General features: G+C 70.1%; 107 protein-coding genes, 1 other RNA gene and 2 pseudogenes (1 of these 110 only partly in view). 64 read left to right on the plus strand and 46 right to left on the minus strand.

The window, feature by feature from the left end; genetic code table 11:
• Positions 1 to 133 precede the first annotated feature (133 nt).
• An RNA gene (rnpB, locus tag AU194_RS01855) (RNase P RNA component class A) lies at positions 134 to 538 on the plus strand.
• Between the two features lie 22 nt (positions 539 to 560).
• A complete protein-coding gene (locus AU194_RS00005) occupies positions 561 to 752 on the plus strand; it encodes a hypothetical protein (RefSeq protein WP_059087205.1) in 192 nt (63 codons plus the stop codon).
• On the opposite strand, the gene AU194_RS00010 is transcribed toward AU194_RS00005, so the two are convergent.
• Positions 745 to 2,220 carry a CYTH and CHAD domain-containing protein gene (locus AU194_RS00010; protein ID WP_059087489.1) on the minus strand — a complete coding sequence of 492 codons (1,476 nt, stop codon included), beginning with the start codon at positions 2,218 to 2,220 and terminating at the stop codon, positions 745 to 747. The genes AU194_RS00005 and AU194_RS00010 overlap by 8 nt on opposite strands.
• Positions 2,221 to 2,307: 87 nt before the next feature.
• On the opposite strand from AU194_RS00010, the gene AU194_RS00015 reads away from it, so the two are divergent.
• Positions 2,308 to 3,087 (plus strand): enoyl-CoA hydratase/isomerase family protein, encoded by a 780-nt coding sequence (locus AU194_RS00015; protein WP_059087206.1) that lies wholly within the window; start codon positions 2,308 to 2,310, stop codon positions 3,085 to 3,087.
• On the opposite strand, the gene panB is transcribed toward AU194_RS00015, so the two are convergent.
• Positions 3,084 to 3,932 (minus strand): 3-methyl-2-oxobutanoate hydroxymethyltransferase, encoded by an 849-nt coding sequence (gene panB / locus AU194_RS00020; protein WP_059087207.1) that lies wholly within the window; start codon positions 3,930 to 3,932, stop codon positions 3,084 to 3,086. The two genes, AU194_RS00015 and panB, sit on opposite strands and share 4 nt — an antisense overlap.
• Positions 3,933 to 4,087: 155 nt before the next feature.
• Here panB and AU194_RS00025 point away from each other — a divergent pair, with 155 nt between their 5' ends.
• The 6 genes from AU194_RS00025 to AU194_RS00050 all read left to right on the plus strand — a co-directional run bounded on the left by AU194_RS00025 (position 4,088) and on the right by AU194_RS00050 (position 13,906).
• A complete protein-coding gene (locus AU194_RS00025) occupies positions 4,088 to 5,479 on the plus strand; it encodes a wax ester/triacylglycerol synthase family O-acyltransferase (protein ID WP_059087208.1) in 1,392 nt (463 codons plus the stop codon).
• A 59-nt stretch (positions 5,480 to 5,538) separates the two neighbouring features.
• Positions 5,539 to 7,056: an alpha/beta hydrolase gene (locus AU194_RS00030; RefSeq protein ID WP_197417468.1), complete on the plus strand. Its 1,518-nt coding sequence runs from the start codon at positions 5,539 to 5,541 to the stop codon at positions 7,054 to 7,056.
• 64 nt (positions 7,057 to 7,120) lie between these two features.
• Positions 7,121 to 8,647 (plus strand): alpha/beta hydrolase, encoded by a 1,527-nt coding sequence (locus AU194_RS00035; protein ID WP_059087210.1) that lies wholly within the window; start codon positions 7,121 to 7,123, stop codon positions 8,645 to 8,647.
• A gap of 58 nt (positions 8,648 to 8,705) precedes the next feature.
• On the plus strand, positions 8,706 to 10,046 hold the full coding sequence (gene glnA / locus AU194_RS00040) for a type I glutamate--ammonia ligase (RefSeq protein WP_059087211.1): 1,341 nt from the start codon (positions 8,706 to 8,708) through the stop codon (positions 10,044 to 10,046).
• A 24-nt stretch (positions 10,047 to 10,070) separates the two neighbouring features.
• Complete coding sequence (locus AU194_RS00045) at positions 10,071 to 13,046, plus strand: bifunctional [glutamine synthetase] adenylyltransferase/[glutamine synthetase]-adenylyl-L-tyrosine phosphorylase (RefSeq protein WP_059087212.1); 2,976 nt, start codon at positions 10,071 to 10,073, stop codon at positions 13,044 to 13,046.
• Entirely contained in the window at positions 13,046 to 13,906 is an 861-nt protein-coding gene (locus tag AU194_RS00050; RefSeq protein ID WP_059087213.1) for a TIGR03619 family F420-dependent LLM class oxidoreductase, read from the plus strand. The genes AU194_RS00045 and AU194_RS00050 overlap by 1 nt, the downstream gene beginning before the upstream one ends.
• A 17-nt stretch (positions 13,907 to 13,923) precedes the next feature.
• Here the strand turns inward: AU194_RS00050 and AU194_RS00055 are convergent, their stop codons facing one another.
• The 6 genes and pseudogenes from AU194_RS00055 to glnA (AU194_RS00080) form a co-directional block, all read right to left on the minus strand.
• Entirely contained in the window at positions 13,924 to 14,262 is a 339-nt protein-coding gene (locus AU194_RS00055) for an STAS domain-containing protein (protein ID WP_059087214.1), read from the minus strand.
• Positions 14,259 to 15,323, minus strand: coding sequence for a B12-binding domain-containing protein (locus AU194_RS00060; RefSeq protein WP_059087215.1), 1,065 nt, complete (start codon positions 15,321 to 15,323; stop codon positions 14,259 to 14,261). Before AU194_RS00060 ends, AU194_RS00055 begins: the two co-directional genes overlap by 4 nt.
• Positions 15,320 to 16,953, minus strand: a pseudogene (locus AU194_RS00065) (PP2C family protein-serine/threonine phosphatase). Before AU194_RS00065 ends, AU194_RS00060 begins: the two are co-directional and overlap by 4 nt.
• A gap of 63 nt (positions 16,954 to 17,016) precedes the next feature.
• Complete coding sequence (locus AU194_RS00070; RefSeq protein WP_059087216.1) at positions 17,017 to 17,556, minus strand: DoxX family protein; 540 nt, start codon at positions 17,554 to 17,556, stop codon at positions 17,017 to 17,019.
• A gap of 32 nt (positions 17,557 to 17,588) precedes the next feature.
• The gene (dtd, locus tag AU194_RS00075) at positions 17,589 to 18,020 is read right to left on the minus strand and encodes a D-aminoacyl-tRNA deacylase (protein WP_059087490.1); all 432 of its coding nucleotides are present in this window, start codon (positions 18,018 to 18,020) and stop codon (positions 17,589 to 17,591) included.
• A 61-nt stretch (positions 18,021 to 18,081) separates the two neighbouring features.
• On the minus strand, positions 18,082 to 19,518 hold the full coding sequence (gene glnA / locus AU194_RS00080; RefSeq protein WP_059087217.1) for a type I glutamate--ammonia ligase: 1,437 nt from the start codon (positions 19,516 to 19,518) through the stop codon (positions 18,082 to 18,084).
• A gap of 147 nt (positions 19,519 to 19,665) precedes the next feature.
• On the opposite strand from glnA (AU194_RS00080), the gene AU194_RS00085 reads away from it, so the two are divergent.
• Entirely contained in the window at positions 19,666 to 20,148 is a 483-nt protein-coding gene (locus AU194_RS00085) for an RDD family protein (protein ID WP_059087218.1), read from the plus strand.
• Between the two features lie 39 nt (positions 20,149 to 20,187).
• Here AU194_RS00085 and AU194_RS00090 read toward each other — a convergent pair whose 3' ends face one another.
• The 7 genes from AU194_RS00090 to sucB all read right to left on the minus strand — a co-directional run bounded on the left by AU194_RS00090 (position 20,188) and on the right by sucB (position 28,151).
• The gene (locus AU194_RS00090; RefSeq protein ID WP_231743112.1) at positions 20,188 to 21,045 is read right to left on the minus strand and encodes an endonuclease domain-containing protein; all 858 of its coding nucleotides are present in this window, start codon (positions 21,043 to 21,045) and stop codon (positions 20,188 to 20,190) included.
• Positions 21,046 to 21,142: 97 nt separating this feature from the next.
• Complete coding sequence (locus AU194_RS00095) at positions 21,143 to 22,957, minus strand: amidohydrolase (protein ID WP_197417469.1); 1,815 nt, start codon at positions 22,955 to 22,957, stop codon at positions 21,143 to 21,145.
• A gap of 51 nt (positions 22,958 to 23,008) precedes the next feature.
• Positions 23,009 to 23,761, minus strand: coding sequence for a DUF4191 domain-containing protein (locus AU194_RS00100; RefSeq protein WP_059087220.1), 753 nt, complete (start codon positions 23,759 to 23,761; stop codon positions 23,009 to 23,011).
• A gap of 4 nt (positions 23,762 to 23,765) precedes the next feature.
• Positions 23,766 to 24,713 (minus strand): lipoyl synthase, encoded by a 948-nt coding sequence (gene lipA, locus AU194_RS00105; RefSeq protein ID WP_059087221.1) that lies wholly within the window; start codon positions 24,711 to 24,713, stop codon positions 23,766 to 23,768.
• 10 nt (positions 24,714 to 24,723) lie between these two features.
• Complete coding sequence (gene lipB, locus AU194_RS00110; RefSeq protein WP_059087222.1) at positions 24,724 to 25,419, minus strand: lipoyl(octanoyl) transferase LipB; 696 nt, start codon at positions 25,417 to 25,419, stop codon at positions 24,724 to 24,726.
• Positions 25,420 to 25,436: 17 nt separating this feature from the next.
• Positions 25,437 to 26,348 carry a TIGR01777 family oxidoreductase gene (locus AU194_RS00115; RefSeq protein WP_059087223.1) on the minus strand — a complete coding sequence of 304 codons (912 nt, stop codon included), beginning with the start codon at positions 26,346 to 26,348 and terminating at the stop codon, positions 25,437 to 25,439.
• Positions 26,349 to 26,354: 6 nt separating this feature from the next.
• A complete protein-coding gene (sucB, locus tag AU194_RS00120) occupies positions 26,355 to 28,151 on the minus strand; it encodes a 2-oxoglutarate dehydrogenase, E2 component, dihydrolipoamide succinyltransferase (protein ID WP_059087224.1) in 1,797 nt (598 codons plus the stop codon).
• 147 nt (positions 28,152 to 28,298) lie between these two features.
• Between sucB and AU194_RS00125 the strand changes: the two genes are divergently transcribed.
• Both AU194_RS00125 and AU194_RS00130 read left to right on the plus strand, forming a co-directional pair.
• Positions 28,299 to 28,649 (plus strand): hypothetical protein, encoded by a 351-nt coding sequence (locus AU194_RS00125; RefSeq protein WP_059087225.1) that lies wholly within the window; start codon positions 28,299 to 28,301, stop codon positions 28,647 to 28,649.
• 8 nt (positions 28,650 to 28,657) lie between these two features.
• Complete coding sequence (locus tag AU194_RS00130) at positions 28,658 to 30,424, plus strand: SDR family oxidoreductase (protein WP_059087492.1); 1,767 nt, start codon at positions 28,658 to 28,660, stop codon at positions 30,422 to 30,424.
• On the opposite strand, the gene AU194_RS00135 is transcribed toward AU194_RS00130, so the two are convergent.
• Positions 30,421 to 31,935, minus strand: a complete 1,515-nt coding sequence (locus AU194_RS00135) for a leucyl aminopeptidase (RefSeq protein WP_059087226.1) — start codon at positions 31,933 to 31,935, stop codon at positions 30,421 to 30,423. The genes AU194_RS00130 and AU194_RS00135 overlap by 4 nt on opposite strands.
• A 25-nt stretch (positions 31,936 to 31,960) precedes the next feature.
• On the opposite strand from AU194_RS00135, the gene gcvT reads away from it, so the two are divergent.
• Entirely contained in the window at positions 31,961 to 33,055 is a 1,095-nt protein-coding gene (gene gcvT, locus AU194_RS00140) for a glycine cleavage system aminomethyltransferase GcvT (protein WP_059087227.1), read from the plus strand.
• A 23-nt stretch (positions 33,056 to 33,078) separates the two neighbouring features.
• A complete protein-coding gene (locus AU194_RS00145; RefSeq protein ID WP_059087228.1) occupies positions 33,079 to 34,185 on the plus strand; it encodes a branched-chain amino acid aminotransferase in 1,107 nt (368 codons plus the stop codon).
• A 4-nt stretch (positions 34,186 to 34,189) separates the two neighbouring features.
• Here AU194_RS00145 and AU194_RS00150 read toward each other — a convergent pair whose 3' ends face one another.
• The 4 genes from AU194_RS00150 to AU194_RS00165 are packed head-to-tail and all read right to left on the minus strand — an operon-like array spanning position 34,190 to position 37,186.
• Complete coding sequence (locus tag AU194_RS00150; protein ID WP_059087229.1) at positions 34,190 to 34,936, minus strand: adenosylcobinamide-GDP ribazoletransferase; 747 nt, start codon at positions 34,934 to 34,936, stop codon at positions 34,190 to 34,192.
• The gene (gene cobT, locus AU194_RS00155) at positions 34,933 to 35,967 is read right to left on the minus strand and encodes a nicotinate-nucleotide--dimethylbenzimidazole phosphoribosyltransferase (protein WP_059087493.1); all 1,035 of its coding nucleotides are present in this window, start codon (positions 35,965 to 35,967) and stop codon (positions 34,933 to 34,935) included. The genes AU194_RS00150 and cobT overlap by 4 nt, the downstream gene beginning before the upstream one ends.
• Positions 35,967 to 36,494, minus strand: a complete 528-nt coding sequence (locus AU194_RS00160) for a bifunctional adenosylcobinamide kinase/adenosylcobinamide-phosphate guanylyltransferase (protein ID WP_059087230.1) — start codon at positions 36,492 to 36,494, stop codon at positions 35,967 to 35,969. Before AU194_RS00160 ends, cobT begins: the two co-directional genes overlap by 1 nt.
• 14 nt (positions 36,495 to 36,508) lie before the next feature.
• Positions 36,509 to 37,186: a DUF3043 domain-containing protein gene (locus AU194_RS00165; RefSeq protein ID WP_059087231.1), complete on the minus strand. Its 678-nt coding sequence runs from the start codon at positions 37,184 to 37,186 to the stop codon at positions 36,509 to 36,511.
• 152 nt (positions 37,187 to 37,338) lie between these two features.
• Here AU194_RS00165 and AU194_RS00170 point away from each other — a divergent pair, with 152 nt between their 5' ends.
• A complete protein-coding gene (locus tag AU194_RS00170; RefSeq protein ID WP_059087232.1) occupies positions 37,339 to 37,701 on the plus strand; it encodes an iron-sulfur cluster assembly accessory protein in 363 nt (120 codons plus the stop codon).
• A 4-nt stretch (positions 37,702 to 37,705) separates the two neighbouring features.
• On the opposite strand, the gene AU194_RS00175 is transcribed toward AU194_RS00170, so the two are convergent.
• A complete protein-coding gene (locus AU194_RS00175; RefSeq protein ID WP_059087233.1) occupies positions 37,706 to 38,344 on the minus strand; it encodes a hypothetical protein in 639 nt (212 codons plus the stop codon).
• Positions 38,345 to 38,536: 192 nt separating this feature from the next.
• On the opposite strand from AU194_RS00175, the gene AU194_RS00180 reads away from it, so the two are divergent.
• Positions 38,537 to 39,511, plus strand: a complete 975-nt coding sequence (locus tag AU194_RS00180; protein WP_059087234.1) for a carbohydrate kinase family protein — start codon at positions 38,537 to 38,539, stop codon at positions 39,509 to 39,511.
• Here AU194_RS00180 and asnB read toward each other — a convergent pair.
• Complete coding sequence (asnB, locus tag AU194_RS00185) at positions 39,508 to 41,454, minus strand: asparagine synthase (glutamine-hydrolyzing) (protein WP_059087235.1); 1,947 nt, start codon at positions 41,452 to 41,454, stop codon at positions 39,508 to 39,510. The two genes, AU194_RS00180 and asnB, sit on opposite strands and share 4 nt — an antisense overlap.
• Before the next feature lie 159 nt (positions 41,455 to 41,613).
• Between asnB and AU194_RS00190 the strand changes: the two genes are divergently transcribed.
• The 4 genes from AU194_RS00190 (at position 41,614) to AU194_RS00205 (ending at position 44,640) form a co-directional block, all read left to right on the plus strand.
• Positions 41,614 to 42,672, plus strand: a complete 1,059-nt coding sequence (locus tag AU194_RS00190) for a cytochrome c oxidase subunit II (RefSeq protein WP_059087236.1) — start codon at positions 41,614 to 41,616, stop codon at positions 42,670 to 42,672.
• A 9-nt stretch (positions 42,673 to 42,681) separates the two neighbouring features.
• Positions 42,682 to 43,101, plus strand: coding sequence for a cytochrome c oxidase subunit 4 (locus AU194_RS00195; RefSeq protein WP_059087237.1), 420 nt, complete (start codon positions 42,682 to 42,684; stop codon positions 43,099 to 43,101).
• Between the two features lie 169 nt (positions 43,102 to 43,270).
• Positions 43,271 to 44,017, plus strand: coding sequence for an MmpS family transport accessory protein (locus AU194_RS00200; RefSeq protein WP_059087238.1), 747 nt, complete (start codon positions 43,271 to 43,273; stop codon positions 44,015 to 44,017).
• Positions 44,017 to 44,640: a DUF2561 family protein gene (locus AU194_RS00205; RefSeq protein ID WP_059087239.1), complete on the plus strand. Its 624-nt coding sequence runs from the start codon at positions 44,017 to 44,019 to the stop codon at positions 44,638 to 44,640. Before AU194_RS00200 ends, AU194_RS00205 begins: the two co-directional genes overlap by 1 nt.
• A gap of 293 nt (positions 44,641 to 44,933) precedes the next feature.
• Here the strand turns inward: AU194_RS00205 and AU194_RS00210 are convergent, their stop codons facing one another.
• Genes AU194_RS00210 through AU194_RS00225 form a run of 4 tightly spaced genes read right to left on the minus strand, consistent with a single transcriptional unit; the run spans position 44,934 to position 49,313 of the window.
• Entirely contained in the window at positions 44,934 to 46,610 is a 1,677-nt protein-coding gene (locus AU194_RS00210) for a cytochrome bc complex cytochrome b subunit (protein WP_059087240.1), read from the minus strand.
• Entirely contained in the window at positions 46,607 to 47,851 is a 1,245-nt protein-coding gene (locus AU194_RS00215; protein WP_059087241.1) for a ubiquinol-cytochrome c reductase iron-sulfur subunit, read from the minus strand. Before AU194_RS00215 ends, AU194_RS00210 begins: the two co-directional genes overlap by 4 nt.
• Positions 47,848 to 48,690: a c-type cytochrome gene (locus tag AU194_RS00220; protein WP_369804009.1), complete on the minus strand. Its 843-nt coding sequence runs from the start codon at positions 48,688 to 48,690 to the stop codon at positions 47,848 to 47,850. The genes AU194_RS00215 and AU194_RS00220 overlap by 4 nt, the downstream gene beginning before the upstream one ends.
• A gap of 11 nt (positions 48,691 to 48,701) precedes the next feature.
• Positions 48,702 to 49,313: a heme-copper oxidase subunit III gene (locus tag AU194_RS00225; protein ID WP_082698412.1), complete on the minus strand. Its 612-nt coding sequence runs from the start codon at positions 49,311 to 49,313 to the stop codon at positions 48,702 to 48,704.
• Between the two features lie 79 nt (positions 49,314 to 49,392).
• On the opposite strand from AU194_RS00225, the gene trpD reads away from it, so the two are divergent.
• Positions 49,393 to 50,490: an anthranilate phosphoribosyltransferase gene (gene trpD / locus AU194_RS30815; protein ID WP_082698413.1), complete on the plus strand. Its 1,098-nt coding sequence runs from the start codon at positions 49,393 to 49,395 to the stop codon at positions 50,488 to 50,490.
• Here the strand turns inward: trpD and AU194_RS00230 are convergent.
• Positions 50,428 to 52,230 (minus strand): annotated as a pseudogene (locus tag AU194_RS00230) (DEDD exonuclease domain-containing protein); the annotation flags it as partial. The gene trpD and the pseudogene AU194_RS00230 sit on opposite strands and share 63 nt — an antisense overlap.
• A gap of 122 nt (positions 52,231 to 52,352) precedes the next feature.
• Here AU194_RS00230 and AU194_RS00235 point away from each other — a divergent pair.
• The 5 genes from AU194_RS00235 (at position 52,353) to speB (ending at position 56,845) form a co-directional block, all read left to right on the plus strand.
• Positions 52,353 to 52,613 (plus strand): hypothetical protein, encoded by a 261-nt coding sequence (locus tag AU194_RS00235; protein WP_059087245.1) that lies wholly within the window; start codon positions 52,353 to 52,355, stop codon positions 52,611 to 52,613.
• A 154-nt stretch (positions 52,614 to 52,767) separates the two neighbouring features.
• Positions 52,768 to 53,901: a peptidoglycan hydrolase RipC gene (gene ripC / locus AU194_RS00240; RefSeq protein ID WP_059087494.1), complete on the plus strand. Its 1,134-nt coding sequence runs from the start codon at positions 52,768 to 52,770 to the stop codon at positions 53,899 to 53,901.
• Between the two features lie 38 nt (positions 53,902 to 53,939).
• Positions 53,940 to 54,737, plus strand: coding sequence for a peptidase (locus AU194_RS00245; RefSeq protein ID WP_059087246.1), 798 nt, complete (start codon positions 53,940 to 53,942; stop codon positions 54,735 to 54,737).
• A gap of 11 nt (positions 54,738 to 54,748) precedes the next feature.
• Complete coding sequence (locus AU194_RS00250; RefSeq protein WP_059087247.1) at positions 54,749 to 55,876, plus strand: glycosyltransferase family 4 protein; 1,128 nt, start codon at positions 54,749 to 54,751, stop codon at positions 55,874 to 55,876.
• A gap of 18 nt (positions 55,877 to 55,894) precedes the next feature.
• Positions 55,895 to 56,845 carry an agmatinase gene (gene speB, locus AU194_RS00255; RefSeq protein WP_059087248.1) on the plus strand — a complete coding sequence of 317 codons (951 nt, stop codon included), beginning with the start codon at positions 55,895 to 55,897 and terminating at the stop codon, positions 56,843 to 56,845.
• Here speB and AU194_RS00260 read toward each other — a convergent pair.
• The gene (locus AU194_RS00260) at positions 56,842 to 58,641 is read right to left on the minus strand and encodes a long-chain fatty acid--CoA ligase (RefSeq protein WP_059087495.1); all 1,800 of its coding nucleotides are present in this window, start codon (positions 58,639 to 58,641) and stop codon (positions 56,842 to 56,844) included. The two genes, speB and AU194_RS00260, sit on opposite strands and share 4 nt — an antisense overlap.
• Before the next feature lie 61 nt (positions 58,642 to 58,702).
• On the opposite strand from AU194_RS00260, the gene AU194_RS00265 reads away from it, so the two are divergent.
• From AU194_RS00265 to AU194_RS00285, 5 genes are all read left to right on the plus strand, one after another.
• A complete protein-coding gene (locus AU194_RS00265; RefSeq protein ID WP_059087249.1) occupies positions 58,703 to 59,092 on the plus strand; it encodes a polyketide cyclase / dehydrase and lipid transport in 390 nt (129 codons plus the stop codon).
• Between the two features lie 56 nt (positions 59,093 to 59,148).
• Entirely contained in the window at positions 59,149 to 59,586 is a 438-nt protein-coding gene (locus AU194_RS00270) for an SRPBCC family protein (protein ID WP_059087250.1), read from the plus strand.
• Positions 59,583 to 60,848 (plus strand): ArsA family ATPase, encoded by a 1,266-nt coding sequence (locus AU194_RS00275; protein WP_059087251.1) that lies wholly within the window; start codon positions 59,583 to 59,585, stop codon positions 60,846 to 60,848. Before AU194_RS00270 ends, AU194_RS00275 begins: the two co-directional genes overlap by 4 nt.
• Positions 60,845 to 61,219 carry a hypothetical protein gene (locus AU194_RS00280; protein WP_059087496.1) on the plus strand — a complete coding sequence of 125 codons (375 nt, stop codon included), beginning with the start codon at positions 60,845 to 60,847 and terminating at the stop codon, positions 61,217 to 61,219. The genes AU194_RS00275 and AU194_RS00280 overlap by 4 nt, the downstream gene beginning before the upstream one ends.
• Positions 61,220 to 61,302: 83 nt before the next feature.
• Positions 61,303 to 62,022, plus strand: coding sequence for a 1-acyl-sn-glycerol-3-phosphate acyltransferase (locus AU194_RS00285; RefSeq protein ID WP_059087252.1), 720 nt, complete (start codon positions 61,303 to 61,305; stop codon positions 62,020 to 62,022).
• Here the strand turns inward: AU194_RS00285 and AU194_RS00290 are convergent.
• On the minus strand, positions 61,983 to 63,239 hold the full coding sequence (locus tag AU194_RS00290) for a glycosyltransferase 87 family protein (protein ID WP_059087253.1): 1,257 nt from the start codon (positions 63,237 to 63,239) through the stop codon (positions 61,983 to 61,985). The two genes, AU194_RS00285 and AU194_RS00290, sit on opposite strands and share 40 nt — an antisense overlap.
• A gap of 84 nt (positions 63,240 to 63,323) precedes the next feature.
• Between AU194_RS00290 and AU194_RS00295 the strand changes: the two genes are divergently transcribed.
• From AU194_RS00295 to AU194_RS00305, 3 genes are read left to right on the plus strand one after another with little or no spacing between them, the layout of a single operon-like run.
• A complete protein-coding gene (locus AU194_RS00295; RefSeq protein WP_059087254.1) occupies positions 63,324 to 64,211 on the plus strand; it encodes a hypothetical protein in 888 nt (295 codons plus the stop codon).
• The gene (locus AU194_RS00300) at positions 64,212 to 64,718 is read left to right on the plus strand and encodes a polyadenylate-specific 3'-exoribonuclease AS (protein ID WP_059087255.1); all 507 of its coding nucleotides are present in this window, start codon (positions 64,212 to 64,214) and stop codon (positions 64,716 to 64,718) included.
• Positions 64,719 to 64,732: 14 nt separating this feature from the next.
• Positions 64,733 to 66,130 (plus strand): class II 3-deoxy-7-phosphoheptulonate synthase, encoded by a 1,398-nt coding sequence (locus tag AU194_RS00305; RefSeq protein WP_059087256.1) that lies wholly within the window; start codon positions 64,733 to 64,735, stop codon positions 66,128 to 66,130.
• On the opposite strand, the gene AU194_RS00310 is transcribed toward AU194_RS00305, so the two are convergent.
• A complete protein-coding gene (locus AU194_RS00310; RefSeq protein ID WP_059087257.1) occupies positions 66,127 to 67,341 on the minus strand; it encodes a protein kinase in 1,215 nt (404 codons plus the stop codon). The two genes, AU194_RS00305 and AU194_RS00310, sit on opposite strands and share 4 nt — an antisense overlap.
• Before the next feature lie 36 nt (positions 67,342 to 67,377).
• On the opposite strand from AU194_RS00310, the gene AU194_RS00315 reads away from it, so the two are divergent.
• The gene (locus tag AU194_RS00315; protein WP_059087258.1) at positions 67,378 to 67,782 is read left to right on the plus strand and encodes an Rv2175c family DNA-binding protein; all 405 of its coding nucleotides are present in this window, start codon (positions 67,378 to 67,380) and stop codon (positions 67,780 to 67,782) included.
• Here AU194_RS00315 and AU194_RS00320 read toward each other — a convergent pair.
• Genes AU194_RS00320 through AU194_RS00335 form a run of 4 tightly spaced genes read right to left on the minus strand, consistent with a single transcriptional unit; the run spans position 67,754 to position 71,666 of the window.
• A complete protein-coding gene (locus AU194_RS00320) occupies positions 67,754 to 69,283 on the minus strand; it encodes an alpha-(1->6)-mannopyranosyltransferase A (protein ID WP_059087259.1) in 1,530 nt (509 codons plus the stop codon). The two genes, AU194_RS00315 and AU194_RS00320, sit on opposite strands and share 29 nt — an antisense overlap.
• Before the next feature lies 1 nt (position 69,284).
• On the minus strand, positions 69,285 to 70,364 hold the full coding sequence (gene idsA2, locus AU194_RS00325; RefSeq protein ID WP_059087260.1) for a bifunctional (2E,6E)-farnesyl/geranyl diphosphate synthase: 1,080 nt from the start codon (positions 70,362 to 70,364) through the stop codon (positions 69,285 to 69,287).
• A 2-nt stretch (positions 70,365 to 70,366) separates the two neighbouring features.
• On the minus strand, positions 70,367 to 71,071 hold the full coding sequence (locus AU194_RS00330) for a DUF3153 domain-containing protein (RefSeq protein ID WP_059087261.1): 705 nt from the start codon (positions 71,069 to 71,071) through the stop codon (positions 70,367 to 70,369).
• 16 nt (positions 71,072 to 71,087) lie between these two features.
• Positions 71,088 to 71,666 carry an N-acetyltransferase gene (locus AU194_RS00335; protein ID WP_059087262.1) on the minus strand — a complete coding sequence of 193 codons (579 nt, stop codon included), beginning with the start codon at positions 71,664 to 71,666 and terminating at the stop codon, positions 71,088 to 71,090.
• A 231-nt stretch (positions 71,667 to 71,897) separates the two neighbouring features.
• On the opposite strand from AU194_RS00335, the gene AU194_RS00340 reads away from it, so the two are divergent.
• From AU194_RS00340 to AU194_RS00435, 20 genes are all read left to right on the plus strand, one after another.
• A complete protein-coding gene (locus AU194_RS00340; protein WP_059087263.1) occupies positions 71,898 to 72,311 on the plus strand; it encodes a DUF3040 domain-containing protein in 414 nt (137 codons plus the stop codon).
• A gap of 296 nt (positions 72,312 to 72,607) precedes the next feature.
• Positions 72,608 to 73,039 (plus strand): division/cell wall cluster transcriptional repressor MraZ, encoded by a 432-nt coding sequence (gene mraZ, locus AU194_RS00345; RefSeq protein ID WP_059087497.1) that lies wholly within the window; start codon positions 72,608 to 72,610, stop codon positions 73,037 to 73,039.
• Positions 73,014 to 74,129, plus strand: a complete 1,116-nt coding sequence (gene rsmH / locus AU194_RS00350) for a 16S rRNA (cytosine(1402)-N(4))-methyltransferase RsmH (RefSeq protein ID WP_369804008.1) — start codon at positions 73,014 to 73,016, stop codon at positions 74,127 to 74,129. Before mraZ ends, rsmH begins: the two co-directional genes overlap by 26 nt.
• Positions 74,126 to 75,088, plus strand: a complete 963-nt coding sequence (locus tag AU194_RS00355) for a hypothetical protein (protein WP_059087265.1) — start codon at positions 74,126 to 74,128, stop codon at positions 75,086 to 75,088. The genes rsmH and AU194_RS00355 overlap by 4 nt, the downstream gene beginning before the upstream one ends.
• On the plus strand, positions 75,085 to 76,977 hold the full coding sequence (locus AU194_RS00360) for a penicillin-binding protein 2 (protein WP_059087266.1): 1,893 nt from the start codon (positions 75,085 to 75,087) through the stop codon (positions 76,975 to 76,977). The genes AU194_RS00355 and AU194_RS00360 overlap by 4 nt, the downstream gene beginning before the upstream one ends.
• A gap of 43 nt (positions 76,978 to 77,020) precedes the next feature.
• On the plus strand, positions 77,021 to 78,541 hold the full coding sequence (locus tag AU194_RS00365) for a UDP-N-acetylmuramoyl-L-alanyl-D-glutamate--2,6-diaminopimelate ligase (protein WP_059087267.1): 1,521 nt from the start codon (positions 77,021 to 77,023) through the stop codon (positions 78,539 to 78,541).
• The gene (murF, locus tag AU194_RS00370) at positions 78,538 to 80,031 is read left to right on the plus strand and encodes a UDP-N-acetylmuramoyl-tripeptide--D-alanyl-D-alanine ligase (protein WP_059087268.1); all 1,494 of its coding nucleotides are present in this window, start codon (positions 78,538 to 78,540) and stop codon (positions 80,029 to 80,031) included. Before AU194_RS00365 ends, murF begins: the two co-directional genes overlap by 4 nt.
• A complete protein-coding gene (gene mraY / locus AU194_RS00375) occupies positions 80,028 to 81,107 on the plus strand; it encodes a phospho-N-acetylmuramoyl-pentapeptide-transferase (RefSeq protein WP_059087269.1) in 1,080 nt (359 codons plus the stop codon). Before murF ends, mraY begins: the two co-directional genes overlap by 4 nt.
• A 1-nt stretch (position 81,108) precedes the next feature.
• Positions 81,109 to 82,572: a UDP-N-acetylmuramoyl-L-alanine--D-glutamate ligase gene (gene murD / locus AU194_RS00380; protein WP_059087270.1), complete on the plus strand. Its 1,464-nt coding sequence runs from the start codon at positions 81,109 to 81,111 to the stop codon at positions 82,570 to 82,572.
• Between the two features lie 5 nt (positions 82,573 to 82,577).
• Positions 82,578 to 84,116 (plus strand): putative lipid II flippase FtsW, encoded by a 1,539-nt coding sequence (gene ftsW / locus AU194_RS00385; RefSeq protein ID WP_059087271.1) that lies wholly within the window; start codon positions 82,578 to 82,580, stop codon positions 84,114 to 84,116.
• Complete coding sequence (gene murG, locus AU194_RS00390) at positions 84,113 to 85,234, plus strand: undecaprenyldiphospho-muramoylpentapeptide beta-N-acetylglucosaminyltransferase (protein ID WP_059087272.1); 1,122 nt, start codon at positions 84,113 to 84,115, stop codon at positions 85,232 to 85,234. The genes ftsW and murG overlap by 4 nt, the downstream gene beginning before the upstream one ends.
• Positions 85,235 to 85,275: 41 nt before the next feature.
• Positions 85,276 to 86,685 (plus strand): UDP-N-acetylmuramate--L-alanine ligase, encoded by a 1,410-nt coding sequence (murC, locus tag AU194_RS00395; protein WP_059087498.1) that lies wholly within the window; start codon positions 85,276 to 85,278, stop codon positions 86,683 to 86,685.
• Positions 86,682 to 87,602, plus strand: coding sequence for a cell division protein FtsQ/DivIB (locus AU194_RS00400; RefSeq protein ID WP_059087273.1), 921 nt, complete (start codon positions 86,682 to 86,684; stop codon positions 87,600 to 87,602). Before murC ends, AU194_RS00400 begins: the two co-directional genes overlap by 4 nt.
• Before the next feature lie 194 nt (positions 87,603 to 87,796).
• Positions 87,797 to 88,972: a cell division protein FtsZ gene (ftsZ, locus tag AU194_RS00405; RefSeq protein ID WP_059087274.1), complete on the plus strand. Its 1,176-nt coding sequence runs from the start codon at positions 87,797 to 87,799 to the stop codon at positions 88,970 to 88,972.
• Positions 88,973 to 88,993: 21 nt separating this feature from the next.
• Entirely contained in the window at positions 88,994 to 89,698 is a 705-nt protein-coding gene (gene pgeF / locus AU194_RS00410) for a peptidoglycan editing factor PgeF (RefSeq protein ID WP_157575835.1), read from the plus strand.
• A complete protein-coding gene (locus AU194_RS00415; protein WP_059087275.1) occupies positions 89,695 to 90,444 on the plus strand; it encodes a YggS family pyridoxal phosphate-dependent enzyme in 750 nt (249 codons plus the stop codon). The genes pgeF and AU194_RS00415 overlap by 4 nt, the downstream gene beginning before the upstream one ends.
• Positions 90,445 to 90,511: 67 nt before the next feature.
• Positions 90,512 to 91,168 carry a cell division protein SepF gene (locus AU194_RS00420; RefSeq protein ID WP_059087276.1) on the plus strand — a complete coding sequence of 219 codons (657 nt, stop codon included), beginning with the start codon at positions 90,512 to 90,514 and terminating at the stop codon, positions 91,166 to 91,168.
• 112 nt (positions 91,169 to 91,280) lie between these two features.
• Positions 91,281 to 91,571: a YggT family protein gene (locus tag AU194_RS00425; protein WP_059087277.1), complete on the plus strand. Its 291-nt coding sequence runs from the start codon at positions 91,281 to 91,283 to the stop codon at positions 91,569 to 91,571.
• Positions 91,572 to 91,752: 181 nt separating this feature from the next.
• Positions 91,753 to 92,571 (plus strand): DivIVA domain-containing protein, encoded by an 819-nt coding sequence (locus tag AU194_RS00430; RefSeq protein WP_059087278.1) that lies wholly within the window; start codon positions 91,753 to 91,755, stop codon positions 92,569 to 92,571.
• A gap of 17 nt (positions 92,572 to 92,588) precedes the next feature.
• The gene (locus tag AU194_RS00435; RefSeq protein WP_059087279.1) at positions 92,589 to 92,942 is read left to right on the plus strand and encodes a hypothetical protein; all 354 of its coding nucleotides are present in this window, start codon (positions 92,589 to 92,591) and stop codon (positions 92,940 to 92,942) included.
• Here AU194_RS00435 and AU194_RS00440 read toward each other — a convergent pair.
• Entirely contained in the window at positions 92,939 to 93,601 is a 663-nt protein-coding gene (locus AU194_RS00440; RefSeq protein WP_059087500.1) for a phosphoribosyltransferase, read from the minus strand. The genes AU194_RS00435 and AU194_RS00440 overlap by 4 nt on opposite strands.
• An 86-nt stretch (positions 93,602 to 93,687) precedes the next feature.
• Here AU194_RS00440 and AU194_RS00445 point away from each other — a divergent pair, with 86 nt between their 5' ends.
• On the plus strand, positions 93,688 to 95,046 hold the full coding sequence (locus AU194_RS00445; RefSeq protein WP_059087280.1) for a TIGR01777 family oxidoreductase: 1,359 nt from the start codon (positions 93,688 to 93,690) through the stop codon (positions 95,044 to 95,046).
• On the opposite strand, the gene AU194_RS00450 is transcribed toward AU194_RS00445, so the two are convergent.
• Together AU194_RS00450 and AU194_RS00455 are read right to left on the minus strand one after the other, a co-directional pair.
• Complete coding sequence (locus AU194_RS00450) at positions 95,016 to 95,738, minus strand: type 1 glutamine amidotransferase (RefSeq protein ID WP_059087281.1); 723 nt, start codon at positions 95,736 to 95,738, stop codon at positions 95,016 to 95,018. The genes AU194_RS00445 and AU194_RS00450 overlap by 31 nt on opposite strands.
• 7 nt (positions 95,739 to 95,745) lie before the next feature.
• Positions 95,746 to 96,954, minus strand: coding sequence for a serine hydrolase domain-containing protein (locus AU194_RS00455; protein WP_059087282.1), 1,209 nt, complete (start codon positions 96,952 to 96,954; stop codon positions 95,746 to 95,748).
• Between the two features lie 17 nt (positions 96,955 to 96,971).
• Between AU194_RS00455 and AU194_RS00460 the strand changes: the two genes are divergently transcribed.
• On the plus strand, positions 96,972 to 98,552 hold the full coding sequence (locus AU194_RS00460) for a phospholipase D-like domain-containing protein (RefSeq protein WP_059087283.1): 1,581 nt from the start codon (positions 96,972 to 96,974) through the stop codon (positions 98,550 to 98,552).
• Here AU194_RS00460 and AU194_RS00465 read toward each other — a convergent pair whose 3' ends face one another.
• Together AU194_RS00465 and AU194_RS00470 are read right to left on the minus strand one after the other, a co-directional pair.
• Complete coding sequence (locus tag AU194_RS00465) at positions 98,553 to 99,761, minus strand: cytochrome P450 (RefSeq protein ID WP_059087284.1); 1,209 nt, start codon at positions 99,759 to 99,761, stop codon at positions 98,553 to 98,555. It abuts the gene before it with no gap.
• Positions 99,762 to 99,820: 59 nt separating this feature from the next.
• A complete protein-coding gene (locus tag AU194_RS00470; protein WP_059087285.1) occupies positions 99,821 to 100,255 on the minus strand; it encodes an ester cyclase in 435 nt (144 codons plus the stop codon).
• A 100-nt stretch (positions 100,256 to 100,355) separates the two neighbouring features.
• Here AU194_RS00470 and AU194_RS00475 point away from each other — a divergent pair, with 100 nt between their 5' ends.
• The gene (locus AU194_RS00475) at positions 100,356 to 101,909 is read left to right on the plus strand and encodes an HNH endonuclease signature motif containing protein (RefSeq protein ID WP_059087286.1); all 1,554 of its coding nucleotides are present in this window, start codon (positions 100,356 to 100,358) and stop codon (positions 101,907 to 101,909) included.
• Positions 101,910 to 101,913: 4 nt separating this feature from the next.
• Here AU194_RS00475 and map read toward each other — a convergent pair whose 3' ends face one another.
• A complete protein-coding gene (gene map / locus AU194_RS00480) occupies positions 101,914 to 102,684 on the minus strand; it encodes a type I methionyl aminopeptidase (RefSeq protein ID WP_059087287.1) in 771 nt (256 codons plus the stop codon).
• Between the two features lie 57 nt (positions 102,685 to 102,741).
• Here map and AU194_RS00485 point away from each other — a divergent pair, with 57 nt between their 5' ends.
• The gene (locus AU194_RS00485; protein WP_059087288.1) at positions 102,742 to 103,011 is read left to right on the plus strand and encodes a helix-turn-helix domain-containing protein; all 270 of its coding nucleotides are present in this window, start codon (positions 102,742 to 102,744) and stop codon (positions 103,009 to 103,011) included.
• Here the strand turns inward: AU194_RS00485 and AU194_RS00490 are convergent.
• Positions 102,993 to 103,649: a response regulator gene (locus tag AU194_RS00490; RefSeq protein ID WP_059087289.1), complete on the minus strand. Its 657-nt coding sequence runs from the start codon at positions 103,647 to 103,649 to the stop codon at positions 102,993 to 102,995. The two genes, AU194_RS00485 and AU194_RS00490, sit on opposite strands and share 19 nt — an antisense overlap.
• Positions 103,642 to 105,237 carry an ATP-binding protein gene (locus AU194_RS00495; RefSeq protein WP_231743098.1) on the minus strand — a complete coding sequence of 532 codons (1,596 nt, stop codon included), beginning with the start codon at positions 105,235 to 105,237 and terminating at the stop codon, positions 103,642 to 103,644. Before AU194_RS00495 ends, AU194_RS00490 begins: the two co-directional genes overlap by 8 nt.
• 57 nt (positions 105,238 to 105,294) lie before the next feature.
• Between AU194_RS00495 and AU194_RS00500 the strand changes: the two genes are divergently transcribed.
• Genes AU194_RS00500 through AU194_RS00515 form a run of 4 tightly spaced genes read left to right on the plus strand, consistent with a single transcriptional unit; the run spans position 105,295 to position 108,712 of the window.
• Positions 105,295 to 106,278 carry a tripartite tricarboxylate transporter substrate binding protein gene (locus AU194_RS00500; RefSeq protein ID WP_059087291.1) on the plus strand — a complete coding sequence of 328 codons (984 nt, stop codon included), beginning with the start codon at positions 105,295 to 105,297 and terminating at the stop codon, positions 106,276 to 106,278.
• Positions 106,275 to 106,781, plus strand: a complete 507-nt coding sequence (locus AU194_RS00505; RefSeq protein WP_059087292.1) for a tripartite tricarboxylate transporter TctB family protein — start codon at positions 106,275 to 106,277, stop codon at positions 106,779 to 106,781. Before AU194_RS00500 ends, AU194_RS00505 begins: the two co-directional genes overlap by 4 nt.
• Positions 106,782 to 108,323, plus strand: coding sequence for a tripartite tricarboxylate transporter permease (locus AU194_RS00510; protein ID WP_059087293.1), 1,542 nt, complete (start codon positions 106,782 to 106,784; stop codon positions 108,321 to 108,323).
• Entirely contained in the window at positions 108,320 to 108,712 is a 393-nt protein-coding gene (locus AU194_RS00515) for a universal stress protein (RefSeq protein ID WP_059087294.1), read from the plus strand. Before AU194_RS00510 ends, AU194_RS00515 begins: the two co-directional genes overlap by 4 nt.
• Positions 108,713 to 108,716: 4 nt before the next feature.
• Here AU194_RS00515 and AU194_RS00520 read toward each other — a convergent pair whose 3' ends face one another.
• From AU194_RS00520 to AU194_RS00535, 4 genes are read right to left on the minus strand one after another with little or no spacing between them, the layout of a single operon-like run.
• Positions 108,717 to 109,406 carry a sensor domain-containing protein gene (locus tag AU194_RS00520; RefSeq protein ID WP_059087295.1) on the minus strand — a complete coding sequence of 230 codons (690 nt, stop codon included), beginning with the start codon at positions 109,404 to 109,406 and terminating at the stop codon, positions 108,717 to 108,719.
• A gap of 58 nt (positions 109,407 to 109,464) precedes the next feature.
• Positions 109,465 to 109,812 (minus strand): Rieske 2Fe-2S domain-containing protein, encoded by a 348-nt coding sequence (locus AU194_RS00525; RefSeq protein WP_059087296.1) that lies wholly within the window; start codon positions 109,810 to 109,812, stop codon positions 109,465 to 109,467.
• Complete coding sequence (gene nirB / locus AU194_RS00530; RefSeq protein ID WP_059087297.1) at positions 109,809 to 112,265, minus strand: nitrite reductase large subunit NirB; 2,457 nt, start codon at positions 112,263 to 112,265, stop codon at positions 109,809 to 109,811. Before nirB ends, AU194_RS00525 begins: the two co-directional genes overlap by 4 nt.
• On the minus strand, positions 112,265 to 112,618 hold the full coding sequence (locus AU194_RS00535) for a hypothetical protein (protein WP_059087298.1): 354 nt from the start codon (positions 112,616 to 112,618) through the stop codon (positions 112,265 to 112,267). The genes nirB and AU194_RS00535 overlap by 1 nt, the downstream gene beginning before the upstream one ends.
• A gap of 178 nt (positions 112,619 to 112,796) precedes the next feature.
• On the opposite strand from AU194_RS00535, the gene AU194_RS00540 reads away from it, so the two are divergent.
• Positions 112,797 to 113,739: the 5' portion of a bifunctional nitrate reductase/sulfite reductase flavoprotein subunit alpha gene (locus AU194_RS00540; RefSeq protein ID WP_059087501.1), read on the plus strand. The gene runs 2,873 nt beyond the window's last position; 943 of the gene's 3,816 nt are visible here — the first part of the coding sequence; its start codon is at positions 112,797 to 112,799; its stop codon lies beyond the right edge, outside the window.

Here is a 113,739-nt window from a genome sequence, read left to right on the forward strand (position 1 = left end):
ACCCGCCGAAACACTCGACGCACTACTGTGCGACCCACTCAATCCACCCGCTGTTGCATAGACGCCTTGAACCCAAGCGGCAACAACCGTGCGCTCGGCGACGTGTCAGGGAGGGTACGGTGATGTGCGCGGACGAGTTGGCCGGGCGACCGCGGACCGGAAACGGTTCGAGGAAAGTCCGGACTTCACAGAGCAGGGTGATTGCCAACAGCAATCCGAGGTGACTCGCGGGACAGTGCCACAGAAAACAGACCGCCACCGCCGAGCTTTCGGGCTCTGCGGTGGTAAGGGTGAAACGGTGCGGTAAGAGCGCACCAGCACCCCGGGTGACCGGGGTGGCTCGGTAAACCCCACCCGAAGCAAGGCCAAGAAGGCCGCACAGCGTGCGGCTGCGCAGGCGCCCGAGGGTTGCTCGCCCGATGCCTGCGGGTAGGCCGCTCGAGGCACCCGGCGACGGTGTGTCCAGATGGATGGTCGCCGCCGTGTGGTCAGCAATGACGACACGGAACAGAATCCGGCTTACAGGCCAACTCGTCCGCCCCTTCGGGCATGCTAAAACGATGTCGAAGCGCCAGGAGTACATCCGCGCTCTCTACGAGGGTTCGCTGGCCGAGCCCGGCGACGAGAACCCCTACCCCGAGGAGTCGTTGGCGCTGTCGAGATTGTGGATGCGGGGCTACCAGCGCATGCTGCGGGTCCGGATCCAGACCGGCCCGGCGATGCAGTCGACGCCGCCGTACAGCCTCAACTGACCTTGCGCATCGCCTTGTCGAGTTTGCGCAGCGCTTTGTCCACCTTCCCGCGCGCCCGCTCGGCGACCTCGGTCTCCACCTGGTGCAGCACCCCGTAGGTGAACGTGTCCTCACCCGCGGCCCGCGCGGCGTCGGCCTCCTGCAGCAGATGCTTACGGCTGACCACGCTGTCCTGGTGGTCGCCGAGCAGCGACTGCACCGCCTTCGCCCGCTCCGACACCTTGCCCGCACCCGTGGCCGATGCGGTGTAGCGAAGGCGCTTGGCGCCCTTGCGGATTCGATGCAACGCCTCGGCCCGGTCGGTCTCGGCGGCCTTCGCGGCCTTCTTGGCGGCCTTGCGGACCCGTTTGTAGGCGGCGTTGATCGTGGTCTGCGACGACTGCTCCCCGTCGGCCGCCGGTTCCGCGCTCACCAGACCCTCGAGCGCGTCGAGCAGCCGGAAGTACCGCTGCGACCGCATCGCGAGCACCGAACGTCGCCACCCCGACTTGTACCGCCGCCGCGCACCGTCGACGAGCCGCTCGCGCACCGGCCCGCGCACCAGTTCGGCCTCCAGCCCGTCGAGCGCCTCGGCGTACCGCTCCGCGAGCACCTCGGCGTCGCGGGCCACCCCGAGCACCGCGGCCAACTGCCGCAGCTCGTCGAGCACCCAGGCGTCGTCGGAGAGCCCGAACACCGACCCGGCGGACTGCAGCAGGCTGCGGATCTTGCGTGTGGTGACCCGCATCTGATGCACGGCGTCCTCGACGTCCGCGCGCACCGCGCGGTCCCACTCGACGAGCTCGTCGACCAGCTCGGTGACCGCGCGGCGCACTGGATCCTCGTCCCGGGTCCGCACCTCGTCGTCGCCCTGACCCGTGCCGAGCACCCTGCCGAGTTTCGATCCGTGGCCGGCGATCGCCGCACCCGCGTCGAGCACCCGGTTGGTCAACCGGTCGAGCAGCTTCGCATCACCCGCCCCGACGAGTTCGAGCTCCCATTCCCGCCACCGCTGTTCGTCGCCGCCCTCGGCCGCCGCGGTCACCTCGTCGTCGCAGAACTCGGCCACCGCATCCCCGTCGGGGCCGTGCAGCATGTCGACCGTGCGCCGGGTGCTGATCCGCGCCACGGGCGCCAGCGAACGGTCCCGCACGATCGCCAGCACCACGTCGCGCAGATCCTCGGGCACCTCGTCCTCCGGTCCGTCCAACGAGGCACGCACCTCCGTGCGCGCGTCGGGCCCGGCGGGCAGCTTCAGATGCCAGCCGGCGTCGGGGCCACCGGTGCGGCGGCGCAACGTGATCCGGTGCGCGGACAGATCCCGTCCCGGGGTGTCGAAGTACACGGCGTCGAGCTGCTGGACGGGCAGCCGCTCCACCCGTGCGATCGCGCTGAGGCCCTCGAAAGAGGGGGAGACGGTCGACTCCGGGACATCGAACTTGCGCTCCACCTCGGTGTGTCGAGAGGTCTTCGGCGTCTTGGCTGCCATGTCCACCTTCGCTCGTCCGTGCGGGCATCCCAGCCTGCCACACCCAGGTGAACGAAACCCGGTGTCGCCGATCGCTACAGTCCTCTCGTGAGCGAATACGAGGCAATCACGTTCGAACAGTCGGGTCCGGTGACGCGGATCGTGCTCAACCGGCCCGATGCGGCCAACGGCATGAACGACACCATGACCGCCGAACTCGCCGACGCGGCCGCCCGCTGCGACACCGCGGGCACCAAAGCCGTCGTCCTCACCGGATCCGGCCGGTTCTTCTGCGCGGGAGGCGATCTCAAGTCCTTCGCGGCGGCGCCGTCGCGGGGCCGCTTCATCAAGGGTGTCGCCGACGATCTGCACCGGGCGATCTCCACCTTCGCGCGTATGGACGCGGTGCTGGTCACCGCCGTCAACGGCGCCGCCGCGGGCGCCGGGTTCAGCATCGCGGTCGCCGGCGATCTGGTGCTCGCCGCCGAATCCGCGTCGTTCACGATGGCCTACACCAAGGTCGGTCTCAGCCCCGACGGCAGCGCGTCCTACCACCTGCCCCGGCTGATCGGGCTGCGCCGGGCCCAGGAACTGATGCTGACCAACCGGACGCTCCCGGCCGCCGAGGCCCTCGACTGGGGTCTGGTCACCGAGGTGGTGCCCGACGCCGAACTCGGCGACCGCGCGACCGCGGTGGCCGAACGGATGGCCGCCGGTTCGGCGTCGTCACACGGTGCGGTGAAGACCCTGCTCGCGGCCTCGTTCACCAACGGGCTGGAGGAGCAGATGGAACTGGAGGGCCGGACCATCGCGCAGCGCGCCGACTCCGCCGACGGCCGCGAAGGCGTCGACGCATTCCTCGGGAAGCGGAAGGCCGAGTTCGCCTAGAACGAGTGCTCGTCGGCCGGGAACACCCCGGCCGCCACCTCGTCGGCGTACTGCGTTGCCGCGCGGCGCAATTCGCCGCCCACATCGCCGAAGCGCTTGACGAACTTCGCGGTCCTGCCCGCGGTCAGGCCTGCCATGTCCTGCCAGACCAGCACCTGCCCATCGCAATTCGGGCCTGCCCCGATGCCGATGGTGGGGATGGTCAGCTTGCCGGTGATCTGGGTGGCCAGTTCGGCGGGCACCATCTCCATCACCACCGAGAACGCGCCCGCCTCCTGCACGGCGATCGCATCGGCGATGGTCTGGTCGGCGGCGTCGCCGCGGCCCTGCACCTTGAACCCGCCGAGGCCGTTGACGCTCTGCGGGGTGAAGCCGATGTGCGCCATGACCGGGATGCCGGCCGCGGACAGCGTCGCGATCTGCTCGGCGACGCGTTCGCCGCCTTCGAGCTTCACGGCGTGCGCACCGGTCTCCTTGAGGAACCGGGTGGCCGTGGACAGCGCGAGGCGAGGGCCTTCTTCATAGCTGCCGAACGGCAGATCCGCGACGACGAGCGCGTGCGGGGCGCCGCGGACCACGCCGCGGACGAGCGGGATGAGCTCGTCGATCGTGATCGGCACCGTGGTGTCGTAGCCGTAGACGACGTTGGCCGCGGAATCGCCGACCAGCAGGACGGGGATGCCGGCGTCGTCGAATGCGCGGGCGGTGGAGTAGTCGTAGGCGGTCAGCATCGCCCACTTGTGGCCTTCGGCCTTCCACTTCTGCAAATGGGTGGTGCGCACTTTGACGCGGGGTTTGGCGGCCTTCTGATCGTCGGCAGCGCCGTACACAGTCTGCTCAGACATCGTTGTCCCTCGTGATGGTCGGTTCGAGCCTCGAGGCCCATCCGGGTCCCCGGGTCGTCTGACGCCCCAAGTCTGCCACTGGTGTAACAGTGACGTGAACGAACTGTTGAGTGGATTTCCTCACACCACCGCTGATCGCCCCTACGCTGAAGCGCATGCAACGGCTCAGCGGGCTCGACGCCAGCTTCCTGTACCTCGAGACCGCTCAGCAACTCCTCCACGTGTGCTCGATCCTCGAGTTGGACACCACGACGATGCCCGGTGGCTACACGTTCGAGAAGCTGCGCGACGCGCTGGCCCGCCGCATCGAATCCATGCCCCAGTTCCGGGAGAAGCTCGCCGACAGCCGGTTCAACCCGGATCATCCGGTGTGGGTGGAGGACAAGGACTTCGACGTCGACCGCCATCTGCATCGCGCCGGACTGCCCGCGCCGGGCGGCCGCGAGGAACTGGCGGAGTTCATCGGCCACATCGCCTCGATGCCGCTCGACCGGTCCCGCCCGCTGTGGGAGAAGTGGGTGATCGAGGGCATCGACGGCACCGATGCCCGCGAGGGCGGCCCGCTGGTGGTGGTGACGAAGGTGCACCACGCCGCCGTCGACGGCGTCACCGGCGCCAGCCTGATGTCGCAGCTGTGCAGCACCGAACCCGACGCACCCGACCCCGAACCCGTCGCGGGCGTGGGCGGCGGGAATCAGGTCGAGATCGCGGTGAACGGGGCGATCCGGTTCGCCACCCGGCCGCTCAAACTGGTCAACGCGCTGCCGGCCACGGTGAACACCGTGCTCGACACCGTCCGCCGGGCGCGGGCGGGGCTGTCGATGGCCCCGCCGTTCGTGGCACCGCAGACCCCGTTCAACGCCAATGTGAGCGGCCACCGCAACATCGCGTTCGCCCAACTCGACCTCGAGGACGTCAAGAAGGTCAAGAACCACTTCGGCGTCAAGGTCAACGACGTCGTGATGGCGCTGGTGTCCGGGGTGCTGCGCAAGTTCCTGGCCGACCGCGACCAGCTGCCGGGCAGCACGCTGATCGCGGCGGTGCCGGTGTCGGTGCACGACAAGTCCGGCCGGCCGGGCCGCAACCAGGTGTCGGCGATGTTCTCCCGCCTCGAAACCCACATCGCCGACCCGGCTGACCGGATCAAGGCGATAGCCGAAGCCAATTCCGTTGCCAAACAGCATAATTCGGCGATCGGCGCGACGCTGCTGCAGGACTGGACGCAGTTCGCCGCTCCGGCGGTGTTCGGCACCGCGATGCGCGTCTACGCCGCGAGCCGGCTGTCCGGGGCGCGGCCGGTGCTCAACCTCGTCGTCTCCAACGTGCCCGGCCCGCAGGTGCCGCTGTACTACCTGGGCAACGAGGTCAAGGCGATGTACCCGATCGGGCCGATCTTCCACGGCTCCGGACTGAACATCACCGTGATGTCGCTCAACGGCAAACTCGACGTCGGAATCGTGTCGTGTCCGGAGTTGCTGCCCGACCTGTGGGACCTGGCCGACGACTTCTCCGCCGCGCTCGACGAACTGCTCGACGCGACCCGGTAAAACGCGGCCCCACCAGCGCTTGCGAGGGTCCGCAGCGGTTCATGGCAGCATGTGGAGCCATGAGGCTTCGGATCGGGGTCGCGGCGACCGTCATCGCACTGCCGCTCGTAGCGGGCTGCAGCAACGTGGTCGACGGTCGCGCGGTCGTCGCGGTGCCGCGGCCGGGCACACCGATCCAGTGGGCGCCGTGCCAGGCCGGCGCCCCGTCGGACCAGTCCCGCATCCCCGCGGGCGCCGAATGCGGCCTGCTGTCGGTGCCGGTCGACTACACCAAACCCGACGGTGACGTGGCGCGGCTGGCGATGATCCGGTTCAAGGCCACCGGCGACAAGATCGGCTCGCTGCTGCTGAACCCGGGCGGGCCCGGCGAATCCGGTGTCGAGGCGGCCGCGTCGATGCTCAACACCATGCCGCCGTCGGTCCGCGAACGGTTCGACGTCGTCGGCTTCGACCCGCGCGGCGTCGGATCGTCCACCCCGGCGGTGTGGTGCAACTCCGACGCCGACAACGACCGGCTGCGCGCCGACCCCCAGGTCGACTACTCGCCGGAGGGCGTCGAACGCATCGAGGGGGAGACCAAGGCGTTCATCCAGCGCTGTGTGGACAAGTCCGGCAAGGAGTTCCTCGCCAACATCGGCACCGTCAACGTCGCCAAGGACCTCGACGCGATGCGCGCCGCGCTGGGCGACGACAAACTGACCTACCTCGGTTACTCCTACGGCACCCGCATCGGTGCGGCCTACGCCGAACAGTTCCCGGAGAAGGTCCGGGCGATGATCCTCGACGGCGCCGTCGACCCGAACGCCGACCCGCTGCAGGCCGACATCCGGCAGGCCACCGCCTTCCAGACCGCGTTCGACAACTTCGCCGCCGACTGCGCCCAGCGCGCCAGTTGTCCGCTGGGCACCGATCCGGCCAAGGCCGTCGAGGTCTACAAGAGCCTGGTCGACCCGCTGGTCGACAAACCGGCCCAGACCGACGACCCGCGCGGGCTGAGCTACAGCGATGCGGTCGTCGGCACCATCCAGACGCTGTACTCGCCGAGCCTGTGGCGCTACCTCACCCAGGGGCTGTCCGAACTGCAGCGCGGGCGCGGTGACACCATGCTCGCGCTGTCCGACCTGTACATGCGCCGGGATGCCAAGGGCCACTACAACAATTCGACCGATGTGCGGGTCGCGGTGAACTGCGTGGACCGCCCGCCGGTGACCGACCGCGAGAAGATCGCCGAACAGGACCGCAAACTGCGCGAGGTCGCGCCGTTCATGAGCTACGGCGAATTCACCGGGCACGCACCGTTGTCCACGTGTGCGTTCTGGCCCGTCGAGCCGACCACCGAACCGCACGAGATCAAGGTCAGCGGGCTGCCCCCGATCCTGGTGGTCTCCACCACCAACGATCCGGCCACCCCGTACCAGGCCGGTGTCGACCTGGCCCGCCAACTGGGCGGCACGATGCTCACCTTCGAGGGCACCCAGCACACCGTGGTCTTCCAGGGCAACCCGTGCGTCGACGACATCGCCGCCACGTACCTGATCGACGTCAAGGTCCCGCCGCCGGACACCCGGTGCCGCTGAACCCGGTCACAGCCCGGTCACCGTTTGCCTGCGGGCTGCGCCCGGGCGCTCCGCCCGTGCGACCATGATCGCCATGAGGCGGGCAGGGTGGGGTTCGATGCTGGCCGCCTTGGCGCTCGTCGCCTCGGCCGTCGCCGCGGGTACGGCGTCGGCGACCCCGGAGGGGCAGGCCACCCAGCGATTCGGTGCACCGCCGGTGTGGGGAACGTGTCAGCAGTGGGTGGACGCGGGCCGTATACCCGGCGCGCAGTGCGGGACGGTGTCGGTGCCGGTGGACTACAACCGACCCGACGGCACCCAGGCCCAACTCGCGGTCATCCGGGTCCCTGCGACCGGTGATCGCATCGGCACGCTCATGGTCAATCCCGGCGGGCCGGGCGCCTCGGCGGTCGACACCGTGGCCGGTATGGGCGCCGCGCTGGCCGACACCGAGATCGGCAGGCACTTCGACCTGGTCGGCTGGGACCCGCGCGGCGTCGGGCACTCCACCCCGCAACTGCGCTGCCGCACCGACGCCGAATTCGACGCCTACCGACGCGAACCGCTGGCCGACTACAGCCCGGCCGGCGTCGCGCACATCGAGGACGTCTACCGCACGCTGGCCCAGCAGTGCGTCGACCGGATGGGCCTCGACTTCCTCGCCAACATCGGCACCGCCGCCGCCGCGCAGGACATGGACGTCGTGCGGGCGGCCCTGGGGGAGAACCAGATCAACTACCTCGGATTCTCCTACGGCACCGAACTCGGCGCCGCCTACGCCGCGCGCTACCCCGACCGGGTGCGCGCGATGGTGCTCGACGGGGCGGTCGACCCGAGCCTGAACCCGATCGACGAATCCGTCGCGCAGCAGGCCGGTTTCCAGCGCGCGTTCGACGCCTACGCCGCGGACTGCGCCAGATCCGCCGGATGCCCGCTCGGCAGCGATCCCACCCAGTTCGTCGCGCGGTACCACCAACTCGTCGACCCGCTGGTCGCCCAGCCCGCGACCACCTCCGACCCGCGCGGGCTGAGCTATCAGGACGCGATCACCGGAACCGGTAACGCGCTCTACAGCCCCCGGTTCTGGCCGTACCTCACCAGCGGGCTGCTCGGACTGCAACGCGGCACCGACCCCGGCGATTTGCTGGCGCTCGCCGACGAGTACCAACGCCGAGACGCCGCGGGGCACTACGCCAACCGGCAGGACGCGTTCACCGCGATCCGCTGCGTCGACGCGCCGTCGCCGACCGAGCCCGCGGTGTGGGTCGAGGCGGATCGGCGGTTCCGCGAGGCCGCGCCGTTCCTGTCCTACGGTGCCTTCACCGGATTCGCCCCGCGCGACATCTGCGCGCTGTGGCCGGTCCCCGCCACCTCGGCGCCGCGGCCCGCGACGAACCCGGGCCCCGGCAAGGTGGTCGTGGTGTCCACCACCGGCGATCCGGCCACCCCGTACGAGGCCGGCGTCGCGCTGGCCCGGCAGATGGGCGCATCCCTGATCACGTTCGACGGTAAGCAGCACACCGTGGTCTTCAACGGCGACGCGTGCGTGGACACCGCCGTGGTGCGCTACCTGGTCGACGGTGTGGTGCCACCCAACGATCTGCAATGCTGAAAAACTCCGGAGCAGCGCCGTAACACAGAATTAACAGCCGGAACCTACGCTCGCGGTCATGGATCGCCAGAAGGAATTCGTGCTCCGCACGCTGGAGGAACGCGATATCCGTTTCGTCCGACTGTGGTTCACGGATGTCCTCGGTTACCTGAAGTCGGTGGCGATCGCGCCCGCCGAACTCGAGGGCGCCTTCGAGGAGGGCATCGGCTTCGACGGCTCGTCGATCGAGGGCTTCGCGCGCGTCTCGGAGGCCGACATGGTCGCCCGGCCCGATCCGTCGACGTTCCAGGTCCTCCCGTGGGCCGACCACTCCGGTAAGCATCACTCCGCCCGGATGTTCTGCGACATCACGATGCCCGACGGATCACCGTCGTGGGCGGACTCGCGCCACGTGCTGCGCCGTCAGCTCGCCAAGGCCAGCGATCTGGGTTTCTCCTGCTACGTCCACCCGGAGATCGAGTTCTTCCTGCTCAAACCCGGCCCCAACGACGGAAGTGTGCCCGTCCCTGCTGATAACGGCGGCTACTTCGACCAGGCCGTGCACGATTCGGCGCCCAACTTCCGCCGCCACGCCATCGACGCGCTCGAGCAGATGGGCATCTCGGTGGAGTTCAGCCACCACGAGGGCGCCCCCGGCCAGCAGGAGATCGACCTGCGCTACGCCGACGCGCTGTCCATGGCCGACAACGTGATGACGTTCCGCTACGTCGTCAAGGAGGTCGCGCTCGGCGACGGCGTGCGGGCGTCGTTCATGCCCAAACCGTTCGCCGAACACCCCGGCTCGGCGATGCACACCCACATGAGCCTGTTCGAGGGCGACACCAACGCCTTCCACAGCCCCGACGATCCGCTGCAGCTCTCCGACGTCGCGAAGTCGTTCATCGCGGGCATCCTCGAACACGCCAGCGAGATCAGCGCCGTCACCAACCAGTGGGTGAACTCCTACAAGCGGCTCGTGCACGGCGGGGAGGCCCCGACGGCGGCGTCCTGGGGTGCGGCGAACCGCTCGGCGCTGGTGCGCGTCCCGATGTACACCCCGCGCAAGGCGTCCTCGCGCCGCATCGAGGTGCGCAGCCCCGATTCGGCGTGCAACCCCTACCTCACGTTCGCGGTCCTGCTGGCCGCCGGACTGCGCGGTGTCGAGAAGGGTTACGTGCTCGCCCCGCAGGCCGAGGACAACGTGTGGAGCCTGACGCCCGAGGAGCGCCGGGCCATGGGCTACAAGGAGCTGCCCAGCAGCCTCGGCGTCGCGCTCGGCGAGATGGAGAACTCCGAACTCGTCGCCGAAGCGTTGGGGGAACACGTCTTCGACTACTTCCTGCGCAACAAGCGCGCCGAGTGGGAGACCTACCGCAGCCACGTCACGCCGTACGAGATCCAGGCCTACCTCTCGCTGTAGGCCGGGCGCGGTAACGTCAGCAGCGTGGCCAGACCGTCGACCGAGCGCTCCAAGCTGCCCAGTGTCGGGCGCCTGGGGCTGGTGCAGGAACAGGCGCCTGCGCTGCTGGATCAGCTGGGCTGGAACACCGACCGCCACGTCGAGCTGCTGTGGTCGCTGTCGCGGGCCCCGGACGCCGACAGCGCGCTGCACACCATGGTGCGGCTGGCCGAGGCGCTCGGCGACGAATGGGACGAACTCAACGGCGTCCTGCTGACCGACAAACCGTTGCGCGGACGGCTGTTCGCGGTGCTCGGTTCGTCGCTGGCCCTCGGTGACCACCTCGTGGCCCATCCAGACAGATGGCGGCTGCTCGCGGGCAAGGTCGCGCTGCCGAGCGCCGAGGCGCTGCGCGAGGAGTTCACCGCACTGGCCGAAGCGGCCGCCGACAGTGCTGCGGCGATGGCGCCACTGCGCAACCTCTACCGCGACCGGCTGCTCGTGCTCGCCGCGCTCGACACCGCGCCGACGGTGGAGAACGAACCCGTCCTGCCGTTCACGACGGTCGGCCGGCACCTGTCCGATCTGGCCGACGCCGCACTCGCCAGTGCGCTCGAGGTGGCGATGCGCTCGGTGTGCGGCGACGGTCAGCGGCCGCGGATCGCCGTCGTCGCGATGGGCAAATGCGGTGCGCGCGAACTGAACTACGTCAGCGACGTCGACGTGATCTTTGTAGTGGGGGAGGCCGCCGAGTCCGACATCCGGATCTCCACCCGGGTGGCGGGGGAGATGATGCGCTTCGCCGCCGACGCGTTCTTCGAAGTCGACGCCGCGCTGCGTCCGGAGGGTAAACACGGCCAGCTGGTCCGCACCCTGGACTCCCACGTCGCCTACTACCAGCGCTGGGCCAAGACCTGGGAGTTCCAGGCGCTGATGAAGGCGCGGCCCGCCGCCGGTGACGCCGAGCTGGGCCGTCAGTACATCGAGGCGCTGGCACCGATGGTGTGGACGGCTTGCGAACGTGAGGATTTCGTCCCCGAGGTGCAGGCGATGCGGCGCCGGGTGGAGGAGCTGGTGCCCGCCGGGGTGCGGGCCCGGGAGCTGAAACTGGGCACCGGCGGCCTGCGCGACGTCGAGTTCGCCGTGCAGCTGCTGCAGCTCGTGCACGGCCGCAACGACGAATCGCTGCACGTGGCGTCGACCGTCGACGCGTTGGCCGCGCTGGCCGAGGGCGGCTACGTCGGCCGCGACGACGCCGCCAACATGACCGCGTCGTATGAGTTCCTGCGGCTCCTCGAGCACCGGCTGCAGCTGCAGCGGCTCAAACGCACGCACATGCTGCCCGAGACCGACGACGACGAGGCGCTGCGCTGGCTGGCCCGCGCCGCCCACGTCCGCCCCGACGGGCAGCACGACGCGCTCGGCGTGTTGCGCGAGGAACTCAAGCGGCAGAGCCTGCGGGTGTCGCGGCTGCACGCCAAACTCTTCTACCAGCCGCTGTTGGAGTCGGTCGGCCAACCCACGGTGGGCATCGAACCCGGGATGAGCACCGCCGCGGCCGAAAGGCAGCTGGCCGCACTGGGTTACGAGGGTCCGCAGAGTGCGCTGACCCATCTGGCGGCGCTGACCGGCGAGGGCACCAGGCGCGGCCGCGTGCAGCGGGTGCTGCTGCCGACGCTGCTGGACTGGCTGTCGGACACCCCCGACCCCGACGCCGGCCTGCTGGCCTACCGCCGCATCAGCGAGGCGCTGGCCGACCAGCGCTGGTACCTGGGCACGCTGCGCGACGAGGGTGCCGTCGCGAAACGGCTGATGCGGGTGCTGGGCACCTCGGCCTACATCCCGGACCTGTTGTTGCGCGCCCCCGAGGTCATCCAGCTGTACGCCGACGGCCCCAACGGCCCGAAGCTGCTCGACACCGAACCGGAGGCGATGGCGCGCGGGCTGGTGGCCTCGGCGGGTAGGCACGCCGACCCGGTGCGGGCCATCGCCGCGGCGCGCACGCTGCGCAGGCGCGAACTCGCGCGGATCGCCTCGGCGGATGTGCTGGGCATGCTCGACGTCACGGAGGTGTGCCGCGCGCTGACCGCGCTGTGGGTGTCGGTGCTGCAGGCCGCGCTCGATGCGGTGATGCGCGCCAACGCCCCCGAGGGCGGCCCGCCGGCCCGGATCGCGGTGATCGGCATGGGCCGGCTTGGTGGTCAGGAACTCGGCTACGGCTCGGACGCCGACGTGATGTTCGTGTGCGAACCCTGCCACGGCGCCGACGAATCCGTCGCGGTGAAGTGGGCGGTCGGCATCGCCGAACGGGTGCGGTCCCTGCTGGGGACGCCGAGTTCGGATCCGCCGCTGGAGGTCGACACCGGGCTGCGGCCCGAGGGACGCAACGGACCGCTGGTGCGCACGCTGGCGTCCTACGAGGCGTACTACACGAAGTACGCCCAGCCGTGGGAGGTGCAGGCGCTGCTGCGTGCGCACCGCGTCGCCGGCGACCTCGAACTCGGTGAGCGGTTCCTGCTCATGGTCGACAAGACCCGGTACCCCGCCGGGGGCGTCTCGGCCGAAGCGGTGCAGGAGATCCGGCGGATCAAGGCCCGCGTCGACGCCGAACGGCTGCCGCGCGGTGCGGATCCCAACACCCACACCAAACTCGGCCGCGGCGGGCTCGCCGACATCGAGTGGACCGTGCAACTCATGCAGCTGCGGTTCGCCCACAAGGTGCCCGCCCTGCACTGCACGTCGACGCTCGAGGCGCTCAACGCGATCGGCGCCGCCGAACTCATCGCCGAGGGCGACGTCGACCTGCTGCGCCAGGCGTGGCTGACTGCGACCCGGGCCCGCAACGCGCTTGTCCTGGTCCGCGGCAAGCCCACCGACCAGCTGCCCGGCCCCGGCCGGATGCTCAACGCGGTGGCGGTGGCCGCCGGGTGGGGCGACGACGACGGCGGCGAGTTCCTCGACAACTACCTGCGGGTGACGCGGCGTGCGAAGACGGTGGTGCGCAAGGTCTTCGGCGGCTGATGAAGTTCTACGTCAGCCCGGCGTTCGTCGACACCAGCGAGATCGTCGAGATCGCCCGCGCCGCAGATGAACTCGGATACGACGGGCTCGGCGTGCCGGATCACGTGGTGAACCTCGAGACGCTCGCGACGCCGTATCCCTATACCCGCGACGGGCAGCGGCGGTGGCAGCCGTTCACGCACTGGCCGGACCCGTGGGTGCTCATCGGTGCGCTGGCGCAGGTCACCACCCGGCTGCGGTTCGTCACCACCGTCTATGTCCCCGCGATGCGCGATCCGTACTCGGCCGCCAAGGCCATCGGCACCGCATCGACGCTGGCCGGCGGCCGTGTCGAACTCGGCATCGGCGTCGGCTGGTGCGAGGACGAATTCCGGTTGATGGGGCAGCGGTTCGACCGCAGGGGCGCTCGCACCGACGAGATGCTCGACCTGTTCAATGCGCTTTGGTCGCCGGGCTGGACCGAATTCGACGGGGAGTTCTACTCGACGCCGCGCCTGGAGATGGAGCCGAGCCCGCCGCACATCCCGATCTACGTCGGCGGCCTGTCCGATGTGGCACTGCGGCGTGCCGCCCGCAACGACGGCTGGATCGGCGATCTGATCACCACCGACCGCGCGATCGCGGTGGCTGGCCAGCTGCGTGAGTTGCGCCGTGCGGCAGGCCTTTCGGTCGACGACTACACGATCCTCACCCCGCTGACCGATGCGCTGGTGCGGGCCGACTACGACCGCGCGGAAGCCGCCGGGATCACCCACATCCTGACCATGCCGTGGATGTTCTACACCGGGGCCGACGCCACGCTGGCCGAGAAGATCGACGGGATGAAACGGTTCCGCGTCGACCTCGGACTGGACACCTGAGGCGAAGGCGGGGCGGCTCAACTCATCTCGTCGCGTTCGGCGTCCCGCGTGCCGAGGTGGTCGAGGATGCCGGTGAGGCCGAGGATCCGTTCGAAGTAGGCGGGCCGGTTGTCGATGTGCAGGTCGACGTTCGCGGCCGCCGCCCTGCGGTCGACGAGCAGCAGCCCGGACAGCCCCACCGAATCGCAGAAGCCGAGTTCGGCGCAGTCGATGTGCAGCGCGCGAACCTCGGGGTGCTCGTCGAGCACGCGGCCCGCGGTGTCGACGAACCCGTCGGTGGTGGCGGCGTCGAGGTCACCGCTGATACGCACGGTGGCGGCGTGGTGTTCGGCGTCGACGGACACGGTGAGGTTCATGCGATCGGCTCCCGGTCGGCGACGGTGCGGCCCAACGCGACCGCGGCGGTCGCGAGCAGCCGCTGAGAGCGGGGGAAGTCGACCAGTTGGCCCTGCAGCGATTCCAGCGCCGGGTGCAGTGAGTCGGCCGGTACGCCGCGGGCGAGCAGGATCTCCGCGGTCCACGTCATGAACCCGGTGAACAGCTCGTCGTCGTCGAGGTAGAGCGCGGTCGCCAGGAAGTCGACGATGTGGGCGATGTCCTCGGCGGTGTGCCGGCGCTGCTGGTCGGTGTAGGTCCGCATGGCCGGGTACCGGTTTTCCAGATCGTCGAGGGTCGCCCGCACCAGTTGCGGGGCCGTCCGGCTGACCATGGTGTACTCCTGGTCGCCGAGATGGGGCAGATCGTCGATGGCTTGATGCGCCGACGGCCGACGTCGGCGCGGCACACCGCGACTGAGGCTTTCGGCGGCCGCGCGGGCATCGGGGCCCCAGCCGTCCGCGCCGAGCAGGCGGGCCCGCCGCCCGTCCGTCCCGAACGCCGCCCCGCCCACGATGACCGGCACACCCGCGGCCTGGCAAGCGGTGATCGCCGTGTGCGCGGTGGGCAGCCCGGTCGGGATGGAGCACGACAGCGCCACCGCGACCGGGCCGGTGCGGTGCACGTGGGCGATGAGGTGCGGGGTCGGCACCTGGGCGCCCAGGAAGTCGACCTGCCAGCCGCGTAGCCGCAGCACCTCGGCGAGCAGACGCGCGGGCAGCGCATGCCATTCGCCGTCGATGCAGGCCACCGTCACCCGGCCCGCCTTCGGCGTCGTCGCGCTAGCGGGGTGGTGAGCCAGCGCCGCGATCACCCGGTCGTTGATGGCGGTGGCGGCATGCTCCTGGGCCACGGTGAGCCGGTTGGCGGCCCACTCGCTGCCGACGCGGTGCTGGACCGGCGCGATGACCTCGAGCAACGCGTCCTCCGGGGCCATGCCCGCGTCGATCGCACTGAAAACCGCTGCGGCCGCGGCATATTCGTCACCGTCGACCACGGCGCTCCACAGCTGCCCGCGCGCGGCCTCGATCGCGGGGCTCACGCGGTGAACCGGCCCGCGGTATGGCCGTCGACCGCGCTCAGGTGCGCGCGGCGCGGCGCGGTGATCGCGACCACGGCGATGTCGTCGTGCTCGCGGCGGTTCACCCACTGCGTCGCGACCATCATGATCCGCTCGACGACGGCCTCGGCGGGAATCCCGGCGCACTGTTCGAGGACCTCGGTGAGGCGCTGCTCGCCGAACATCTCGGAGCCGAGTGGACCGCCGCGGGCCTCGGTCACACCGTCGGTGTAGAGCACGCAGGTCTCGCCGGGCGCCAGTGTGGTCTCGAACGTCTGCGCCCGGATCTGCTCGAGCACCCCGACCAGGTGGCCGTGGGTGTCGGCCTCCTCGACGTGACCGTCGGCGCGCACGATCAGCGGTGCGCAGTGCCCGGCACTGGTCAACCGCAATGCCACCTCACCGTCGCGGCGGACCACCGACGCGAGCACCAGGGTGGCGAACCGGGTGTGGTCGGCCGAGAGCAGCGCGCTGTTGAGCAGCCGCAACACACCGTTGTGGTCGCGGGCCAGGGGCGCCAGCGCCTGCAGCGTGTTGCGGATCTTGCCGGTCATGACCGCGGCTTCCAGACCCTTACCGCAGACGTCGCCGAGTACGACCAGCGTGTCGTCCTCGGGGGTGATGCCGGGGTGCACGTCGTAGAAGTCGCCGCCGACCTCCTGGTGGTCCTCCGAGGCGCGGTATCCGCCTGCCAGTTCGAAACCGTGCACGCGGTGCAGCCGGGGCGGGATCAGATCGCGCATCAGGGTGCGGGTGATCGCCGACTGCTCGGCGTAGAGCGCGGCGGCCGACAGGGCGGCACCGGCCCGGGCCGCGAACAACCGCGCCGAGAGTTCCTCGTCGTCGTCAAAACCGGCTCGGCGGTGCGCCGCATCAGCACCAGCGCGCCGGCGGGCACCCCGAGCCCGGGGAGCGGGGTGATCAACACCGAACCCACCGAACCCCGGAAGTTCTGCGGCACAAGCCAATCCGGCAGTGCGGCGGCGTCGTGCCAGCGTGGCGGTACGGGCGGGAATCCGCGCAGCGCCTCATTGAGGCCCGCGACGACGGCGGGGTCGGCGTCGATCTGGCGCTGCTCCACCGTGCTGCCGTCGCCGCACACCACCGGCAGGATCCGGTGCGCGGTCAGCGGAGCGACGATGGCCGCCGCATCGGCCAGATGCCGGGTGGCCAGCTGGACCGCGGCCGCCGTACAGCGGTCGACGTTGAGGGTGGCCATCAGCACCGCCGAGGCCTCGTCGAGGAACGCGGTGCGGGCCTGTTCGCGGGTCAGGGCCTGCCGGGCGTCACGTAGATCGCCGCCGGCCTCCTCGACCAACCACCACGCCACCTCGCCGTCGAGGACGGTCGGGTGCGCTTCGAAGCGTTTGCCCTGCACCGAACCCGAGACCGGCTGCGGCGCCGATTCGCGATGCGCGTGGGACAGCCAGCGGGGTGCGGCGTCGTCCAAGGGGGCACCCACCACGGCCTGGGGGAGCAGCGTGGTCGCCTTGGCGCTGATGGCGCGGATGATCCCGGCAGCGTCGGCGACGATCACCGGGTGGGGAACGGATGACCACGCGGACCCGAGGCCCATGGCGGTGCTGCCGCCGATGGGACCGTCCCCACCCATGTCGCCTCCTCGCCGCGGAAATCGCCTTTGCCGACGCTACAGTGCCCCGCGGTCGAGGGCCAGCTAGTAGCGCGGCCTGCGGAAGCGGCTGAGCAGGCCGCCCCGGCGCACCGGCTGTCCGGTCGCGTAGCCGGCGGGGGCGGCGGTCCCGGTGACGACGCGGTTGGCCCCGACCCCGCCCGCCAACGTGCGGCCCCGCCGCCGCGAGTCCACCGACCAGGCGCCGGCGCCGAGGCCCGCCAGCGCCAGGAAACCGAAGCAGTACAGCAGGGCAGGCTCGCCGCCGTTGCCGCCGACCCCCGGGTCGTACGGCCAGAACCCGTTCGGCAGGTGCTGCCACAGGTAGGCCACCGCCATCTCACCGGAGGCGATGAACGCCGCGATACGGGTGAACAGGCCGATGGTGATGAGGATGCCGAGGACGAATTCGATCAGACCTGCCCACCAGTAGGGCCAGGTGCCGACGGGGACCGACTGGCCGAGCGGCCAACCGAACAGCTTCATCGAACCGTGCAGTGCGTAGGCCAATCCGAAGACGATCCGGAAGAGGCTCAGGAGCGGTGAGGAGTAGTTCGCCAATCGAGCGTCGAAATTGGTCGCCATGGGCCGACTTTACGCTCAGGCGGCATCGATTTTCAGAGCTCCAGCAGCACTGTTACCGGACCGTCGTTGACCAGTTCCACAGCCATGTGCGCTCCGAAGACGCCGGTCTGCACGTCGGCGCCGAGTTCGCGCAGCGCGTCGCAGAATTCGGTGACCAGCGGTTCGGCGACCGGACCAGGGGCCGCGGCGTTCCACGACGGGCGCCTGCCCTTGACAGTGTTGGCGTAGAGCGTGAACTGGCTGACGACCAGGATCGGTGCGGTCTCGTCGGCGGCGGAACGTTCACCGTCGAGAATCCTTAGCTGCCAGAGCTTTTCGGCCATCTTGCGGGCGACGGCGACATCGTCGGTGTGGGTGACGCCGACGAGGGCGAGCGGACCCTGCGACTGCGGCCGGATCTCGCCGACCACCTGACCGTCGACCGTCACACTCGCCCGCGACACGCGCTGCACCAGAACTCGCATGGGCTCCATCCAAGCGAAAGGGCCGGGCGGCGCGAACGCCACCCGGCCCTTGGACGCTTGATTAAACGTCGTAGTACAGCGAGAACTCGTACGGATGAGGACGGATCTGGATCGGCATGATCTCGTTCTCCCGCTTGTAGGAGATCCAGGTCTCGATCAGATCCTCGGTGAACACCCCACCCTCGGTGAGGTACTCGTGATCCTCTTCGAGCTTGTCGATCACCGCGGCCAGCGAGGTCGGCGCCTGCGGGATGCTGGCGGCCTCGTCCGGCGGCAGCTCGTAGAGGTCCTTGTCGACCGGGGCCATCGGCTCGATCTTCTTCTTGATGCCGTCGATACCGGCCATCAGCATCGCCGCGAACGCCAGGTACGGGTTGCCCGAGCTGTCCGGGCAGCGGAACTCGAGGCGCTTGGCCTTCGGGTTGTTGCCGGTGATCGGGATACGCACACACGCCGAGCGGTTGCGCTGGCTGTAGACCAGGTTGATCGGGGCCTCGTAACCCGGCACCAGACGCTTGTAGGAGTTCACCGTCGGGTTGGTGAACGCCAGCAGCGACGGGGCGTGGTGCAGGATGCCGCCGATGTAGTGGCGGGCCAGGTCGGACAGGCCCGCGTAGCCGGACTCGTCGTGGAACAGCGGCTGGCCGTCCTTCCACAGCGACTGGTGGGCGTGCATACCGGAGCCGTTGTCACCGAACAGCGGCTTGGGCATGAAGGTGACGGTCTTGCCGTTCTTCCACGCCGTGTTCTTGATGATGTACTTGAACAGCAGCACATCGTCGGCCGCGTGCAGCAGCGTGTTGAACTTGTAGTTGATCTCGGCCTGGCCGGCGGTGCCCACCTCGTGGTGGCCGCGCTCGAGGACGAACCCGGCGTTCTGCAGGTTGGTCGCCATTTCGTCGCGCAGGTCGACGTAGTGGTCGTACGGGGCGACGGGGAAGTAGCCACCTTTGGGGCGGACCTTGTAACCCAGGTTGGGGCTGCCGTCGGCCTCGAACGGTTCGCTGGTGTTCCACCAACCCGACACCGAGTCCACCTCGTAGGAGGTGCCGTTGATGCGCGAGTCGAAGGTCACCGAGTCGAAGATGTAGAACTCCGCCTCGGCGCCGAAGAAGCAGGTGTCGGCGATACCAGTGCTGGCCAGGTAGTTTTCCGCCTTGCGGGCCACGTTGCGCGGATCGCGGGAGTAGGCCTCGCGGGTGAACGGATCGTGCACGAAGAAGTTCATGTTGAGCGTCTTCGCGTGCCGGAACGGATCGATGCGCGCGGTCGCGGGGTCGGGCAGCAGCATCATGTCCGACTCGTGGATCGACTGGAAGCCGCGGACAGACGAGCCGTCGAACGCCAGTCCGTCTTCGAAGACGCTCTCGTCGAACGCCGAAGCCGGGATCGAGAAGTGCTGGACGACGCCGGGCAGATCGCAGAACCGAATGTCGACGTACTCGACGGATTCGTCCTTGATCTGCTTGATGATGTCGTCGGCCGTCTTATCTGCCACTGAGTTCTCTCCTTTACTGGTAACCCGGGCGTTGACGCTAGGGACACGATGTTGCACGGTCGTCAACCGCATGTTGCGCCGAAGTTACGGCGGAGCATCACACCCGGGCTCGAGGCGGGCGCGACCTGCCCGCCTATCCTCATCAGTATGGCCCGCGCGCTCGGGTCCTGGCTGTCCGGTCCGGAATCCAACCGCGGACCCGGCGGCCCGGGCCAACCACCGAATGACTATCCGGGTCACCGGCTCGGTCTGCCCGACACCGGCCCCGGCTCGATCGCACGGTTCGGCCGCCGCGTCGCCGCCCTGCTGGTCGACTGGTTCATCGCCTACGGTCTGGCCGCACTCGCGATGACCGTCGGGTGGCTGTCGGTGGGCACGATGTCCACGGCGATCCTGCTGATCTGGTTCCTGCTGGGGGCGGTGTCGGTGCGGTTGTTCAGCTTCACCCCCGGCCAGTTCGCGCTCGGGCTGACCGTGGTGTCGATGGACGCCCGCGCCCACGTCGGCCTCGGCCGCGCGTTGCTCCGCGGGCTGTTGATCACGCTCGTCATCCCGGCGCTGTTCACCGACGCCGACCTGCGCGGCCTGCACGATCTGGCGACCAAGACCGCCGTCGTGCGCCGAACGTGAGCTTCGGCTCGAGAAATCGCGCGGAACTCGCGCACGAGCTCACGCTCGGCCGGCTGCGGCGAGTGCGGCCTCGGTGCGGCCGACAATGATCGCCGGCCGGTACCGCAGCATCTCGGCGTTGACGTGGACGATGCGCCAACCCAGCGCCGCGAGCCGGGCCCGTCGCTCGAGGTCGCGGTCGCGGACCGTCGGGTCGGTCCAGTGCTGCGGCCCGTCGTACTCGACGCCGACCTTCCACCGCAGGTAACCCATGTCGATGCGGCCGACGAAGTCGTAATGGTCGTACACCTCGATCTGGGTGTGGGTCGGGCGCATCCCGGCGGTGGTGAGGATCAGGCGGGTGCGCGTCTCTTGCGGGGACTCCGCTCCGCCGTCCGACAGCGCCAGCGCGCGGCGCAGCTGCACGACGCCGCGGGCGCCCCGATGACGGTCGACCAGGGTCTGGACGTCGTCGACCGGTAGCCGCGTCGCCTGTCGGAGTGCGTCGAGGCGGATGACCGCCAGGGTGAGTCCTTTTCGGCGGCCGAGGTCGAAGGCGGTGCGGGCCGGCGTCGTCGTCGGAATGCCTCGCACGCGGCAGATCTCGCCGTCGGTGAGGGTGTCGCTGTGCAGCAAGATGCCCGCGGTCTTGTGCCTGCTCGGCTGGTTGAGCTCGGCGGGCAGGGCCGCGTCGATCCACTTCGTCCCGTGCAGCGCCGCGGCCGACAGCCCGGCCGCGGTCGCGCGTCGGCCCGACCAGAGCCACGCGCCGACGGCTTTGTCGACCGGCGTGATCGCCTGCCCCTTCGGCACGTACACGTTGCGGAACAACGGGTCGTGGCGGGTCGCCAACTGGTACCGGTTGACGGCTCCGGCCGCCAGCGCTTCGGTGCCGAGGAACGGGTAGTGCACGCCGATAAGACGCCGTCACGCCCGGCGCAGGTTCCATCCCCGCCGAACGTGAGCTTCTTCTCGAGAAATCGCGCGAAACTCGCGCACGAGCTAACGCTCGGCGTCAAGCTTCGTGGCGGATCTGCCCGTTCATCATCGTCAGCGTGACCATCGCCTGGTGGATGTCGTGCGGATCGATCTCGAAGATGTCGCGATCCAACACGATCAGATCCGCCAGCTTGCCCACCTCGATCGAGCCGACCTTGTCGTCCAGCCGGATCTGATAGGCCGCGCCGAGGGTGTTCGCATGCACGGCCTCGGCGACCGTCAGCTTCTCGTCGGCCGGTTCGAGGACCGCCGCATTCGCGTCCTGAACCAGCTGACGCGTCACCCCGACCTGGATCGAGTCCAGCGGTTTGTACGTCGAGAAGTACCCGGCGGCCGGCCAGTCGGTGCCCAGCGAGATGCGCCCACCGGACTTCAGCACGGCCTGCGGCCGGTACATCAGCTCCTTGCGCGGCGACCCATAGCGCGCGCCCATGTTCTCGATGGTGTCGGGGTCGGCCGACATCCAGTTGGCCGAGAACTGCGCGACGACGCCGAGCTCGCCGAAGCGGGGGTTGTCGCTGTCCTCGACGAACACCAGGTGGGCGACGGCGTGGCGGCGGTCTCGCGGGGGATTGGCGGCGATCGCGCGTTCGATGGCGTCGAGCGCGACCCGCGCGGTGCGCTCACCGCAGGCGTGCACGTGCACGTCGTAGCCGGCGGCGTCGACGGCGCCGATCAGCTGATGCCACTGCTCCTCGGTGAACGGTGAACCGCCGGTGGAGTCCGGCTTGTCGGCATAGGGCTCGATCAGCCACGCGGTGTAACCGCCCTGGGTGCCGTCGCCGACGATCTTGACCACGTCGACCGACACCAGGTCCCCGGAGATCTCACCGCGGATCGTGTTGAGCGCGTCGACGGCTCCATCGACCGGCGCCGAACGCACCGAATACGACGCCACCACCCGGAACGGCAGCTGACCGCGCTGTTCGACGTCGGTGTAGAGCCGCAGCAGCGCGGCCTGATCGTCGCCGATCGGCGGCACGCCGGCGTCGAACACCGAGGTGATGCCCGCCGCCGACGCCTTCGGCAGCCAGGCCTCCATCAGCTCGCCCATGGTGTCGGGGGAGATCGGCTCGACGGCGTTGACCAGGCCGAGTACGGCGTTCACCTCGAGGATGTAGCCGGTGGGGTCGCCGTTCGCGTCGCGCGCGTAGTAGCTGAAGCCGGGGATCGGATCGGGGGTGTCGCGGGTGACGCCTGCGATCTCGAGCGCCTTGCTGTTCGCCCACAGGCTGTGCCCGTCGATGGCGAAGAAGAATGCGGGACGGTCGGGGACGACGCGGTCGAGGTCCCCACGGGTGGGGCCGTCGGGGCCGAACATGTCCACGCGCCAACCGAATCCGCGGATCGGGCCGTTCGGATTGGCCTGGGCGTACTGCTCGATGGCGCGCAGCGCATCCTCGCCGGTGGGCACCTGGAGGTCGACGCCGGAGGTGAGGAACGCGCCGAGGAACGGGTGCGTGTGGCCCTCGACGAACCCGGGCATCAGCAGCTTGCCGCCGAGGTCGACGACGCGGGTGGCCGGGCCCGCGAGTGCCATCGCACCGGGTTCGTCGCCGACGTAGGTGATCGTGTTGCCCTTGACGGCCACCGCCTGCGCCCACGGCTGCGGACCCGCGACCGTGTAGACCCTGCCGTTGCGGAACACGAAGTCCGCCGGATCGTCGCCGGCGGCCGACGAGGTCGCCGGACCGGGGGACTGGGAGGTGGTGGAACAGGCCGTCATCGCGGTGGCGGCGGCCACGGTCGCGGCGGCGCGTAACACCGTCCGGCGGCTGGGGCGGTCACCGAACCGCACGAAGTGGGGCGCCCATTCACACGCTGTGCACATCCGCGGAATTATCGCGGGCGTCAGCTCGAAATCAGGTTTTCGACGCGCCGGTCAGCGCCTGCGGACTGTGCGCTGCACCCCGCGCATCTTCGCCTGCGCGGGCATGGGGCCCTTCGGCATCGCCGCGGGCCCGATCTTGGTGCCGAGGGCGACCAGCCGCGACTCCAGCGCGTCGATCTGCTTGACGGTGATGTTGGCGGGCAGCTTGTTGAGGTGGCGTTCGAGCTTGGCCAGCGGGACCTCACCGTCGGCGTTGCCGACGATGACGTCGTAGATCGGGGTGTCGCCGACGAGGCGGGCGGTGCGCTTCTTCTCCTGGGCGAGCAGCGGCTTGACCCGGCCGGGGTTGCCCTCGCCGACGAAGATCACGCCGGGCCTGCCGATCACCCGGTGCACCGCGTCGAAGTGGCCCGTCGCCGCCACACCCGGGGTGACCCGCCATTTCCCGCGTAGGTTGTCCAGCGCCCACGCCGCGGCCCCGGTCTGACCCTCGGCCTTGCGGTACACCGACTTCTGCGCCCGGCGGCCGAAGATGATGAACGCGACCAGCGCGCCGAGGATGATGCCGAGCGGGATCAGCGTGTACATCGTGAACCCGCCCGCGAGGACGCCGATGGTGACCGACACCGCGACGATCAGGACGAACGCGCCGATCATGTACGGCAGCAGCCGCTTGTCCTCTTTGCGCTGGATCTGGAACGCCTGCCAGAGCTGACTGCGCCGTTGCTTCGACGCGGCTTTGCGGGCGGCCTTCGCCTCGGCTTTGGCAGCCTTGGTAGCGGCGGTGTTGCGGGTCTTGGCCATACCCTCAGGATACGGGTGGCGTCGCGGCCTCTTTCAGCCGCGCAGCCTGCGCGTACAACCGGCCAGCCCGATACGACGACCGCACCAGCGGACCCGAGAGCACCCCGGCGAAGCCGAGGCCCTCGGCGTACTCCGCGAACTCGACGAACTCCTCCGGCTTCACCCAGCGTTCGACGGGGTGGTGGCGCGGCGACGGGCGCAGGTACTGGGTGATCGTGACGATGTCGCACCCCGCCTCGTGCAGGTCGACCAGCGCGGTGCGCACCTCGTCGGGGGTCTCGCCCATGCCGAGGATCAGGTTGGATTTGGTGACCAGGCCGTCGGCGCGCGCGGCGGTCAGCACCCCGAGGCTGCGCTCGTAGCGGAACGCGGGCCGGATCCGCTTGAAGATGCGCGGCACCGTCTCGACGTTGTGCGCCAACACTTCCGGACGCGAGTCGAACACCTGCTGGAGTTGCCCGGGGTCGCCGTTGAAGTCGGGGATCAGCAGTTCGACACCGGTGTTGGGGTTGAGCCGTTTGATCTCGCGGACCGTCTCGGCGTACAGCCAGGCACCGCCGTCGGGCAGGTCGTCGCGGGCGACGCCGGTGACCGTCGAGTACCGCAGACCCATCGCCTGCACGCTCTCGGCGACGCGGCGCGGTTCGTCACGGTCGAGTTCGGCGGGTTTGCCGGTGTCGATCTGGCAGAAGTCGCAGCGCCGGGTGCACTGTTCGCCGCCGATCAGGAAGGTGGCCTCGCGGTCCTCCCAACATTCGAAGATGTTGGGGCAGCCGGCCTCTTCACAGACCGTGTGTAGACCCTCGCGCTTGACCAGCGACTTGAGCTCTTTGTACTCCGGACCCATCTTGGCCCTGGTCTTGATCCACGGGGGTTTGCGCTCGATCGGCGTCTGGGCGTTGCGCACCTCGAGACGCAGCAGCTTGCGACCTTCAGGAGGAGTGACTGTCACTGTGTAGATGCTACGCCGGAGGCGTAGGTGTAGATGCTACGCCCGACAGTGCGAGCCGCCCGTCCAGCGCATCGCAGACCCGTTGTGCGACGGCGTCGGTGACCTCCGCGACGGTGACCCGGCGGCCCAGTTCGGCGGTGAGTGACGTCACGCCCGCGTCGGCGATGCCGCACGGCACGATCGCCGAGAACGCCGACAGGTCGCAGTCGCAGTTGAGGGAGAACCCGTGCAGCGTCGTCCCGCGGGACACCCGGATGCCGATGGCGCCGATCTTGCGGGCCGGCCGCGGCCCGTCGGCGGGCAACCACACCCCGGACCGGCCCTCGACCCGTCCCGCGGGCAGGCCGAGTTCGGTGCACACCGCGATCAGCGCCTCCTCGACGCGGCGCACGAAGTTCACCACGTCCAGCGGTTCGGCCAGCCCGATGATCGGGTAGCCGACGAGTTGTCCGGGCCCGTGCCAGGTGATCTTGCCGCCCCGGTCGGTGTCGACGACGGGCGTGCCGTCGACGGGTCGCTCGTGGGGTTCGGTGCGCTTACCCGCGGTGTAGACCGACGGGTGCTGCAGCAGCAGGAGCGTGTCCGGGCCGCCGGCCACGCGCGCGTCGAGGAGGCGGCGCTGCTGCTCCCAGGCGTCCACGTAGTCGACGGTGCCCAGCCGCCGCACCTCAACCGCGACCGCCGACGACCTGATCGAACTCGCCATGTGCTCGACGCTACTCGTCAGGCGTCGCGCGGGCCGGTGACGTAGGCCAGGGCCTCACCGACGGTGTTGTGGTGGAACGCGAAGCCGGCGTTCTCCAGCGCGGCGGGGATGGCGCGCTGACCGCCGAGCAACCCCTCGTCCGCGAACTCGCCGAGCAGCCCGCGCAGGGCGAAGCCGGGCACCATCAGCGGGGTCGGCCGGTTGACCGCACGGCCCAGCGCGGTGGTGAACTCCGCGTTGGTCACCGGGGCCGGGCCGGTGAGGTTCAGCGGTCCGGACACCTCATCGTGGTTGATCGCGAACAGCATCGCGCGGACCTGGTCCTCGAGGCTGATCCACGGCATGTACTGCCTGCCGTTGCCCAGCCGCGCTCCGAGACCCAGGCTGAACAGCGGCCGCAGCCGCGCCAGCATGCCGCCCGAAGGGGAGAGCACCAGACCCGTGCGCAGCAGCACCACGCGGGCGCCGTCGGCCGAGGCCGCCGCCGTCGCCGCCTCCCAGTCCACGCACAACTGCGCGAGGAAACCGTCGCCCGCGGGGCCGGATTCGTCGGTGACCCGCCCGCGGGTGTCGCCGTAGTAGCCGACCGCGCTGGCGTTGACCAGCACCGGCACGCCCGCCTCGGCGACGGCGTTGGCCAGTACCTCGGTGGGCGTGATGCGACTGTCGCGCAGGCTCTGTTTGAACGAGCCCGACCAGCGCCGCTGCCCGACGTTGACCCCGCACAGGTTGACGACGGCGTCGACCCCGCGCAGTGCACCGGGGTCGAAGTCGCCGCTGTCGGGGTTCCAGAACAACTCGTCGGCGTTCGACGGGGCCCGGCGCACGATCCGCACGACCCGACGGTCGGCGGATCGCAGCGCCGAGACCAACGCCGAACCGAGCAGCCCCGAAGAGCCCGCTATCGCGATCGCGGCGGCGTCAGTCACCGGGCGTCACAGCCCCAGGTCTGCCTCGAACGCACCCTCTTCGAGTCGCCGTTTGATCGTGGTCAGGAAGCGACCGGCGTCGGCGCCGTCGATGAGGCGGTGGTCGTAGGTCAGGGGCAGGTAGCACACGGACCGCACACCGATGAGCTCGTTGCCGTACTCGTCGACGATCACCCGCGGCCGCTTCACGATCGCGCCGGTGCCGAGCATCGCCGCCTGCGGCGGGACCAGGATCGGCGTGTCGAACAGCGCGCCCTGGCTGCCGATGTTGGTGATCGTGAACGTGCCGCCCGACAGCTCATCCGGTTTGAGGTCACCGGAGCGGGCGCGCGCCGCGATGTCGGCGATCGCGCGGGCCAGGCCCGCCAGCGACAGGTCGCCGGCGTTCTTGATCACCGGCGACAGCAGACCCTGCTCGGTGTCGACCGCGAAGCCGAGGTGCTCGGCGTCGTAGTAGGTGATCTCCTTGCTGTCCTCGTTGTAGCTGGCGTTGATGTTCGGATGCTGTTTGAGCGCGTCGATGACGGCCCGCGCGATGAACGGCAGGTAGGTCAGGTTGACGCCCTCGCGTTCGGCGAAGTCGTTCTTCGCCTTGGCCCGCAGCGCCACGATCTTGGTCATGTCGACCTCGTGGGTCTGCGTCAACTGCGCTGTGGCCTGCAGGGATTCGCGCGTCTTCTTCGCCGTCAGCTGACGGATCCGGTTGGCCTTCTGCGTGGTGCCGCGCAGGTGCGCCAACGGGGCGTCGGCAGCATTGGCGTTCGGCCCGGCGGTCGAGGCGGCCGGCGTCTTGCCGGGGGCTTCGGCGGCCTCCTCGGTGTCCGACGCGGGGGCCTTCTTCGCCTCCGCCGCGGCGAGCACGTCCTGCTTACGGATGCGCCCACCCACGCCGGTGCCCTTCACCGATGCCAGGTCGACGTCGTGCTCGGCGGCCAGCTTGCGCACCAGCGGAGTGACGTACGGACCGCTGCCGTCGCCGGACTCGGCCTCCTCCTGCTTGGGCTCGGGCTTCGACTCCTTCTTGGGCTCCGGCTTCGACTCCTGTTTCGGCTCGGGCGCGCTCTCCTCCGACGGCTTCGACTCGGGCTTGGTCTGCTTGGGTTCCGGTTCTGGCTCGGGTTCCGGTTCGGGCTCGGGCTCGGGTTCCGGCTCGCTGTCGGCCTCGTCGGCGTCACCGATGCGCGCCAGTTCGCCGCCGACCTCGACGGTGTCGTCCTCCTCGGCGATGATCTCGAGCAGCGTGCCCGCCACCGGCGACGGGATCTCGGTGTCCACCTTGTCGGTCGACACCTCCAGCAGCGGCTCGTCGACCTCGACGGAGTCGCCGACCTTCTTCAGCCACCGGGTGACCGTGCCCTCGGTGACCGACTCGCCGAGTTCGGGCATCTTCACCGGAGTCGCCGAACCTGACGACTTCGGCTTCGACTCCTTCTTCGGTTCGGGCTCCGGCTCCGGCTCGGGCTCGGGCTCGCTCTCGGATTCCTCCTCGGCGGCCGGCTCATCCTGGTCCTCTTCCTCCGACTCGTCATCGGAAGACTCGTCTGAGGATTCACCCGAGTCCTCACCCGCGTCGCCGATGACGGCGAGCTCGCCGCCGACCTCGACCGTGTCGTCCTCCTGGGCCACGATCTTCTGCAGCACACCGGAAGCTGGGGACGGGATCTCGGTGTCGACCTTGTCGGTCGAGACCTCGAGTAGGGGTTCGTCCTGTTCGACCGTGTCACCCTCTTGCTTGAGCCACCGGGTGACGGTGCCTTCGGTGACACTCTCGCCGAGAGCGGGCATCTGAACAGAGACGGCCATGTGTGTTGGCTCCTTCGAACGATCAGTCGCAGGGGTGGGCGAACTCGCGCCCCATCCTTCCACGTTCATACCCAGCTTTCGCCGAGAGACTCGGCAACAGCTCGCTCTGGCACTATCAAGAGGGATCCGACGAGAGCCGAGGACGACGTGGGACTGTTCGACAGGTTGCGCGGGCGCCGCACCGCGCGCGGCGACGGCCGCAATCCCGCGGCCGACCTCCAGTACCTGCGCCAATGGGTGGCCGAACACCGCGGCGTCGAGGCCTACATCGAACCGAAGACCACGGTCACCGACGTCACCGTCGTCCTCGTCGCCGCCGACGGGGAATGGACCAGGCGTCGCGCCGGGGGAGACTCGGGTGCCAGGAAGCTGTCCGACCGACTCAAGATCCCCGTCTACGACGTCCAGAAAGTCGGCTACCCGCAGCGCATGCGCGACTATGACGCCCGCAGGCGTATCGAACGCAAACGCGCCGCCCGCCGCGAACTCGAAGGGTGAACCGCCACATGTCCCGACCCGCACCCCGTTTCGTCGACAGCACCGACGGCGCGCGCATCGCGGTCTACGAACAGGGCAACACCGACGGACCCACGGTCGTCCTCGTGCACGGCTGGCCCGATTCACACGTCGTCTGGGACGGCGTCGCCGCCGAACTCGCCGACCACTTCCACGTCGTGCGCTACGACAACCGCGGCGTCAGCCCCACCTCGGCGCCCAAACGCGCGTCGGCCTACACCACCGCGCACTACGCCGACGACTTCGCCGCCGTCACCGCCGCGGTCGCGCCCGGACAACGCGTCCACGTGGTCGCCCACGACTGGGGTTCGACGGGGATGTGGGAGTACCTGACCCGCGCAGAGGCCGCCGAACGCGTCGCGTCGTTCACCTCGCTGTCGGGTCCGAGCGTCGACCACGTCTACCGCTACGTCATCGACGGGCTCAAACGGCCCTACCGGATCCGCCGCCTCGGGCGTGCGCTCAGCCAGTTCGCCCGGTTGACCTACATGATCCTGCTGTCGGTGCCGCTGCTGGCGCCGGTGCTCGTGCGCGCATTCATCGCCGAGGGACTGCGCCAGTACCAGCGGGTCGGCGAGAAGGTGCCGGCCGACCGGCTGCTGCACTCGGACACCTACCACGCCGACGCCGCGCGCAGCGTGAAGGTGTACCGCGCCAACTACTTCCGCTCGATCCTCTCGCCGCGCCCGGTGCGGCCCGTCGAGGTGCCCGTGCAGTTGATCGTCAACACCGGCGATGCGTTCATCCGGCCCTATGTGTACGACGAGATCGGCCAGTGGGTGCCGCGGCTGTGGCGCCGCGAACTGCGCGCAGGCCACTGGTCGCCGATGTCGCACGCGCCGGTGATCGCCCGCGCGGTCACCGAACTCGCCGAGCACGTCGACGGCGGGCCCGCCAGTCGCGAACTGCGCCGGGCCCGGGTCGGCGAGTCGGGCGAATACTTCTCGGACACACTGGTTTCGGTGACCGGTGCCGGTAGCGGGATCGGCCGTGAGACCGCGCTGGCGTTCGCCCGCGAAGGCGCAGAACTGGTCGTCAGCGACATCGACGAGGCCAGGGCGAAAGAGACCGCGGCCGCGATCGAGGCCGCCGGCGGCACCGCGCACGCCTACCGCCTCGACGTCTCCGACGCCGACGCGGTCGAACGGTTCGCCGACGAGGTGTGCGCCGCCCACGGCGTGCCCGACATCGTCGTCAACAACGCCGGTGTCGGACAGGCGGGCCGCTTCCTCGACACCCCGCGCGACCAGTGGGACCGGGTGCTCGACGTCAATCTCGGCGGTGTGGTCAACGGTTGCCGGGCGTTCGCCCGCCGGCTCGTCGAGCGGGGGACCGGCGGCCACATCGTCAACGTCGCGTCGATGGCGTCGTACGCGCCGCTGCAGTCGCTCAACGCCTACTGCACGTCCAAGGCCGCGGTGTACATGTTCTCCGACTGCCTGCGCGCCGAACTCGATGAGGCGGGGATCGGGTTGACCACGATCTGCCCCAGCACGGTCAACACCAACATCGTCCGGGACACGCGCATCCACGCCCCGGCCGACCGCACCGGCGACGTCGCCGGGCGGCGCGGGCAACTGCAGAAGGTGTTCGCGCTGCGCCGCTACGGGCCGGACAAGGCGGCCAAGGCGATCGTCGCGGCGGTCAAGGCGAACAAGGCGATCCGGCCGGTGATGCCGGAGGCGTACTTCGTCTACGGCGTCTCCCGGGTGCTGCCGCAGGCGTTGCGCAGCACCGCCCGCGGCCGGGTGCTCTAACCCGCCCTGGAGATGTCCTCCAGGACCGCGAACATCGTCCGCGTCGGCACCCCGGTGCCGCCCTTACCTGTGTAACCCCAAGGACCGCCGGAGTTGTACGCCGGACCCGCGACGTCGATGTGCGCCCACTCCACACCGTCGGCGACGAACTCGCGCAGGTAGGTGCCCGCGACGAGCATGCCCGCGAAGCGCGAACCGCTGACGTTGGCCAGGTCGGCGACCGTTGACTTCAGGTCGTCCTTGAGCTCCTCGGGCAGCGGCATCGCCCATGCGTTCTCGCCGACCTGCTGCGACAGGCTCGCCACCCGGTCGCGGAACGCGTCGCTGCCCATCACACCCGGCGTCCGCGAGCCGAGCGCCACGGTCTGGGCGCCGGTCAGCGTCGACGTCTCGATCAGGTAGTCCGGCTCGTCCTCGCACGCGCGCACGATCGCGTCGGCCAGGATCAGCCGGCCCTCGGCGTCGGTGTTGAGCACCTCGACGGTGGTGCCGCCGTACTGGGTGAGGACATCGCCGGGTCGCTGCGCGGTCGCCGACGGCATGTTCTCGGCCATCGGCACGGTCGCGATCACGTCGATCGGCAGGTTCTGCTTGGCCGCCAGCACGACGGTGGCGATCACCGCGGCCGCCCCGCCCATGTCGGAGGTCATGTGGTGCATGTTGGCCGCGGGCTTGATCGAGATGCCGCCGGTGTCGAACGTGATGCCCTTGCCGACCAGCGCGACCTTCTTGCCCTTCCGTTTCGCGCCCTTGTGGCTCAGCCGCACCATCCGCGGCGGCCGCGATGACCCCTTGCCGACCCCGACGATGCCGCCGTACCCGTTCTTGGCCAGCGCCTTGTCGTCGAGGATCTCGACGGTCAGCCCGGCGGACTCACCGAGCGCCCTGGCGCGCTTGGCGAACTCGTCGGGGTAGAGGTGGCTGGGCGGGGTGTTCACGAAATCCCGGGCGGTCGCGACGGCGGTCGCGATGTCGGTGGCGCGCTGCGCGGCGTCGCGGGCGTTGCCCTTGGACTCCTTCGACAGCGCCGTGATCGCGCGCAGACCGCCGTCCTTCGGTGCGGTCTTGTCGCTGCGGAACTCGGTGAAGCGGTAGGCGCCGAGGATCAGACCCTCGATCGCCGCGCCGAGGTCGAGCACCGACAGCGTCGTCAACACCGCGGCGACCTTGTCGAGCGAGCGGGCCGCGACGCCGGACACCCGTCGCACGGTGTCGGCGGGCCACTCGTCGCGGTCCTTGCCGAGACCGACGGTCAGCACGCTGGCGACCGGGAGCGACGACACGACGAGGCGGTGGGTCTGGCCCTCCCCGCCGGTGGCGCCGAGCGCGGTGAGGGCGGCCTCGATCTCGCGGACGGCGTCGTCGGCGAGGAACGGATCGCGGGTGAGGACCGCGGCCGCGTCGCCGCGGGAGACGACCGGGACGATCAGCACGGCCTCGCCCACACCGCGACGCGGGATGGAGGAACTGACGGTGACGACGGGGGCCTGGTAGCCGGGATCGGTGCTCACGAGAAACCACCCTAAGGTGTGAAGCGTGAGTGAACCCCTGCACGGCCCCCTGGAAGACCGGCACCGCGAGCTGGGTGCCACGTTCGCCGAGTTCGGCGGCTGGCTGATGCCGGTGTCCTACGCGGGCACGGTCGGCGAGCACACCGCCACCCGCACGACGGTCGGACTGTTCGACGTCAGCCATCTTGGCAAGGCGCTGGTGCGCGGTCCGGGCGCGGCGGCCTACGTCAACTCCGCGCTCACCAACGACCTCAACCGCATCGGGCCCGGTAAGGCGCAATACACGTTGTGCTGCAACGACTCCGGCGGGGTGATCGACGACCTGATCGCCTACTACGTCTCCGACGACGAGATCTTCCTGGTACCGAACGCCGCCAACACCGCCGCGGTGGTGGCCTCGCTGGCCGACCGTGCGCCCGAGGGGATCACCGTCACCGACGAGCACCGCTCCTACGCGGTACTGGCGGTGCAGGGCCCGAAGAGCGCGGAGGTGCTCGGCGGCCTTGGGCTGCCCACCGACATGGACTACATGGGATACGCCGACGCCGACCTGAACGGCATGACCGTGCGGGTCTGCCGCACCGGCTACACCGGTGAGCACGGCTACGAACTGCTGCCGCGGTGGGACGACGCACCGGCGGTGTTCGACGCGCTGGTGGAGGCCGTGCGGACCGCGGGTGGTGAGCTGGCCGGGCTCGGCGCCCGCGACACCCTGCGCACCGAGATGGGCTACCCGCTGCACGGCCACGAGCTGTCCCCGGAGATCTCGCCGCTGCAGGCCCGCTGCGGCTGGGCGGTCGGTTGGCGCAAAGACGCCTTCTGGGGCCGCGAGGCGCTGCTGGCCGAGAAGGAGGCAGGCCCGAGGCGACTGCTGCGCGGGCTGCGCGCGGTCGGACGCGGCGTGCTGCGGCCGGACCTCACCGTGTTCGACGGGGACACCGCGGTCGGGGCGACGACGTCGGGCACGTTCTCGCCGAGCCTGAAGGTGGGCATCGCGCTGGCGCTGCTCGACACCGACCGCGACATCGCCGACGGGGCCCGCGTCGAGGTCGACGTGCGCGGCAGGCGTGTCGAGTGCGAGGTCGTCAAGCCCCCGTTCGTCACCGCGAAAACCCGCTAGCCACCGGAGATACAATTCTTCCCATGACTGACGGCCCCCTCGAGTTCACCGTTCACCGCAACGCGGAGCCGGCGACCGACGAGGTACGCGCCGAGATCCTGGCCAACCCCGGCTTCGGCCGCTACCACACCGACCACATGGTCTCGATCGACTGGACCGTCGACGCCGGCTGGCACAACGCGCAGGTGATCCCGTACGGCCCGATCCAGCTCGACCCGTCGGCGGTCGTCCTGCACTACGCGCAGGAGATCTTCGAGGGGCTCAAGGCCTACCGCTGGGCCGACGGTTCGGTGGTGTCGTTCCGTCCGGAGGCCAACGCCGCCCGACTGCGCTCCTCGGCGCGCCGGATCGCCATCCCGGAACTGCCCGAGGAGGTCTTCCTCGATTCGCTGCGGCGGCTCATCGCGATCGACGAGCAGTGGGTGCCGCCCGCCGGCGGTGAGGAGTCGCTGTACCTGCGGCCGTTCATCATCGCGACCGAACCGGGCCTCGGTGTCCGGCCGGCCAACGAGTACCGCTACCTGCTGATCGCCTCACCCGCCGGGGCGTACTTCCCGCGCGGCATCAAACCGGTCAGCGTGTGGCTGTCGCACGAGTACGTGCGCGCGAGCCCCGGCGGCACCGGTGCGGCGAAGTTCGGCGGGAACTACGCGGCGTCGCTGCTCGCGCAGGCGCAGGCCGCCGAGAACGGGTGCGACCAGGTGGTGTGGCTGGACGCGATCGAACGCCGCTATGTCGAAGAGATGGGCGGGATGAACCTGTTCTTCGTGTTCGGCAGCGGGGGTTCGGCCCGGCTGGTGACGCCCGAGCTGAGCGGGTCGCTGCTGCCGGGGATCACGCGAAATTCGTTGCTGCAGTTGGCCACCGACGCCGGGTTCAGCATCGAGGAACGCAAGATCGACGTCGACGAATGGCAGAAGAAGGCCGCCGCGGGTGAGATCAGCGAGGTCTTCGCGTGCGGTACCGCCGCGGTGATCACACCGGTCAGCCACGTCAAACACCACGACGGTGAGTTCACCATCGCCGACGGCGAACCCGGCGAGATCACGATGGCGCTGCGCGACACGCTCACCGGCATCCAGCGCGGCACCTTCGCCGATACCCACGGCTGGATGTCGCGGCTCAACTGAGCGATCAGCGGATCAGGAGGCCGACGGCGACCAACGTCGTCGTCACCTCGACCGCGGCGCCCAGCACGTCACCGGTGATGCCGCCGAACCGGCGCACACAGTGCCGGACCAGCAGCGCGCACACACCCGCCGCGACCACCACGGCGAGCGGACCCTGCCAGAGCCGTTCGGTCGCTGGAACAGCAAGTGCGGCAACGACTGTCAGCCACACCAACGCGACCGCGAGCGGCTGGGTGCCCGCCACGCTGCCGCCCAGTGCGCTGCCCGACGCCGCTGGCACCCCGCGCCGGCAGGCCACCAGCGCCGCGGCCCGGCCCGCCGTCACCGCCGCGACCACACTGGCCGCGCCCTGCCACCCACCGGGCAGCGCCGCGAACGCCGACGCCTGCGCGCCCACCGCCACCACCACCGCGGCCACACCGAACGGGCCCGCCGTCCCGTCGCGCATCACCTGTAGCGCACGCTCTGGCGCCCCGTAGCAGCCCAACCCGTCGACGGTGTCCGACAGCCCGTCGATGTGCATGCCCCGGGTCGCGAGCAGCAGCACCGCCACCGCCAGCAGGCCCGTCAACGCGCTGTGCGGCCCGAACGCCCACGCACCCGCCCACAGCACCGCCGCGGCCAGCGCGCCCAGCGCGATCCCGACGACGGGCAGTGCGGTCAGCGTGCCGCGGCCCAGTGTCCCGATGCGCGACGCGGGTACCGGCAGCACGGTTCCGAACGCGAAAGCGCCTGCCAGGGAACGGATCACGACGAGACGCCGGCCTCGTCGAACGTGGCCATCCCGGCCAGCGCGGCGACCGCGGCGCGCACCACCGGCAGCGCCACCGCCGCGCCGGTGCCCTCACCGAGCCGCATGCCCAGGTCGATGATCGGCGTGAGGCCGAGGCCGTCGAGGGCCAGGGTGTGGCCGGGTTCGGGGGAGCGGTGCCCGGCCTGCCACCACTGCCGCGCCCCCGGGGCGAGCCGGTCGGCCGCCAGCGCGGCAGCGGTCACCACGAGACCGTCCAGGAGCACCGGGGTGCGCCGCACCGCGGCCTGTGCGACGAATCCCGCCATCGCGGCCAGATCGGCACCGCCGCAGATCCGCAGCAGCGCGACGGGGTCGGCCGCGACGGTGCGGGCGCGGTACATCGCGTCGCGGACCGCCGCGGTCTTGCGCGCCCAGCCCGCGTCGTCGATGCCGGTGCCGCGACCCACCACGACGACGGGTTCGGAGTTCGTCAGCACCGCGATCAAAGCCGTTGCCGCCGTGGTGTTCCCGATACCCATGTCGCCGGCGATCAGCAGGTCGGCGCCGGAGTCGACCTCGTCGTCGGCCAGGCGTCGGCCGGCTTCGAGCGCTGCCTCGGTCTCGTCGTCGGTGAGCGCGTCCTCGACCGCGATGTTGCCGCTGCCGCGGCGCACCTTGACCGCACCGATCGCAGGTGTCAGCGGCTCGTCGCAGTTCACCGCGACGTCGACGACCCGCACACCCGCCCCGGCCACCTCGGCCAGCGCGTTGATCGCCGCCCCGCCCGCGGAGATGTTGGCGACCATCTGCGCGGTGACCTCCGCCGGATACGCCGACACCCCGGCCGCGGCGACACCGTGGTCCGCGGCGAACACCACCACCCGCGGTCGGCTGAACTGACGCGGCGGGCACACCCCCTGGCAGGCCGATACCCACACCGAGAGTTCCTCGAGCCGCCCGAGCGCACCCGCCGGCTTGGTCAGCCGGCCCTGCCGGGCCTGCGCCTCGGCGGCGGCGCCGGCGTCCGGTGGCACGACATCGGCGAACATCACGACGGCTCCTTCAACGTGAGCGGCTGGCCCGCCACGATCAGCACGACCCGCTCGCACGTCGCGGCCAACCTCTGGTTGAGGGTGCCGAGTTCGTCGGCGAACAGGCGGCCCGCCCTGGTGGCGGGCACGACGGTCAGCCCGACTTCCGGGCTGACCAGCGTCAGGGGAGCGGTGAACGCGGCGACCGCGGCCACCAGCGCGTCGGCGCCGGTCGCCGGTGAGCCCCCGTTCCACGCGTCGCAGCGGTCCATCTCGGCGGTCAGCCAGCCGCCGATGTCGTCGACCAGGGTCGGCGCCGCGGGATCAGTGCGCAGCGCCGCGGCGACGTCGGTGGTCTCCACGGTCGACCAGTCCTCGGGTCTGCGCCGCCGGTGCGCGCTCACCCGCCGCGCCCATTCCTCGTCGCGATCGGCCCGGGCCCCGGTGGCCACGTAGCGGACGGGACCTCGCGCCGCCGCAGCGATGTCGGCTTCGGCCCACTGCGATTTGCCCGAGCGGATGCCGCCGAGTACGAGCGTGCGCACCGTCGCCGGTCGCCTCAGGCGACTTTGGCGCCGCGCTCGACCTGCGGCCGCGGCGCGCGCATGCGGCGCAGCTGCGATGCCCGGCTGGCCGCGTAGAAGCCCAGCCGCCAACCCGATTCGGTGTTGCCGGGGAACTTCTCGTCGACCATGCGGTTGACCTTTCGGCCCACGATGAAGCCGTCGATGATCATGATCACGACCAGCACCAGCATGGCCGGGGACAGCAGCCGCTGCACCTCGATGGACGGGACCGCGAGCATGACGAAGATCAGCGCCAGCGCGGCGGGCATGAACAGGCCCAGCACGTTGCGGCGCGAGTCGACGATGTCGCGGACGTAACGCCGCACCGGACCCTTGTCGCGGGGCAGCAGGTAGGCGTCGTCGCCGGCCATCATCTTCTCGCGGCGCTCGGCCATCGAGGCGCGGCGTTCGATCTTCTCTGCCTTGCGCTCTTCCTTGCTGAGCTTGGGCCCGCGCAGCTCCTTGCGGCGTTTGCGCGCCTCGGCGGCGGTCAGCGGGGCGGGCGCCACCGGACCGCGCCGCTTGGCCGCGTCGCGTTTGGGGGTCGGCCTGCCCTTCGGGGCGGTCCTGCGCTCACGGGCTTCGGCTTCGGTCTCGACGTGTGCCGGAGCCGCGGTCACCGCAGCGTCCTCGGGTCCCTCGTCATCGTTCTTACGGCCCAGCAGTTTCACACCCGCCAGATTACTTGCCGGGGGAGCGGCGTCGGGCCGGCGGGAGTCACACCGGGAATAGGGCGAAAGCAAGGTACCGTTGAGGGAGTGGACCGTCGGCGGACGCCGGCGCGTTCCCCATGAACCAGCAGCAGGGATGCAAAGGGAGAGCAATGACTGTTCAGGACGAGTCGGCGACCGCCACCGCAACCCACGGGGTGGTTCTCACCGACGCCGCGGCCGCCAAGGCGAAGGCCCTGCTCGACCAGGAGGGTCGCGACGACCTGGCGCTGCGTATCGCCGTGCAGCCCGGCGGCTGCGCCGGCCTGCGCTACAACCTGTTCTTCGACGATCGGGCCCTCGACGGCGACCTGACCGCGGTGTTCGGCGGCGTGAACCTCACCGTCGACCGGATGAGCGCGCCCTACGTGCAGGGCGCCACGATTGACTTCGTCGACACCATCGAGAAGCAGGGCTTCACGATCGACAACCCGAACGCCACCGGCTCCTGCGCCTGCGGCGATTCCTTCAACTGATCGGCTAGTACTGGCTGCCGGTGCGCAGCAGGTATGAGCAGACCAGCACCTCGTCGTCACGGATGAGCAGCTGGGCGACCGCCTGCTCCTCCTCGTTGGGCGGCTGCTGGCCGCGGGCACTCCCGCGTGCCGGCGCCACCCGCATCGTGAACAGCACCTGCGCCTGATTCGCCGACCACGGCACGATCGTGTCGATCGACGTCACCTCGGCGCGACTGAACTGCTTGCGGAACGCGTCGGAGGCCAGACCGGCCAGCGCGAGATCCGACTTCTTCTCCGTGACCGCGTCGAACAGGCCGCACAGCGCATGCCGGGCGATCTGCTGATCGTCGCCGCCTGCCAGCGCGTCGAGGTACCCCTGGATGGCCGTGCGGGCCCTGGCGTCGGTCAGCGGTCCCGCGGTCTGCGTGGCGCCGTCGTCACGACTGGCGAAGACGAGCACCCCGGCGACCACCACGGCCACCAGAATCGCCGCGACCAGCGCGAACACTAGTTTCTTTCGGTTCCGCCGCGGGTACTGCACCGGCGGCGGCAGCATGCCCGGATATGCCGACGGCACCGGACCCGGATAGGGTTGCGGTGCGCCCTGCTGCGGCGGAAGCGGTTGCTGAGGGTAGTCCGGATAGGGGTACGGGCCAGCCATCAAGAATGTCGCTCCAAGGGATTGTGAGAACAGTCGCCTGTCTACAGTGACATCGCGGCGACCTGCGCGGGCGGTTGTACGCAGGTTAGCGCACCACCGATGCGCCGCCCGGGGACGAAGGTCTCGAGGCGCGGTTTCCCAGGCCCGGACACTAGGGTCGGGTAGTCGAAACGAAACGAAGGGTGACAGTTCGTGACCATTGCGGTGACCGGGTCCATTGCGACCGACCATCTGATGCGATTCCCGGGCCGCTTTGCCGACCAGCTGCTCGCAGAACACCTGCAGAAGGTGTCGCTGAGCTTCCTGGTCGACGACCTGGTCATCCACCGCGGCGGCGTCGCGGGCAACATGGCCTACGCGATGGGCATCCTCGGCGGTGAGCCGACCCTGGTCGGCGCCGTCGGCAAGGACTTCGACGACTACCGCGGCTGGCTGACCTCCCACGGTGTCGACTGCGACAGCGTGCTGGTCTCCGAGACCGCCTACACCGCCCGCTTCGTCTGCACGACCGATGACGACATGGCCCAGCTCGCGTCGTTCTATCCGGGCGCGATGAGCGAATCGCGCAACATCAAGCTCGCTGACGTGGTGGAGCGGACCGGCACGCCGGATCTGGTGATCATCGGCGCCAACGACCCCGACGCGATGTTCCTGCTCACCGAGGAGTGCCGCAGCCTGGGCCTGGCGTTCGCCGCCGACCCCAGCCAGCAGCTGGCCCGGCTGTCCGGTGACGAGATCCGCAAGCTCATCGACGGCGCCACCTACCTGTTCACCAACGACTACGAGTGGGACCTGCTGCTGCAGAAGTCCGGCTGGTCGGAGGCCGAGGTCATGCAGCAGATCCAGCTGCGGGTCACCACGCTCGGCGAGAAGGGCGTGGACCTGGTCGGCCGCGACGGCACCTTCGTCCACGTCGACGTCGTACCCGAGACCCACAAGGCCGATCCCACCGGCATCGGCGACGCCTTCCGCGCGGGATTCCTCACCGGCCGCAGCGCCGGGCTGACCCTCGAGCGCGCCGCACAGCTGGCCTCGCTGGTCGCGACCCTGGTCCTCGAGGCGCCCGGCCCGCAGGAATGGTCCTGGGACAAGGACGCCGGGGTCACGCGCCTGAAGGACGCCTACGGGGAGGACGCGGCCAAGGAAATCGCCTCGGCGTTGGCCTAGAGCTGAACGGGGTAGTGGGGCTCCTCGATCCGGGGAGTCACACTGCCCTCCACGAAGACGGCGTGCCACAGCATGAAGATCAGCACCGTCCACAATCGGCGGCTGTGATCGCTGACGCCGGTGCGGTGTTCGTCGAGCATGGTGCGCACCGCATCGGCGTCGATCAGATCCCCCGTCTGTGACGCGGTCACCGTCTCGTAGGCCCAGTCCAGCAGCTCGCCGCCCGAGCGCAGCCAGTGCCGGATCGGCACCGGAAAGCCCAGCTTCGGCCGGTGGAGCACGTGTGCCGGCACGATCGGTTCCAGCGCACGGCGCAGCGCGAACTTCGTGGTCGAGCGGGTGATCTTCTGCTCGTACGGCAACCGTGAAGCCACCGCGAACACCTCGGAATCGAGGAAGGGCACCCGCAACTCGAGCGAGTTGGCCATCGTCATCTTGTCGGCCTTGACCAGGATGTCGCCGCGCAGCCAGGTGAACAGGTCGATGTGCTGCATCCGCGCCACCGGATCCCAGCCCGCGGACTCGCGGTAGAGCGCCGCGGTGACGTCGGTGTGCGTCCACTCCGGGGAGAACCGGCGCAGCACCGCGCGCAACTGCGCGTCGTTGAAGCTGCGGGCGTTGCCGTAGTACCGCTCCTCCAGCGTCAGCGAGCCACGGTGCAGCAGGCTCTTACCGCGCATGCCCTCGGGCAGCGGCACCGAGGCCTTGCCCAGCGACCGGCGCACCGGGCGGGGCAGATAGTCGAACGCGCGCAGCGACAGCGGCTCCCGGTAGATGGTGTATCCGCCGAACAGCTCGTCGGCGCCCTCACCCGAGAGCACCACCTTGACGTGCTTACGGGCCTCGCGCGCGATGAACCACAGCGGCACCAGCGCCGGATCGGCGACCGGTTCGTCGAGATACCAGACGATCGCGGGCAGTGCCTCGACGAACTCGGCCTGGCTGACCACCTTGGCGACGTGCCGGGCGCCGATCGCCTCCGCGGACGCGACCGCGACGTCGACCTCGGAGAAGCCTTCACGCTCGAATCCGGTGGTGAACGTGATCAGCCGCGGGTTGTGGCGCATCGCGAGCGCAGCGATCGCCGTCGAGTCGATACCTCCGGACAGGAACGCGCCCACGGTCACGTCGGCGCGCATGTGTTTGGCGACCGAGTCCTCGAGCACCGCGGTGATCTCGTCGTAGCGGGCCTGCTCCGATCCCGGGCGGAACGGCTGGGCGTCGAAGCGGGGGGTGAAGTAGCGGGTCACCACCGGCGCCTGCCCCGGACGCATCCGCAGGTAGCTACCCGACTCCAGCCGGCGCACGCCGCGCTGCAGGGTCTCGGGTTCGGGGACGTACTGCAGCACGGTGTAGTGCTGGACGGCGCGTTCGTCGAGCCCGGTGTCGAGGCCCAGTTCGGCGGCGACGGCGAGCAGGCACTTCTTCTCGCTGCCGACCGCGGTGCCGCCCGGCCCGCTGGCGAGGTAGAGCGGTTTGATGCCGAACGGGTCGCGCGCGCAGAACAACTCACCTTCAGCGGTGTCCCACAGTGCGAACGCGAACATGCCGCGCAGCCGCGACAGCGCGGCCGGACCCCAGTGGTGGTAAGCGGCGATGATCGCCTCACCGTCACCGTCGGTGGCGAACGCGGCCCCGTGGGTGTCGGTCAGTTCGCGGCGCAGTTCGAGGTAGTTGTAGATCTCGCCGTTGAACACCAGTACGTAGCGCTGGGGTGCTTCCGGCGGCCCCCAGCGCAGCGGCTGATGGCTGTGCGCGATGTCGATGATCGAGAGCCGGTTGAACCCCAGCACGATCCCCGGATCCGTGGTGTCGTCCGACCAGGTGCCCGGCTCGTCGGGCCCCCGGTGCCGCATCAGGTCAGCCGCCCCAGAAACCGCGCCGACCAGCGCGGGAGAGGGCTCCGCGGACGGGTCTTTCAGATACGCCAGCAGTCCGCACACGGCGCCAAGTATGCCCAATGCGCCGGCGATGGGGCGCGACGGCACACAAAGGTCGGGTGTGTCGAGACCGTCTTCGGGGCGTGGTCTACGCTGCGTAGTATTCAACGGTGGCATGGACCGCACAGCGGTCGGCTCAGTGGACTTCTAGGAGGCGCCGACGTGACCCCTCGCGGGCTGAAGGCGGTGGCACGCAAAGCCGCACTGGTGGTGGTTATGGGTACCACCGCATTGCTGCTCAGTGGCTGCAGCTGGAGAGACGTGATCGGGCTGGGCTGGCCGGAGGGCATCACGCCCGAGGCGCATCTCAACCGTGAGCTGTGGCTGTGGTCGATGATCGCCGCGCTGGTCGTGGGCGGGATCGTGTTGGCCCTGATCTTCTGGGTGAGCGCATTCCACCGGAAGAAGGCCACCGACACCGAGCTGCCGCGTCAGTTCGGCTACAACATGCCGCTCGAGCTGGTCCTCACGGTCATCCCGTTCCTCATCATCTCGGTGCTGTTCTACTTCACCGTCGTGGTCCAGGAGCGGATGGTCGCCAAGGAGGACAACCCCGAGGTCGTCATCGACGTGACGGCGTTCCAGTGGAACTGGAAATTCGGCTACAACAAGGTGAACTTCGCCGACGGCACCCTGTCCTACGACGGTGTCGACGAGGAGCGCAATGCCGCCGTCGCGTCACGCCCCAGCGAAGAGGGCGCAGGCGCCGTGGGCGAGCCCCACGCCGCCGAGACCGAACACGGTGCGATCGCGGGCCAGAACCCCGAGGACCGCAGCTACCTGGCCTACGACGACGTCGAGATCCTCGGCACCAGCGAGGAGATTCCCGTCCTGGTGCTGCCCTCGGAGAAGCGCATCGAGTTCCGGCTCGCGTCCGCCGACGTCGCACACGCCTTCTGGGTGCCCGAGTTCCTGTTCAAGCGGGACGTCTACCCGAACCCCGAGCAGAACAACTCGGACAACATCTTCCAGATCAGCGAGATCACCGAGACCGGTGCCTTCGTCGGTCGTTGCGCCGAGCTGTGCGGCACCTACCACGCGATGATGAACTTCGAGGTCCGGGTCGTGCCGCCGAACGACTTCAAGGCCTACCTCGATGAGCGCAGGGCGGGTAGGACCAACGCCGAGGCGCTGATCGCCATCAACCAGTCGCCCACCGCCGTCACGACCAAGCCGTTCGACACGCGGCGCGGTGAGATGGCCCCCCAAGCGAGCAGGTAGGACTTCGCGATGCATATCGAAGCCAGGTTGTTCGAGTTCCTGACGGCGTTCTTCGCGCTGTCGGCCGTCGTCTACGCCACGCTGACCGCCATGTTCGGCGGCGGCGGCGTGGAGTGGGCGGGCACCACCGCGCTGGTGCTCACCACCGGCCTGACCCTCATCACGGGTACGTTCTTCCGGTTCGTCGCCCGGCGCCTGGACACCCGCCCCGAGGACTACGAGGACGCCGAGATCAGCGACGGCGCCGGGGAACTCGGCTTCTTCGCCCCGCACAGCTGGTGGCCCATCCTGATCGCGCTGTCGTTCTCGACCGCCGCCGTGGGCACCGCGCTGTGGCTGCCGTGGCTGATGGCCGCGGGCATCGTGTTCGTCCTGGCCTCCGCCGCCGGCCTGGTCTTCGAGTACCACTGGGGCCCCGAGAAGCACTGACCGGGAGTCCGCACGGGTCGGAAGAAGATCACGAATCAGGCAACAGTTGGCCGGCGAACCGTGCTGTGACGGTCGCCGGCCACTTGTCGTTGGGTAGTGTTGCCGAGGTGCGGTGCGCCGTTCAGGCCGAAGTCCGCGCCGGTGACGCAGTCGAGAAGGATAGGCGTAGATGAGCGGGCCGAACCCCCCAGGGCCGGACTCGCCGGGACCGGACCAGCCCGAGCGGGAGGGCGGCAGGCACTCGGCACCCGACGATGCGACCGAACAGGTCGGCCCGGCCGACGAACCTGCGGCCGCAACGGGTGAGACCGAGTTCTACTCGCAGGCGTACTCCGCCCCGGAGTCCGAGCAGTTCAGCAGCGGGCCGTATGTGCCCGCGGACGCGGCGCTGTACGACTACGACACTTACGAACCGGTCGTCGACCCCGACGAGCAGTCCCCGCCGCGCTGGCCATGGGTCGTCGGCGTCACCGCGATCATCGCCGCCATCGCGCTGGTGGTGTCGGTGGCGCTGTTGGTGACGCAGACCGACACCGATCAGCTGGCCACCCCGGCGACCACCACGACCACACCTCCGCCGCCGGTGCAGGACGAGAACACCACGACGACGCCCCCGCCGCCGCCGACGACGACCACACCGGCCGGCCCCCGCCAGGTCACGTACACCGTGACCGGCACCAAGGCGCCGGGCGACATCATCACCGTCACCTACGTCGACGCGTCGGGCCGGAGCCGCACGCAGCGCAACGTGTACATCCCCTGGTCGCTGACGGTCACGCCGATCTCGCAGTCCGAGGTCGGATCGGTGCAGGCGTCGAGCCTGTTCCTGGTCAGCAAGTTGAACTGTTCGATCACGACGAGCGACGGAACGGTCTTGTCCTCCAACAACGGCAACGCTGCACAGACGAGCTGCTGATGACCTACAGCGAACCCGCCCCCGCCGGACCCGGTGTGGGCGCCGAGAACCTCAACCGCATCCTGCTCGGCGTCTGCGCGGCCGTCTGGCTGGGCGTGCTGGGTACGGCCGTGGCCGCCGTCGTGGCGCTCACCGAACTCGGCCGCAGCGAACCCGTCGCGGCCTCCGACGGGGATACGCCGTGGCTGCTCTACACCGTCATCGCGGTGTCGGCGGTGGTGATCGTCGGCGCGGTACCGCTGCTGCTGCGGGCCAGGAGAAGCGCCCAGGCCGAGCCGGAGCCCGTCGTACTCACGCGCGAACGATCCACGGCCACAGACGAACCCGCGACCGAGAAGATCCGTGCGGTCAACACGCTCACCCAGCCGGCACCCGGTCGTTTCCTACCCGATGAGCCGGGTGGACCGGTCGACCACCTGTGGTTGCAGTGCGCGCTGGTGCTCGGCATCGCGATGGGCGCCGCGAACGTCGCGATCGGTGTCGCCACCTACCTGATGGCCGTCGACAACGACACGATCGCCTGGGTGCTCTACGCGGTGGCCGCGGTGATCACGCTGGCGATGCCGGTAGCACCGTGGTGGTATCTGCGCCAGCTGCGTGAGCTCACCGAACCCTTGGTGTAGGACGGTCGTTTCGCGCTCGCGTTCGCGAGGCTGACGCTGTGCAGCAGAAGTGCGAGTAGAGACCTGCGTCAGTGCAGTCTCGCGGTGAGGCTCGCGTGGTTGCGGCTGGGTACACGCGGTTTGGGTTCGCGAGGCTGAAAGTATGCAGCAGAAGTGCGAGTGGGGGCCTGCGTGGGTTCAGCCTCACGCTCAGCCCGCCCCCCGATGGGGTAGGGGAGTGGACCCCGATACGACGAAACGGCCGCCGCGACCTCCCAGAGGAGGATCGCGACGGCCGTTCCGTCGTTTGCGATCTAGTGGTGACCGTTGGAGCCGTCGCCGTCGCCGTTGCCGTGCCCGTCGGCGGACCCGTTGCCGTCCTGCCGTTCGCGGAGCGCGGTCAGCGAGCGACGGTGTGCGGCGTGCGAGGCCTCGGTCAGCGCCTCGTGCTCGACGATCGGATCGGCGAACAGGAAGCTGCCGGTGCCCGGCGCCCCTCCGGAGCCCAGCTTGTTCATCCGCTTGGGCAGAGGTGCGCCCTGGTACTCCAGCGGAATCGGGTGGCCGTGGCCGTCGACCGGGCCGAGCGGCTGGTGCAGCTCGATGTAGGCACCGTGCGGAAGCCGCTTGATGATGCCGGTCTCGATGCCGTGCTCGAGCACCTCACGGTCGCTGCGCTGCAGCGCGATGGCCCAGCGGTATGTCGTGTAGTACACGATCACCGGCAGCACCACCATCGCGATACGCCCGATCCACGTCGTCGCGTTCAGCGAGATGTCGAACTTCAGCGCGATGATGTCGTTCATGCAGGCGAACGTCAGCAGGATGTAGAACGCCACGGCCATCGCGCCGATCGCGGTGCGGACCGGTGCGTCACGCGGACGCTGCAACAGGTTGTGGTGAGCGTGGTCGCCGGTGAGCTTCTTCTCGAGGAACGGATACACCGTCAGCAACCCGAGGATGAGGCCCATCAGCACCGCGATCCACACCGGCTGCGGGATCGTGTAGTTGCCGATGTAGAACTCCCACGCCGGCCACAAGCGGATCAGGCCGTCCGTCCACATCATGTAGAAGTCCGGCTGGCTGCCCGCGGACACCTGCGACGGCTTGTACGGGCCGAGCGCCCAGATCGGGTTGATCTGCAGCAGACCGCCCATCAGGCCGAGGATGCCGACCGTCATCGCGAAGAATGCACCGGACTTCACGGCGAACACCGGCATGACGCGCACGCCGACGACGTTCTTCTCGGTGCGGCCGGGGCCGGGGAACTGGGTGTGCTTCTGGAACCACACCAGCGCCAGGTGGGCCGCGATGAGCGCCAGCATGATGCCGGGGATCAGCAGAATGTGCAGTGCGTAGAGGCGCGGGATGATGATCGTGCCGGGGAAGTCGCCGCCGAACAGCGCCCAGTGCATCCACGTGCCGACGACCGGGATACCCATCGTGATGCCGGACAGGGCGGCGCGCAGGCCGGTGCCGGACAGCAGATCGTCGGGCAGCGAGTAACCGAAGAAGCCCTCGAACATCGCCAGGATCAGCAGCAGCGAGCCGATGACCCAGTTGGCCTCACGGGGGCGGCGGAACGCACCGGTGAAGAAGATGCGGGCGAGGTGCACCATGATCGACGCCGCGAACAGCAGCGCGGCCCAGTGGTGGACCTGCCGGACGAACAACCCGCCGCGGATCTCGAAGCTGATGTCGAGTGCAGATTCGTAGGCCTTCGACATCTGCACACCGCGCAGCGGCTGGTACACGCCGTCGTAGACGACCTCCGCCATCGACGGGTCGAAGAACAGTGTCAGGTAGACGCCCGTGATCAGCAGGATGATGAAGCTGTACAAGGCGATCTCACCCAGCAGGAACGACCAGTGGGTGGGGAAGACCTTGTTGAGCTGTCTACGGACCGCCGCTGACGGGTGGTAGCGCGAATCCATCGCGTCACCCTGGGCTGCGAGCCTGGCGGCCATCTTCGAACCACTCTGTGCACTCATGATGTCTTCCGTTCCCAGAATGCCGGCCCGACGGGTTCGATGAAGTCGCCGTTGGCGACCAGGTACCCGTCCTGGTCAATGGTGATGGGCAACTGCGCGAGGGCACGCGCAGCCGGACCGAATATGGGTTTTGCGAAGTGCAGCGCATCGAACTGCGACTGGTGGCACGGGCACAGGATGCGGTGGGTCTGCTGTTCGTACAGCGACGACGGGCAACCCAGGTGCGAGCAGATCTTCGTGTAGGCGAAGAACTCGCCGAAGTTGAAGCTCTCCTGACCCTTGCGCTTGACGACCTTGGACATGTCCTCGGGACGGAAGCGGATGAGCATCACGGGATTTCGCACGCCCATGATGATCTCGGTGTTCTTGTGGCTGGACTCCACCGTGGTGCCGTCACCATCGGATTCGCGCCACGGGTACACCGTCTCCATACCGCCCGCGTCGAGGTCTTCGGGGCGCATCTTCGCGAAAGTGCCGCCGTGGCCGGTGTTTCCGGTCGCGCGGGCCAGGTAGATGGTCTCGCCGGTGAACCGGGGGGTCCATCCGGAGGTCCACAGCACGGCCTTGGGGCCTTCGGCCGTGGGCACGACGGGCTTCCACGGGTTCTTGATCAGACCGCCGATGAAGGCCACCGCGGTGCCGAGGCCGAACGCGCCGAGGCCGATACCGAGGGAGGCGCCGATCATCTTGCGGCGCTTGATCGTCGAGCCCTCGAGGGCGTCGGTCAGGTTGGCCGCGACCGTCTTGCGCTGGATCTCGGGGGAGGCGCCGTCGTGGCGGTCCTGGATCGAGATCTCCTCGGGGATGAACCGCTTCTGGTAAAGCACGGCGCCGATGCCGATCGCGAGGATCGACAGGCCGAAGAACAGACCGTAGAGAGGGGTCGCCAGCGAGTACATGAACTCGCCCTCGGAGCCGTACGGCTGCCACTCCCACGGCCAGAACAGGAAGACGAGCAGCAGGAGCAGACCGGCGATGCCGCCGATGAGCAGCCACGTCGCGACGCCACGCTCGGCGCGCTTCTCGGCGCGGGTCCCGGCGACCGGCCACCGCGGTTCCTTGTAGACGGTCTCGACGCCGTCGAGCCGACCGCCGAGTTCGACCAGTTCCTCACGCGACATCGCGGCCAGTTCGGCGTCGGTCGGCTGACCCGGCACCCCGCCGTGACCGGGGGCGTCGGTGCCCTTGGGGGCGCCGCCCGGCGTGCTCGTCACGTCGTCATCCTTCCGTTCGTCACTCATGCCCGTGCCCCGATCCAGAGCGCCGCACCGATGACGGCGACCATGCCGATGATCCACGCGGCCATACCCTCGGACACCGGGCCGAAGCCGCCGAGTCCGTAGCCGCCGGGGGGCGGTGTGCTCCGCGCTTCCTCGATGTAGGCGATGATGTCGCGCTTCTCCTCCGGCGAGAGCTGCCGGTCGGAGAACTTGGGCATGTTCTGCGGACCGGTGGTCATCGCGGTGTAGATCTGCGCGGGGGAGGCCTTGATCTCGGGTGCGTACTTACCCGACGACAGGGCGCCGCCCCGGCCGGTGAAGTTGTGGCACGACGCGCAGTTGAGGCGGAACAGGTCGCCGCCGCGGGCGACGTTGTCGCCCATCAGGGACTGGTTGGCGATCTCGCCGTTCTCGTCGCGCGGAACGACGGGACCGCCGCCATTGGCCTGCACGTAGGCGCCGAGCGCGTCGATCTGCGCCTCGTCGAAGTCCGCGGGCTTGTCGGGGGCCTGCGCCTCGTTGCGCCGCGCGGGCATCCGGCCGGTGGAGACCTGGAAGTACACCGCTGCCTCGCCGACGCCGATCAGGCTGGGGCCGCGGTCGTCCACGCCTTGCAGGTTGCTGCCGTGGCAGCTCACGCAGGACATGTCGTACAGCTCCTTGCCGGTGCGCAGCAGCGCCGACTGCGATTCGTCGGCAACCGCGACCTGCGGTGTGGGCGTCAGCGTGGCGGCGACGCCACCTGCGACGCCAAGTCCGGCCAGCAGCAGCACCGCTGCCGACAGACGCCGGCGGAACCGTCGGCGGGACTTGCTGGTCATCGAACCCCTTCTCGTCGGCTGCGGATCCTGAGAGCTCATCTCTGCCGAGCTCATCGGACGAAGTAGATGGTCGCGAACAGCGCGATCCAGACGATGTCGACGAAGTGCCAGTAGTAGGACACGACGATCGCCGCGGTGGCCTGGGCGGGGGTGAACTTGCTCATCTTCGTGCGGGCGAGCAGGAAGATGAACGCGACCAGACCGCCGATCACGTGCAGACCGTGGAAGCCGGTGGCGAGGTAGAAGACCGAGCCGTAGGCGCTGCCGGGGATCGTGGTGCCCTCGTGCACGAGGTGGACGTACTCGTAGCCCTGGCCGAGCACGAAGAACAGACCCATGAGGAAGGTCACGACGTACCAGCGGCGCAGGCCGAAGACGTCGCCGCGCTCGGCGGCGAACACACCCATCTGACAGGTGAAGGACGACGCGATCAGCACCAGCGTGACGGGTACCGCCAACGCCAGGTTCAGTTCGGTGGGCGGGGGTGGCCACTCGCCGCCGGACTGGGCGCGTGCGGTGAAGTACATCGCGAACAGTCCAGCAAAGAACATGAGCTCACTGGAAAGCCACACGATGGTGCCGACACTGACCATATTCGGCCGGTTCAGCGAATGCACGCGCGAGGTGATCGCGGTTCCCGAGGTCCCAACAGCACTCGTCACACCGCAAGTATGACGCTTTGTAGTTGTCGAACTCCACCCGGGTCGCCTATTCGTCATATGTGGCGTTCGGACGGGTCTGATGCGACCGTTGGGAAGTTCCCAGCTGTCGTGGGAACATCTGCGCGTGACTGATACTCCCACGTGGCCGTCGATCCTGGGGCGGTTGACCACCGGACAGAACCTGGCGACCGGACAGGCCGGCTGGGCGATGGACCAGATCATGACCGGCGCGGCGACCCCCGCCCAGATCGCCGGGTTCGCGGTCTCGATGAAGATGAAGCGGCCGACGCCCGCGGAGGTGACCGAGCTGGCCGACGTGATGCTCAAGCACGCGCGCCGCATCCCGACCGACACCATCGGCAACGAGACCGTCGACATCGTGGGCACCGGAGGCGACGGCGCCAACACCGTCAACCTGTCGACGATGGCGGCGATCGTGGTCGCGGCAGCGGGCGTGCCGGTGATGAAGCACGGCAACCGGGCCGCGTCGTCGCTGTCCGGCGGGGCCGACACGCTCGAGGCGCTCGGCGTGCGGATCGACCTCGGGCCGGATCAGGTGGCCGCCTGTGTGGCCGAGGTCGGCATCGGCTTCGCGTTCGCCAACCACTTCCACCCCTCCTACAAGCACGCGTCGGTGGTGCGCCGGGAACTCGGGGTGCCGACGGTGTTCAACCTGCTCGGCCCGCTCACCAACCCCGCCCGCCCGAGGGCCGGCCTGATCGGCTGCGCGTGGGCGGAACTGGCCGAGGTGATGGCCGGGGTGTACGCGTCGCGTAACTCGAGTGCGTTGGTCGTGCACGGCGACGACGGCCTCGACGAACTGACCACCACCACGACCAGCACGATCTGGCGGGTGCAGGCGGGCACCGTCGAGCGGTTGACGTTCGACCCCGCGGCCTTCGGGTTCGCCCGCGCCCAGCTGTCCGAACTCGTCGGCGGCGACGCCGAACACAACGCCGCCGAGGTGCGCGCGGTGCTCGGCGGCGCCAAGGGCGCGGTGCGCGACGCCGTCGTGCTCAACGCCGCGGGTGCGATGGTCGCCCATGCCGGCCTATCCAGCGACGCCAAATGGGTGCCTGCCTGGGAGGCGGGATTGGCCAGGGCGGCCGAGACAATCGACTCCGGGGCGGCCGAGAAGCTGCTCGCGCGTTGGGTGCGGTTCACCCAGAAGCTCTGAACGGTCGGCCTGTTCGGCGGCCAGCCGCGCCGAACGGGCCGTATCCGCCCATCCCAGCCAGCGGCCCGCCGCCCCGATCGGGGTGGCATAGCCGGGGTCGCAGCGCACGATGCGCACGCCGGGACCGGCCAGCCAGCGGGCGATCAGTCCGGTCTCCTCGACCAGGGCCCCGCCCAGCGGTGCCGCGTCGGGGAGCACCGTCTGCGCGCCCGCGGTCAGCGCATCGATCACCGGCATCGGCGGCACTCCGCGCCGGGCGCAGCCCGCGGCGGCCAGCCGTCCGTACCGCACCACGGCCAGCTCCCAGCCGCCCGCCCCGTCCGGGCGCGCGGCGACCAGTTCGGTCTGCTCGGCCAGCGCGCGCAGCCGCTGTCCGCGCCAGAGCACCTCGATGCCCGTGGCGGCGTGGTCGCGCAGGCGTGCGGCCGATTCGTAGCGGTCGGCGGCGGCCAGCTCGGCGATCCCGTCGATCACCGCGTCCAGCGCTGAGCCGTCGCGGCCGTCGATGAGCTCGGCGGCGCGGTGCGGGGCGGGTGCGTATGCCGCCGCGTCGATGTCGCGGGGCGCCGGACAGGGCGACAGTTCGCGTTCGGGGCAGGCCGCGCCGTGCCGGGCCGCGCGGGCCAACCGGGCGGTGCACGTCCGCACCCCGGTGAAGCGGGCGAGCAGTTCGGCGGTCTGGACGGCGTCGCCGCGCACCCGGAACGGCCCGATCGCCGAGCCGTGTCGCGGTGCGCGCACCACCGAGAACCGGGGGAACGCCTCGTCGGTCAGCACCACCCACCAGTGCCGCTGCGGGAACTTCGACCGGCGGTTGTAGGGCGGCGCATGCGCGGCCAGCAGCCGCAGCTCCCGCACGCCCGCCTCGAGTTCGTGCGCGCACTCGACGTGGTCGACCCGGGTGGCCAGCGACGCCATCTCCTTCATCCGGGCCCGCGGGTCGGCTCCGGTGAAGTACTGCCCGACGCGGCGGCGCAGGTCGACCGCCGTGCCGATGTAGAGCACCTCGTCGCCGGGGCCGCGGAACAGGTACACCCCGGGCCGGTGCGGCAGACCCTCGGCGAGCCTGCGGTTGCGGCGCTGTGCCGGTGTCACGTCGGGCAGGTAGGCGCGCAGGTCGGTGTAGCTGTGCACGCCCTGGTTGCCGATCCGCTCGATCAGCCCGTGCAGCACGTCGACGGTGGCCCGCGCGTCGTCGAGGGCCCGGTGGGTGGGGGTGGTCTTCGCGCGGAACAACTGCGCCAGTGCCGACAGCCGCACGCTGGGCGCCTCGTCGCGGGTCAGGACGCGGCGTGCGAGCTTGACCGTGCACAGCACCGGGGGACGCGGCCACGTCAGCCCGCACTGTTCGGCGGCCGCCTTCAGGAACCCGATGTCGAAGCCGGCGTTGTGGGCGACCAGGACCGACCCGCGGGCGAATTCGAGGAACGCGGGCAGCACCGATTCGATCCGCGGTGCGGCGCACACCATCGCCGTGGTGATGCCGGTCAGCGCGACGATCTGCGGCGGGATGGCGCGGCCCGGGTCGACGAGTGTGCCCAGTTCGCCGAGCACCTCACCGCCGCGGACCTTGACCGCGCCGATCTCGGTGATCGCGTCGGGCCGGTCGCCGGTGGCGCGGCCGCCGGTGGTCTCGAGGTCGACGACCACGAATGTGGTGTCGCGCAACGAAAGTGACTCCATGTCGAACGACAGCTGTTCGGCCGGAGGTCCGACGGCACCCCCGCTGCGCTGACCCATGGGAGGACCGTAGGGAACGGCACCGACACGACGGCGATGCCACGCGGGTCGGACGCGAGGCGGCGGGACGTGTCGGTGGCCGCCGTTACCGTGCGGGCACCATCGATCGAGAGGACGGCCACATGGCTCAGGGTTATCAACCGCACGGGGCGGATCCAGGCGCGGCGGCGGACGGCAATCCGGATGTGGTGACCATCGACTGCGATGATTGCGCGGTTCGCGGGCCGGGATGTCAGGACTGTGTCGTGAGTGTGCTGCTGGGGGTGCCGGAGACGTTGCTCGTCGACGAGCGCCGCGCCCTGGAAGTGCTGGCCGAGGCGGGTTTGGCACCGAGATTGCGTCTGGTTCCGATTCACCGGCAAAACAATTCGGGCGTTGCCTGATCTACGACGGCGGTGGAGTGAGGGCGGAAAGGGGACTTGGCACCTGTTAAATTTGGATCTCCTGTTGGACAAGCCCGATGCCGTTTCGTAACCTGTCTGAGACCTTGGAGCAGTTCGAGGCGGCTCGTTACGCCAGTTGAAGGACGCAATCATCTTGAGGCTCGTTCGCGCGCAGTGGGGCATCCGTGTTCTTAAGCGACCCGCCGTCGGTGCGATAGCGGCTCTGGCCGTGTTCTCCTCGGTTCTGGCAGGCAGTGCTTTCGCCGATCCTGCGGACGACGCGCTGGCAAAGCTCAACGACCTGTCGCGGCAGGCCGAGCAGACCACCGAGGCGATGCACTCGGCGCAGCTCGACCTGAACGACAAACTGGCCGCCCAGCAGGCCGCCGAGGCCCGGCACTCCGCCGACCTCGCCGCCGCCGAGCAGGCCAAGGCGCAGCTGGCGGACTTCCAGTCGGCGGTGAACAAGGTGGCCGCCACGCAGTACATGGGTGGCCGCACCGACGGGATGAGCGCGATCTTCACCGCCGGTTCGCCGCAGCAGTTCATCGACCAGCTCTCGGTGCAGCGCGTGATGGCCGGCGAGATGGCCGCCCGGATGGCCGGCTTCCGCGACGCCACCACCAGGGCCGCCGCCGCCGAGCAGGCGTCCGCGAAATCGGCCGCCGACGCCAAGACCGCCGCCGAACAGGCCGCCCAGGTGCGCGCCGACCTGCAGAACAAGCAGAGCCGTCTGCAGACCCAGATCGCCGTGGTCAAGTCCCAGTACGAGGCGCTGACCCCCAGCCAGCGCGAGGCGCTGGCCGCCATGCCGCCCGCCCCGGCCGCACCGCCGGCCCCCGGCCCGGAGGCCGCACCGCCTGCGCCTCCGACGGATCCGGGTATGCTCGCCGCCCCACCCGCGGCCATCCCGCCGGGTGACATCGCCCCGCCGCCCGGTGGCGCCAGCCGCGCGGTGGCCGTCCAGGCTGCGTTGAGCCGCATCGGTTCGCCGTACTCGTGGGGCGCCGCGGGGCCCAGCTCGTTCGACTGCTCCGGGCTGGTCATGTGGGCCTTCCAGCAGGAGGGCATCTCGCTGCCGCACTCCAGCCAGGCGCTGGCGCGTGGCGGACAGCCGGTGTCGATGGACCAGATGCAGCCCGGTGACCTCGTCACCTACTACTCCGATGCGTCGCACGTCGGCATCTACATCGGCGACGGGATGATGGTGCACGCCTCCACCTACGGCACCCCGGTGCGCGTGGCTCCGGTGAACAACGCGCCGATCCACAACGTCCGCCGCTACTAGGTCCGGCCGCCATCAAGCCTCGGCGGCTTCTCCTCGCTCTGCTGTTGGCGGAGTTCGTGTCCGCGGTCCTGCTGCTCGACCGGCCGGAAGGGCCGACCGCACCGCCCCCGCTGGCCGCGGCCACCGCGCAGACGCCGGACGCCGCCGAACCCGCTGAGCCCGGGCCCACCGCCGTCACCACGCAACTGCCCGACGGCCGCAGCGCGGAGTTCGTCGCCCTCGGTGGCCCGGACACGACCCGGCTGCTGTCCCGCGTCGCCGCCGAACTGCCCGCCGCCACCGATGCGGTGAGCCGGTTCTGGGGGCCGGACTGGCGGCGGGAGCTCGTCATCGTCGCGACGGCCTCGTCCCCGCAGTTCACCGCCCTGGCGGGCGGAGGCGCCGACATCGCCGCCGCCACCACCGCCGACCGCATCCTGTTCGCGCCGGGCGCCGTCGGGATGAACGACGCCGACCTGCGAATTGTGTTGCGCCACGAACTGTTCCACCACGCCGTCCGCGACGTGACCGCCGCGGACGCGCCGCGCTGGCTGACCGAAGGGGTCGCCGACTACGTCGCCCGAACGCCCGAGGCCGCCGCAGTGCCCGATCCCACCGTCACCCTGCCCACCGACGCCGACCTCGACGCCGTGGGACCGGTGCGGTCGCAGGCCTACGACCGGGCGTGGCGGTTCGCCGCTTACGTCGCCGACCGCTACGGGCCGCAGCGGTTGCGCGCGCTGTACGTCGCGGCCTGCGGACCCGACCACGTCGACGTCCCCACCGCGGTACGCGAGAGCCTGGGCGTCGACGTCGACGAGGTGCTGGCCGGGTGGCGGCAGTGGCCGCCCGGCTAGCCTGAGTCCCGATGTCCCGAGTGCTGCTGGTCACCAACGACTTTCCGCCACGTGCCGGTGGCATCCAGAACTATCTCGAAGCGTTCGTCGACCAGGTCGTGGCCGCGGGCGTCCATGAGGTGAGCGTCTACGCCCCGGCGTGGCGCGGCGCGGCGGACTACGACCGCGCCGCCGCATTCGAGGTGGTGCGTCACCCCGGCACGCTGATGCTGCCCGAACCGTCGGTGGCGGGCCGGATGCGCGGTCTGATCGCCGCCCACGGCATCGACACGGTCTGGTTCGGCGCGGCCGCACCGCTGGCGCTGCTCAGCCCGATCGCCCGCCGGGCCGGCGCGGCCCGGGTGGTCGCGAGCACGCACGGCCACGAGGTGGGCTGGTCGATGTTGCCCGTGGCGCGCACGGCGTTGCGCCGCATCGGCGACGGCACCGACGTGGTCACGTTCGTCAGCCGCTACACCCGCGGCCGCTTCGCCTCGGCGTTCGGGCCGCGCGCGGCGTTGGAGCACCTGCCGCCCGGGGTGGACACCGACCGGTTCGCCCCCGACGCCGCCGCGCGGGCCGAACTGCGCAGCCGCTACGGCCTCGGCGACCGTCCGGTGGTGCTGTGCCTGTCACGACTGGTCCCGCGCAAGGGACAGGACATGCTGATCAAGGCGTTACCCGCGATCCGGCGGCGGGTGCCCGGCACCGTGCTGCTCATCGTCGGCGGCGGACCCTACCGCGACGCGCTGCGCCGCCTGGCCCACGAGCACGGGGTGGCAGACGACGTGCGGTTCACCGGCGGGGTGCCCAGCGGGGAGTTGCCCGCCCACCACGCGCTGGCCGACGTGTTCGCGATGCCGTGCCGCACCCGCGGCGCCGGCCTCGATGTCGAGGGGCTCGGGATCGTCTATCTGGAGGCCTCGGCGAGCGGGGTGCCGGTGGTGGCGGGCCGCTCCGGCGGTGCCCCGGAGACCGTCCGCGACGGGGAGACCGGAATCGTCGTCGACGGCACCGACGTCGACGCGATCGGAACCGCGGTCGGCGATCTGCTGGCCGATCCGGTCCGCGCCGCGGCCATGGGCGCCGCGGGACGGCAGTGGACGCTGCAGAACTGGCAGTGGCCGACCCGCGCCGCCCGCCTGGCCGAACTGCTCTAGGGAGGGCATGGTCGTCGCATGACCGACCACATCCTGGGCGCCGTACCCGCCACCGAGGTACCCCGCTACGCGGGCAAGAGCACCTTCGCCCGCATCGCCGACATCAGTGAGGTCGGCGACTACGACATCGCGATCCTCGGGGTGCCGTTCGACGGCGGCACCTCCTACCGACCGGGCGCCCGCTTCGGCCCGATGGGGGTCCGCCAGGCCGCCCGCACGCTGCGGCCCGGCTACCACGTCGAACTCGACGTCGCGCCGCTGGAGCGGGTGCAGATCGTCGATGCAGGCGACGTCACCGTGACGCCGTACGACATCGCCGAGGCGTGCAGGCAGATCCAGCACCACGCCGCCGACATCCTCGGCGGCGGCAACCGGCGCATCGTGTCGATCGGCGGCGACCACACCGTCGCCCTGCCCAACCTGCGCGCCCTGCACGCCGTACACGGTCCGGTGGCGTTGGTGCACTTCGACGCCCACCTCGACACCTGGGACACCTACTTCAACGCGCCGGTGACCCACGGCACGATCTTCCGGCGTGCGTTCGAGGAGGGTCTGCTCATCGAGGACCATTCGATCCACGTCGGCATCCGCGGACCCATCTACGACCGGATGGACCTGCGCGCCGACGCCGAGATGGGGTTCAGGATCATCCGGGCGGGCGACCTCGACGAACTGGGTGTCGACACGGTGGTGGACACCATCCGTCGCCGGGTCGGGGATGCGCCGGTCTATCTGTCGGTCGACATCGACGTGCTGGACCCGGCGTTCGCCCCCGGCACCGGCACTCCGGAATCCGGTGGGCTGACCGCCCGCGAGCTGCTGCGCACCCTGCGGCGGCTGCACGGGCTGAACATCGTCGGCGGGGACGTCGTCGAGGTGGCCCCCGCCTACGACCACGCCGAGATCACCTGTGTCGCAGCGGCAACCGTCGTCTTCGACCTCGTCTCACTGATGGTCGCCCGCGGCTAACCGGCGTAGATCGCCTCGATGTCCTCGGCGAACTTCTCGACGACGACCTTGCGCTTGACCTTCAGCGTCGGGGTGAGCTCACCGGTGTCCTCGGTGAAGTCGACGGGCAGGACGCGGAATTTGCGGATCGCCTCGGCCTTGGACACCGCCTGGTTGGCCTCCTTGACCGCGGCGTCGATCTCGCCGACCAGGTCGGGGTCGGTGGCGAGGTCGCCGACGGTCGCCCCGCCGTCTTTGCCGTTGCGCTGCTTCCAGCCCTCGAACGCTTCGGGGTCGATGGTGATCAAGGCGCCGATGAACGGCCGGGCGTCGCCGACGGCCATCGCCTGGCTGATCAGGGGGTGCGCCCGCAGCTGATCCTCCAGGACGGCGGGGGCGACGTTCTTGCCGCCCGCGGTCACGATGATCTCCTTCTTGCGGCCGATGATCGTGAGGAAGCCGTCGGCGTCGATCGCGCCGAGGTCGCCGGTGTGGAACCAGTCGTCGGTGAAGACCTTCGCGGTCTCCTCGTCGTTGTGCCAGTAGCCCTTGAAGACCACGCCGCCGCGGACCAGCAGCTCGTCGTCCTCGCCGAGCCGCATGCTGTTGCCGGGCAGCAGCTTGCCCACCGAACCGATCTTGATGTCGCCGACGCGGTTGACCGTGATCGCGGCGCTGGTTTCGGTCAACCCGTAGCCCTCGTAGATGGTCAGCCCGACGCCGCGGTAGAAGTGGCCGAGCCGGGCGCCCAGCGGTGCGCCGCCGGAGATCGCGGCGTTGCACTGCCCGCCGAGCGCGGCGCGCAGCTTGCCGTAGACCAGCCGGTCGAACACCGCGTGCTTGGCGCGCAGCAGCAGCCCGGGCCCGCCGGCATCCAGCGCCCTGCTGTACTCGATCGCCGTCGCCGCCGCGATGTCGAAGATGCGCCCCTTACCGTCGTTGCGGGCGTTCTGTTCGGCGGTGTTGTAGACCTTCTCGAACACGCGCGGCACCGACACCACCAGCGTCGGCTGGAACACCGCGAACGTGGGGACGAGGTTCTTGATGTCGCTGGTGAAGCCGAGGGTGACCTTGTTGGCGAACGCGGCGATCGTGATCGCGCGGGCCAGCACGTGCGCCAGCGGCAGGAACACCAGCATCCGCTCACCCTTGGCGAGCTGGGTGGGGAAGCAGCTCTTGGCGCCGCGGATCTCGTAGACCAGGTTCGAATGGGTGAGCTGGCAGCCCTTGGGCTTACCCGTGGTGCCGGAGGTGTAGATCATCGTGGCCGGATCCGCCGAGCGCAGGCCCGCGAGCCGGTTGTCGAGCTCTTCGGGCGGCACGTCACGGCCGGCCTGGGCCAGCGCCTCGAGCGCCGGGGTGCCTGACCCCTCGATGCGCAGCACCGTACGCAGGTCGGGCAGTTGGGCGCGCAGCGCCTCGATCTTCTCGGCGTGGGAGTCGTTCTCCGCGATCGCCACCACCGCACCGCTATCCGAGAGCACCCAGCGCACCTGCTCGGCCGAGGACGTCTCGTAGATCGGGACGGTCAGGCCGCCGACGGCGAGGATCGCGAAGTCGATGATCGGCCACTCGTACCGGGTGGCCGACAGCAGCGCCACCCGATCGCCGGGCTGCACGCCTGAAGCGATCAGACCCAATGCGGCCGAACGGATCTGGGCGGCCGCCTGCGCGCACGTGACGTCACGCCAGGCGCCGTCGACCAGCCTGCGGAAGATGACGTGGTCGGGGTCGCTGCGCTCGTGGTCGAAGACGGCGCTGACGACGGTGTCGCCCTCTCCTACGGTGAACGGCGCGGGCACACTGAACTCGGGCACGCGTTCAGCGTAGTCGGCCGCCGGGGCACGGCACGGGCCTGTGTGTGAAGCTTGGGAGACGATGAACAGCATCCAGATCGCCGATGAGACGTTCGTTGCCGCCGACCCCGCCGAGGTGGGGCGCGCGGTCGCCGAACCGGCCAACTGGCGGCGCTGGTGGCCGGACCTGCGGCTGACCGTCGTCGAGGACCGGGGCCCCGTCGGACACCGCTGGACGGTGACCGGGGCGCTGATCGGCACCATGGAGGTGTGGCTGGAACCCTCGCTCGACGGGGTGATCCTGCACTACTTCCTGCACGCCGAACCCGCGGGCGCCTCGGCCCGCGAGCTGGCCAGGATGAAGCTCGCCAAAGTCAACCACGACCGGCGGGTGGCGGGTAAGAAGATGGCGTTCGAACTCAAGCGGACCCTCGAGGCGGCGCGGCCGGTGGGGGTGTCGCGGCTGGCCTGACGGTGGGTTCAGCCGCGAACGCGAGGGTACATTTCGGCTCGAGGAGGGCGGGGCACGTGGCGGACAAGACGGCGCAGACGATTTACATCGATGCCGATCCTGCGACGGTGATGGACGTGATCGCCGACATCGGGTCCTATCCGGACTGGGTCAAGGAGTACCGGGAGACCGAGGTGCTCGACACCGATGACGAGGGCTATCCCAAGACGGCGCGCCTGGTGCTCGACGCGGCCGTGCTCAAGGACACCATGGTGCTGGCCTACGAGTGGCCCGCCGACCGCAAGTCGGTGACCTGGACGCTGGTCTCGAGCTCGTTGCTGAAGTCGTTGGAGGGCGCCTACCGGCTCACCCCGAAGGGGTCGGGTACCGACGTCACCTACGAACTGGCCGTGGACCTGATGATCCCGATGATCGGCCTGCTCAAACGCAAGGCCGAGCGCAGGCTGACCGAGACCGCGCTCAAAGATCTGAAGAAGCGGGCCGAGGCTGAGTGAACCCGGTCGGCACGCCCGCCCGCATCAGCCTGTTCGTCGGCAAGGGCGGGGTGGGCAAGTCCACGCTCGCGACGGCGACCGCTGTACGCGACGCTCGCTCGGGCGCCCGGGTGTTGATCGTGTCGACCGATCAGGCGCATTCGACCGGTGACGTGCTCGGGGTGACGGTCACCCCGACCGGTCGCCGGGAGCCGACCCGTATCCTCGCCGACCTCGACGCGGGCCTGCCCGACGCGGGTGGCTCGCTCGACGCGCTGGCCCTGGACACGCTGGCCCTACTCACTGAGCGATGGCGCGAGATCGCCGGTCCGGTGACCGCGAAGTTCCCCGACTCCGATCTCGGAGATGTTGCGCCCGAAGAACTCTCGGCGCTGCCCGGTGTGCAGGAGGTGCTCGGGCTGCACGAGGTCGCCGAACTCGCGGCCAGCGGGCAGTGGGAGCACGTCGTCGTCGACTGCGCTTCCACCGCCGACGCGCTGCGCATGCTGACCCTGCCCGGCACGCTGGCGCTCTACCTCGAACGTGCGTGGCCGCGGCACCGCCGCCTGTCCCGGGGCGCCGATGATGCCGCGTCGGCCGCGATGGTCGACCTCGTGGAGCGGATCGACGCGGCGGCGCAGCGGCTGACCGCCCTGCTCGCCGACGAGGCGCAGGTCGGTGCGCATCTGGTGCTGACCCCCGAGCGGGTGGTCGCCGCCGAGGCCTCTCGCACGCTGGGTGCACTGTCGCTGATGGGAGTGCGGGTCGCCGAGCTGATCGTCAATCAGGTTCTGCTGCAGGATGATTCGTTCGAGTACCGGAACCTGCCCGAACATCCCGCATTCGGTTGGTACGCCGAGCGCATCGCCGAGCAGAAGACCGTGCTGGACCGCCTCGACACCGTGATCGGCGACGTGGCGCTGGTGCTGGTGCCCCATCTCGCGGGGGAGCCGATCGGGCCCAAGGCGCTCGGGGAGTTGCTCGACGCCGCCCGCAGGCGCGACGGCGGGGCCCCGCCCGCACCGGTGCGGCCGGTGGTCGACCGCGAGTCGGGAACCGGTCTGGATGCGGTGTACCGACTGCGGTTAGAGTTGCCGCAGGTCGATCCCGGCGAACTCAAGTTGGGCCGGGTCGACGACGACCTGATCATCGGCGCAGGTGGTATGCGGCGCCGGGTCCGACTCGCATCCGTGCTGCGCCGATGCATCGTCACCGACGCCGCACTGCGGGGAAGCGAGTTGACCGTGCGATTTCGCCCGAATCCGGAGGTGTGGCCGGCGTGACCGCTGATCATCCCGAGCTCGGTCCCGAGCTGAAGGCGCTCGCCCAGACGATCCTCGAGCGCGTCGACCCGTTCATCCGTTTCGCGGCGGCCAGGGCGGCCGCAGGCGCCGAGCGCGCGGGCAACTGTCAGCAGGTGTGGTGCCCGGTGTGCGCACTGGCCGCGCTGGCGCAGGGGCAGCAGCACCCGCTGCTCGACGTGCTGGCCGAACACAGCGTCGCGCTGCTCGACCTGGCCCGCGCGCTCGTCGACGACGCGGCCACCCCCACGACGGATCCGACACCGCCGTCCTCACCCGAGCCGCCTCCCGAGCCGCCGCAGCCCGAGGCGCCCGGCCGGTACCAGCACATCCCGGTGACCGTCGAGGACTGACGTCCGCGTTTGTGGTCGAGTCCTCAGTGCCTGGGTAAGGTTGTCGCAGAGCACCGTCCGGTGCGGCCGATTGCGGAGGGTCCATGTGGTATTGGCTGTTCAAGTACATCTTCATGGGCCCGCTGCTGACCTTGTTCGGTCGGCCCAAAGTGCAAGGCCTCGAACATCTTCCCCGTTCGGGTGCGGCGATCCTGGCCAGTAATCACCTGGCCGTCGCCGACAGCTTCTACCTGCCGCTGGTGGTGAGCCGGCGGATCACGTTCCTCGCCAAGGCCGAGTACTTCACCGGTACCGGCCTCAAGGGCTGGTTCCAGCGCTGGTTCTACACCGTCGCCGGCCAGGTGCCGATCGACCGCACCGACGCCGACTCCGCGAAGAGTGCACTGACCACCGCCCAGCGCATTCTGTCCGAGGGCAAACTGCTCGGCATGTACCCCGAGGGCACCCGGTCACCCGACGGCCGGCTGTACAAGGGCAAGACCGGGCTGGCCCGCCTCGCCCTGGAGACCGGGATGCCCGTCATCCCCGTCGCCATGATCGGCACCGACGTCGTCAACCCGCCCGGAAGCAAGATGTGGCGGTTCGGCAAGGTCGAGGTCAAATTCGGCAAGCCGATGGATTTCACCCGGTTCGAGGGGCTGGCGGGCAACCGCTTCATCGAGCGGGCCGTCATCGACGAGGTGATGTACGAGCTGATGCGCCTGTCCGGTCAGGAGTACGTCGACCTGTACGCCGCCGACGTCAAGGAGGGCACCGCGGTCGCTCAGCCGGCCGCGCGACTGCCCGAGGCCGCCGCCGGCTGAACCGGTTCGGCCGGATCGGGGCGGTGCGTGAGCCGCGCGGACAGCGTGCCGGCGGCGACGAGCACCAGCAGCGCCCACCACACGTAGGACCCGCCGACCAGCTGCCGCCACAGCGGCGCGGAGGTCTCCTGGTGTTCGGGTAGCAGCGTGATCGGCGACCACACCATCAGCGCGCAGCCGACCGCGCCCGCGACGGCCAGCGGGACGTGCCGGGTGCGGTAGGCCACCACGAACGACACCACCACCACGGGCAGCGACCACACCCAGTGGTGTGACCACGACACCGGTGAGACCACCAACCCGAACACCGCGACGCACACCAGCGCGAGCACCGGTTCGTCGGCGCGCAGTGCCCTGGTCGCCGCCCACACCGTCACCGCCAGCACGGCGAAGCACGCCGCCACCCAGAGGAGATACCGGAGGTCCTCGCCCAGGCCCAGCCGCGCCAGCGTCCCGGCGATGTTCTGGTTGGTGTTCAGCGTGGCGGTGCCGATGCGGTCGGTGTTGCGCACCGTCTCGGTCCAGTACTCCCAGGAGTCGCGCCAGGACAGCGCGAAACCGAGCACGGTCAGGGTGACCGCCGACGCGGCGGTGACCAGCAGGGCGCGGGTGTCGCGGCGCAGCAGGAAGTACAGCAGGAACACCGCCGGAGTGAGCTTGAGTGCGATCGCCACGCCCAGGAGCACCCCGCGCGGCCACGGGGTGCGGCGCGGTACGCAGTCGGCGATGACCAGCGTCATCAGCACGACGTTGATCTGGCCGAAGCTGAAGTTGGCCTCGATCGGTTCGAAGTGGATCACCGCGATTGCCACGATCGCCGCGGCCAGCCACACCCGCCGGCCCGGTGTCCACACGTCGAGGCGGGTCAGCACGATGAGCACGGCGACGACCAGCAGCAGCAGCGTGATCGCGGTGATCACCACGCTCGCCGCCGGTAGTGACATCAGCGCGAACGGCGAGAACACCGTCGCGGCGAGCGGGGGATAGGTGAACGGCAGGTCGAGGCCGCCCTGGGTGGCGAACATCGCGCCGTCGGCGTACAGCGGGTCACCGTCGAGCCAGGCTCGCCCGCCCATCCGGTAGACGTCGATGTCGATGCGGTAGGGCGCGTGCCCGAGCAGCCGCCAGCCGGCCCAGCCGAACCCGGCGAGGGTGAGGAGGCAGAACGTCCGCCATGCGAGGGTTGGCGCCCAAGCAGGCGACCGCCGTGTACTCATGTCGCCACCAGAGTATCGGGGGGCTTCGGCGCGTCGGCCGATATCCCGGTCGCGCCACGCGCAGGTCGGCGTAAGTTTTCGACCGTGCACCTGACCCTGCAGCTGGACTTCCTCACCCTCGATCGCCTGCCGCTGTTGTGCTGCCTGGTCGCCTTCATCCTCACCTTCTTCGTGACGCGCACGATCGTGCGCTACATCCGAAGCCACGCAGGCAGCACCGCCCCCCGCAAGTGGTGGCAGCCCCGCAACATCGCCGGCGCCGGTGGGATGCACATCCATCACGTCGTGATCGGCGTGATCCTGGTGATGGTGTCGGGGCTCACCATGGTCACGTTGGCCGTCAACGGGGGGGTACCCGAGTTCACGGTGGCGGCAACCATTTTCGGGATCGGCGCCGCGCTGGTGCTCGACGAGTACGCCCTGATCCTGCACCTGTCGGACGTGTACTGGTCCGAGGACGGCCGCACCTCGGTCGATGCGGTCTTCGCCGCCGTCGCGGTGGCGGGACTGCTCATTCTCGGGTTCAATCCACTGTCGTTCTTCGATGTCGGCATCTGGCGCGACGACCACAGCATCGCGGCGCGCGCGAGCGTGATCGCGCTGGCCGTCGGGACGCTGATGCTCGCGATGGTGGTGCTTGCCAAGGGAAAGGTGTGGACCGGGTTGGTGGGCATGTTCATCACGCCTCTGCTGATCGTGGGGGCGGTGCGGCTGTCGCGTCCGCACGCGCCGTGGGCGCGGTGGCGCTACACGAACCGGCCGCGCAAGATGCACCGGGCGCTGGAGCGGGAGCGCTGGCTGCGCCGGCCGGTCGTGCAGGCCAAGCTGTGGCTGCAGGACGCGGTCGCCGGGATGCCGCGGTTTCCCGACGACGCGAAGGTCGACGAACAGCTCGACCGCGAGATCCACGCCGCACCCGCCCCGCAGAAGGCCCCTGACCCCGGCAACCCTGTCGAGAAGGCAGCCGTCTAGATGCGCTACTTCTACGACACCGAGTTCATCGACAACGGCCGCACCATCGAGCTGATCTCGATCGGGGTGGCCGCCGAGGACGGCCGCGAGTACTACGCGGTGTCCACCGAGTTCGACCCGGAGCGCGCGGGCAGCTGGGTGCGCAAGAACGTTCTGCCGAAGCTGCCGTCGCCCGCGTCGAAATCGTGGCGCTCCCGCCGCGAGATCCGGTCCGAACTCGAGGACTTCTTCGGCATCGACGGTGACGAGCCGATCGAGCTCTGGGCGTGGGTCGGCGCCTACGACCACGTGGTGCTCTGCCAGCTGTGGGGCGCCATGACCGCCCTGCCGCCCGCGATACCCCGGTTCACCCGTGAGTTACGGCAGCTCTGGGAGGACTCCGGGTGTCCGCGGATGCCCGCGCGACCGCGCGACTCCCACGATGCGCTCGTCGACGCACGCCACAACCTGCTGCGCTACCAGGTCATGACCGGAACAGCGCGGATGGACGGCCGGACCCGGCGCTGACTTACCATGAACGGGTGAACTGGACCGTCGACATCCCCATCGACCAGCTCCCCGACCTGCCGCCGCTGCCGGATGAGCTGCGTCAGCGCCTCGACTCCGCACTGGCCAAGCCGGCGCTGCAGCAGCCGAGCTGGGACGCCGACGCGGCCAAGGCCATGCGCACCGTGCTCGAGAGCGTGCCGCCGGTGACGGTGCCCTCGGAGATCGAGAAGCTCAAGGCTCAGCTCGCCGACGTCGCGCGCGGGGAGGCGTTCCTGCTGCAGGGCGGCGACTGCGCCGAGACCTTCGTCGACAACACCGAACCGCACATCCGCGCCAACATCCGCACGCTGCTGCAGATGGCGGTCGTGCTGACCTACGGCGCCAGCATGCCGGTGGTCAAGGTGGCCCGCATCGCCGGCCAGTACGCCAAACCACGGTCGTCGGACATCGACGCGCTGGGGCTCAAGTCCTACCGCGGCGACATGATCAACGGATTCGCCCCCGATGCCGCGGCCCGCCAGCACGATCCGTCACGACTGGTCCGCGCCTACGCCAACGCCAGCGCCGCGATGAACCTGGTCCGCGCGCTGACCTCGTCGGGGATGGCGTCGCTGCAGGGGGTGCACGACTGGAACCGCGAGTTCGTCCGCACCTCGCCCGCGGGCGCGCGCTACGAGGCGCTGGCGGGGGAGATCGACCGCGGCCTGCGCTTCATGAGCGCCTGCGGGGTCAACGACCGCAACCTGCAGACCGCCGAGATCTTCGCCAGCCACGAGGCGCTGGTGCTGGACTACGAACGGGCGATGCTGCGGCTCTCCGACGAGTTCCCCACCCACGCTCCGGAGCCGCGCCTGTACGACCTGTCGGCGCATTACGTGTGGATCGGTGAGCGCACCCGCCAACTCGACGGCGCGCACATCGCGTTCGTGGAGACCATCGCCAACCCGATCGGTATCAAACTCGGGCCGACCACCACACCGGAACTGGCCGTCGAGTACGTCGAGCGCCTCGATCCGCAGAACCAGCCGGGCCGGCTCACGCTGGTCACCCGGATGGGCAACAGCAAGGTGCGTGACCTGCTGCCGCCGATCATCGAGAAGGTGCAGGCCAGCGGCCACCAGGTGATCTGGCAGTGCGATCCGATGCACGGCAACACCCACGAGTCCTCGACCGGGTACAAGACCCGCCACTTCGACCGCGTCGTCGACGAGGTGCAGGGGTTCTTCGAGGTGCACCGCGCGCTGGGTACCCACCCGGGCGGCATCCACGTCGAGATCACCGGCGAGAACGTCACCGAATGCCTCGGCGGCGCCCAGGACATCTCCGACACCGATCTGGCCGGCCGGTACGAGACGGCGTGCGATCCGCGGTTGAACACGCAGCAGAGCCTGGAGCTGGCGTTCTTGGTCGCGGAGATGCTCCGCGACTAGAGCAGGTTGGTCAGGTTGCTGCCGAGGACCCATGCGCCCGCGGCCAGCAACCCGGCCAGGGTGATCACCGCGACCACCCACATCAGCAGTGCGCGTTTGGCGCGTTGACGCGCCCAGTAGAACTCGTCGATGTCGATCCCGGCGAAATGCTGTGCGGGAGCGGAGAATCCGCCGTCGGGGCGGTCGTAGACCCGCGTGTGCTGCCGCGGTGCGGGCGCCGGTGGCGGCATCTGGGCGGGTGGACGCGCCGCGGTGTCGGTCGTGACCTGCTGATCCTGTAACCGGCTGTGGTGCAGCACCGCCGAGGCGTGCTGGGCGGAGTTGCGCGGTGCGGGCACCCGGAACGGCGGTAGCCGCAGATCGGCGGCGATCTCCTCGAGGTCGCCGCCCATGTCGAGGGCGTCGCGGTAGCGGCTGTCGGGATCGCGGGCGGTCGCGCGCAGCACGAGGTCGTCGAATTGCGGTGGCACACCACTGATCACCGTGCTCGGCGCCGGGACGTCGTTGTCCATCCGCTGATACGCCACCGACAGCGCGCTGTCCCCGGTGAACGGGGTGCGGCCGGTGAGCAGTTCGAAGGCCATGACACCGACGGAGTACACGTCACTGCGCGGGTCGGCGTCGCCGGTGCTGACCTGCTCGGGGGAGAGGTAGGCCGCGGTGCCGAGAATCACACTGGTCGAGGTGATCTTGGCTTCGGCCACGGCGCGCACCAGTCCGAAGTCGGCGATCTTGACCTCACCGTCGTCGGAGATCAGCACGTTCTCCGGTTTGACGTCGCGGTGCACCAACCCGGCGCGGTGCGCGACGGCCAGTCCCGAGAGCACCGGGGCGAGGACCGCGGCCGCCGCGTGCGGCGGCATCGGCCCGCGTTCGCGCAGCAGCTCGCGCAGGGTGCCGCCCTCCACGAGCTCCATGACCAGGAACGGGTACTGGCCGTCGATGCCCTGGTCGTACACGGCGACGAGGCCCGCATCCTTGAGCCGCGCGACGGCCTTGGCCTCGCGCTGGAACCGGGTGAGGAACTGCTGATCGCCGGAGTAGCGGGGGTCCATCACCTTCAGCGCGACGGGCCGGTCGAGACGCACGTCGAGCCCCCGGTACACCGTCGACATCCCGCCGGTGGCGATCGGGGTGTCGACGCGGTAGCGGCCGTCGAGTACGGCGCCGACGAGCGGGTCCGACTGCGGGTAGGCCTCCACCGAACACATGTTACGAGCCGCGCCGGTGGCTCTAGACTCAGTGCGGTGAGCAGCATTCCGGCCGCGGACGACATCCTCGACCCCGACGAACCCGTCTACGACCTGCCGACCGTCGCCGACATGCTCGGGATGGCCGTCACCCGCGTGCACCACCTGTTGCGGCAGAGCCAGCTGCTGGCCGTGCGGCGCGACGGGAAACTGGTGGTGCCCCGGGTCTTCTTCGACGACCGCGGCCACGTCATCAAACCGCTGCCCGGTCTGCTGGTCGTGCTGCGCGACGGCGGCTACCGCGACACCGAGATCGTGCGGTGGCTGTTCACGCCGGATTCGTCGCTGACCATCAGCCGTGACGGCTCCACCGAACGCACCCCGAACGCCAGGCCCGTCGACGCGTTGCACTCACACCAGGCACGTGAGGTGCTCAGGCGGGCTCAGGCTCTCGCTTACTGACGGGTCTTGCCAGCGAATACCACGCCAGCACAGCGCATCCCAGCGCCAGCAGTACGTGTAGCCACGAGTACATGCCGTGCGCGCCGTCGGGTTTGAAGATCACCATGATCCAGGTCGAGAACCCCGCGATCAGCGCGATCGACCGCCTCGACTGCGCGAGTGCCGAGACCACGGCCAGCGGCCAGGTGTAGTACCACGGCAGCGCCGCGGGGACGAACAGCACGACGACGAGCATCACCGACGCGATGCCGATCAGCGCCTCCCGGTCGTCGTGGCGGAATCGCCACCACAGCAGCGGAAGTGACACCGCGATGATCGCCAGGCCGATGATCCGGGTGACGTCGATGACCGCGTAGAAGTTCACCGGAAGGAACAGCCCGCCGACGGCGTTGGTGAGGTTGGCCACCGCTGTCGGCACCGTCAGCCAGTTGATGATCTTGACGTTGCCCGCGGCCAGTGCGGTCAGCCAGCCCAGCCCGACACCGGCCACCCAGGACAGCACCGCGAACACGACGAAGAAGATCGCCAACCCGGCGGCCGTCGCGGCCGTGAACGCCACCGGTGGACGGTAGCCGCGGCGCTCGCGGATCTGGCGCATCCAGATCCACACCGCGAACGGCAGGGCCAGTCCGGCAGTGGCTTTCACCGCCACGGCGACCACGATCACCGCGACGCCCAGCGCCGGACGCCTGGCCAGCAGCAACGCCAGGCCGGCCATCATCAGCCCGACCATCAGCATCTCGTTGTGGACGCCACCCATCAGATGGATGATCACCAGCGGGTTGAGCACGCAGATCCACAGCGCCGCTGCGCCGCTGGCCCCCACGTGCCGGGCCACCCGGGGGGCCGCCCAGATCAACAGGATCAGCCCGGGCAGCATGCACAGCCGCAGCAGCATCGTGCCCGCGACGACGTCCTCGCCGACCAGCATCGTCACGAACTTCGCCACCAGGATGAACGCCGGACCGTAGGGCGCCGTGGTGGTCGTCCAGATCGGGCTGACGTCGTCGAGCAGGGGATTGGGGTTGGCGACGGGACCGACGACGTAGGGGTCGAGCCCGTCGCGCAGCAGCGCCCCCTGCGCCAGGTACGAGTAGGTGTCGCGGCTGAACACCGGGACGCTCAGCAGCAGCGGCGCCAGCCAGAACCCGGTGGTGGCCACCATCGTGTACTCGTCGGGCCGCTGCCCGGGGTCGCCGCCCACGAGGCGGCGGCCCAGCCACAGCCAGGCCAGCAGCATGAGCGCGACCCCACCCCACAGCAGCACCGAGGACAGCACCAGACCGTGGCCGAACCGCAGCCAGGACAGGTGCAGCGATTCGAGCAGTGGGTCGTGTACCCGGGTGCTGCCCGCGCCGAGCCCGCCTGCGGTGATCAGCACCGCACCGAGGAAGCCCAGCAGGGCGGGTTTGGCGGACGGTGACGAGGCGAAGGCGATCAGGCGCGAGACATGTTGCGCCAAGCCCGATCTCGGCATCTCCGTCGGAGTAGGGGTGGCCATCTCAGGCGGACCGGTTGGCGGCCAATCTGGCGAGTTCGGTGAGTCCTGCCTTGGCCTGGGGGGCGATCGGGGCCGCCTCCAGCGCCGCCAGCGAGCGCCGGGTCAGCAACTCGATCCGCTCCTCGACCGCGGCCAGCGCGCCGACCGACTCGATGGCCGAACACACCTCGCGCACCTGTGCGTCGGTCAGATCGGTGCCGATCGAGGACCGCAGCAGTGCGGCGGTATCGGGGTCGGTCTTCTCGGCCAGCTCGACCGCTTCGGCGAGCAGCACGGTGCGCTTACCCGACCGCAGGTCGTCGCCGGAGGGTTTCCCCGTCACGGCGGGGTCGCCGAAGACGCCGAGGACGTCGTCGCGCATCTGGAACGCCACGCCGATGTCGGTGCCCCACTGGTGGAACAGCTCCTGGACATCGGGGCGGTCGGCGGCCGCGGCGGCGCCGAGCTGCAGGGGCCGCGACACCGTGTAGGAGGCGGTCTTGTAGGTGTTCACGTTCAGCGCGGACGCGACGGTGTCGGCGCCGCTGGCCTCGGCGGCGATGTCGAGGAACTGCCCGCCGAGCACCTCGGTGCGGATGTCGGCCCACACCCGCTGCACCCGGCGGTGCGCGTCGAGCGGCAGGTCGACCGTGGCGACGATGTCGTCGGCCCACACCAGCGACAGGTCGCCGGCCAGGATCGCCGCGGACAGCCCGAACTGTTCGGACGATCCGTGCCAGCCGCGTTCGGCGTGCCGGTCGGCGAAGATCCGGTGCACGGTCGGCAGCCCGCGCCGGGTCGCCGAGGCGTCGATGACGTCGTCGTGCACCAGCGCGCAGGCGTGCAGCATCTCCAGCGCGGCGAACAGCAACAGGACACCGCTGTCGGCGGGCCGGTCGGCCACCGCGCGGTAGCCCCAGTAGGCGAAGGCGGGCCGCAGGCGTTTACCGCCACGCAGCACGAACTCCTCGAGTGCGGCGGTCAACTCCGCGTAGTCCGAGCCGATGTAGGCGGCGTCGCGCCTGCGGCCGGACAGGTAGTCCCGCAACTGCTCGGTGACGGCGCCTGCCAACTCGGCGGCTGACGGTGCCGCGGCGTCCACGCTCAGCGGGGGCCCCTTTCCTCTGGTGGGTACGGATCGGCCAGGGTCGGCGAGCGGTCCCGGCTGGTCCAGGCCAGCCCGCCGATGATGCCCGCCACCACGAGCGTGGCGACGGTCAGCCAGATGGCCGCGGTGGTGAACGACCGCGCGCTCGGGTCGGTGTAGCGGGCCTGGGCGCTGAGGGTGGAGACCACGCCGGGGTTGAGCTTCCACTCGACCACCTCGGAACTGACCTGGTCGCCGTTGGTCGAGGTGACCTCGCCGGGGAACGCCACCGACAGCGACACGTCGGCCTCCGGATCGCTCACCGACGTCAGGTCGACGCGGCCCTCGAGGATCACCAGATCGCCCGCGCGGCGCAGCGAGATGTCGACGCCTGCGGCGTCGCGGTTCATGTTGGCCAGCTGCGGCAGTTCGGCGAAGGTGAGGTCGGAGAACACCGCCTGTGAGCCGACGTAGTCGTCGCGGTTGTAGTCGGAGACGGCGACCTTGGTGGCGAAGGGCAGGTTGTTGAGCAGCTGGGGACCCTTGTCCTCGGGTCCGCGCGGTTTGGCGGCCGCGACGATCTGACCGGACACCCGGTCGTCGGGGGACACCGTGATCGAGGCGCGTACGCGCACGCAACCCACCACCATCGGCAGCATCATCAGCAGCAACACCCAGGCCACCAGGCGGGTGCGTTGTCGGCGGGCGTGCACGGGGGTCATCGTGCCAGATGCGGGTCTACAGCGGCAGTGCGCGGCCCAGGATCGCGAACGCCCGCGGGTCCCCGGCGAAGTGGTAGCCGCGGATGACGTCTGCGAACCCGAGGCGACGGTAGAGCCGCCACGCCCGGTTGGCCTCGCCGTTGATCTCGGGCGTGGAGAGCAGGACGTGCTTCTCCTGTCTGCCGTGCAGCAGCCGGCGGGTCAGCGCCTCACCGAGCCCGCGGCCCTGGGCGGTCGGGGAGATGTGCAGTTCGGTCAGCTCGAAATAGCTGTTCATCAGCTCGTCGATGCGGTGCTGTTCGGCGCCGACCCGTCTGAGTCCGGCCACCACCTGCTGCTGCCACCACTGGTCGGGTGCACCGCAGTAGCCGTAGGCGACGCCGAGCAACGGTGCGTCGACGTCGGCCGTCTCGAGCACGGCATCGACCACTCCGACGGCCTTCCACCCTCGCCGCCGGGTGTGCTCGATCCACATCGAGGCGCGCTGGTCCTCGGTGCCGCGGGGGTAACGCATGGCGTCGACGTAGATGCTGAGCGCCTCGCCGAGGCGCCGCTCCATGTCGGTCGGCGTCAGATCGATGAGATGCGGCGCCAATGTCGTTGCCCTTCGGTCCGTCGAGCGGGTGTCACGCGAGTCGTCGGTCCCATTATGTCCGGGTGCCGCCACGGACAGCCGGTGTCCTTCCGGGGGCGGCGGAGGTCATACAATCGTGGGGCGAAGTAGGTGGTACGGCTCAGATCGACCTCGTATCATGACTGTTAGAGGTCCGTGAATGCGGGCACACCCGAGTTTGAACGAACGGCCGCGGGCGGCGAGGAGGGACGAATGCCACTCTCCGATCATGAGCAGCGCATGCTCGATCAGATCGAGAGCGCGCTCTATGCCGAGGATCCCAAATTCGCGTCGAGTGTGCGCGGTGGGACTCTTCGGGCACCGTCGGCGCGCCGCCGCCTCCAGGGGGCGGCGCTGTTCGTCGTCGGGCTGGCGCTGCTGGTCTCCGGGGTGGCCTTCAAGGCCACGATGATCGGAAGCTTCCCGATCCTGTCGGTGATCGGGTTCATCGTGATGTTCGGCGGCGTCGTCTTCGCCATCACCGGCCCCCGGGTCGCGGGTGGCGCCAAGGACCGGTCGGCGCCGGCCGTCGGTGGCGGCGGTGCTCGGTCCAAGCGGTCCAAGAGCGGCGGTGGCTCATTCACCAGCCGCATGGAGGACCGGTTCCGCAGGCGGTTCGACGAATAGTCGAACGACACGCTGAAGGGGTAGCCCCATCCGGGGCTGCCCCTTTTTTCGTGCCTCCGGCAGCACAGCGTCCCCCACAACGCCCCACCACACCCTGAACGGCGCCGACCTCGGCTTTCGTCCGTCGGTCGGGCGTCTGTTGGCGTCCCCGGGCGGCCCGTTTCGTCGTCCGGCACCCGCGCAGTGGGGTGTGATGGCGATCCAGACCCAATTGATGGCGCAAAGTGGGGGATTGTGGGGTAAAGTGGCGTGCAGCGGAGCAACCGGGGCTCCCAGTGGTGCAGGAGGTGGCCAGGATGTTTCTGGGCACCTACACGCCGAAGCTCGACGACAAAGGGCGGCTCACACTGCCCGCCAAGTTCCGCGACGCACTGGCAGGAGGGTTGATGGTCACCAAGAGCCAGGACCACAGCCTCGCTGTCTACCCGCGTGCGGAGTTCGAGGAATTGGCCCGCCGGGCCTCGCAGGCGTCGCGGAGCAATCCGGAAGCACGCGCCTTCCTGCGCAACCTGGCGGCATCGACCGATGAACAGCATCCCGACGCCCAGGGCCGGATCACGCTGTCGGCCGACCACCGTCGCTACGCAGGCCTGTCCAAGGAGTGCGTGGTGATCGGTTCGGTCGACTACCTCGAGATCTGGGACGCCGCGGCGTGGCAGGAGTACCAGCAGGCCCACGAAGAGAACTTCTCCGCGGCGACTGATGAAACTCTGCGCGACATCATCTGAACCGGCCCGTGCAGCGTGGCCTCTGTCCGAACCGGCCCTGGCGTACTTCCCCGACGCCAGGTCCGCCTCGGGCAGGGACCTCGCTGCAGGGGCGAACTACCCGGGGGTGGCGATGGAGCAGCACATTCCGGTCCTGCTGGACCGCTGCGTCGAACTGCTCACCCCCGCGCTGACCCGCCGCCATCCCGACGGCCGTGGCGCCGTCCTGGTCGACGGCACGCTCGGCGCGGGCGGCCATGCCCACCGCTTCCTCACCGACCTGCCCGGGCTGCGGCTCATCGGACTGGACCGCGATCCGCAGGCGCTGCGGATCGCCGGCGAGCGGCTCGCCCCGTTCGGTGACCGGGTCACGCTGGTGCGGACCCGCTACGACGGCATCGACGACGCCCTCGCCACCGCCGGGGTCGACACGGTCGACGGTTTCCTCTTCGACCTCGGCGTGTCGTCGATGCAACTCGACCAGACCGAGCGCGGGTTCTCCTACAGCGCCGACGCACCGCTGGACATGCGCATGGACAGCGACGCCCCGCTGACCGCCGCCGACATCGTGAACACGTTCGCGGAGAAGGACATCACGCGGATCCTGCGCGAATACGGCGAGGAACGGTTCGCGAGCCGGATCGCCAAGCACATCGTCCGCCGCAGACCGCTGACCACCACCGGCGAACTCGTCGAGCTGCTCTACGACGCGATCCCCGCACCCGCCCGCCGCACCGGCGGACATCCGGGCAAGCGCACCTTCCAGGCGCTGCGGATAGCGGTCAACAGCGAGCTCGACTCGCTGCGCGCGGCGATCCCGGCGGCGTTGGCCGCCCTCGGCGCCGGCGGGCGGATCGTCGTGATGGCCTACCAGTCGTTGGAAGACCGCATCGTCAAGACCGAGTTCGCCGCGGCCACCGCATCGCGTACCCCACCCGGTCTGCCCGTCGAATTGCCCGGCCACGAACCAGAGTTCACCGCACTCACCCGTGGTGCCGAACGGGCGACCCCGGAGGAGATCGAACGCAATCCGCGCAGTGCGCCGGTCCGGTTACGCGCATTGGAGAAGGTCGCCAGCAGGTCGGACACGGCCAGGAGGGACGCGCCATGAAGGCAAAGCGGTCTGCACCGGTGCGCGGTGAAGAACGACGGCGCAAACCAGGTCAACCGGTCCGCAAGGCGACGCGCCGGGGCGTCGAGCCCGCACCCAGGCGCGCCCGGCCCACTCGTGACGCCCGGTCGGCGCCGCAGACCGCGCCGATTCCTCGGCCGGTGGAACGTCCGGCGCGGCCCAAGAACGCCAGCCAGGCCAAGGCTCGGGCGAAGGCGCGGAAAGCCAAGGCGCCGAAGGTCGTACGGCCCCCGCTGCGGGAACGGCTGCTGGTCAGGCTCTCGTCGATCGAGCTGAGCCCGAAGGCGCTGATCGCCCGGGTGCCGTTCGTGGTGCTGGTGATCGGCTCGCTCGGGTTGGGCCTCGGCATCACGCTGTGGCTGTCCACCGGCTCGGCCGAACGGTCCTATCAGCTCGGCGCCGCGAAGCAGACCAATCAGGCACTGGCCCAACAGAAAGAGGCCCTCGAACGCGACGTCCTCGAGGCGCAGGCCGCCCCCGCGCTGGCCGAGGCGGCCCGCAACCTGGGCATGATCCCGTCCCGCGACACCGCGCACCTGGTGCAGGATCCGGCGGGCAACTGGGTGGTCGTGGGGACGCCGAAGCCGGCCGAAGGGGTCCCGCCGCCGCCGCTGAACACCCCGATCCCGGACGTCACGCCGACACCGAAACCGGCGCCGCCGCCCGCACCACCGGGTGCACAGGCCGCACCCCGCGTCATCGATCCGCGGGAGGTGCCCGTCCGCATCACCCCCGGCCCGCAGGCTCCCGTCGCCGCCGGTGAGGTGCCCCACCTCGCCGCAGGCGCCCAGCCGCCCGCACCGGGCCCCGTCGACCCTGCCCTGGCCGTCCCGGCCCCGGTCGCGGCGCCCGTCCCGCCCGGACCCGTCGACCCGGCCCTGGTGCCCGACCATCTCGTCGCGCCGCCCGCGCCCGTCATCGCGGGACCGCCGGCATGAGCCCTCGCCGCACCCCGAAGGCGCCGCCGCAGGGCCGTTCGGCCAAGGCGCGGCGCACCCGCAAACCGATCGCCGCCGAGAGTGGTTCGAACAGATCGACATTCGTGTTCCGGCAGCGGGCGGGGATGGCGATCATGATGGCGATGCTGCTCGTCGCGGGCGCCCAGCTGTTCAACCTGCAGGTGCCCCGCGCGGCGGGGCTGCGCGCCGAGGCGGCGGGTCAGCTCAAGGTCACCGACGTCCAGAAGGCGGTGCGCGGCAGCATCGTCGACCGCAACGAAGACAAGCTCGCGTTCACCATCGAGGCGCGCGCGCTGACCTTTCAGCCCACCAGGGTGCGCAAGCAACTGGAGGAGGCGCGCGCCAAATCCGATGAGGCGCCCGAGCCCAAACGCCGCCTCGCCGAGATCGCCGACGAGGTCGCCGCGCGGCTGAACAACAAGCCCGACGCGAAAACCGTACTGCGCAAGCTCAACAGCAACGAGACGTTCGTCTACCTCGCCCGTGCGGTCGATCCGGTGATCTCCGATGCGATCATCGAGAAGTTCCCCGAGGTCGGTTCGGAGCGGCAGGACATCCGGCAGTACCCCGGTGGTTCGCTGGCGGCCAACGTCGTCGGTGGGATCGACTGGGACGGGCACGGACTGCTCGGCCTCGAGGACTCGATGGACGCCGTGCTCGCGGGCACCGACGGTTCGGTCACCTACGACCGCGGTTCCGACGGTGTGGTGATCCCCGGCAGCTACCGCAACCGCCACGATGCGGTCAACGGTTCGACGGTCCAGCTGACCCTCGACGACGACATCCAGTTCTACGTCCAGCAGCAGGTCCAGATGGCCAAGGACGCCTCCGGCGCCAAGAACGTCTCGGCGGTGGTGCTCGACGCGAAAACCGCTGAGGTACTGGCGATGTCGAACGACAATACGTTCGACCCCAGCCAGGACATCGGCAGGCAGGAGAACCGCCAGATCGGCAACCTGCCGGTGTCCTCGCCGTTCGAGCCGGGTTCGGTCAACAAGATCATCACCGCCGCCGCGGCGATCGAATACGGGTTGACCACCCCCGACGAGGTGTTGCAGGTGCCGGGTTCCATCCACATGGGCGGCGTCACGGTCGGCGACGCGTGGGAGCACGGCACCATGCCGTACACCACCACCGGCGTGTTCGGGAAGTCCTCGAACGTCGGCACGTTGATGCTCGCCGAACGCATCGGCGAACAGCGCTACGCCGAGATGCTCAAGAAGTTCGGCCTCGGCCAGCGCACCGGGGTCGGCCTGCCCGGTGAGAGCGCGGGCCTCGTCCCGCCGATCCACCAGTGGTCGGGCAGCTCGTTCGCGAACCTGCCCATCGGACAGGGCCTTTCGATGACGCTGCTGCAGATGGCGGGGATGTACCAGGCGATGGCCAACGACGGGGTGCGCATCCCGCCGCGCATCCTCAAGGCCACCATCGCCCCCGACGGCACCCGCACCGAGGAGGAGCGGCCGGAGGGCATCCGCGTGGTGTCCCCGGAGACCGCGCGCACCGTGCGCAACATGTTCCGCTCGGTGGTGCAGCGCGATCCGATGGGGGAGCAGCAGGGCACCGGTCCGGCCGCCGCGGTCGAGGGCTACCAGATCTCCGGCAAGACCGGCACCGCCCAGCAGATCAACCCGGCGTGCGGCTGCTACTACAGCGACGTCTACTGGATCACCTTCGCCGGAATGGCCACCGTCGACGATCCGCGCTACGTGATCGGGATCATGATGGACGCCCCGCACCGCGCGGCCGACGGTTCGCCCGGCTCCTCGGCCGCGCCGCTGTTCCACAACATCGCGTCGTGGCTGCTGCAACGGGAGAACGTGCCGCTGTCGCCGCCCACCGAGCCGCTGACCCTGCAGGCGACCTGACCGACGAGTCGGGCCGACCGCGGCTCGGTACTGTGTCAAAGCCATGAAGCTCCGCCCCAGCCGACCCGTCGGACACGCTCTCGACGCCCTCGCCGAGCAGGTTCGGGCGGTCCCCGCCGCCGGACTTCCGGTGTCCGACATCCGGATCACCGGCGTCACGCTGCGCGGTCAGGACGCCCTGCCCGGTGATCTGTTCGCCGCGCTGCCCGGTTCGTCGGCGCACGGCGCCCGGTTCGCCGCCGAGGCGGTCGCCGGCGGCGCCGCCGCGATCCTGACCGACGCCGCGGGGGCGGGCGCGCTCGGCGCCGAGTTGGGGGTGCCCGTGCTGGTACACCCCGATCCGCGGGCGGTGCTCGGCGAGGTCGCCTCGACGGTCTACGGACACCCGTCGCGGCACCTGCGCGTGGTCGGGGTGACCGGCACGTCGGGCAAGACCACCACCACCTACCTCGTCGACGCCGGGCTGCGGGCGGCCGGTCGCGTGGCCGGGCTGATCGGCACCGTCGGCATCCGGATCGACGGACGCGACCAACCCAGCGCGCTGACCACCCCCGAGGCGCCGGATCTGCAGGCGCTGCTGGCCGTCATGGTCGAACAGGGCGCCGACACCGTGGTGATGGAGGTGTCCAGCCACGCGCTGACGCTGGGCCGGGTCGACGGCGTGCGGTTCGCGGCGGGCGGGTTCACCAACCTCTCGCGCGACCACCTCGACTTCCACCCCACGATGGCCGACTACTTCGAGGCGAAGGCGCGGCTGTTCGACCCGGCGTCGCCCACCCACGCCGAGACGTCGGTGGTGTGCGTCGACGACGACGCCGGCCGCGCGATGGCCGCCAGGGCGAACCACGCGGTGACGGTCAGTGCCGCCGGCAGGCCTGCGGACTGGCGGGCCGAGGACATCCGCGCCGTCGAGGGCGGCGCGCAGGAGTTCACCGCGCTCGACCCGGCCGGCGTGCACCACGGTCTGCGCATCGGCCTTCCGGGCCACTACAACGTCGCCAACTGTCTGCTGGCCACCGCACTGCTCGACGTCGTCGACGTCTCGCCCGAACAGGCCGTGCCGGGGCTGCGCACCGCGACCGTGCCCGGCCGGCTCGAGGCGATCGACCGCGGTCAGGACTTCCTCGCCCTGGTGGATTACGCCCATAAACCGGGCGCGCTGGCCGCGGTGCTCGAGACCCTGCGCGGTCAGACGACGGGCCGCATCGCGGTGGTGTTCGGCGCGGGCGGCAACCGCGACGCCGGGAAACGCGAGCCGATGGGCCGGGTCGCCGCCGACCTGGCCGACCTGGTCGTGGTCACCGACGACAACCCGCGCGACGAGGAGCCTGCCGCCATCCGCTCGGCGGTCCTCGCCGGTGCCCGCGAGGCGGTGGCCGGCGCCGAGGTCGTCGAGATCGGAGACCGCCGCGACGCGATCGCCCACGCCCTGCGCTGGGCCCGGCCCGGCGACGTGGTGCTCGTCGCGGGTAAGGGCCACGAGACCGGCCAGACCGTGGCCGGCCACACGCATCCGTTCGACGACCGCGTCGAACTCGCCGACCTGTTGGAGAAACGCGGGTGATCGAACTGACCCTGGCCCGGGTGGCCGAGATCGTCGGGGGCACGCTCGCCGACATCACCCCTGAAGACGCCGCCGCGACCCGGATCACCGGCACCGTCGAGTTCGACTCCCGCGCCGTCACCCCCGGCGGGCTGTTCCTGGCCCTGCCGGGCGCCCGCTCCGACGGGCACGACTTCGCCGCCGCCGCGGTCGCCGCAGGCGCGACCGCGGTGCTCGCGGCCCGCCCCGTCGGCGTGCCCGCGGTGATCGCTCCACCCGCCGAGGGGCCCGAGGGCACCGGGGTGCTCGAACACGACACCGACGGCGCCGGAGCCGCGGTGCTGGCCGCGCTGGCCCGGTTGGCCGCCGCTGTCGCCGCCGAACTGGTCGCGGGCAAGCTGCGCATCGTCGGGATCACCGGATCGTCGGGCAAGACCTCGACGAAGGATCTGGTCGCCGCCGTGCTCGCCCCGCTGGGCGACGTGATCGCCCCGCCGGGGTCATTCAACAACGAACTCGGCCACCCGTGGACGGTGCTGCGCGCCGACCGGGAGACGGACTTCCTCGTTCTGGAGATGTCGGCGCGCCACCCCGGCAACATCGCCGCACTGGCCGCGATCGCGCCGCCGTCGATCGCGGTGGTGCTCAACGTGGGCACCGCCCACCTCGGCGAGTTCGGCTCCCGCGAAGCCATCGCCGCCACGAAATCCGAACTGCCGCAAGCAGTTCCGGCTTCGGGTGTGGTGGTGCTCAACGCCGACGACAGCGCGGTCGCCGCGATGGCCGACGTGACCGAGGCCCGGGTGGTGCGGGTGTCCCGCGATCCGGGCGCCGACCTGTGGGCCGACGAGGTGGCCCTCGACGAACTGGCCCGGCCGCGGTTCACCCTGCACGCCGCGGGCGGCGCCACCCCGGTGACGCTCGCCGTGCACGGCGACCATCAGGTGTCCAACGCGCTGTGCGCAGCCGCGGTCGCGCTGGAGTGCGGCGCCACGCTCGACCAGGTCGCGACCGCGCTCGCCGGCGCCGGTCCGGTGTCGCGGCACCGCATGCAGGTGAGCACCCGCGACGACGGGGTGACCGTCGTCAACGACGCCTACAACGCCAACCCGGATTCGATGCGGGCCGGCCTCAAGGCGCTCGCGTGGATGGCCCGATCCGGTGGCGCGCCGCGCCGCAGTTGGGCGGTGCTGGGGGAGATGGCCGAACTCGGCGACGATTCGATAGCCGAGCACGACAGCATCGGCCGACTGGCGGTGCGATTAGATGTCTCACGACTCATCGTCGTCGGAACTGGGAGGTCAGCGAGCGCCATGCATCAGGGGGCGGTCATGGAGGGGTCGTGGGGGGCGGAGGCCACCCGGGTCGACGACGCCGACGCTGCACTGGCGCTGCTGCGCGACGAACTGCAGCCCGGTGACGTCGTGTTGGTGAAGGCGTCGAATTCGGCGGGGCTCGGTGTGCTGGCCGACGCGCTGGCCGCCGGAGAAGACGGGGCCACCGCCCGATGAGACAGATCCTCATCGCCGTCGGCCTCGCGCTGGCGGTGTCCATCCTGCTCACCCCGGTGCTGATCCGGCTGTTCACCCGCCAGGGGTTCGGCCACGAGATCCGCGAGGACGGCCCGCCGACCCACGCCAAGAAGCGCGGCACGCCGTCGATGGGCGGGGTGGCGATCCTGGCCGGTATCTGGGTCAGCTACCTCGGCACGCACCTGGTCGGGATGGCGCTGGACGGCAACGGGCCGTCGGCCTCTGGTCTGCTGGTCCTCGGCCTGGCGACCGCGCTGGGCGTCGTGGGGTTCGTCGATGACCTCATCAAGATCCGGCGCGCCCGCAACCTCGGGCTGAACAAGACCGCCAAGACCGTCGGCATCCTGGCCGCCGCGCTGCTGTTCGGCGTGTTGGCCCTGCAGTTCGGCAACGCCGACGGGCTGACCCCAGGCAGCGCCGAACTGTCCTACGTCCGCGAGATCGCCACCGTGACGCTGGCGCCGCTGCTGTTCGTGCTGTTCTGCGTCGTGCTGGTCAGCGCGTGGTCCAACGCGGTGAACTTCACCGACGGGCTCGACGGTCTGGCCGCCGGGGCGATGGCGATGGTGTGTGCGGCGTACGTGCTGATCACGTTCTGGCAGTACCGCAACGCGTGCGCGACCAGCCCGGGGTTGGGCTGCTACAACGTCCGCGACCCGCTGGACCTGGCGCTGGTCGCCGCGGCCGCCGCCGGCGCCTGCATCGGCTTCCTGTGGTGGAACGCCGCCCCGGCCAAGATCTTCATGGGCGACACCGGCTCGCTGGCCCTGGGCGGCATCATCGCCGGGCTGTCGGTGACCAGCCGCACCGAGATCCTCGCGGTCGTGCTCGGCGCGCTGTTCGTCGCCGAGGTGACCTCGGTCGTCGTGCAGATCCTGGCGTTCCGCACCACCGGCCGCCGGGTGTTCCGGATGGCGCCGTTCCACCACCACTTCGAACTCGTGGGCTGGGCCGAGACGACCGTGATCATCCGGTTCTGGCTGCTCACCGCGATCGCCTGCGGGCTGGGCGTGGCGCTGTTCTACGGCGAGTGGCTCACCGCCGTCGGGGCCTGACATGACCCGTGCCGTCGTCGAACCCCTGACGCCCGGGGCCCGGGTGCTGGTCACCGGCGCCGGGATCACCGGACGCTCGGTCAGCGCCGTACTGGAACCCACCGGGGTGCGGCTGACGATCTGCGACGACGATCCGCTGGCGCTGCAGCGGCTGGTCACGCCCGCCACGGTGGTCACCACCGATGAGGCGGTGGCCGGGATCGCCGACTACGCACTGGTGGTCACCAGCCCCGGGTTCGCCCCGACCACCCCGGTGCTGGCGGCGGCCGCCGCGGCCGGGGTCCCGATCTGGGGTGACGTGGAACTGGCGTGGCGGCTGGACCGGGCGGGCTGGTTCGGGCCGCCGCGGCGCTGGCTGGTGGTCACCGGCACCAACGGCAAGACCACGACGACGTCGATGCTCTACGCGATGCTGCAGGCCGCGGGCCGCCGCGCGATGCTGTGCGGCAACATCGGCAATCCGGTGCTCGACGTGCTCGGCGAACCGGCCGAGGTCTTGGCGGTCGAGCTGTCGAGTTTTCAATTGCACTGGGCGCCGTCGCTGCGCCCGGACGCCGGGGTGGTGCTCAACGTCGCCGAGGACCACCTCGACTGGCACGGCTCGATGACGGCCTACGCCCGCGACAAGGCCCGGGTGCTCGACGGCCGGGTGGCCGTGGCGGGCCTCGACGATCCGGTGGCCGCCGACCTGCTCACCACCGCGGCCGCGCCCACGCGCGTCGGGTTCCGGCTCGGGCCGCCGGTCGCGGGACAGCTGGGGGTGCGCGACGGCTGGCTCGTCGACAACGCGTTCGCCGCCGACCTGGGGCTGGCCCGCGTCGACGACATCCCGGTCGCCGGCCCCGTCGGCGTGCTCAACGCTCTGGCGGCCGCCGCACTGGCCCGCGCGGACGGCGTGCCCGCTGAGGCGGTGGCGGCGGCCCTGGCGTCCTTCGAGGTCGGGCGGCACCGCGCCGAGGTGATCGCCGTCGTCGACGGGGTGACCTGGGTCGACGACTCCAAGGCCACCAACCCGCACGCCGCCAGGGCCTCGATCGCCGCCTACGACCGCGTCGTGTGGATCGCCGGCGGACTGCTCAAGGGTGTGTCGGTGGACGCGCTGGTCGCCGAGGTCGCCGACCGGCTGGCCGGCGCCGTGCTGATCGGACGCGACCGCGCCGTGGTTGCCGAGGCGTTATCGCGACACGCACCGGATGTCCCCATCGTCGAGCTTGTGACGGGGGAGGATTCTGGGGTGCATGGGACAACTGAGTCAGGTGTGAATCTTGTGACTCGAGTGATCGACACCACGGGACGGTCACTACCCGACGCCGTGATGGGGGCGGTGGTCGACGCCGCCCGACGCATCGCCCGCCCGGGAGACGCGGTGCTGCTCGCGCCGGCGGGCGCATCGTTCGACCAGTTCAGCGGCTACGGCCAGCGCGGCGACGCCTTCGCCGCCGCGGTACGCGCCGACCTCGGGTAACCGCCGTGGCGACCATCCTGGCCCGGCTCCGCGGTAAGGCGCCCGGCCCGTCCGGGGCTTCCGACGACACCGACGCGCCGACCGCACCCACCCCCGCCCAGCCCCCGAGATTGGCCCGCACCCGCTTCGCCGCGTGGCTCGGCCGCCCGATGACGTCGTTCCACCTGATCATCGCCGTCACCGGGCTGCTCATCACGCTCGGGCTGACCATGGTGCTGTCGGCCTCGGGTGTGTACTCCTACGACTCCGACGGCTCACCCTGGTCGGTGTTCGCCAAACAGGTGCTGTGGACCGCCGTCGGGCTGGTGGCGTTCTACCTCGCGCTGCGCATGCCGGTGAAGACGCTGCGGCGACTGGCCTTCCCCGGTTTCGCGTTCACGATCGTGCTGCTGATCCTCGTGCTCATCCCGGGTATCGGCAAAGTGGCCAACGGGTCGCGCGGCTGGTTCGTCGTCGCCGGGTTCTCCATGCAGCCCTCCGAGCTCGCCAAGATCGCCTTCGCGATCTGGGGTGCGCACCTGCTCGCGGCGCGCCGCATGGAGCGGGCCACCCTGCGCGAGATGCTCATCCCGCTGGTGCCCGCCGCGGTCATCGCGCTGGCGCTCATCGTCGCTCAGCCCGACCTCGGCCAGACCGTGTCGCTGGGCATCATCCTGCTCGCCCTGCTCTGGTACGCGGGTCTGCCGCTGCGGGTGTTCCTGTCGTCGCTGGTCGCGGTCATGGCCTCGGCGGTCGTGCTGGCGCTGGCCGAGGGCTACCGGTCGGCGCGCGTGCAGTCCTGGCTCGATCCGAGCGCCGACGCGCAGGGCTCGGGATATCAAGCGCGGCAGGCGAAGTTCGCGCTCGCCAACGGCGGCGTGTTCGGCGACGGCCTCGGGCAGGGCACCGCGAAGTGGAACTATCTGCCGAATGCCCACAACGACTTCATCTTCGCGATCATCGGCGAGGAACTCGGCTTCGTGGGCGCGGCCGGTCTGCTCGGACTGTTCGGGTTGTTCGCCTACACCGGGATGCGTATCGCGCGCCGGTCGGCCGATCCGTTCCTGCGGCTGCTCACCGCCACCGCGACCACCTGGGTGCTCGGGCAGGTGTTCATCAACGTCGGCTACGTGGTGGGCCTGCTGCCCGTCACCGGGCTGCAGCTGCCGCTGATCTCCGCGGGCGGCACCTCGACGGCGACGACACTGCTCATGCTGGGTCTGATCACCAACGCCGCGCGCCACGAACCCGAGGCGGTCGCCGCGTTGCGGGCCGGCCGGGACGACCGGGTCAACCGGCTGCTGCGGCTACCGCTGCCAGAGCCCTACGTGCCCACCCCGCTGGAGGCGGTACGCGACCGGCTGCGCTCGAAGACGGGCAAACCGGCCGCACCCCGGGCGGCACGACCGGCCCGCGCACCCCAGCGGCCCAAACCCCCAGCGGCTGACAAGCGGGTGCGGCGCGCAGGGCATCATGTAGGCGGTCAGCGGTCGGCGGCGAGCCGGACCGGGCAGCGCCAACAGGGTCGACGAGGTCGGCCCAGGGAAGGTCAGCGTTACGGGTGAACGGCACCATCTCGGTCGTCCTCGCCGGCGGCGGAACCGCGGGGCACGTCGAACCGGCGATGGCCGTCGCCGACGCACTGGCCACGTTGGCACCCGGGGTGCGGATCACCGCACTCGGCACCGAGCGGGGGCTCGAGACGCGGCTGGTCCCCGAACGCGGCTACGACCTCGAACTGATCACCCCGGTCCCGCTGCCGCGCAAACTCTCCGGTGACCTGGCCCGGCTCCCGCTGCGGGTGCGCCGCGCGGTGCGCGAGACCCGTGCGGTGCTCGACGCCGTGCACGCCGACGTCGTGATCGGATTCGGCGGGTACGTCGCGCTGCCCGCCTACTTCGCGGCGCGGCGCAACCGGGTGCCGATCGTCGTCCACGAGGCCAACGCCAGCGCCGGGCTGGCCAACAAGGTCGGCGCGCGGTTCGCGTGCCGGGTGCTCGCCGCGGTGGCCGATCCGGGTCTCGGCCCGGTCGAGGTGGTCGGCACGCCGGTGCGGGCGAGCATCACCGAACTGGATCGGGCGGCGCTGCGCGCCGAGGCCCGCGCGCACTTCGGCTTTCCCGACGACGCGCGCGTACTGCTGGTGTTCGGCGGTTCGCAGGGCGCCCGCTCGCTCAACAACGCCGTCTCCGGAGCCGCCAAAGCCCTTGCCGCAGCGGGCATTTCGGTGCTCCACGCCTACGGGGCCAAGAACACCCTCGAGCTCCCGGAGCCCGCGGCGGGTGATCCGCCGTACGTCGCGGTGCCGTACCTGAGCCGGATGGACCTGGCCTACGCCGCGGCCGATCTGGCGGTGTGCCGGTCGGGGGCGATGACGGTCGCCGAGGTCACCGCGGTCGGACTGCCCGCGGTGTACGTCCCGCTGCCGATCGGTAACGGCGAACAGCGGCTCAACGCCCGGCCCGTGGTCGACGCCGGCGGCGGCCTGGTGGTCGACGACGCCGACCTGTCGCCGCAGTTCGTCGCCGACACGATCGTCGGCCTGCTCACCGACACCGGCAGGCTGCAGACGATGACCGCGGGTGCCGCGGTGGCGGGACACCGCGACGCGGCCCGTCACGTCGCCGACGTGGCCCTCGACGTGGCCCGCGATCTGCCCGACGCGCGGAAGCGGGTCCGGTGAGCACTCCGCCGCCGCTGCCCGAGGAACTGCGCCGGGTCCACATGGTGGGCATCGGCGGCGCCGGGATGTCCGGGATCGCGCGCATCCTGCTCGACCGCGGTGCGCTGGTCTCCGGTTCGGACGCCAAGGAGTCGCGCGCGGTGGTCGCGCTGCGGGCCCGCGGCGCCGCCGTGCAGATCGGCCACGACGCCTCGTCGCTGGACCTGCTGCCCGGTGGCCCGACCGCGGTCGTCACCACCCACGCGGCGATCCCGAAGACCAACCCCGAACTGGTCGAGGCCCGGCGCCGCGGCATCCCGGTGATCCTGCGGCCCGTGGTGTTGGCCAAGCTGATGGACGGCAACACCACGCTGCTGGTCACCGGCACCGCGGGCAAGACCACCACCACCTCGATGCTCATCGTCGCGTTGCAGCACTGCGGGATGGACCCGTCGTTCGCCGTCGGCGGTGACCTGGGCGAACCAGGCACCAACGCCCATCACGGCAGCGGCGCCTACTTCGTCGCGGAGGCCGACGAGAGCGACGGTTCGCTGGTGCAGTACCGGCCCGACGTCGCGGTGGTCACCAACATCGAAGCCGACCACCTCGACTTCTTCGGCACCGAACAGGCTTATGTCGACGTGTTCGACGCATTCATGGAGCGGCTGCAGCCGGGCGGCGCCGTGGTGGTGTGCGTCGACGATCCCGGTGCCGCCGCCTTCGCCGAACGCACTGCGGCCCTGGGCATCCGGGTGCTGCGCTACGGCAGCGGCGTGCGCGCCGACCTCGCGGGCGCACTACTGGACTGGGAGCAGCGCGGCACCAGCGCGGTGGCCACCGTGCGGCTGGCGGGCGAGGACCGGCCGCGGACCATGCGGTTGGCGGTGCCGGGCAGGCACATGGCGCTCAACGCGCTGGCCGCACTGCTGGCCGCGGTCGAGGTCGGGGCCGCGCCGGACGACGTGCTCGAGGCGCTCGCCGCCTTCGACGGTGTCCGCCGCCGGTTCGAACTGGTCGACATCGCCGCCGGTGTCCGGGTGTTCGACGACTACGCCCACCATCCGACGAAGGTCACCGCCGCGCTGACCGCGGCCCGCGCGCTGGCCCGGGAGCTGGGCGGCCGCGCCGTCGTGGTGTTCCAACCACACCTGTACACCCGCACGCAGACCTTCGCCCGCGAATTCGGTGCGGCGCTCAGCGCCGCCGACCTGGTGTTCGTGCTCGACGTCTACGGCGCCAGGGAACAGCCGATCGCCGGGATCAGTGGCGCGAGCATCGCCGAACACGTCGAGGCGCCCGTCACCTATGTGCCCGACTTCTCGGCGGTGGCCGAGAAGGTGGCGGCCGCGGCGCGGCCCGGGGACGTGGTCGTCACGATGGGTGCAGGCGACGTGACCATGCTGGGTCCGGAGATCGTCACCGCACTGCAGTCCAGGGCGAACCGAACCGTGCCGGGGGCCGGCGCGCGATGACGCAGCCGCCGTCCGGTCCGGCTCCGGATCAGCCCGAGGCGGCACCGGAGGAACCCACCCCGCCGCAGGCCGAGGAACAGGAACCCGCTCCGGAGGAGGACCTCGAGGGTCCCCGCCGCCGGGCCCGCCGCGAACGCGAGCAGCGCCGGGCGGTCCAGGACCGGGCCATCGCCCTGGAGGAGGCGCGCCGCGAGGCCAAGCGCCGGGCCACCGGCGGACCCGCCCGCGAGGTCACGCCGATCGCGCGCGGGGCGGTGCGCGGGCTCAAGGTGCTGGTGTGGTCGGCGCTGCTGTCCGTGGCCGCGGTCGCGCTCGGCCTGCTGCTCTACTTCACCCCGATCATGTCGGCGCGCAGCATCGACGTCGTCGGCCTCGAGGCGATCCCGCAGGAGGAGGTGCTCGCCGCCGCCGCGGTGGTGCCAGGGACCCCGCTGCTGCAGATCGACACCGACGCCGTGGCCGAACGGGTTGCGACGATCCGGCGGGTCGCCAGCGCCCGGGTGCAGCGCGAGTATCCGTCGTCGCTGCGCATCACCGTCGTCGAGCGGATTCCGGTAGTGGTCAAGGACTATCCGGACGGACCGCATCTGTTCGACCGCGACGGGGTGGACTTCGCGACCGCACCGCCGCCGCCGGGGCTGCCGATCCTCGAGACCGCCACGCCGGGCCCGAGCGATCCGGCGACCGAGGCGGCGCTGCAGGTGATGCTGGCGCTGCCGCCCGAGGTGGCCGCCCAGGTGGGGCGGGTTGCGGCGCCGTCGGTGGCGTCGATCACGCTGACGCTGGTCGACGGCCGGGTGGTGGTGTGGGGGACCAACGACCGCACCGACGAGAAGGCGCTCAAGCTGGCGGCACTGCTGACCCAGCCGGGCCGGACCTACGACGTGTCCAGTCCCGATCTGCCGACGGTCAAGTAGAAATTCGCGCCGGGCGTCGGCGCGCCTTCGGGGTTCCTCGTCGCGGTCGCCCTACCGTTCTGGTTGCGCGGAACTACTTGACATAACTCTAAGCCTATGGTTGAGGTTGAGGGTTTTGGGGGAAGGCTTCGCATGAGAACTGGCAACCAGGCAGCAGAAAGGCGACCGCTCATGGGCGCGAAGAAGGTCGACCGATGACCCCGCCGCACAACTACCTCGCCGTCATCAAGGTGGTCGGCATCGGCGGCGGCGGTGTGAACGCCGTCAACCGAATGATCGAACAGGGCCTCAAGGGCGTCGAGTTCATCGCGATCAACACCGACGCGCAGGCGTTGTTGATGAGCGATGCCGACGTCAAGCTCGACGTGGGCCGCGACTCCACCCGCGGACTCGGCGCGGGCGCCGACCCTGAAGTGGGCCGCAAGGCCGCCGAGGACGCCAAGGACGACATCGAGGAACTGCTGCGCGGTGCCGACATGGTGTTCGTCACCGCCGGTGAGGGCGGCGGCACCGGAACCGGTGGCGCACCGGTCGTGGCGTCGATCGCCCGCAAGCTCGGCGCGCTGACCGTCGGCGTGGTGACGCGGCCGTTCTCCTTCGAGGGCAAACGGCGCAGCAACCAGGCCGAGAACGGCATCCAGGCGCTGCGCGAGAGCTGCGACACGCTGATCGTCATCCCCAACGATCGGCTGCTGCAGATGGGCGACGCCGCCGTCTCGCTGATGGACGCCTTCCGCAGCGCCGACGAGGTGCTGCTCAACGGTGTCCAGGGCATCACCGACCTGATCACCACTCCCGGTCTGATCAACGTCGACTTCGCCGACGTCAAGGGTGTGATGAGCGGGGCGGGCACCGCCCTGATGGGCATCGGCTCGGCCCGCGGCGACGGCCGCGCGCTCAAGGCCGCCGAGATCGCGATCAACTCCCCGCTGCTGGAGGCCTCGATGGAGGGCGCCCAGGGCGTGCTGCTGTCGGTGGCCGGCGGCAGCGACCTCGGGTTGTTCGAGATCAACGAGGCCGCCTCGCTGGTGCAGGATTCCGCGCATCCCGAGGCGAACATCATCTTCGGCACCGTCATCGACGATTCGCTCGGCGACGAGGTGCGGGTGACCGTGATCGCGGCCGGATTCGACTCGGTGAGCCCGAGCCGCAACCCCGTCACGAGCGCGGACGCCCAGAACGTCCCCAGCGCCGCACCGACCCAGCCGATCGCTCCCGGGCGGGCGGGCAAGGTCTCGTCGTCGCTGTTCGAACCGGCCGATCCGGCGAGCGTGCCGGTGCACTCCAACGGTGCAACCGTCAGCATCGGCGGAGATGACGGAGGCATCGCCGACGACGACGTCGACGTGCCGCCGTTCATGCGGCACTGATCCGGGTCCGATACTGGGAACGTGACCGTTCGCGTGCGGCGGGTGACCACGACCCGCGCCGGCGGCGTCTCGGCGCCGCCGTACGACACCTTCAACCTCGGCGACCACGTCGGTGACGATCCGGCCGCCGTCGCCGCCAACCGCGCCCGGCTGGCCAAGGCGACCGGGCTCGACGGTCGGCTGGTCTGGATGCACCAGGTACACAGCGACCGCGTCGTGCGCGTCGACGGCCCCGCAGACGGGCCGGTGCACGACGCCGACGGGGTCATCACCACCACCCGGCGGCTCGGTCTTGCCGTCGTCACCGCCGATTGTGTGCCGGTCCTGCTGGCCGATGCGCGCGCCGGGGTGATCGGCGCCGTCCACGCCGGACGGGTCGGGGCGCGCAACGGGGTGGTGCTGCGTGCGGTGGAGGCGATGCAGGAGGCCGGTGCGCGGCTCGAGGACATCTCGGTGCTGCTCGGCCCGGCGGTCAGCGGCGCCAACTACGAGGTGCCCGAGGAGATGGCCGCCGATGTGGAGGCCGCACTCCCCGGCAGCCGCGTCAGGACCACCCGCGGCACCGCCGGACTGGATCTGCGCGCCGGAATCGCCCGTCAGCTCACCGATCTCGGCGTCACGGCCATCGACGTCGACCCGCGGTGCACCGTCGCCGACCGCAATCTGTTCAGCCATCGCCGCAACAACCCGACCGGCAGGCTGGCGTCCCTGGTGTGGATGGAGTGACCACCGTGGGAAGCGACCGGGAATCGGAGTTGGCCGCCTCGCTCGCCGCGGTCCGGGATCGGCTCGAACGTGCGGCGCAGGTGGCGGGCCGCGATGCGGGCGACATCACGCTGCTGCCGGTGACGAAGTTCTTCCCGGCCTCCGACGTCCGCATCCTCTACGGCCTCGGCTGCCGCGACTTCGCCGAGTCCCGGGAGCAGGAGGCCTCGGCGAAGGCGGCCGAACTCGCCGACGAGTTCGCGGGCGATCCGCCGCGCTGGCACATGGTGGGCCGGATCCAGCGCAACAAGGCCAGGGCCGTCACGCGCTGGGCACATTCGGCGCATTCGGTCGACAGCGCCAAACTCGTCAACGCACTGGACCGCGGTGCGGCCGACGCGCTGGCCGACGGCCTGCGCAGTGCGCCGCTGCGGGTCTACCTCCAGCTCAGCCTCGACGGTGACGTCGCCCGCGGCGGTATCGACGTCGGGCAGTCGGCGCAGGTCGACGAGCTCTGTGCCGCAGTCGATTCCGCCGAGGCGCTGGAGTTCGTCGGGCTGATGGCCATCCCGCCGCTCGGCGCAGACCCACCTTCGGCGTTCGCGCGGTTGCGGGCCGAACTCGAACGGGTACAGAGCCACTACCAGCAGCGCCTCGAGATGTCGGCGGGTATGTCCGGCGACCTCGAGACGGCGGTGCAACACGGCTCGACGTGTGTGCGTGTCGGTACCGCGCTTATGGGACCTCGTCCTCTAACGTCACCGTGAGTAGTCACTCCAGTCACACCATCATCACAGACACCACAGCTTTGACGGTCATGAGAAGGGTCGCGCGATGAGCACACTGCACAAGGTCAAGGCCTACTTCGGTATGGCGCCCATGGATGACTACGAGGACGAGTACTACGAGGACGACGACCGCGGCGAACGCCCGGCCCCTCGTGGGTACGCCCGCCGCCCCCGCGAGGAGCGGTTCGAGGAGGACGGGTACGGCCGCGAGTACGACGATCGCCCCGCCCCGCGCGAATACGACGAACCGCCGATCTACCGCGGCGGATACGACGAGCCCCGGTTCGAGCCCCGGATGCGGGGTCCGCGCGAGTTCGACCGCGCCACCCCGCCGCCTCGGCTGGGCGCGCTGCGCGGGTCGACCCGCGGCGCGCTGGCGATGGACCCGCGGCGGATGGCGATGCTCTTCGAGGAAGGCAGCCCCTTGGCCAAGATCACGACCCTGCGCCCCAAGGACTACAGCGAGGCCCGCACCATCGGCGAGAAGTTCCGCGACGGCACCCCGGTGATCATGGACCTGGTGTCGATGGACAACGCCGACGCCAAGCGGTTGGTCGACTTCGCCGCCGGGCTGGCGTTCGCGCTGCGCGGATCGTTCGACAAGGTCGCCACCAAGGTGTTCCTGCTGTCGCCGGCCGACGTGGACGTCACCGCCGACGAGCGCAGGCGCATCGCCGAGGCCGGCTTCTACGCCTATCAGTGACCCCTGCTGCCCATGACGGCGCTTCGGCCCGGCAGGTAGGCTGACGAGGTCGTTTCCCGCCTGTCCCGCATGTCGTGACTGCCTGTAGCCCCGTAGTGAGGTCGAGCTTCCGTTGGCGCTGTTCTTCGAAATCCTTGGTTTCGCTCTGTTCGTCTTCTGGCTTCTGCTCATCGCGCGGGTCGTCGTCGAGTTCATCCGGTCCTTCAGCCGGGACTGGCATCCACGCGGGTTCACGGTCGTCGTGCTCGAGGTGATCATGACGCTCACCGATCCGCCGGTGAAGTTGCTGCGCAGGCTCATTCCGCAGCTCACCATCGGCGCCGTGCGTTTCGACCTGTCGATCATGGTGCTGCTGTTGGTCGCATTCATCGGTATGCAATTGGCGTTCGGCGCCGCGGCCTGAACCCGCCACCGGCGAGTTTGCCCGGATCGGACGCGAACGTGGCAAAAATTGAAATTCGGTCTTAAAATCTGACCTCCGCTGCGACCCTCGGGTCTGGTGTGACAGGATGGACGCCAGTTGCGATCCATGCAGGCTTTACACTTTGACTTCGGTTGACGGTCCAGACGCAAGGGGGCAGACCATGCCGCTCACACCCGCCGACGTTCACAATGTCGCGTTCAGCAAGCCACCCATCGGCAAGCGCGGTTACAACGAGGACGAGGTCGACGCCTTCCTCGACCTGGTCGAGAACGAGCTGACTCGGCTGATCGAGGAGAACACCGACCTGCGTCAGCGGGTCTCCGAACTGGACCAGGAGCTGGCATCGGCCCGGTCCGGCGGCGGGGTGTCGCAGCCGCAGGCCGCCCCGGTCTACGAGCCCGAGCCCGAGCCGACTCCGCCGCCCCAGCCGGTGTACGAGGCGCCCGCGCCCGCCGCCGCGCCGTCCCCGCAGCAGAGCGAGGACTCCGCGCTGCGCGCGGCGAAGGTGCTGAGTCTGGCCCAGGAGACCGCCGACCGCCTGACCAGCACCGCCAAGGCCGAATCGGACAAGCTGCTCGCCGACGCGCGGGCCCAGGCCGACGCCATGGTCAGCGACGCCCGGCAGACCGCGGAGACCACCGTCACCGAGGCCCGCCAGCGCGCCGACGCGTTGCTCGCCGACGCGCAGAACCGCTCGGAGACGCAGCTGCGGCAGGCGCAGGAGAAGGCCGACGCGCTGCAGGCCGACGCCGAGCGCAAGCACTCCGAGATCATGGGCACGATCAACCAGCAGCGGACCGTCCTCGAAGGCCGGCTCGAGCAGCTGCGGACCTTTGAGCGCGAGTACCGCACCCGCCTGAAGACCTACCTCGAATCGCAGCTCGAGGAGCTGGGTCAGCGTGGCTCGGCCGCCCCGGTCGATTCGAGCGCCAACAACGACGGCGGCGGCTTCAACCAGTTCAACCGCGGCAACAACTGACGCGGCGGCGCTGATCGATGCTGATCATCGCGCTCGTCCTGGCTGTCATCGGGCTCGCCGCCCTGGTGACGGCCGTGGTCACGGGCAACGCTCTGATCGCTTGGGTCTGCATCGTCGCCAGCGTCGCCGGGGTGGTGCTGCTGATCGTCGACGCGGTCCGCGAACGGACCCGCACCGCGACCAAACGCGGCGGCGCGACGGCTGCCGTCGCTCCGACCGACGACGCCGACCAGCCGACCGAGCAGTTCGACGCCGAGTACCCCGACGAGACCGAACCGGAGCCTGAGTCCGAACTCGAGCCGGAACCCGAGCCCGAGCCCGAACCGGTCACCGACGAGGTCGACCACCCCGAAGAGCCGACCACGCGTTAACGGGGCGGGGTGCTCAGCAGGTCGCGGACCTCGTCGTCGGTGACCTGGTGGAAGTCGGCGTACACCTGCCCGACGGCCTCGAACCGGTCCGGCATCGTCGCGCACACCACCGTGTCGGCCTCGGCGCCGATCTCCCGGCACGCCGACGCGGGTCCGACCGGAACGGCCACCACCACCTGCGCCGGTTGCGCCGCCCGGACCGCGCGCACCGCGGCCAACATGCTTGCGCCGGTGGCGATTCCGTCATCGGTCAGGATCACCGTCTTCTGTTCGAGCGCGGGCGGCGGCCGGCCCTGCCGGTAGGCGGACTCCCGCCGGTGCAGCTCGGCCGTCTCGCGTTCGATCGCCCGCTGCACCGCATCCTCGCTGATCTCCAGGCGCGCCACGAGTTGATCGTTGAGGACCACGCCTCCGCCGGATGCGATGGCGCCCATCGCGAGCTCTTCCCATTGCGGCACACCGAGTTTGCGTACCAGGAACACGTCGAGCGGGGCGCCCAGGTCGCGGGCCACCTCCCAGCCCACCGGGACACCGCCGCGGGCCAGACCGAGCACCACCACGTCGTCGCGCCCACGGTAGGCCGCCATATCGCCGGCGAGAACCCGGCCGGCCTCGCTGCGGTCCGCGAAGGTGCGCCAGGCGCCGATGCGACTGGACATGCCGGTGGCGTACCCGTTCGACACAGGGGCAATCCACCCGGTGGCGGGCCTCGAATACCGGGCAGACCGCGGTGACAGGGAGGGCCATGGGCATCGAGTTCGAGAGCATCGTCGACCATCCGCTGGACGAGGTGTTCGCCTGGCACGCCCGCCCGGGCGCCATGCCGCGGCTGGTCCCGCCGTGGCAGCCGATGACGGCGGTGGCCGAGACGCCGTCGCTGGCCGACGGTCGGGCCGTGCTCGCGCTGCCCGCAGGGCTGCGGTGGATCGCCCAGCACGACCCGGCGTCCTACGACCCGCCGCACCGCTTCGTCGACGCCCTGTCGTCGGCCGGGCTGCGGACGCTGCCGCCGCGGGTGATCGGCTGGTGGCGGCACACCCACGACTTCGCCGACGCGGGTCAGGGCCGCACCCTCGTGCGGGACCGGGTCGACACGACGGTGCCCGGTGCGGCGCTGCGCCCGACGTTCGTCTACCGGCACCGCCAACTCGCCGACGACCTCGCCGCACACCGCGACGCCGCCCTGGCCGGCTGCGGCCCGCTGGTCGTGGCGGTGAGCGGCGCCTCGGGGCTGGTGGGATCGGCGCTGACCGCGATGTTGACCAGCGGTGGGCACCGGGTGATCCGGCTGGTGCGGCGGACGGTCGGGGGGCCCGACGAGCGGCAGTGGGATCCGCAGCGGCCCGCACCCGATCTGCTCGCCGGGGTGGACGCCGTCGTCCACCTGGCCGGTGCGTCGATCGCCGGCCGGTTCACCGCAGGCCACCGCGCCGCGATCCGGGACAGCCGCATCGCCCCGACCCGCGCGCTCGCCGAGGTGGCGGCGCGCAGCGGGGTGCGGTCGTTTGTCAGCGCATCGGCGATCGGCTGGTACGGCTACGACCGCGGTGACGAGGCGCTGACCGAGGACAGCGGGCGCGGCGACGGCTTCCTGGCCGATGTGGTCGCCGAGTGGGAGGCCGCCGCCGGGTCCGCGGCCGAGGCGGGGGTGCGGGTGGTGACCGTCCGCACCGGCATCGTGCAGGCCGCCGCGGGCGGGACACTGCGGCTGTTCCGGCCGCTGTTCCTCGCGGGGCTGGGCGGGCGGCTGGGCAGCGGGCGACAGTGGCTGTCGTGGATCGGACTCGACGATCTGCTCGACGTCTACTACCGCGGGCTGTGGGACGACCGGCTCGCCGGGCCGGTCAACGCCGTCGCACCGGAGCCCGTCCGCAACACCGACTACACCGGCACCCTCGCGCGGGTACTGCACCGGCCCGCGGTCGTGCCCGTCCCGTCAGTCGGTCCGCGGTTGCTGCTCGGCGCGCAGGGCACCCGCGAACTGGCCCTCGCGGACCAGCGCGTGGTCCCGGCGAAGCTGACCGCGCTGGGCCACCGGTTCCGTCACCCGCACCTCGCCGGTGCGCTGGGCCATCAGCTCGGGCACGGCGCCGGGGCGACCTGAGTGAGGAACGCGTTCACCAGGCTGCGGATCCTCCTCGCCGCATCGTCACCGAGTTGCCTTGTCTGCGAGAGCAATTCGGCGTGGTCGAGCCCCATGCCGATGGCTTCGCCGTCGCGGTCGTCGGCCAGCCAGCCGAGCAGGAGTTCGTGGTCGACCTCGGGGTGGAACTGCAGCGCCAGCGCACGGTCGAGGATGAATGCCTGCGACGCGTTGTCGGTTCGGGCGATTTCCACGGCGCCGGGCGGCAGCGTCCACCGGTCGAAGTGCCATTCGAACCACGGGCCCTCGGACACCAGGTCCGGCCGGTCGGTGGTGACGTCGTACCAGCCGATCTCCGGCGCCGGGGCGCGGCTGACCGAACCGCCGAACGTCTGGGCGATCAGCTGTCCGCCGAAGCACACCCCGAGCAGGGGCACCCCGGCCGCGGCCGCCTCGCGCAGCATCGCCATCTCCGCGCCGACCCACGTGTCCAGCAGCGCCTGGTCGTACACCGGCCACTGCGCACCGAGGGGGACGACGACGTCGTAGTGGGTGGGATCGGGGAACACCACGTCCAGGGCGGGGTTGTCGGCCCGGTCGGCGGGGACGACGGTGAAGGTGTCGATGTCGAATCCGGCTTCGGAGAACGCTTCTCCCAGCAACGCTTCGGTCGCCACAGGATCGTTGTAGAGGAACAGGACGCGGGGTTTCACCCGGACATTATGACCGGGGCATCGGCGGGGCGTCCTCGGGTGCGATTTCGGCCGCGATGCGGGCGAAGAGGGTCTGCGCGGAGTTGTTGTAGTCGCCCTGGGCGTCGAACGCCCCGGGGGCGAAGGTGACCGCGACGGCGATCGCGAGTCCGCGGCCGGGCAGGTACGCCTCGACGGCACCGCAGCCTGCGAGCATCGGATTCTGCAGCAGCCAGTCACCCGAGATCACGATGCCCAGCCCGTAGGTGTAGGCGTCGGTCATCGGCTCGCAGGTGCTGCATCCGGGCTGGGCGTGGGTGCGCCCGCGCAGGTCGGTCGAGACCATGCGGCGGTAGGACTCGGGGGACAGCAGCGTGCCGGAGCCGATGCCCACGGCGGTGGCCTCCAGGTCGCCGATGGTGGAGGTCTGGATCGCGCCGTGGGTGATGGTCCAGGACGGATCCCAGTAGGTCGACTCCTCGTAGAACGTTGTGTCCGAAGGGATTCGTAGTGCAGCGCGGCGTTCGGAGGTGAACGTGTGCAGTGCGGGCTCGGGGATCTCGGCGGTCGGGGAGGCGCGGGTGGCGGTCAGCCCGAGCGGTTCGAGGACCTTCTCGTCGAGCAGGTCCGCCATGGGGCGGCCGGTCGCCTTCTCCAGCGCCAGGCCCAGCAGCACGTAGTTGGTGTGTGCGTAGTTCCAGTTGGTCCCGGGTTCGTAGAGCAGTGGCCGGTGCACCGCGAAGTCGAGGAGTTCTTCGGGGGTATAGGCCCGGAATGGGTTGGTGTAGTAAGCCTTCTCGAAGTCCTCGTTGCCGATCACGTAGTCGGGGTAGCCGGATGTCATCTGCGCCAACTGGCCGAGCGTCACCCGGTCAGCGTGCGGGATGTCGGGGAGCCAGCGCGAGAGCCGGTCGTCGAGGCCGACGGTCCCGTCCTCGACGAGGAGTAACAGCAGCGTCGAGACGTACGAGATGGCCACGGCGCCATTGCGGAAATGCATGTCGGTGGTGGCAGGGACCCCGGTCATCGAATCGCCGACGGCGCGGTCGACGACTTCCTCACCGTTGTCGGTGACCCGGACGAGCACCGCCCTCAGGTGGGCGTCGGCCATGGTGTCATGCACGATCCGCATGATCGCGTCGGCACGGGGATCGGGGCCGCGGTCGGCCGGCGTGGTGCACGCAGCCACCAGGAGGAGTGCCGCGAACACAGTGACGACGCGGCGGGTGACGGGCATGGTCGATACTAGCCACTATGGCGGACCTGTCGGACTGGTTCTTGTCGGCGGCCGAGCGCGGCAACCCGGCGTCCCGACTGCCCGCGTTCTGTGACGGGAATCTCGTCGAACCGCTGGTCCACGGCGCGACGTACTTCGACGCCCTGGCCGCCGAGGTGGAGGCGCTCGAACCGCGGGACCACCTGTTCTTCACCGACTGGCGCGGTGATCCGGACCAGAAACTGCGCGACGACGGCCCGACCGTGCGCGAGTTGTTCTGCCGCGCCGCCGAACGCGGCGTGGTGGTCAAGGGTCTGGTGTGGCGGTCGCATCTGGACCAGCTCTCCTACAGCGAGGACGAGAACCACCACCTCGGCGAGGCCATCGAGCAGGCGGGCGGGGAAGTGCTCCTCGACCAGCGGGTGCGCATCGGCGGGTCGCACCACCAGAAACTCGTCGTGATCCGCCACCCCGATGCGCCCGAACGGGATGTGGCGTTCGCCGGCGGTATCGACCTGTGCCATTCGCGGCGCGACGACGCATCCCACCGCGGCGATCCGCAGGCCATCGAGATGTCGAAGCGGTACGGCCCCAACCCGCCCTGGCACGACGCGCAGCTGCGGCTGCGGGGGCCCGTGGTCGGCGCGCTGGACAGCACCTTCCGCGAACGCTGGAACGATCCGGCGCCGCTGGACACGCTCAACCCCGTCGCCTGGGTGGTGGACCGCCTGCGCGGTTCGGACCTCAAGGCCGATCCGCTGCCGCCACAACCGCCGAACCCGCCGCCGTGCGGACCGCATGCCGTGCAGGTGCTGCGCACGTATCCCGACGCGCACTTCACCTACGACTTCGCCCCCCGCGGCGAGCGCAGTGTGGCGCGCGGCTACACCAAGGCGGTGCAACGGGCACGGCGGGTGATCTACCTCGAGGACCAGTACCTGTGGTCCAAGCAGGTCGCCGAACTGTTCGCCAAGGCGCTCGCGGCGAACCTGGAGCTGCATCTGATCGCGGTGATCCCGCGGTATCCCGACGTCGACGGCCGGTTGGCGCTGCCGCCGAATCAGGTGGGTCGCAGCCAGGCGATCGAGGCGTGCCGGGCCGCCGGTCGGGACAGGGTGCACGTGTTCGATGTCGAGAACCGCGAGGGCACACCGGTTTACGTGCATGCCAAGGTGTGCGTGGTCGACGACGTGTGGGCGTGTGTGGGCAGTGACAACTTCAACCGGCGGTCGTGGACCCATGACAGTGAGTTGTCGTGTGCGGTGCTCGACGACACCCGGGATCCACGCCCACCTCGGGATCCGGGTGGGCTCGGTGACGGGGCGCGGGTGTTCGCCCGGGACCTGCGGTTGCAGTTGATGCGGGAACACCTCGACCGGACCGACGACGAAGGCTTGGTCGACCCGTCGGATGCGGTGCGTGAGATCGTCTCGGCGGCAGAGGCTTTGGATGCGTGGTACGACGGGGGACAGGTGGGGCCCCGGCCACCGGGGCGGTTGCGGCCGCACCGGTCCGAACGCCTTGGACCATTGACGCGGCTGTGGGCGGTCCCGGTATACCGGATGATGTACGACCCCGACGGCAGGTCCTACCGGGCCCGGCTACGCGGCGAGTGGTGATCAGTGCCCGGTGTCGAAGGCCAGCGGCAGCGTGGCGGGGCCGCTGATGCCGGTGAGCGGTTTCCACCGTTCGGGTGCGGTGCGGCGCGGGTGCGGCATCCGGCGGGTGAGGACGGCGAGGGCCTCGACGAGTTCGGTGCGCGCCAGATGCGAGCCGAGGCAGTAGTGCACGCCGCCGCCGAATGTCAGCATGGCCGTGGCGTTTTCCCGGGTGACATCGAGGTGGTCGGGTTGGGCGAACGCGGCGGGGTCGCGGTTGGCCGCGGCGATGTTGACGATCACCATCTCACCGGCGCCCACGCGCAGTCCCGGTAGCTCGACGTCCTCTCGGGCGGTGCGGATGGTGGTGAAGATGACGGGACAGAACCGCATCAATTCGTCGACCGCACGCGGGATCTGGCCCGGATTGCGGGACAGGAACTCCCACTGCTCGGGGTGGTCGCAGAGGACGCCGATCGCCGCCGCGAGCTGGTTGCGGGTCGTATCGGTTCCCGCCATCAGCAGGCTGCCCGCCAGCATCAGGAGTTCGTCGTGGGTGAGGCGGTCGCCGTCGATCTCGGCGCGGATGAGATCGGAGAACAGGTCGTCGGTCAGCGCATCGCGGCGCGCTGCAATCAATGTGTCGTTGTAGGCGTCGAGTTCGGCCCACGCGCGGACGATGTCGTCGGCGTCCGCGGCGACGTTCCAGTTGAACACCTTGAAGATGTCATCGGCCCAAGCCGAGAAACGGGCCCAGTCCCGCGCGGGCGCACCGAGTAGCGCACAGATGACCGGGACCGGGTAGGGGCGGGCGATGTCGGTGACGACGTCGACGGTGCCGGTCGCGGTGTGCGGGTCGATGAGGTCGTTGACGACGCGGACGCACGTGTCACGCAGGCGCGCAGAGGCTTTCGGGGTGAACGCCTTGCACACCAGCCGGCGCAGCCGGTGGTGGTCCTCGCCGTCGAGGCTCAGCAGACCGTTGACGACGCGGTCCCAGAGCGGTCCCGACGTGATGCCCTGGGCGGCCAGGGCCAAGCCTCTGGGGGTGGCGAAGCGGTCGTCGCGCAGCACTGTGCGCGCGAGTTCGTAGGTGAGGATCTCGGGCCCGTGCGGGCCGAGTGCGACGGGTGCCCGCTCTCGGGCGGCGGCGAGGATGCGGTGGGCCTCTTCTGGATCGCGTTCGTTCTCGTAGTCGACCGACGGCAACCCGAGGTCCAGCGTTGTCATGCCTCTTTTGTCCCTCAAGATCAACCGTCGGCGCATCAGCCGAACGGTTGAGATCGTTGCTACACCGCCGGGAACGCACCCATCTGTGCCAACACCATGGCCATGTCCAGGTAGGCCTTCTCGCAGAGGAGCTGCCCGCCGTCGAACTCGAAGATCGCCACCATCGGCACCCTGACATGGTTGCCGCTGGGCGGGACGCCCGCCCATTCGCCGTCGTGGGTACCCGTGATGAGACCTTCGACCAGGACACCGTCATCCAGGTGTCGCATCGTGGTTGTCTCGGCGTGCAGGTCGGGCAAGGCGTGCATGAGGCTCCGCAGTAGTTCGCGGACGGCCTCCTCGCCGTCGCTGGGCTCACCGTTGACCTCGTAGCGCGGGCGGTGGAACGTGGCGATCGTCGCCTCGATGTCGTGCCGGTTCTCGGCCTCGATGTGCGCTCGGACGGTGGTCTCGCGCTGCTGGCGCAGGCTGGTGGTGGTTTCGATGGCTGTCACGGTGCACCTCCTGCATCGTTTGTCCTCCGAGCTCGCCCGCCGGCGCATCACCCGAACGACTGAGATCGACGTGTCGGTGGGTCGAAGTAGGCTCGTACACATGTTCGAAGGCGTACCCGATGCGGAGCTGACCGAGGCGATCGCGGACTCGTATCGGCAGGAGTCGGTGCTGATGGGGCGCCGGATTCACGCGGTGGCCGAACTGGTCAGCCGACGCATGTGGGAGGCCGAGGCCGAGGATCCCGACTGCGGGTACATGGTGGTCACCGGGTTGCAGCGGGCCGGTGCGGAGGTGGCCGCGGCGATGAACCTTCCGCCGGGGATCGCCAACGCTCTGGTGTGTGACGCCCACGAGGTCGACGGGGCGTTCCCGAAGGTGCTGGCGGTGCTGTGCGCCGGTGACACCGATTGGCGCACCGTGCAGATCATCCTCAGACGCACCAAGAGTGTGTCCAGCATTTCGATGCGCGCCGCCCTGGACGCCCGCCTCGCGGCGGCGATCGGGCGGTGGCAGTCCTGGTCGCGCAAACGTGTCGCCGACACCGTGGACGCCCTGGTGAAAGAGTTGGATCCCGATGCGGTCGCCGAACGTGAACGCGCTGAAGATCAGCGGCGTCTGAACATCACTCCGTCCGGGGATGGGACCGCCAAAGTCGACGGGGTCCTCGACGCCGAATCAGCGGTGATCGTCGACGACAAGATCTCCGATCTGGCCAACGGGGTCTGCCCGAATGATCCGCGCACCATGGACCAACGCCGCGCCGACGCCATGCCGGCGATGGCCCAGGGCCAGCGTTTGGCGTGCCGGTGCCCCGACTGCACCGGCACCGCGCCCGCACCGGATACCGGTGGGGCGCGGGTGGTCGCCCACCTCGTGGCCGATCAGTCCACGGTGCTCGGTGAATCCGATCACCCGGGGTATCTGTCGGGGTTCGGGGTCATCGACGCCGAGCAGGTCCGCCGGATGACCACTCGGGCCCGATTGCGCACGCTGACCCCACCGATCGTGACCGACGAGGAACGGTGGCGGTATCAACCTAGTGCGGCGGTGGAACGCTACGTACGCTGGCGCGACCTGACGTGCCGGTTCCCCGGATGCGACCGCCCCGCCGAGCGTTGCGATCTGGACCATACGATCCCGTTCCACCACGGCGACCCCACCCGTGGTGGGCCCACCGCCCCGGAGAACCTGAAATGCCTGTGCCGTCAACATCATCGGCTCAAAACTTTCACCGGCTGGCGTGATGAACAACTGCCCGACGGCACCATCGTGTGGACCGCACCGGGCGGGGCGATCTACCGGACCACCCCCGGCGGGGTCGAGCTGTTCCCCCGTCTCGGGCCGCTGCCGTGCGTGGCGCCGAAACCCCGGCGGCGCAACCCCACCCGTGAACGCGCCCGCCGCCTCGCCAAGGTCCGGGCCAAGAACCGCACCCTGCGCCCGATCAACGCCGCTCGCCGCCGACTGGAATACGCCCGCAGCTACGAGATCGAGAACCGCAAACACCGCAACCGACGCCGCCGCACCGCCCGACTCGAAGCCCGAACCGGCCAGTCCACCCTCTACCAACGCTGGCTCGACGAACCCTTCGAACCCGAAACCCTGCCGCCGGACTGGCAACCCCCACCCGAACCCGACGAACCGCCCTTCTGAGGGGTCAGCCGGCGCGGCGCGTCAAGACCTGCGGTCCGTCCTCGGTGATCGCGATGGTGTGCTCGCTGTGCGCGGTGCGGGAGCCGTCGGCCGACCGGATGGTCCAGCCGTCGGGGTCGTAGACGATCTTGTCGGTGCCGCTCGCGAACCACGGTTCCAGCGCCAGAGTGAGCCCGGGCCGCAGCTTCAGGCCCCGCCCGGCGCGGCCGTTGTTGGACACGTGCGGATCCTCGTGCATGGTGCGGCCGAGCCCGTGCCCGCCGAACTGCGTGTTGACCGGATAGCCGTAGTCGGCGGCCACCGCGCCGATCGCCGCCGAGATGTCACCAAGGCGTCCACCCGGGCGGGCGGCGTCGATACCGGCCACGAGGGCGCGCTCGGTCGCCTCGATCAGCCGCTGGTCGTCGGGCCGCGGAGTGCCGACGATCAGGCTGCGCGCCGAGTCGGCCACCCACCCGTCGATCGACACCGCGATGTCCATGCTGAGCAGATCCCCGTCCCGCAACACGTAGTCGTGCGGAAGCCCGTGCAGCACAGCATCGTTCACCGACAGGCAGATCACGTTGCGGAACGGCCCGCGGCCGAAGGACGGTGCGTAGTCCCAGTAACACGACTCGGCACCGCGCTCGGCGATCAGCTCCCGGGCGCGCTGCTCCAGGTCCAGCAGGTTCACCCCCACCTGGGCACGCGCCTCCAGGTCGTCGAGCAGTCCGGCGATGAAGGCGCCGGTGGTACGCATCGCCTCGATCTCCCGCGGCGTCTTCAGTTCCAGCACGCGATCAACCCTCCTTCGGTATAGAAATACCACCCTAACCCCAGTATCCTCGACCCCATGGTGCGATCACCCCTGACGCCGCAGCAGATCGCGGCCGGTAAGCGACTTGGAGCCCACCTGCGCCAGGCGCGCGGCGATCGCAAACTCGTCGAGGTGGCCGCGGCCGCATCGATCTCGCCTGAGACGCTGCGCAAGATCGAGACCGGCCGACTCGCCACCCCCGCGTTCACCACCGTGGCGGCGTTGGCAGCCGTGCTCGAGATCCCACTCGACGACCTCGCCCGCATCTGCGTCCCCGCGCCGGGCAATTACGCGCTGATGCGGTAACGCCGCTCCGGGCGCCCCACCCCGTACTGCAACCGCAACTCCAACGCGCCTGCGCCCAGGTAGTGCTCCAGGTACCGCCGTGCGCTCACCCGCGAAATCCCCACCAGCTCAGCGCATTCGGACGCCGACACCTCACCGGCCCGCTGCACCGCGTCGAGCACCAGCCGTCCCGTCTCGGTGCCCAACCCCTTCGGCATCACCTCGCCACTCGGTCTGCCGAACAACGAGTCGATCAGCGACTGGTCCGCGCCCCCCGCGGATTCCAGCGCATCCGCGCGCGCGGCGAACGCTTCGAGTTTCGCCCGCAGCTGTGCGAACTCGAACGGTTTGATCAGATAGTCCGCCGCACCGCCGTCGAGTGCCGCGCGCACGGTGTCGAGCTCCCGCGCCGCGGTGATCATGATGACCCCGACGCTGTTGCCGTCCGACCGCAGCCGGTGCAGTACCTCCACCCCGGTCATATCCGGCAGGTACACGTCGAGCAGGATCAGCTGCGGCGCGAGATCCCTTGCGGCAGTAAGGGCTTCCAAGCCCGTTCGCGCCACACCCGCCACCTGGAAGCCCTCCACCCGATCGACGAACCTGCGGTGGATGTCGGCGACCATGAAGTCGTCGTCGACCACGAGCACATCACGCATGGGCCGCCACCCGGGTCCGCGGCATCCGCACGGTGAACACCGCGCCGCCGTCGGGCCGGTCCGACACCGAAACCGCGCCGCCGTGCTGCGCGGTGACCAACCGCACGAGCGCCAGCCCGATCCCGCGGCCACCGGGGGCGTCCGCTTTCGACGTGACCCCGCGCGCGAAGATCTCCTCCCGCAGATGTTCGGGGACACCGGGTCCGGTGTCGGCCACCGTGATCGCCAACCCGTCTGTGTCGTCGATCGACACGGCCACCTCGGCCGTCGCCGACCCCACCGAGACGTCGACCGCATTGTCGATCAGATTGCCCAGCACGGTGATCACGTCGGTGGCCAGTGCCGGCTCCAACGCACCGAGATGCGAACCGGGGTCGAGGCGCAACGTCACCCCGCTCTCGGCGGCCAGCGTGGTCTTCGCGATCAGCAGCGCCGCGACCGCCGGATCGGCGATCCGCCGCGTCACCGCATCGCTGATCTCCGCGCGCCGCCGCGTCAGCTCACCGATGAGATCCCGCACCGCGTCGTACTCACCGAGCTGCACCAGGCCCGAGATCGTGTGCAGCTGATTGGCGAATTCGTGGGTCTGCGCGCGCAACGTGTCGGTGACGCTCTTGTGTGACGACAACTGCGCCTGCAGGGCGGCCAGTTCGGTGCTGTCGCGCATCGTCGTCACGGTACCGATCCACCGCCCGCCGCTGGACGCCGAACGGCGGTTGAGCGCCAACACCCGGGTGCGCGTGGCGATCACGACGTCACGGCCGTCCTCACCCGACAGCAGGAACTCGACGACCGCGGGATCGAGACCGACGGCATCGGCCCGCAGGCCGACCGCGCCCGCGGTGAGACCGAGCAGTTCCTGCGCGCTGTCGTTGAGCAGCGTGATGACGCCGCCGGTGTTCACCGCCACCACACCCTCACGGATGCTGTGCAGCAACGCTTCCCGGTGCTCGGCCAACCCGGCGATCTCGGCGATCTCCAGCCCCCGGGTGTGCCGGTTGATCCGCCGCGACAACACCCACGACGCCACCAGCCCCAGCGCCGCGGCCAGGCCGAGATAGAGCAGCAGCCGTTCGCCGGCACCGCTGAGCAGTTGCCACGCCGACGGATACGGTTCGCTCACCGACGCGATCGCCAGCACCTCACCGCGACTCGACAGCGCGGGCACCTGACCGATCAGGCTGTGCACACCGTCGACGTCGTCGTCACCAGACCAGGCGCGGCCCTCGTCGGCCCGGGTCGACGACAGATCGACCCGCACGCCCACCCGAGACGGGTCCGAGGACGCCAGCACCCGGCCGTCCGGTGCGAGGATCTCCGCCAGTTCGGCGCCCGACAGCGCCACCGCCCGGTCGAGTTCGGGCGCCAGCACCCGCGCGGCGAACGGATCGGCGAAGCGGTCCCGCACGATCGGCGTCGACGCGACGTTCTCGGCGACGGCGATCATCCGCTGCCCCCGGGTGTCGCGGAACTCCCGGGTGGACTGCGCGACCGACACCGCCGCCACCGCCAGCAGCACCACCGCCACCACGAGCAACTGGAACACCAGGAACCGCGCGGCCAGGCTGCCGAACCAGCGTGAACTCAACGACCAAAACGTCCTTTGCTTCCGAATCAGTGACTCACGTCACGTTGCGGGTCCAGTATGACGATCGTGACACGAGTTCGAAGCCTGGCCGTCCTGCTGCTGGTGGCGATGCTGCTGACCGCGTGCGGGGTGACGCGGGGCAACGAGGACGAAGGCCTGCACCGGCTCCGCATGATGGTGCCCAACAGCCCCGGCGGCGGCTACGACCTGACCGCCCGCACGGCGGTGAAGATCATGGAGGACACCGACATCACCGGCCGCATCGAGGTGTTCAACGTGATCGGTGCGGGCGGCACCGTCGCGATGGCCCGCTTGATGAACGAGCGCGGCAACGGCGACCTCATGATGACGATGGGGCTCGGTGTCGTCGGCGCCACCTACACCAACGGTTCGGCCATCAAGGCCTCCGACGCCACGGCACTGGCCAAGCTCATCGAGGACCCCGGGGCGATCTTCGTCCCGGCCGACTCGCCGTTCCAGACCGTGCAGGACTTCGTCGCCGCCTGGAAGAAAGATCCGGCTGCGGTGACGATCGGCGGCGGATCGTCGCCCGGCGGGCCCGACCACCTGTTCCCGATGGAACTCGCCGAAACGGTCGGTGTGGACCCCAAGGCCGTCAACTTCGTGACCTACGACGGCGGCGGTGACCTGCTGACTGCGCTGCTCGGCAAGAAGATCACCGCGGGCACCTCGAGCCCGGGGGAGCTGATCGACCAGATCGAGGCCGGCCAGCTGCGCGTGCTCGCCGTCTCCAGCGACGAGCGGGTCGAGGGCGTCGACGCGCCGACGCTCAAGGAGTCCGGAATCGACCTCACCTTCGCGAACTGGCGCGGAGTCCTTGCCCCACCGGGCATCTCGGACGACGCGAAACAGGCGATGATCCGCGCGCTCGAGGAACTGCACGGCACCGAGCAGTGGAAGGAGGCGCTGACCAAGAACGGGTGGACCGATGCCTTCGTCACCGGGCCGGCGTTCGAACAGTTCCTCGTCGACCAGGACAACCGGGTCTCGTCGACCCTGACCGAACTGGGGCTGGTATGACCGTCACCGACAAACCCAAGCGGATCGACCGGGCGCAGTACCTGATCTGCATCGTGCTGGTCGCGGTCGGCGCGTTCCTCATCGTCGACGCGCTGCGGCTGACCGCCGGGTTCGCCAAGGTCGATCCCGTTGGGCCGAAGGCGTTCCCGATCGCGATCGGTGTGGTGCTGATCGTGCTGGCGCTGATCCTGGCGGTCGCGATCCCACGCGGTTCGGTGGGGGAGGCCGACGCCGGCGAGGACGTCGATCCCGACGCCCCGAGTGACTGGCGCACCGTCGGACTGCTCGTCGGGTTGTTCGTCGCGGTGATCCTGCTGGTGAAACCGCTCGGCTGGGTCATCACCGGCACGCTGCTGTTCGCCGGGGCGGCCGCGATCCTGGGCAACCGGCACTGGATCCGCAACATCGCGATCGCGCTGACGCTGTCGCTGGTGAGTTTCTACGCGTTCTATTCCGGGCTCGGAATACCGCTGCCCGCAGGCATTTTGGACGGGATCCTGTAGATGAACAATCTGGACTGGCTCCTTGCCGGCTTCGCGGAGGCCGCGACGCCGATGAACCTGCTCTACGCGGTCATCGGGGTGCTGCTCGGCACCGCGGTCGGGGTGCTCCCGGGCATCGGACCCGCGATGACGGTCGCGCTGCTGCTGCCGATCACCTACAACGTCAGCCCCAGCGCGGCGTTCATCATGTTCGCCGGCATCTTCTACGGCGGCATGTACGGCGGGTCGACGACCTCGATCCTGCTCAACACCCCCGGTGAGTCCTCGTCGGTGATCACCGCGATCGAGGGCAACAAGATGGCCAAGGCCGGGCGCGCGGCCCAGGCGCTGGCCACCGCCGCCATCGGATCGTTCGTCGCGGGTGCGATCGGCACCGCGCTGCTCGCGGCGTTCGCGCCGCCGATCTCCCGGTTCGCGGTCACTCTCGGCGCGCCGTCGTACCTGGCGATCATGGTGTTCGCGCTGGTCGCGGTCACTGCGGTGCTCGGCGCCTCCAAACTGCGCGGAGCGATCTCGCTGTTCCTCGGCCTGGCGATCGGGGTGGTCGGCATCGACTTCCTGACCGGTCAGCCGCGGGCCACCTTCGGGTTGCCGCAGCTATCCGACGGTATCGACATCGTCGTGATCGCGGTCGCCATCTTCGCCGTCGGCGAGGCGCTGTGGGTGGCCGCGCACCTGCGCCGCAGGCCCGCCGAGGTGATCCCGGTCGGGCGGCCATGGATGGGTCGCGAAGACTTCCGGCGGTCGTGGAAGCCATGGCTGCGCGGCACCGCCTACGGATTCCCGTTCGGTGCGCTGCCCGCGGGCGGCGCCGAACTGCCGACGTTCCTGAGCTACATCACCGAGAAGCGACTGTCGAAACACCGCGAGGAGTTCGGTAGGGGCGCCATCGAGGGCGTGGCCGGTCCGGAGGCCGCCAACAACGCGTCGGCGGCGGGCACGCTGGTCCCGATGCTGTCCCTCGGCCTGCCCACCAACGCCACCGCCGCGGTGATCCTGACCGCGTTCGTGTCCTACGGGATCCAGCCCGGCCCAACGCTGTTCGAGAAGGAGCCGTTGCTGATCTGGACGCTGATCGCCAGCCTGTTCATCGGCAACCTCCTGCTCCTGCTGCTCAACCTGCCGCTGGCGCCGCTGTGGGCGAAGCTGCTGCGCACCCCGCGGCCGTACCTGTACGCCGGCATCCTGTTCTTCGCGACGCTGGGGGCGCTCGCGGTCAACATCCAGCCGCTCGACCTGGCGCTGCTGTTGGTGTTCGGCCTGCTCGGCTTGATGATGCGCCGGTTCGGGCTGCCCGTCCTGCCGCTGATCATCGGGGTGATCCTTGGCCCGCGCATCGAACGGCAACTGCGGCAGAGCCTGCAGCTCGGCGGCGGCGACTGGACCAGCCTGTTCACCGAGCCCGTGGCGATCGTCGTCTACGTGCTGATGGCGCTCCTGCTGCTGGCGCCGCTGGTGCTCAAGCTCATGCACCGCGACGAGGAGACGCTGCTCATCGTGGAAGACGACGTGGATCAACAGGAGAAGGCGGCACGCACATGATTGTGGTCGGATACACCGCGGACCGGTACGGCGAGGTGGCCGTCGAACACGCGATCGCCGAGGCCAGGCGGCGCGGGACCGACGTGCTCGTGGTGAACTCGACGGCCGGGGACTCTTACGTCGACGCCGCGTTCGCCCACGGCAAGGACGTCAGCGGCCTGGAGGCGCAACTGGCCGACTGCGGTGTGCCGTACGAAGTCGAGCAGCCCGTCGGGGTGTACGCCGCCGACGCGCTGCTTACCGCGATGGAACGCGACGACGCCGAACTGCTGGTGATCGGTCTGCGCCACCGAAGTCCCGTCGGAAAGCTGTTGCTGGGCAGCGTCTCTCAGCGGATCCTGCTGGAATGCCCGAAGCCGGTGCTGGCGGTCAAACCCGACGAGGGCTGACCGGCTACCACTGCGCCAGGACGTTCTCGCCGATCTTCGCGGCGATCCGCACCGCGGTGTCCGCCGGGTCGGCGCTGCAGGTGTTGACGTCGACGATGATGTTGTTGCGCAGCGCCAGCGCCCGCCCGCAGCCCCAGCCCGGTGCCTTGGCCTCCTGCATGATCGAGGTGGTGCTGAGGATGTGGTCCTCGTTGACGATCTGCCCCACGTCGTACACGTATCCGCTCTGGGTGTGGGTCAACTGACGGCACGCGGGCCACTGGTGGGCCGACGCCTCGTAGAACGCCGCGGCCTTCTCCCGGTACGGGAACAACACCACGGTCTGTTTGGCGTAGTGGGTGAAGTCGTCCCCGTTGTTCATGCTCACACCGCGTTCGGCCCAGTAGTCGCTGCCCTCGTAGACCTTCGCCTCGGCGGCGGCATCGACGGCCAGACACTCGCGCGGCTCCACGATCCCGCTGTTGTCCTCCATGGCGGTCTCCGAACCGACGACGGCCATCCCGGTGGTCCCCATCAAGGCGGACACCTCCTCGGGCGCGAGTAGCAGGCCGGGCAGCTCCCGTTCGACGAGCGGACGGGGGATCATGGTGCGGCTCGGGGTGGTGGACTCGGCGGCGTTGACGGTGGTCGCGCAGCCCGTGACGGCGACAAGGCAGAGGCCTGCGACAACAACCCGTGCTCTCGATGTGCGCATACCTCAAATGGTGCGCCATATGTCGTCTTACCTTGGCGAATTCCGCGGCGATTCCTGGTCACGATGCATCAAGATCCCGGTAACGATTCGAGTGCGGGTCACCGCGGACGAGTCGCACCATGCCGTCCACCACGGCGACCGAATAGCTGCGGACGGACAGATCGGCACCACCAGCCTCCGCACCGGTACACAGGTCGAAGGTGTGCCCGTGCAGCGGGCACACCACCACCCGCGCGTCGGCCAGCCCGTCGGCCAGCGGGCCGCCGCGATGCGGGCACACCGCATCGAGTGCGCGCAGCGAGCCGTCCCGCAGCCGGAACACCGCGATCTGCTCGCCGTCGACGGTGAAGGTGCGGCCCTCACCGACGGGGATCTCGTCAAGCGCGCCGAGCGCCACCTCCGTCACCGCACCGGCACCCGGGGGAGCGGCAGAAGCGGCAGCGCGCTCCGGAACTGGCCGGGGGTCACCGGTTCGCGGCCGTCGTGCCACGGGTCGCGGTAGGCATCCACGGACTTCTGCATCCTGGCGTCGAGGCCCTCGGCATCCTCGGCGATCGCGGCGCGGATCGCCTCGACGCCGACGCGGGGGACGAACGCGTAGGTGCGTTCCAGCCAGTCGGCATTCTCCCGGTAGTACTGCAGGAACCGCCCGGTCAGCGTCATCACCTCGTCGGGGGAGTCGACAGTGGCCAGCAGGTCACCCTTACGGATGTGCGCCCCCGCCGCGCCGCCGACGTAGATCTCCCAGCGACCGCCGTCGACCGCGACGACACCGAGGTCCTTGCACAGCGCCTCGGCGCAGTTGCGGGGGCAGCCCGTCACCGCGAGCTTCATCTTCGCCGGGCTGGCGAGGCCCTGGTAGCGGTCCTCGACGGCGATGCCCAGCGCGGTCGAGTCACCCAGACCGAAGCGGCAGAAGTCGCTTCCCACACAGGTTTTCACCGTTCGGAAGCTCTTCCCGTATGCATATCCCGACGGCATGTCCAGATCCGCCCACACGGCAGGCAGATCGTCCTTGCGCACCCCGAGCAGGTCGATGCGCTGACCGCCGGTCAGCTTGATCATCGGGATCGCGTACTTCTCCGCCACATCGGCGATGCGGCGCAGTTGCCACGGGTTCGTGACGCCGCCCTTCATCTGCGGCACCACCGAGAAGGTTCCGTCGCGCTGGATGTTGGCGTGCACCCGGTCGTTGATGAACCGAGCGTCGCGTTCGTCGACGAACTCGTCGGCCCACATCGTCTCCAGCAGCGACGCCAGGGCCATCTTCGAGCCCGCGTCCTCCTTACCGTCCGGGGCCAGCGCGGCGAACACCGACGACACCGAATGCAACTGCAGTTCGCGAATGTGGTGCATCAGCGTCGGCTTGTCGTAGGGGATGGCCGGGACGTACCAGGACGCCGACGGATCCTCGGTGACGGCGCCGTCGGCCGCCCATGCGACGACCTGCCCGACGAGTTCCTTGCACGAGCCGCAGCCCTTGCCGGCCTTCGTCTTCGCCATCACCTGTGACACCGACGTCTCCCCGTCGCGCACGCACCCCACGAGCGTGCCCTTGGAGACGCCGTTGCAGTTGCAGACCTGCGCGTCGTCGGCGAGCTCGGCCACCCCCACCTCGACGTCGGGGGTGCCGATGTCGAACATGAGTGACACCCGCTCGTCGGGCAGCGGCAGCCCGGTGTCGAACGCCTGGGTCAGGAACGCCACCTTGCTGACATCGCCGAGAAGCGTTGCGCCGACCAGCTTTCCGTCGCGGATGACGATGGTCTTGTACACCCCGTGCCGGGGTTCGGAGTATTGGACGAATTCGTCGTCGGGCAGTTCGGGCGCTTTGAGTCCCATCGAGGCGACGTCCACTCCGGCCACTTTGAGCTTCGTCGCCGTGCGCGACCCGTGGTAGGCGGCGGTCGGGTCGGTTCCGGTGAGATGGTCGGCCAGCACGCCGGCCTGCTCCCACAGCGGCGCCACGAGTCCGTAGACCTGACCGCGGTGCTGGGCGCATTCGCCGACGACGTAGATGTGGTCGTCGTCGACCGACCGCATGTGGTCGTCGACGACGATGGCGCGCTCGACGGTCAGCCCCGCACGCTGCGCCAGACCGACATTGGGCCGGATCCCCGCGGCGACCACCAGCATGTCGCAGTCGATCGCGTTGCCGTCGGAGAACACGATGCCGCACAGTTTGCCACTGTCGTCGGTGCGCACCTCCGTGGTGCGTTTGGCCATGTGCACGGTGATGCCGAGGCGTTCGACCGAACGCCGCAGGATCGCCCCCGCGGTGTCGTCGAGCTGGGCGTTCATCAGCACCGGCCCGGCGTGCACCACCTCGACCGCCAGCCCCCGGTTCTGCAGTCCGCGGGCGGCTTCCAGACCCAGCAGGCCGCCGCCGATCACCACCGCCTTGGTGCGGTGGTCGGCCTCGCTGATCATGCCCATGCAGTCGTCGAGCGTGCGGAACCCGAACACCCCGTCGGTCAGCGTCTTGTCGTCGGCCCACAGACCTGTCATCGGCGGGAAGAACGACCGGCTGCCGGTGGCGATGATCAGCTCGTCGTAGCGCAGCATCGTGCCGTCGTCGGCCTGCACCAGGCGCGCGTAGCGGTCGATGCGCACCACCCGCACCCCGGCCCGCAGGTCGATGCCGTTGTCGGTGTACCAGTCGACGGGGTTGAGGTAGATCTCCGAGGTGTCATCGCTGCCGGCGAGCACGTTCGACAACAGGATGCGGTTGTAGTTGCCGTACGGTTCGTCGCCGAACACGGTGATGTCGAACAACTCTGCGCCACCGCGGGCGAGGACCTCCTCGATGGCGCGCACCCCGGCCATCCCGTTGCCGATGACCACGAGGCTGCGGGCCATCAGATCTCCACCAACCCGAGGTCGACGATCAGAGTTCCGGCGCAGCCCGCCGGTGCGGCGACGAATAACTCCAGCGTGGTGTCGCCGAGCAGGTCCTCCACGACGCGCAGCGCCACATGGGTGGCGCCCCGCGCGGCGATCGGGAAGTACCGCATGGGTTTGCCGTCCCGGAACAGGACCGCGGTGACCATCTCGTCGCTCGAGTTGCCGCCCCGGAAGTAGACCGGCTGGGCCACCGCGCCCGCCGGGACCACGTAGCGCAGACCGGCGTCGACCGGCATGGGTTTGTCCAACCCGTTGCCCTCGAACTCGAACGCGCCCTGCAGGAACCGGGGTGTGCTGCCGTCGCTCATGCCTTCGACAAGGTAGGGCGCCCATGTTTCGCAACCGTTTCGGTACCGGGTCCGCCGTGAGTCCCGTTGCTCACCGCCACCGCTCACGGCGCCCCGATACCGGCGGTGAGGACCAATTGACCTGTCCCTAACGTCATCGGAAACGAACCGGAAACAGGCCGGGCGAAGCATGGCGGCCATGGCGGTGACCAGGACGGCGTGCTCGTACTGCGGTGTCGGATGCGGTATCGAGGTGCAGACCCGCAACGACGGCGGGCGGCCCGTCATCGCCCGGGTGTCCGGTGACCGGCTGCACCCGACCAACGCGGGCAGGCTGTGCACCAAGGGTGCGACGCACGCCGAGCTGATGGGTGCCGACGACGGACGGCTCACCTCGGGACTGATTCGTCCCGCCCGCGGCGAGGACGCCGTGCCGGTGCCCGCCGACGACGGCGGCGGCGGAGCCGGCCGCCGCCTGCGCGCGATCATCGACGAACACGGGCCCGATGCGGTCGGCATCTACGTATCCGGGCAGATGTCGCTGGAATCCCAGTATCTGGCAACCAAACTCGCGAAGGGTTTCCTGCGCACCAGGTACCTGGAATCCAACTCCCGGCTGTGCATGGCCAGCGCGGCCACCGGCTACAAGCAGTCCCTCGGCGCCGACGGCCCGCCAGGGTCTTATGAAGACCTCGACGTCACCAACCTTTTCTTAGTCATCGGGTCGAATATGGCCGACTGCCATCCGATCCTGTTCCAGCGCATGGTCGACCGGCTCAAGGCCGGCGCCAGACTCATCGTCGTCGACCCGCGTCGCACCGCCACCGCCGACCGCGCGGACCTGCATCTACCGATCCGGCCCGGCACCGATCTGGCGCTGCTCAACGGTCTGCTGCACCTGCTGGTCGAACGCGGCGACATCGACGAGCAGTTCATCGCCGAACACACCGAGGGCTGGGCGGGAATGCCCGACTTCCTCGCCGACTATTCGCCGTCGCGGGTCGCGGCCATCACCGGCCTCGCCGAGTCCGACCTGCGTGCGGCGGCCGCGATGATCGCCGACGCCAAGGACTGGGTGACGTGCTGGGCGGTGGGGATGAACCAGAGCACCCACGGCACCGCGAACACCACCGCGATCTGCA

Origin of the sequence: Mycobacterium sp. GA-2829, assembly GCF_001499965.1 — a bacterium.
Lineage (GTDB): Bacteria > Actinomycetota > Actinomycetes > Mycobacteriales > Mycobacteriaceae > Mycobacterium.

Excerpts from the sequence above, each read along its gene's own strand:
- AU194_RS00005 (WP_059087205.1), top strand. The coding sequence starts at position 561 with ATGTCGAAGCGCCAGGAGTACATCCGCGCTCTCTACGAGGGTTCGCTG.
- AU194_RS00010 (WP_059087489.1), bottom strand. The coding sequence starts at position 2,220 with ATGGCAGCCAAGACGCCGAAGACCTCTCGACACACCGAGGTGGAGCGC.
- panB (WP_059087207.1), bottom strand. The coding sequence starts at position 3,932 with ATGTCTGAGCAGACTGTGTACGGCGCTGCCGACGATCAGAAGGCCGCC.
- AU194_RS00025 (WP_059087208.1), top strand. The coding sequence starts at position 4,088 with ATGCAACGGCTCAGCGGGCTCGACGCCAGCTTCCTGTACCTCGAGACC.
- AU194_RS00030 (WP_197417468.1), top strand. The coding sequence starts at position 5,539 with ATGAGGCTTCGGATCGGGGTCGCGGCGACCGTCATCGCACTGCCGCTC.
- AU194_RS00035 (WP_059087210.1), top strand. The coding sequence starts at position 7,121 with ATGATCGCCATGAGGCGGGCAGGGTGGGGTTCGATGCTGGCCGCCTTG.
- glnA (WP_059087211.1), top strand. The coding sequence starts at position 8,706 with ATGGATCGCCAGAAGGAATTCGTGCTCCGCACGCTGGAGGAACGCGAT.
- AU194_RS00050 (WP_059087213.1), top strand. The coding sequence starts at position 13,046 with ATGAAGTTCTACGTCAGCCCGGCGTTCGTCGACACCAGCGAGATCGTC.
- AU194_RS00055 (WP_059087214.1), bottom strand. The coding sequence starts at position 14,262 with ATGAACCTCACCGTGTCCGTCGACGCCGAACACCACGCCGCCACCGTG.
- AU194_RS00070 (WP_059087216.1), bottom strand. The coding sequence starts at position 17,556 with ATGGCGACCAATTTCGACGCTCGATTGGCGAACTACTCCTCACCGCTC.
- dtd (WP_059087490.1), bottom strand. The coding sequence starts at position 18,020 with ATGCGAGTTCTGGTGCAGCGCGTGTCGCGGGCGAGTGTGACGGTCGAC.
- AU194_RS00085 (WP_059087218.1), top strand. The coding sequence starts at position 19,666 with ATGGCCCGCGCGCTCGGGTCCTGGCTGTCCGGTCCGGAATCCAACCGC.
- AU194_RS00095 (WP_197417469.1), bottom strand. The coding sequence starts at position 22,957 with ATGTGCACAGCGTGTGAATGGGCGCCCCACTTCGTGCGGTTCGGTGAC.
- AU194_RS00100 (WP_059087220.1), bottom strand. The coding sequence starts at position 23,761 with ATGGCCAAGACCCGCAACACCGCCGCTACCAAGGCTGCCAAAGCCGAG.
- lipB (WP_059087222.1), bottom strand. The coding sequence starts at position 25,419 with ATGGCGAGTTCGATCAGGTCGTCGGCGGTCGCGGTTGAGGTGCGGCGG.
- sucB (WP_059087224.1), bottom strand. The coding sequence starts at position 28,151 with ATGGCCGTCTCTGTTCAGATGCCCGCTCTCGGCGAGAGTGTCACCGAA.
- AU194_RS00130 (WP_059087492.1), top strand. The coding sequence starts at position 28,658 with ATGTCCCGACCCGCACCCCGTTTCGTCGACAGCACCGACGGCGCGCGC.
- AU194_RS00145 (WP_059087228.1), top strand. The coding sequence starts at position 33,079 with ATGACTGACGGCCCCCTCGAGTTCACCGTTCACCGCAACGCGGAGCCG.
- cobT (WP_059087493.1), bottom strand. The coding sequence starts at position 35,967 with ATGTTCGCCGATGTCGTGCCACCGGACGCCGGCGCCGCCGCCGAGGCG.
- AU194_RS00170 (WP_059087232.1), top strand. The coding sequence starts at position 37,339 with ATGACTGTTCAGGACGAGTCGGCGACCGCCACCGCAACCCACGGGGTG.
- AU194_RS00175 (WP_059087233.1), bottom strand. The coding sequence starts at position 38,344 with ATGGCTGGCCCGTACCCCTATCCGGACTACCCTCAGCAACCGCTTCCG.
- AU194_RS00195 (WP_059087237.1), top strand. The coding sequence starts at position 42,682 with ATGCATATCGAAGCCAGGTTGTTCGAGTTCCTGACGGCGTTCTTCGCG.
- AU194_RS00200 (WP_059087238.1), top strand. The coding sequence starts at position 43,271 with ATGAGCGGGCCGAACCCCCCAGGGCCGGACTCGCCGGGACCGGACCAG.
- AU194_RS00205 (WP_059087239.1), top strand. The coding sequence starts at position 44,017 with ATGACCTACAGCGAACCCGCCCCCGCCGGACCCGGTGTGGGCGCCGAG.
- AU194_RS00210 (WP_059087240.1), bottom strand. The coding sequence starts at position 46,610 with ATGAGTGCACAGAGTGGTTCGAAGATGGCCGCCAGGCTCGCAGCCCAG.
- AU194_RS00215 (WP_059087241.1), bottom strand. The coding sequence starts at position 47,851 with ATGAGTGACGAACGGAAGGATGACGACGTGACGAGCACGCCGGGCGGC.
- AU194_RS00220 (WP_369804009.1), bottom strand. The coding sequence starts at position 48,690 with ATGAGCTCTCAGGATCCGCAGCCGACGAGAAGGGGTTCGATGACCAGC.
- trpD (WP_082698413.1), top strand. The coding sequence starts at position 49,393 with ATGCGACCGTTGGGAAGTTCCCAGCTGTCGTGGGAACATCTGCGCGTG.
- AU194_RS00235 (WP_059087245.1), top strand. The coding sequence starts at position 52,353 with ATGGCTCAGGGTTATCAACCGCACGGGGCGGATCCAGGCGCGGCGGCG.
- AU194_RS00250 (WP_059087247.1), top strand. The coding sequence starts at position 54,749 with ATGTCCCGAGTGCTGCTGGTCACCAACGACTTTCCGCCACGTGCCGGT.
- speB (WP_059087248.1), top strand. The coding sequence starts at position 55,895 with ATGACCGACCACATCCTGGGCGCCGTACCCGCCACCGAGGTACCCCGC.
- AU194_RS00265 (WP_059087249.1), top strand. The coding sequence starts at position 58,703 with ATGAACAGCATCCAGATCGCCGATGAGACGTTCGTTGCCGCCGACCCC.
- AU194_RS00285 (WP_059087252.1), top strand. The coding sequence starts at position 61,303 with ATGTGGTATTGGCTGTTCAAGTACATCTTCATGGGCCCGCTGCTGACC.
- AU194_RS00290 (WP_059087253.1), bottom strand. The coding sequence starts at position 63,239 with ATGAGTACACGGCGGTCGCCTGCTTGGGCGCCAACCCTCGCATGGCGG.
- AU194_RS00300 (WP_059087255.1), top strand. The coding sequence starts at position 64,212 with ATGCGCTACTTCTACGACACCGAGTTCATCGACAACGGCCGCACCATC.
- AU194_RS00310 (WP_059087257.1), bottom strand. The coding sequence starts at position 67,341 with ATGTGTTCGGTGGAGGCCTACCCGCAGTCGGACCCGCTCGTCGGCGCC.
- AU194_RS00320 (WP_059087259.1), bottom strand. The coding sequence starts at position 69,283 with ATGGCCACCCCTACTCCGACGGAGATGCCGAGATCGGGCTTGGCGCAA.
- AU194_RS00330 (WP_059087261.1), bottom strand. The coding sequence starts at position 71,071 with ATGACCCCCGTGCACGCCCGCCGACAACGCACCCGCCTGGTGGCCTGG.
- AU194_RS00340 (WP_059087263.1), top strand. The coding sequence starts at position 71,898 with ATGCCACTCTCCGATCATGAGCAGCGCATGCTCGATCAGATCGAGAGC.
- mraZ (WP_059087497.1), top strand. The coding sequence starts at position 72,608 with ATGTTTCTGGGCACCTACACGCCGAAGCTCGACGACAAAGGGCGGCTC.
- rsmH (WP_369804008.1), top strand. The coding sequence starts at position 73,014 with ATGAAACTCTGCGCGACATCATCTGAACCGGCCCGTGCAGCGTGGCCT.
- AU194_RS00355 (WP_059087265.1), top strand. The coding sequence starts at position 74,126 with ATGAAGGCAAAGCGGTCTGCACCGGTGCGCGGTGAAGAACGACGGCGC.
- AU194_RS00360 (WP_059087266.1), top strand. The coding sequence starts at position 75,085 with ATGAGCCCTCGCCGCACCCCGAAGGCGCCGCCGCAGGGCCGTTCGGCC.
- AU194_RS00365 (WP_059087267.1), top strand. The coding sequence starts at position 77,021 with ATGAAGCTCCGCCCCAGCCGACCCGTCGGACACGCTCTCGACGCCCTC.
- mraY (WP_059087269.1), top strand. The coding sequence starts at position 80,028 with ATGAGACAGATCCTCATCGCCGTCGGCCTCGCGCTGGCGGTGTCCATC.
- murD (WP_059087270.1), top strand. The coding sequence starts at position 81,109 with ATGACCCGTGCCGTCGTCGAACCCCTGACGCCCGGGGCCCGGGTGCTG.
- murC (WP_059087498.1), top strand. The coding sequence starts at position 85,276 with ATGGTGGGCATCGGCGGCGCCGGGATGTCCGGGATCGCGCGCATCCTG.
- AU194_RS00400 (WP_059087273.1), top strand. The coding sequence starts at position 86,682 with ATGACGCAGCCGCCGTCCGGTCCGGCTCCGGATCAGCCCGAGGCGGCA.
- ftsZ (WP_059087274.1), top strand. The coding sequence starts at position 87,797 with ATGACCCCGCCGCACAACTACCTCGCCGTCATCAAGGTGGTCGGCATC.
- AU194_RS00420 (WP_059087276.1), top strand. The coding sequence starts at position 90,512 with ATGAGCACACTGCACAAGGTCAAGGCCTACTTCGGTATGGCGCCCATG.
- AU194_RS00430 (WP_059087278.1), top strand. The coding sequence starts at position 91,753 with ATGCCGCTCACACCCGCCGACGTTCACAATGTCGCGTTCAGCAAGCCA.
- AU194_RS00435 (WP_059087279.1), top strand. The coding sequence starts at position 92,589 with ATGCTGATCATCGCGCTCGTCCTGGCTGTCATCGGGCTCGCCGCCCTG.
- AU194_RS00440 (WP_059087500.1), bottom strand. The coding sequence starts at position 93,601 with ATGTCCAGTCGCATCGGCGCCTGGCGCACCTTCGCGGACCGCAGCGAG.
- AU194_RS00445 (WP_059087280.1), top strand. The coding sequence starts at position 93,688 with ATGGGCATCGAGTTCGAGAGCATCGTCGACCATCCGCTGGACGAGGTG.
- AU194_RS00455 (WP_059087282.1), bottom strand. The coding sequence starts at position 96,954 with ATGCCCGTCACCCGCCGCGTCGTCACTGTGTTCGCGGCACTCCTCCTG.
- AU194_RS00460 (WP_059087283.1), top strand. The coding sequence starts at position 96,972 with ATGGCGGACCTGTCGGACTGGTTCTTGTCGGCGGCCGAGCGCGGCAAC.
- AU194_RS00465 (WP_059087284.1), bottom strand. The coding sequence starts at position 99,761 with ATGACAACGCTGGACCTCGGGTTGCCGTCGGTCGACTACGAGAACGAA.
- AU194_RS00475 (WP_059087286.1), top strand. The coding sequence starts at position 100,356 with ATGTTCGAAGGCGTACCCGATGCGGAGCTGACCGAGGCGATCGCGGAC.
- AU194_RS00485 (WP_059087288.1), top strand. The coding sequence starts at position 102,742 with ATGGTGCGATCACCCCTGACGCCGCAGCAGATCGCGGCCGGTAAGCGA.
- AU194_RS00490 (WP_059087289.1), bottom strand. The coding sequence starts at position 103,649 with ATGCGTGATGTGCTCGTGGTCGACGACGACTTCATGGTCGCCGACATC.
- AU194_RS00500 (WP_059087291.1), top strand. The coding sequence starts at position 105,295 with ATGACGATCGTGACACGAGTTCGAAGCCTGGCCGTCCTGCTGCTGGTG.
- AU194_RS00505 (WP_059087292.1), top strand. The coding sequence starts at position 106,275 with ATGACCGTCACCGACAAACCCAAGCGGATCGACCGGGCGCAGTACCTG.
- AU194_RS00510 (WP_059087293.1), top strand. The coding sequence starts at position 106,782 with ATGAACAATCTGGACTGGCTCCTTGCCGGCTTCGCGGAGGCCGCGACG.
- AU194_RS00515 (WP_059087294.1), top strand. The coding sequence starts at position 108,320 with ATGATTGTGGTCGGATACACCGCGGACCGGTACGGCGAGGTGGCCGTC.
- AU194_RS00520 (WP_059087295.1), bottom strand. The coding sequence starts at position 109,406 with ATGCGCACATCGAGAGCACGGGTTGTTGTCGCAGGCCTCTGCCTTGTC.
- nirB (WP_059087297.1), bottom strand. The coding sequence starts at position 112,265 with ATGGCCCGCAGCCTCGTGGTCATCGGCAACGGGATGGCCGGGGTGCGC.
- AU194_RS00535 (WP_059087298.1), bottom strand. The coding sequence starts at position 112,618 with ATGAGCGACGGCAGCACACCCCGGTTCCTGCAGGGCGCGTTCGAGTTC.